The following is a 113,769-nucleotide window of genomic DNA, read 5'->3' as shown; positions in this document are numbered from 1 at the left end:
TCCTTTCCTGCCTCACACCCGCGCAATGACGCGCCCTATGCCCATGCGCCCGCATGCGCAGGTCAGAGCCGCATTTTCGCCTGTCCCGAAGGACGTATCAACCATGGCCGCCACCCCGCAGAAGCCTGCCGACGCGACTCCCCGCCGCAAGGTGAGCCGTCACCGCGGTGAGGGCCAGTGGGCCGTGGGGCACCACACCCCACTGAACGGCAACGAGCAGTTCAAGAAGGACGACGACGGTCTCAATGTGCGGACACGCATTGAGACGATCTACTCCAAGCGGGGCTTCGACTCGATCGACCCGAACGACCTGCGCGGCCGCATGCGCTGGTGGGGGCTGTACACCCAGCGCAAGCCCGGCATCGACGGTGGCAAGACGGCCGTCCTGGAGCCGGAGGAGCTGGACGACTCGTACTTCATGCTGCGCGTCCGCATCGACGGCGGGGCGCTGACCACCCGGCAGCTGCGGGTCATCGGCGAGATCTCGCAGGAGTTCGCGCGCGGCACCGCCGACATCACGGACCGGCAGAACGTCCAGTACCACTGGATCCGCATCGAGGACGTGCCCGAGATCTGGAACCGGCTGGAGGGCGTGGGGCTGTCCACGGTCACCGCCTGCGGCGACACCCCGCGTGTGATGATCGGCTCGCCGGTGGCGGGCATCGCCGAGGACGAGATCATCGACGCCACCCCGGCGCTTGAGGAGATGAAGCGCCGCGTCCTGAACAACCCGGCGTACTCGAACCTCCCGCGGAAGTTCAAGACCGCCATCTCGGGCTCGCCGCTGCTGGACGTGGTGCACGAGATCAACGACGTGGCGTTCGTCGGTGTGAAGCACCCCGAGCACGGCCCCGGCTTCGACGTATGGGTGGGCGGCGGTCTGTCCACCAACCCCAAGCTGGGCGTGCGCCTGGGCACCTGGGTGTCGATCGACGACGTGCCCGACGTCTACGAGGGCGTCATCTCGATCTTCCGCGACTACGGCTACCGCCGGCTGCGCAACCGCGCCCGCCTGAAGTTCCTCGTCGCCGACTGGGGCCCGGAGAAGTTCCGGCAGGTCCTGGAGGACGAGTACCTCAAGCGCAAGCTCACCGACGGCCCGGCCCCCGAGCAGCCGTCCAGCCAGTGGCGCGACCACATCGGTGTGCACCGGCAGAAGGACGGCCGCTTCTACGTCGGCTTCGCCCCGCGCGTCGGACGCGTCGACGGCGCGACGCTCACGAAGATCGCCGACCTCGCCGAGGCCCACGGCTCGGGCCGGGTGCGCACCACCGTCGAGCAGAAGATGATCGTCCTCGACGTGCAGGAGGACAAGGTCGACTCGCTCGTCGAGGCCCTGGAGGCGCTCGACCTGACCGCTCGCCCGTCCTCGTTCCGGCGCGGCACCATGGCCTGCACCGGCATCGAGTTCTGCAAGCTGGCCATCGTCGAGACCAAGCAGCGCGGCTCGCAGCTGATCGACGAACTGGAGCGCCGCCTGCCGGAGTTCGACGAGCCGCTCACCATCAACCTCAACGGCTGCCCGAACGCCTGCGCCCGTATCCAGGTCGCGGACATCGGTCTCAAGGGCCAGCTCATGCTGAACGACCGGGGCGAGCAGGTCGAGGGCTACCAGGTGCACCTGGGCGGCGCCCTGGGCCTGGAGGCCGGCTTCGGCCGCAAGGTGCGCGGTCTGAAGGTCACCTCCGACGAGCTGCCCGACTACATCGAGCGCGTCCTGAAGCGGTTCCAGGCCGAGCGCGAGGACGGCGAGCGGTTCGCCGCCTGGGCGGCCCGGGCCGACGAGGAGGCCCTGTCGTGAGCGAGCGGATGGCCCCGTTCCACTGCCCCTACTGCGGGGACGAGGACCTGCGCCCCAGCGAGGAGGGGCACGGCGCGTGGGAATGCGCGGCGTGCAGTCGAGCCTTTCAGCTGAAGTTCCTCGGGCTGCTGGCCCAGGGGCTGAAGCGATCCGATTCCGGAGGGGCACAGATATGACGACCGTTCAGGAAGAACGCACCACCGAGGATCTCAAGCGGCTCGCCGAGCAGGCGGGCCGCGATCTGGAGGACGCCTCCGCGCTGGAGATCCTCCAGTGGGCGGCGAAGACGTTCGGCAAGCGCTTCTGCGTGACCTCCTCGATGGAGGACGCGGTGGTCGCCCACCTCGCCGCCCGCGCCATGCCCGGCGTCGACGTGGTCTTCCTCGACACCGGCTACCACTTCGAGGAGACCATCGGCACCCGCGACGCGGTCGAGGCCGTGATGGACGTCAACCTCATCACGCTCACCCCGGTGCAGACGGTCGCCGAGCAGGACGCCCGGTACGGCCCGAAGCTGCACGACCGCGACCCGGACCTGTGCTGCAAGCTGCGCAAGGTGCAGCCGCTGGAGCAGGGCCTGAAGGACTACCAGGCCTGGGCGACCGGCCTGCGCCGCGACGAGTCCCCGACCCGGGCGAACACCCCGGTGGTCGGCTGGGACGACAAGCGGCAGAAGGTCAAGATCTCCCCGATCGCCCGCTGGACGCAGGACGACGTGGACGCGTACGTCACCGAGCACGGTGTTCTGACGAACCCGCTGCTGATGGACGGCTACGCCTCCGTCGGCTGCGCCCCCTGCACCCGCCGGGTCCTTCAGGGCGAGGACGCGCGCGCCGGCCGCTGGGCGGGCCGCAACAAGACCGAGTGCGGGCTGCACGGATGACGACGATTCAGGAGAGTGACGTGACGACCGGAGCCACCGTCTGGCTCACGGGTCTGCCGAGCGCCGGCAAGACCACGATCGCCTACGAACTGGCCGGCCGGCTCCGCGAGGAGGGCCGGCGGGTCGAGGTGCTCGACGGCGACGAGATCCGCGAGTTCATCTCGGCGGGCCTCGGCTTCAGCCGCGAGGACCGGCACACCAACGTGCAGCGCATCGGCTTCGTCGCCGAACTGCTCGCCCGCAACGGCGTGCTGGCTCTCGTCCCGGTCATCGCGCCGTACCAGGACAGCCGGGACGCGGTGCGCAAGCGGCACCAGGCGAACGGCACCGCCTATGTCGAGGTGCACGTGGCCACGCCGGTCGAGGTGTGCAGCGAGCGGGACGTGAAGGGCCTGTACGCCAAGCAGGCCGCGGGCGAGCTCACCGGGCTCACCGGGGTCGACGACCCGTACGAGGCGCCCGAGTCGCCCGACCTGCGCATCGAGTCGCAGAACCAGACCGTGCGGGAGTCCGCCGCTTCCGTGTACGCCCTGCTCAGCGAAAGGGGACTGGCATGACGACGACCGTCGCCACCGTTTCCGAGGGGACGGAAAGCCCCTACGCGCTCTCCCACCTCGACGCCCTCGAGTCCGAGGCGGTGCACATCTTCCGCGAGGTGGCGGGCGAGTTCGAGCGGCCGGTGATCCTCTTCTCCGGCGGCAAGGACTCCATCGTCATGCTGCACCTGGCGCTGAAGGCCTTCCGGCCGGCGACGGTGCCGTTCTCGCTGCTGCACGTGGACACCGGGCACAACTTCCCCGAGGTCCTCGACTACCGCGACCGCACGGTGGCGAAGCACGGGCTGCGGCTGCACGTGGCCTCCGTGCAGGACTACATCGACCGCGGCGTGCTCAAGGAACGCCCGGACGGCACCCGCAACCCGCTCCAGACGCTGCCGCTGACCGAGAAGATCCAGGCGGAGAAGTTCGACGCCGTCTTCGGCGGCGGCCGCCGCGACGAGGAGAAGGCCCGGGCCAAGGAGCGGGTGTTCTCGCTGCGCGACGAGTTCTCCCAGTGGGACCCGCGCCGCCAGCGCCCCGAGCTGTGGAACCTGTACAACGGCCGCCACGCGCCGGGCGAGCACGTCCGGGTGTTCCCGCTGTCCAACTGGACCGAGCTGGACGTGTGGCAGTACATCGCCCGGGAGGGCATCGAACTGCCGGAGATCTATTACGCGCACGAGCGCGAGGTGTTCTCCCGCAGCGGCATGTGGCTGACCGCCGGCGAGTGGGGCGGGCCGAAGGACGGCGAGAGCGTCGAGAAGCGGCTCGTGCGCTACCGGACCGTGGGTGACATGTCCTGCACCGGCGCGGTGGACTCCGACGCCGACACCATCGAGAAGGTGATCGTCGAGATCGCCGCCTCCCGGCTCACCGAGCGCGGTGCCACCCGCGCCGACGACAAGATGTCCGAGGCCGCGATGGAAGACCGCAAGCGCGAGGGGTACTTCTAGAGATGAGCACCATCACCACCGAGGAACTCGCGGAGACCACCCTCCTGCGGTTCGCCACCGCCGGTTCCGTCGACGACGGCAAGTCCACCCTCGTCGGGCGGCTGCTGCACGACTCCAAGTCGGTCCTCACCGACCAGCTGGAGGCCGTGGAGCGCGTCTCCGCCAGCCGCGGCCAGGAGGCCCCGGACCTCGCGCTGCTCACGGACGGCCTGCGGGCCGAGCGGGAGCAGGGCATCACGATCGACGTGGCGTACCGCTACTTCGCCACCCCCCGGCGGCGGTTCATCCTCGCCGACACCCCGGGCCATGTGCAGTACACACGCAACATGGTGACCGGCGCCTCCACCGCCGAGCTGACCGTGATCCTGGTCGACGCGCGCAACGGCGTCGTCGAGCAGACCCGCCGGCACGCCGCGATCGCCGCCCTGCTGCGCGTCCCGCACGTGGTCCTCGCCGTGAACAAGATGGACCTCGTCGGCTACGAGGAGAAGGTGTTCGCCGCCATCGCCGAGGAGTTCACGGCGTACGCGACCGAGCTGGGCGTCCCCGAGGTCACCGCGATCCCGATCTCGGCGCTCGTCGGCGACAACGTCGTGGACGTCTCCTCCCACATGGACTGGTACGGCGGCCCGACCGTGCTGGAGCACCTGGAGACGGTGCCGGTCAGCCACGACCTGAGCCACTGCCACGCCCGGCTGCCCGTGCAGTACGTGATCCGGCCGCAGAGCGCGGACCACCCGGACTACCGGGGCTACGCCGGCCAGATCGCCGCCGGTTCCTTCCGCGTCGGCGAGTCCGTCACGGTGCTGCCGTCGGGCCGCGCCTCGAGGATCTCCGGCATCGACCTGCTGGGCGAGCCGGTGGACGTGGCCTGGACGACGCAGTCGGTGACCCTCCTGCTGGAGGACGACATCGACATCTCCCGCGGCGACCTGATCGTGCCCAGCAAGGACGCGCCCGCGACCACCCAGGACATCGAGGCGACCGTCTGCCATGTCGCCGACGCTCCGCTGACCGTCGGGCACCGGGTGCTGCTCAAGCACGGCACCCGCACCGTCAAGGCGATCGTCAAGGACATCCCGTCCCGCCTCACGCTGGACGACCTGTCCCTGCACCCGCATCCGGGACAGCTGGTCGCCAACGACATCGGCCGGGTGAAGATCCGTACCGCCGAGCCGCTGCCGGTCGACTCCTACGCCGACTCGCGCCGGACCGGCTCGTTCATCCTGATCGACCCGAACGACGGCACCACCCTCACCGCCGGCATGGTCGGCGAGTCCTTCGCGGCGCCGGAGCCGGTCAAGGACGGGTCCGACGACGACGGGTGGGACTTCTGACATGAACTCCCCCGACTTCTACTCGATGTTCGCCAAGGAGGGCGGCCGCGTCGGCAGCGGTGCTCTCGGCAGCGGGCAGGGCGGAGTGGCGCGATGTGTGCGCTGACGTACGCGCACCGCTTGCGCGCCCTCACCCCCCACCGCCGTAGACGAAAACCTGCCGACCTCCCGGCCACGACCTGAAAGACCGTGACCGCCGGGCCTCCGAGAGGACCACCTCCCGTGCCTGCTTCATCCGCTCTTCGCCGCAGCCTCGCGGTCATCGCCACGCTTCCCCTGCTCACTCTGGCCGCCTGCGGCTACGGCTCCCAGGCCCAGGACGACGGCGCCGCCAAGGTCGCCGCCGGGGCGAAGAAGATCGACGGCCTCGACAAGGTCAAGATCGGCTACTTCGGCAACCTCACCCACGGCACCGCGCTGGTGGGCGTGCAGAAGGGCTTCTTCCAGAAGGCCCTCGGTGCCACCGAGGTCGAGCCGGCCGTCTTCAACGCGGGCCCCTCGGAGATCGAGGCGCTCAACTCCGGTTCCATCGACATCGGCTGGATCGGCCCCTCCCCCGCCATCAACGGCTACACCAAGTCCGGCGGCAAGAACCTGCGCATCATCGGCGGTTCGGCGTCCGGCGGGGTGAAGCTCGTGGTGAACCCGGACAAGATCAAGTCGCTGAAGGACATCAAGGGCAAGCGGATCGCGACCCCGCAGCTGGGCAACACGCAGGACGTGGCGTTCCTCAACTGGGCCGCGGACCAGGGCTGGAAGGTCGACCCGCAGAGCGGCAAGGGCGACGTCACGGTCGTCCGCAGCGACAACAAGGTCACCCCTGACGCCTTCAAGTCGGGTTCCATCGACGGCGCCTGGGTGCCGGAGCCGACCGCGTCGAAGCTGGTCGCCGAGGGCGGCAAGGAACTGCTCGACGAGTCGACGCTGTGGCCCGGCAAGAAGTTCGTGATCACGAACATCATCGTGCGGCAGCAGTTCCTCAAGGAGCACCCGAAGGTCGTCGAGGCCGTGCTCAAGGCCTCCGTCGAGACCAACAAGTGGATCAACGCCAACCCGGACGCGGCGAAGCAGGCGGCGAACAAGCTGCTGGAGAAGGAAACCGGCAAGGCGCTGCCCGCCGACGTGCTGGACCCGGCATGGAAGTCGATCCGGTTCACCGACGACCCGCTGGCCTCCACCCTCAACACCGAGGCGGAGCACGCGGTCAAGGCCGGGCTGCTGGAGAAGCCGGACCTGAAGGGCATCTACGACCTCGCGCCGCTGAACAAGGTCCTCAAGGCCGAGGGCGAGCCCGCGGTCGACGACGCCGGTCTCGGCGTGAAGTAAGCCCGCATCCCGTAGCCGCATGAAGAGTTCCCAGGAGGTGACGACCATGGCCACGACCCTCGCCAAGGCCGCAGACGGCACCGAGGCTGCCACGCACGCCGCCCGGATCGCACACGTGTCGAAGTCGTTCGCAGGGCCCGCCGGGCAGCAGCTCGTCCTGGACGACATCACCCTCGATGTCGCGCCCGGAGAGTTCGTCACCCTCCTGGGGGCCTCGGGCTGCGGAAAGTCCACCCTGCTCAACCTGGTGGCGGGCCTGGACCGGCCCACCGCCGGTGAGATCGCCACGGACGGCCGGCCCGCGCTGATGTTCCAGGAGCACGCGCTGTTCCCGTGGCTGACCGCCGGCAAGAACATCGAACTCGCCCTGAAACTGCGGGGCGTGCCCAAGCCCGAGCGCCGCGAGCGCGCCGAGGAACTGCTCGAACTGGTGCGGCTCAAGGGCGCCTACGGCAAGCGGGTGCACGAGTTGTCGGGCGGTATGCGCCAGCGTGTCGCGCTGGCGCGGGCCCTCGCCCAGGAGAGCAAGCTGCTGCTGATGGACGAGCCGTTCGCGGCGCTCGACGCCATCACCCGGGACGTGCTGCACGACGAGCTGACCCGGATCTGGCGCGAGACGCAGGTGTCCGTCCTGTTCGTCACGCACAACGTGCGCGAGGCGGTCCGGCTCGCGCAGCGCGTGGTGCTGCTGTCCTCCCGCCCGGGCCGCATCGCCCGCGAGTGGCGGGTGGACATCGCGCATCCGCGCCGCATCGAGGACACCGCCGTGGCGGAGCTGTCCGTCGAGATCACCGAAGAACTGCGTGGGGAGATCCGCCGTCATGGCCAGCACTGATTCGACGACCGTCGCCAAGGACGGCAGCGATCTCGCCGGTCTGGAGGCGGGGCTCGACGCGCTGGAGTCGAGGCAGACGCTCCGTACGCCGTTCCGGCAGACCCTTCTCCAGAAGGTCCTGCCGCCCGTTCTCGCCGTCGCGCTGGTGCTGGCCGTCTGGCAGGCGCTCGTGTCGTTCAAGGTCGTCGAGGACCCGACCAAGCTGCCCGCTCCGTCCGCGGTGTGGGACGTCGTCCGGACGGCGTGGCTGCGGGGCGAGCTGCTCGACTACATCTGGACCAGCGTCTCGCGCGGTCTGCTCGGCTTCTGCCTCGCCCTCCTGATCGGCACGCCGCTGGGTCTGATCGTCGCCCGGGTGAAGTTCATCCGCGCCGCGATCGGCCCGATCCTGTCCGGCCTGCAGTCCCTGCCGTCGGTCGCCTGGGTGCCCCCGGCGGTGATCTGGCTGGGCCTGAACAACTCGATGATGTACGCGGTGATCCTGCTCGGCGCGGTCCCGTCGATCGCCAACGGCCTGGTCTCCGGCGTCGACCAGGTGCCGCCGCTGTTCCTGCGGGCGGGCCGCACGCTCGGCGCCACCGGCCTGAAGGGCACCTGGCACATCGTCCTTCCGGCCGCCCTGCCCGGTTATGTGGCGGGCCTGAAGCAGGGCTGGGCCTTCTCCTGGCGCTCCCTGATGGCGGCCGAGATCATCGCGTCCTTCCCCGACCTCGGCGTCGGCCTCGGCCAGTTGCTGGAGAACGGCCGCAACGCCAGCGACATGGCCATGGTCTTCGAGGCCATCCTGCTCATCCTGATCGTCGGCATCGCCATCGACCTGCTGATCTTCAGCCCGCTGGAGCGGTGGGTGCTGCGCAGCCGCGGCCTGCTGGTGAAGAGCTGACGCCCATGAACAACAAGCCCGTCCTCCTCGTCATCGCCCACGGCAGCCGCGACCCGCGCCATGCCGCGACGGTGCACGCCCTGGTGCGCCGGGTGCGCGCGACGCGCCCCGACGTACGGGTGGAGACGGGCTTTCTGGACTTCAACGTCCCCTCGGTGCAGGGGGTCCTGGAGTCCCTCGCGGTGCAGGGCGTGCGCGATGTCGTCGCGCTGCCCCTGCTCCTCACCCGGGCGTTCCACGCGAAGGCCGACATCCCCGCGGTCCTCGCCGACGCGCCCCCGCGGCTGCGCATCCACCAGGCGGACGTCCTCGGCCCGTCCCCCCTGCTCACGGCCGCCCTGGAGCGCCGCCTGCACGAGGCGGGTCTGACCCCCGCCGACAGGTCCTCGACCGGGGTCGTCCTGGCCTCGGCGGGGTCCACCGACCCGGAGGCGATCGCAGTGATCGCAGACATCGCGCGGGAGTGGCGGCACACCGGTTGGTGCGCCGTGCGGCCTGCGTTCGCCTCCGCCGGTTCTCCCGCCGGGTTCCCCCGCACCGAGGACGCCGTACGCGAACTGCGCGCCCTGGGCTGCTCCCGCGTCGCCGTCGCCCCGTACGTCCTGGCCCCCGGCTTCCTCCCCGACCGCATCGCCCGGGGCGCGGCGGACGCGGACGTCCTGGCGGACGTGCTGGGGGCGGCGCCGGAGGTGGCGCGGGTGGTGCTGGAGCGCTACGAGGCGGCGCGGGTGCCGCTGCCGGCGGCTGTGAGCGCCTGACCGGTCACGCCGCCGTCTCCTCGTGCGGTTGCGGCTGGAGCGCGAAGGAGTACGGGGCCCACGGGCCGCTGATGTCCACGCGGAGGCCGGGGACGCCCCGGGCCGCCGCGAGAACGCCCGTGCGGAACGCCGCGACACGGTCCTTCGGGACGAGGTAGGCGGCGTTGCCGATGTTGGTGCCCGGGGCCGGACCCGCCGGGCTGCCGCGTTCGAGGGTGTGGGCGACGCGGTCGACCGCGAGGGCATTGGCCGTTTCCGTGAGGCGGGCCGCGGCCAGGGCGACGGTGCGCCAGGCCTCCTCGTTCCTGCGCTGTCTGCGGCGGCGGACGACCTGGAAGGCGCGTCCGACCCCGAGGCCCGCGAGCGGGTCCTGCGCGGGCTCCGTGCCGGCCCCGGGCGGGGTGATGTCGGCAGCGGCGTAGAGCTTGACGCCGAGTTCGACGGAGCCGGTGAGGCGGTCGAGCAGGGAGAGGAAGTAGGCGCGGCGGGTGTCCAGGGCCTGTCGGGCGGTGTCCTCGTCGCGGTAGACGGTGGCCAGGCGCAGGGGGAGCACGGCGGCGCCCGAGGCGGCCAGGGCGGCCACCACGGCGTGGTGGGAGCGGACCGTGGACTCCATCCAGTCCAGGTCGTGGAGGTGGGCCTGGAGGGGAGCGTCGGCGTAGTCGGCGGGCGGGACGCGGCCGACGGCGAAGGCGAGCCCGGGGCCGGTGATCGCCGGGTCGACCAGGTGGACCGGCTCTCCGGCCACACCGCGCAGGCGGGCGGTGGCCGCCGCGGCCTCGGGGGTGCGGCGCAGGACCGCGTAGGCGTAGACGAGGTTCGTGTCGCTCATGACTGCGGGCTCCTGTCGGTGGCCGTGCGATGCCTCTCGCGATGCTCCGTTCTCGTGCCGTCCGTCCGTAGGTACGGCAGGCACGGCACCGGTGTTCAGGTGAACGGTGAACGGGTCGGCCTCGACGCGTTGGGACCGCCTGGAGGTTTCCACGCGCCCCGCACGGGGAGCCGCGGCGTCACGTCGCCCGGACGTCGAACGGGGTCGCTTGATGGAACCAGAGCAGCCAGCGGCCCTCCGTGCGCCGCCACAGCGAACTGCGGTGGGCGCGGCTGCCGTCGTACGCCGTGTCGTAAGTGAGGTGGACCAGGTCCGGGGCGAGCTGCACGCCGCGCAGGGCGGAGACGGCGACGGGCCGGGCTCCCGGCTCGGTGGTCGCGGCCAGGGAGGCGATGATCGCGGCGCGGCTCCAGTGCCGGCCGGAGGCCCCGAACTCCTGGAAGTCGGGGTGCAGCAGCGCCCCGGCCCGCTCGGGCGAACACCGGACCTCCGGGGTGAGCAGGGCCAGTTCGCCCTCCATCGCCGCCTCGACGGCCGCGTTGTGCTCAGGCATCTGTCATCTCCACCAGTTTGACGACGGTGTTCCAGTTGCGGGTCGTGGCGATCAGGCCCTTGTTGAGGCGCGGCTTCGACAGCTGTTCGGCCAGTTTGGAGCGGCCCAGCCCCTGCGGCGCGTACAGGTACAGCGCCCGGTCGCCGAGGCGGAACTCCTCGGGGAGGTAGGCCTCCTGGTCGATCTCCGCGAAGCGGTCGGGGGTGACGGGCGCGGAGAAGTAGGTGACGTGGAGCTGCTTGGGCTCCAGGCCGGCGGCCGGGAACGGGCAGGCCTCGGCGATCGCCCGCAGATAGGCGTGGTCGCGCACGATCAGGTCGACCCCGAAGCCGAAGCGCTTCTCGACGGCCCGCGCGATCCGCGCGGCCAGCGTCTCCTCGTCCCCGTGGGCGGAGGCGAACACGGCCTGGCCGCTCTGGAGGTAGGTACGGACGTCGTCGAGACCGAGGTCCGTCAGGAGCGCGCGCAGGTCGGCCATGGGGACCTTCCTGCTGCCGCCCACGTTGATTCCGCGCAGCAGGGCCGCGTATGTCGTCGTCATCCGCTCACGATAAGGCGGCCGTCGTGCCCCGTGGGGGTGGGCACGACGGCCGCTCCGGGCGACTGCCCGGGCCCGTAAATTACTCACCGGTCGTTGTGGGGCACAACCGTCTGCTCAGGATCCACACACCCCGGGGCGGCCCGGCCCGTCCGCCGATAGGTGTAAGGGACCACCGTCCGTGCGGCTCCTCCCCAGTGGGGAGAGGGCTCGGTCCGCGGGGATGAGGTCCGGTCCCCTCACCTCACCGGGCAGCACGACGAGATGGCCTTATCCGGCCCATACCTTCGAATCGGAAGGGGGCGGCAGGGGGTCGCCACCGCATCACGAGGGGGCAGGCCCGTCATGGGGAACGGAGACATACGGGTGCGGGGTTTCGCCGCCCGGGCCGGCGGCTGGAGCGCCCGGCACCGATGGGCCGCCGTCGGCATCTGGGTGCTGTTCGTCGTCCTGGCGATGGGGCTCGGTTCGGCGGCGGGCCGGGTCGACGTCAAGGACAGCGACCAGTTGAAGGGCGAGACGCACACCGCCGCGCGGATCATCGAGGACGCCGGGATCGACGAGCCGGCCGGTGAGACCGTGCTGATCCAGGCGAAGGGCGGTGACCTGAAGGCGACGGACCGCGAGTTCCGGGACGCCGTCGACGCCGTCGTGCGGGCCGTGGAGGGGACCGGCCGGGTCGCCGAGGTGACCTCACCGTACGACACCAGGACGATCTCGAAGGACGGCCGCAGCGCGCTGGTGCAGTTCGACATGCGCGGCGAGCCGGACACCGCCGGTGAGCGGGTCGAGCCGGTGCTGAAGGCCGTCGAGAAGGTCCAGCAGGACCACACGTCGCTGCGGATCGAGGAGATCGGCGGCGCCAGCATGATGAAGACGTTCTCCGACGCGTTCGGCAACGACTTCCAGAAGGCCGAGTACTCCGCGGTGCCGGTGGCCTTCGGCATCCTGCTGATCGCGTTCGGCGCGCTGGTCGCGGCGCTGCTGCCGGTGGCGCTGGCGCTCACCGCGATCATGGCGACGATGGGCCTGATGGGCGTGGTCAGCCACATCATGCCGATGAGCGAGACCGCCAACTCCGTGATGCTGCTGGTCGGCATGGCGGTCGGCGTCGACTACTGCCTGTTCTACCTGCGCCGCGAGCGTGAGGAGCGCGAGGCCGGGCGGGACGCGCAGACGGCCCTGAGGATCGCCGCCGCGACCAGTGGCCGGGCGATCGTCGTCTCGGGTGTCACCGTGTGCGTGGCGATGGCGGGCATGCTGTTCACCGGGCTCGCCGAGTTCGAGGCGATGGGCCTGGCCTCGCTGATGGTGGTGGCCGTGGCGATGGTGGGCTCCGTGACGGTGCTGCCCGCGCTGCTGTCGCTGCTGGGCGAGCGCGTCGAGAAGGGCCGGATCCCGTTCCTGCGCCGGCGCAAGCCGGGCGGTGGCAGCCAGGACAGCCGGTTCTGGACGGCCGTGCTGCGGCGCGTCCTGGCCAAGCCGGTGATCGCCGTGGTCGTGTCGGCCGGTGCGCTGCTGGCCATCACGGCTCCCGCGCTCGGGATGAAGACGCAGCAGTTCACCCTGGACCAGGAGTTCGGGGACTCGCTGCCCATCGTGGAGACGTACAACCGGCTCAACGACGCCTTCCCGGGCGGCTCCGAGCCGGCCGAGGTGATCGTGAAGGCGCACGACATCAACGCGCCGGAGGTGAAGTCCGCACTGGCCGACTTCCGTGACCGGGCGATCAGTTCGGGTGCTTCCCGGGGCCCGGTGGAGATCAAGCTGCACGACGCGCAGAACGTGGCGTTCGTCTATGTGCCGCTGGTGGGCGGCTCCGACCTGGACAAGGCCGGGGTGAGCCTGGACACGCTGCGCGACGAGGTGCGTCCGGCCACGCTCGGCAAGGTCGACGGGGTCGAGGCGCCGATCACCGGGCAGGTGGCCGGGTCGAAGGACTTCAACGACCAACTGGCCGGTGCCGTGGTCCCGGTGTTCGCGTTCGTGGTGGTGTTCGCCTTCCTGCTGATGCTGCTGTCGTTCCGCTCGCTGACCATCGCGATCACCTCGATCGTGCTGAACCTGCTGTCGGTGGGCGCCGCGTACGGCATCCTCGTCGCCGTGTTCCAGCACGGCTGGGGCGCGTCCCTGGTGGGTGCGGAGGGTGTCGGGGCGATCATCACCTGGCTGCCGCTGTTCCTCTTCGTGATCCTGTTCGGCCTGTCGATGGACTACCACGTGTTCGTGGTCTCGCGGATCCGTGAGGCGCGGCTGCGGGGCCTGGCGACGAAGGACGCGATCCGGCACGGTGTGGTCACCACGGCCGGGGTGGTCACCAGTGCCGCGGTGATCATGGTCGCCGTGTTCGCGATCTTCGGGACGCTGTCGATGCAGTCCATGAAGCAGATGGGCGTCGGCCTCGCCGCCGCGGTGCTCATCGACGCGACGATCATCCGGGGTGTGCTGCTGCCGGCGGTGATGACGCTGCTCGGCGAGCGCAACTGGTACCTGCCGAAGTGGCTGCACCGGCTGCCGGACCTCACGCACGACGAGACGCCCCAGGCGGTCGCCGGGGCGGCGGCACGGGACGACGAGGGCGAGCCCCTCAGGGTCTGATCGCCGCGGGCGGCATGTGCGCGGCGAAGCCCAGGTAGCCGAGGGTCGCCAGGGCGTTGGCCGAGGGCCCGTTGGTTGTGCAGGCAACCAACGGGCCCTCGCGCACGCCCCGGCCGGGCCGGCCGCCGCGCCCTGGTCAGGCCGGCCGCCGACGTCCTGTCCGTCCGCCACCGCCCGCTCGCCCGTCCACCGCCGGCTCGTCAGTTCAGCCGCCGCACCTGGAGCACCCGCGCGTCGCAGCGCACGATCTCCAGCTCGCGGGCCGGGCGGGCGCCCCCGAAGGTGAGGGTGAGGTGACGGTCCGACACGAACTGCCAGCGGCCGGGCACGGCGTCCGGGGCGTCACCGCGTCCCAGGGGGTGGTCGATGACGATGCCGTCGGGGGTGAACTCCATGCCTCGGCGTCCGCGCGCCGGCGGGAAGGGGAAGTCGTCCGGCCGGTAGACCCGCACGTCCTCGTGGTCCTCCTCGTAGGAGTGGAGCCACGAGCGGAACAGGTCCGTCGGAGGCTCTCGCATACCGGCCACCTCGCTCGTTCCACGCCGTCCGCATTGCCGCTCTTATGCCAAAGTGACTAGAATTATCAGTGTATGGGTTCGGAGGGAACGGGCAACCGACCGCTCCGCCCCGGCGTCGCCCGGCCCTCGCGGCGCGTGTCAGAACGCGCATTCCGCAGCCGCGTGCGCGGCACACACCCTCGCCCTCCCGGGACACCTCATGTCCGATGCGCAGGCATTCCTTCGCGCCACCTCGCCCGACTACAGCCGCTGGTGCGGCGCCATGGAGGTACACCGCAGACTCCTCACCCTGAACCCGGAGTACGCCGAGAACCGGGCCCTGATCGAGAACACCGCGTTCGCCTACGAGTCGATGGAGCAGGTCACCGCCCGGCAGGGCCTGATCGACATCCCCGTCGTGGTGCACGTCGTGTACAGCACCCCCGAGCAGAACGTGAGCGACGCCCAGATCCACAGTCAGATCGACGTGCTCAACCGGGACTTCCGGGCGGCGAACCCGGACGTGAGCAAGGTGCCCGAGGTCTGGAAGGACCTGGTGGCCGACGCGCGTCTGCAGTTCCACCTCGCCCGGACCGACCCGCTGGGCCGGCCCACGGACGGCATCACGCGGACCAGGAGCGCGAACGCGGACTGGGACACCGACGACCTGGTCAAGTTCAGCCTGAGCGGGGGTCACGACGCCTGGCCCGCGGACATCTATCTGAACCTGTGGGTCTGCCAGTTGCGCCGCGGGCTGCTGGGTTACGCCCAGTTCCCGGGTGGCGCCGCCTCCACGGACGGCGTGGTGGTCACGCACAGCGCGTGCGGGACCACCGGAACCGCCGCGGCGCCGTTCGACGGTGGCCGCACGGCCGTGCACGAGATCGGGCACTGGCTGAACCTGCGGCACATCTGGGGCGACGACGACGAGGGGTGCAGCGGCAGCGACTTCGTGGCGGACACCCCCAACCAGGCGGGGGCGAACGCCGGTTCCCCCACCTTCCCCCATGTGACGTGCGGCAACGGGCCGGACGGCGACATGTTCATGAACTACATGGACTACACCGACGACGCCGCGATGTTCATGTTCACCAAGGGGCAGTCGGCGCGGATGGACGCCACGCTCGACAACGCCCGCCTGACCCTCACCCGTCAGGCCGTCGCGGTGTGACGACGGCCTGACGCGGCAGGGCGGCTTCAGGACCTGCGGGCGGCCAGTTCGGCTTCGACGAGGTCGGCCGCGCGAGCGGTGCCGCCCTCCTGGGCCCGTGCCTGGAGTTCCTTCAGCCGGCGGGCCACCTCGGGGTCCCCGACCAGGGCGAGGCCGGCCTCGCGCAGGCTCGTACCGGTCGCCTCCTCCATGGGCAGGTACCGGGCCACGCCGAGATCCTGGAGCACCTCGGCGTTGCTGAACTGGTCCACGGCCTGCGGCACGGCGATCATCGCAGTGGCGGTGGCCAGGCCCTCCTGACTGCCGCCGGCGCCCGCGTGGGTGACGAACAGGTCGGCTTGCCTCAGGATCGCCAACTGCGGGACCCAGGTACGCACTTCGACGTTACCCGGGACGTCCGCGAACTCGGCCGGGTCGACGTGCTTGCCGACGCAGAGCACCAGATGCCAGCCCGGCAGGTCGCCGAACGCCTCGACGCACTCGCGGTAGAAGCCCGGCTGTTTGGTGAAGGCCGACCCGAGGGAGACGAGCACGACCTTCCCGGCGTCGGCGGGCCGCTGCCAGCCGCCCTCGGCGGCGCGGTCGCCCTGGCAGGCGCCGACGAAGGAGTACACCCCCTCGTCGACACGGTCGGCGTTCGGCTGGAGCGCCTTGGGCATCAGGACGATCGAGCGGTCCGGGCGCCCCGCGAAGTCGTCGGGGTGCCGCGTGATCCCGTTCTCCTCCAGCCAGGCGTGGAAGCGGGCGTAGTAGGCGCGGCCCCGCTCGGTCTTCTTCGGCTCCTCCCACAGGGGCCGAAGGACCTCCTCCTCGTATCCCTCCCAGGCGACCATGGCCGGCGAGAGGGAGACCGCGGGGACGCCCCAGCGGTGGGCGAGGACCCGGGCCGGGTAGGAGGCGATGTCGTGCAGGACGAGGTCGGGCTCGTCGCCCGCGTACGCCTCGATCAGCTGCGGCAGGGCCTGGATCGCGTCGTCGAGGAACGGCTCCACGTTGTCCAGCAGCGTGTTTCCCCACGCCTCGGGGTCGTCGTCGGGTGAGGGCAGTGTCGTGTTCCAGGGCTTCACCTCGGCGCCGGTGCCCGCGACCTTGTCCGCGAAGACCGGCGGGATGGCGTAGGTGACCCGGTGCCCGCGCGCCACGAGCTCGCGGATCACCTCCAGACTCGGGTTCACGTGGCCGTGGGCGGCGATGGAGAACATGGCGATGTGGGCGCGACTGGTCATGCGCCGGACCCTATGCGAGACGATACGTCTCGTGCAACCTTATCGGACGGCCACGCGAAGCACTCCGGCTGGGTGAGGGCGCGGGCGCGCAGGGCACGAGCCGCGAGTCGATCTCGTCCGGTTTTCCGCTGGGTCAGCGTTGGTAGCGTGCGAGCACCAGGTTGCCGTCCTCCTCCAGCCGTTCGCGCAGTGCGCCGAGGCCGATGGCCCCGCTGTAGTACTCCTGAAGGGCGGGGGTGGCCACCTTGTCCTTCCACTCCGGGTAGCCCCGGACCGTCTGCGCCGGTGCGGGGCGCAGGTGGGCGGCGAGGGCGGTGCCGGTGGCCCAGCCGTGCCGCGGGGTGCGCAGTGCGGGGTCTTCCAGCGCCTGGCTGCCGGTGGGCAGCATCCAGTCACCGAGGGCGAGGCGGACCATGTTCCCGGGCCGCAGCAGGAAGTCGAGGAACTCGGCCGCCTCCTTCTTGTGCGGGCAGTCCTCGGCGATGGAGAGGGTCTGGGGGCTGACGCCCTGGGTGAGTCCTGCGGTGCCCGCCGGGGCGGGCAGCACCTGCCAGTCGAAGCCCTTCGGGGCCTGCTGGACGATCTGCTGCCGGTAGGAGAAGCCGAGCGGGACCATCGCGTACCGGCCGCCGAAGAAGCCGGGCAGCGTGTCGGAGCCGCCGCTGCCCAGGGTCGTGGGCGAGGCGCTGCGGTCGGTGTTCGCCTGCTCGTGGATGGTGCGCGGCACCATCTGGTCGGCCTCCTCGAACCGGATCGTCACCTTGCCGTCCGGCCCGCGGTGGAAGAGCTGTCCGCCCGCCGACAGGGAGAGGTTGAGCGTGGCGGAGACGGGTTCCTTCAGCGGCCAGGCGACGCCGTACCTCCCCCGGCCGCTGAGGCGTTCGGTGATCCGGCGGAACTCGGCCCAGCTCCAGGGCTTCTCGGGGGTCGGGATGCGCACGCCGGACTTCCGCAGCCAGGCGGTGTTGGCGATGAGCACGCGCGGTTCCTGGAGGAACGGCACGCCGTAGACGCCGTCCCCGAACGTCGTGGTCTCCCAACTGCGCCGCGGGATGTCCGACTTCAGCCTCGCCGACAGCAGGCCGGTGAGGTCGGCGAGGTAGCCGCCGTAGGCGAAGTCCGCGAGGTCGTCGGAGGCGTCGTGGATGACGTCGGGTGCCTCGCCGCCCTCGAAGGCGGTGAGGAGCTGGTCGTGGACGCTGTCCCAGGTGCCCTGCACGTACTCGACCCGGACGTCGGGGTGACGGGCGTTCCACTCGTCCACCAGCTGCTCGGTGGCCCGGACGGACTCCTCCTGCCAGGCCAGGGACTGGAAGCGCAGGGTGATACGGCCGTCGTCGCGGGTGCCGCCGGAGGAGCAGCCGGCGAGCAGCAGCAGGAGCACCAGGGCCAGCAGACGTGCGCGCATCAGCTCTTCACCGCCCCGGTGAGCATGCCGCCGGTGATCCGCCGCTGGATGAGCGCGAAGACGACCAGGGAGGGCAGGGTCGCCAGGCACGCCGCCGCCGCGAGGGGGCCGAGGTCGGCGACGCCCTCGGCGCCGATGAAGTGGGTGAGGACCACGGGAAGGGTCTGCTTCTGCGGTGTCTTGAGGAGGACGAGGGCGAAGAAGAACTCGTTCCACGCGGTGATGAACGCGAACAGGGCGGTCGCCACGATGCCCGGCGCGAGCAGCGGCGCGGTCACCGACACCAGGGTCCGCACCCGGCCCGCCCCGTCGACCGCCGCGGCCTCCTCCAGTTCGGGCGGCACGGCCCGTACGTACCCGGCGAGCATCCACAGCGCGAAGGGCAGCGCCCACACCACGTACACCAGGACCAGCCCCGGCAGGGAGTTGATCAGCCGGAGGTTCTTCAGCACCAGGAACAGCGGGATGATCAGCAGCACGAACGGGAACGCCTGGCTGACCACCACCCAGCCCGTCACCGCCTTGGCGAGCCGGGTGCGGCGCCGGGCGGTGACGTAGGCCATCGGCGTCGCGATCAGCACCGCGATGACGGCCGCCGCGAGCGCGGCGACCAGGGAGTTGAGTGCGGCGTGCAGCAGCGGCTGTTCGTCGAAGGCCTGCCGGAAGTTGGCGAGGGTGGGGTCGTCCGGGATCCAGGACGGGTGCAGGGCGCCGAGTTCGCGCGGCGGCTTGAACGCGGTGGAGAGCAGCCAGAGGAACGGGAAGGCGAGGAAGACGAGGTAGGCGAGCAGCGCGGTGTACTGGCCGATGCGCGCCGGGCGGCTGGTCCTCACGCGTCGTCACCTCCCCTGAGTCGGCCGGCGAGGAACACGGCCAGGGCGATGGAGATCCCGGCCACCATCACGCAGCCCATCGCCGCCGCGTAGCCGAACTGCCCGTAGCGGAAGGCCTCCTCGTAGGCGAACAGCATGGGCAGCCGGGTCCGGCCGCCCGGGCCGCCGTTGGTCAGGACGTAGACCAGGGCGAAGGAGTTGAAGTTCCAGATGAGGTTGAGCGCGGTGATGGCGAGGGCGACGGGTCTGAGGGCGGGCCAGGTGACCGTGCGGAAGCGGCGCCAGGCGCCCGCGCCGTCCACCGCCGCCGCCTCGTGGAGTTCACGCGGGGTGTTCTGGAGCCCGGCGAGCAGCGCGACCGTCGTCTGGGGCATGCCCGCCCAGACGCCGACGACGATCACGGCGGGCAGTGCGGTGGCCAGTCCGCTGAGCCAGTCCCGGCCGCCGCCGAGCCCGATGTCGCGCAGGGTCTCGTTGAGGATGCCCGCGTCCGGGTTGTAGACCAGCCGCCACATGATGCCGACGACGACCTCCGGCATGGCCCAGGGGATGATCGCCAGGGCGCGGGCCAGCCAGCGCAGCCGCAGGTCTTGGTCGAGCAGCAGCGCGAGGCCCAGGGCGAGCAGGAACTGCGGCACGGTCACGCCGACCGCCCACACCACCCCGATCCGGAACGACTCCCAGAACAGGGTGTCGTGCAGCAGGTCCCGGAAGTTGAGGGCGCCGATCCACCGGGTGGGCTCGGTGCGGCCCGACTGGGCGTCGGTGAAGGCCAGCAGGATGCCGTACAGCAGCGGCCCCACGCTGAGGACGAGGATCGGGACCAGGGCGGGCAGCACCAGGAACCAGGCGCCGTGGTCGACGGCCTTCCGGGGCCGGTTGCGGCCGGGTCCGCGGCCGGCCCGCCTCACCGGGGGCGAAGGAGACGACGCCTCGGTCACCGGTGTCACGGAATCAGCCCCTTCGCACCGCTCGGCCCGCCTGGTCATGCTCGTGAAGGCCGTATGCCTCGTCAAGGCACCGGCTACGCGGTCCGGCCCGCGCCGATGCGACACTGACCGGTGGATGGCCGGAACCCGACGGCCGGAGCGCGGACGACGGAGGCGGACGATGGACGAGGCACGGGCGCGGGACGTGCTGGCCGCGGCGGGGGTACTGCCCGGTGCGGCCCGGGAGGCGCGGCTGCTCGCCCTGGGCGAGAACGCGGTGTTCGCCGCCGGTGACCTGGTCGTCAAGGTCGGCCGGGACGCCGAACTGATGGACCGGGCGCGCCGGGAACTGGACATCGCCGTGTGGTTCGCCGAGGCGGGTGTGCCGGCGGTGCGGGCGGCCGAACCGAAGGCGCTGCTGGTGGGGGGACACCCGGTGACGGTGTGGCACCGGCTGCCGGATGCCGTGCGGCCGGCCGAGCCGCGGGATCTGGCCGAACTGCTGCGGGTCGTGCACGCCACGCCACCGCCTCCCTTCGAGCTGCCGGGCCGTGATCTGCTGGGCGGGGTGGAGCGCTGGCTGCGGCTCGCGGGGGACGCGATCGATCCCGCGGACGCGGCGTATCTGCGCGAGCGGCGGGACGGGTTCGCCGCGCGCGCTGCCGCGCTCACCCCGCACCTGCCGCCGGGACCGATCCACGGGGACGCGCTGCCGCGCAATGTGCACGTCGGCCCCGACGGGCCCGTGCTGGTGGACCTGGAGACGGTGTCCGCGGATCTGCGGGAGCACGATCTGGTGGTGATGGCGCTGGCCCACGACCGGTACGGCGTCCCGGACGAGGCGTACGCGTCGTTCGTGCGGGCCTACGGCTGGGACGTACGCGCGTGGGAGGGCTGCGGGGTGCTGCGCGGGGCCCGGGAGACGGCCAGTTGTGCGTGGGTCGCCCAGCACGCCCCGGGCAACCCGAAGGCGCTGGCCGAGTTCGAGCGGCGGGTGAGGTCCTTGAGGGACGGGGACGAGACGGTGCGGTGGTATCCGTTCTGACGGCCTGAGAGCTCGCTCAGACCGGCTCGTCCGCCAACTCCCGCAGCGGCCAGGCGCCGTCGACCAGGGCCGTGGTGTCGCCCTTGCCGCGCAGGAAGCTCTGGAAGTCCGCCGCCCACTGCGCGTGCCACTCGATCTGGCGATGGTGCAGGGCCGCCGGGCCGAGCATGGCGATCTTGGGGTGGCGGTCGGCTATCGCGACGGCCAGGCGGGCGGCCGCCAGGGCGTCGGCCAGGGCGTCGTGGGCGGCGTCGAGCACGACGCCGTACTCGGCGCAGACCGCTTCGAGGTTGCGTTTGCCGCGGCGGTAGCGGTCGACCCGGCGGTCGATGGTGTACGGGTCGATGACCGGGGCCGGATCCATGCCGCCCAGGCGGTCCCGCAGGGACGGCAGACCGTGGCGCCGCAACTCCGCGCTGAGCAGGGTGAGGTCGAAGGTCGCGTTGTACGCGACGACCGGTACGCCCGACTTCCAGTAGGAGGTGAGGACCTCGGCGAGGGCGTCCGCCACCTGGTCGGCGGGGCTGCCCTCGGCCGCCGCGCGTTCGCTGCTGATGCCGTGCACCGCCACCGCGTCCTCCGGGATCGGCACACCCGGGTCGGCGAGCCACTCCCGGCGCCCCATCGGCTCCCCGCCCCGTACTTCGATCACGGCGCCCGTGACGATGCGCGCCTCGCGCGGGTCCGTGCCCGTCGTCTCCAGATCGAAGCCGACCAGCAGCTCCCGGTGCCAGCCCATGGGCGGTCCCCCTTCATGTGGTGCGTTCCCCCAGTGGTCCCCACCTTCCCACGCACCACTGACAATCAGAGGATCGCGTTCCGCTCACCCGGCGGCGGGCCGCAGAACCACCCCACATCGGGACACAGGTCACGACACCGGCCGCGAATCCGCCCACATCACCTCGAACTCCTCACGGTAGGTGGGGAAGAGGCCGCTTTCGTCCGCCTCGCCCGCCTTGACCACCTTGCCGCTGTTGCGCAGCACTAACACCGGCGCTTCCATGCCCCGGGTGCGGCGCAGGTAGTTCTGCACGACGGCGATGCCGTCCGCGCCGTCGCCGTCCACCAGATAGGCCGTGAAGCGGGGCGTCTCGTCGAAGACCTGGATCTCGAAGGCGCCCGGGTCCCGCAGCCGGGCACGCACCCGGCGCATGTGCAGGATGTTCATCTCGACGGCCCGGCTGAGCTCGCCGCGCTTGATGCCGAGTTCGCGCTCGCGCCGCTTGACCGCGCTGGAGGCCGGGTTGAGGAACAGCAGTCTGACCCGGCAGCCGGACTCGGCCAGCCGCACCAGACGCCGCCCGGAGAAGTTCTGCACGAGCAGGTTCAGGCCGATGCCGATGGCGTCGAGGCGGCGGGCGCCGCCGAAGATGTCCTCGGCCGGGAACTGCCGCATCAGCCGCACCCGGTCCGGGTGGACGGCGACCACGTCGGCGTAGCGGTCGCCGACCAGGTCCTCGACGGCGTCGATCGGCAGCCGGCGCGCCGACGGCACGTCCCCGCCCGCGCCGAGCATCTCCAGCAGCCGGGCCGAGGCGCGCTCGGCCTGGCTCAGCACGGCCTCGGACAGGGCTCGGTTGCGGGAGACGACGTTGCGGGTGACCTCCAGCTCGTCCAGGGCGAGTTCGACGTCACGGCGGTCGTCGAAGTACGGCTCGAAGCAGGGCCAGTGCTGCACCATCAGCTCGCGCAGCTGCGGCAGGGTGAGGAAGGACAGCACGTTGTCGTCGGCCGGGTCGAGCAGATAGCCCTTGCGGCGGCTGACCTCGCGTACGGCCACCGCGCGCTGCACCCACTCCTGGCCGGCCGGTCCGGCGGCGGCCACCACCCAGTCCTCGCCGTGCACGGGTTCGTACACGGGCCGCAGCACGGCGGCGACCACCGCGCGCAGCCGCTGTTCCACGAGGTTCAGCCAGATGTAGGCCCGGCCGGCCCGCTGGGCGCGGGTGCGCACCTCGCGCCAGGCGTCGGCGCCCCAGTCCAGTTCCGGGCCGATCGAGCCCGTCGCGTCCATCGGCCGCGCCAGGGACACGGCACCGGTCGGGACGTCTGCGGAGTTCCCCTCGTGACCCTCGTCACCCGGGGGCAGCTCCAGCCCTCCCGTGCCCACCCGCGCACCGCCTTCCACTCCCCCGGGCACCGCCCTTGTCAACGATCAAGGAAGGGTACTCCGGGAGCGGTCGGCGGTGCAGCCGGATGGGCAGGGTGGGTCTCAACCGCGCGGCCGCCAGTGCCCGTTCTGCCAGGCGAGCTCGGCCGGAGTGAGCGGATTCATGGCGGTGACGTCACGCGGGGCGATCGAGAAGCCCTGCCAGTGGACGGGCATGGGCTGCTGGTCCTCGTCCCGGGCTATGTGGTGGAAGCCGACGTTCATCCAGACCACGGGGTGGGTCAGGGCCTGTCCGTTCACCCACTTGTCGACGGACTTCCCGGCCCCGGCCCCGCAGTTGCCGGGGTTGTGGCTGGCGAACAGTTCGCACTTGTTGTACTGCGTCACGTACAGGTCGTGCTTGGTGTAGCTGCGGCCCGGGTACTTGGTCGTGACCCCGGGGACGATCTCGTAGGAGCGCGCGTGTCCGTCCTTGTTCTTGCCGGTCGCGCTGACCATGCGCCACCAGCGGTAGGCCTTGCTGTCCCCGGCCAGTTCCTTGGTCACCTTGGTACGGGTGGTCTTGGTGGTGGGGGCGCGCTGGCCGCGGGCGGGCGCGGTGACGGTGGAGTCGTACTGCTCGACGCGGTTCTTGGTGGAGCCGTCCAGGGCGAAGTCGAGCCGCCAGAAGGCGTTGTGGCTGTGGCTGGTGGCCTTGGCCGCGCTCGCGCCCTTGCCGATGGGCCAGCCGCGGCCGTCACCGGCGTCGTAGTCGTCGAAGGACAGGCTGCCGGTGGCGCCGACGTTCATGGTGATCGTGCCGTCGTCCTGGAAGCGCCACTCGGTCATGTACTCGTACCAGCCGACCTGGTTCACCGTGTAGACGAGGAGGTCCTTGCCCTCGGCCTGGTAGACCTTGTTCGCGGTGTCGCCCTGCATGCGGTAGGCGTGGCCGCGGGAGCGGGTGGTGGTGCACAGACCCTTGACGTTCGGGTCCTCGTTCCAGGAGTCGGGGACCTTGACGGTCTTGATGGCCCCGCCGGGGCACTCGCCCGGCGCCAGGTTCATCAGGCCCTGGGCGAAGTCGAAGCCGGTGAGGTCGTCGTACTCGACCGAGCCGTCGTCGTAGGGGACGTGGATCTGGCCGAGACGGGCGCTGTTGAGGACTTTGATCGGTTTGGCCTCCCCCTTCGGCTGGTACGAGATGTTCTCCAGGACGAGGCCGGCCTTGCCGTCGTAGCGCCAGCACATCCGCCAGGTGGTGCCGGAGGAGAGCTTCTGCTCGATGCGGTAGGCGGTGCTGCACTCGGCGGCCGCTGCCGCGGCGGGGGCCGCCTTCGGGGCGGCGGTGGCCGGCCCCGCGCCGGCCGTGGCGCCGGCGGCCAGTGCGGCCACGGTCAGGCCCACGGCCGCCCGGGTGCGGGCCTTGGTGTTGCTGTTCACGCGCATGAAGAAATGACTCCCTGACGAGGAGGAGCGAGGTGGACGGGTGAGCGACAAGGGCGGGTCAGCGGCCGAGCTTGGCGACCTTGCGGGCGCTCAGGTCGATCACCAGCGCCCTGGCGTCGATCCACGGGCCGTTCTTGACCTTGGGGAACAGCCGGACGCAGCGGTGCTCTCCGCACCGGTCGAGCACGGCGGGCTGGGCGCCCGGCGTGGCCCGGTAGACGGCGCCGCTGAGCTGGAGCTGGTCCGGGGACGTGAGCGCCTTGCCCGTGGCGTCCTTGTAGTCGGCCTTCAGACCGGCGCCCAGCGGGTCGGCGATCAGGAGTGCGGCCGCCTCGGCCTTCTCGGCGCGGCTGAGCGGCGGCTGGACGCCGTGCTGGGTGTCGGTGTGCACCACCTTGCCGGTGGTGAGGTCGACGGTCCGGGTGACGAGGGTGTCGTCCCGGTAGTCGTAGAACGTGACGTCGGCGCGCCGGGGCGCGCCCGGCTTGCCGGCCTCGTCGGACTCGGGTTCGGCCAGGTCGACGCCGAGGCGCTGCGGGCCGCGGTCCCCGTCGACGCTCTCACTGCTCTGGAACAGCTGCCGGCTGAGGGCGATCTTCTCGACCCGCTTCAGCTCGTCGTCGGTCAGCGGATCACGGCCCTCGCCCCGCTGCCCCTCGGCCGGTGCCTCCTCGACGACCCCAGGCTCCACGGCCCGGCCTCCGGCCGCCCGGCCCCCGGCCGCCCGGTCGCCGTCCGCCCGGTCACCGGTGTCCTGCGAGACGGACTGCCCCGCCCGGGTCCCCGTGTCGTCCGCTCCGGCCGTGCCCGGCAGGGTGATGCCGATCATCACGGCGGTCCCCGCCACCGCGATGGCCGTACCCGCCACCACCTTGCCCAGATGGCGGTGCACTATGTTGCGCACGTCTTCCCCCTACTCCCCCAACAACCCCGGGAGTATGTGATTGCCCCAACGGTTCGGCATACCTCGTATGCACTGGTCACTCGGTAAGAGGGAGATAAGTCATAGGAGGTTCCCTCACTTTCGGGGAGACTCGGGACCAAGGCGTCCCCACCGGCGCCGCACACCTGAAAGAGTCGTATTCATGCAGGTCTGGCCTGGAGAGGCGTATCCACTCGGTGCCACGTACGACGGCGCCGGCACCAACTTCGCGGTCTTCACGGAGGCCGCGGACCGAGTAGAGCTGTGTCTGCTGCACGACGACGGCTCGGAGACGGCGATCGAGCTCCGCGAGAGCGACGCGTTCGTCCGGCACGCGTACGTACCGGGCATCATGCCGGGGCAGCGGTACGGGTTCCGGGTGCACGGACCGTACGCGCCGGAGCACGGATTGCGCTGCAACTCCGCGAAGCTGCTGCTCGACCCGTACGCGCGTGCGATCAGCGGTTCCATCCGCTGGGGTGAGGAGGTCTACGGCTACCACTTCGACGACCCCGACCGGCGCAACGACCTCGACTCGGCGCCGCACACGATGACGTCCGTCGTGGTCAACCCCTACTTCGACTGGGGCGACGACCGCCGCCCGCGCACCGAGTACCACCACACCGTGATCTACGAGGCCCATGTCAAGGGCCTCACGATGCGCCACCCCGGTCTGCCGGAAGAGCTGCGCGGCACGTACGCGGCTCTCGCCCACCCGGCGATCATCGAGCACCTCACCGAGCTCGGGGTCACGGCCCTGGAGCTGATGCCCGTGCACCAGTTCGTGAACGATCACCGCCTGGTCGACATGGGCCTGAACAACTACTGGGGCTACAACACCATCGGCTTCTTCGCCCCGCACAACGCCTACGCGTCCTGGGGCGACCGGGGCCAGCAGGTGCTGGAGTTCAAGTCGGCGGTCAAGGCCCTGCACGAGGCCGGCATCGAGGTGATCCTCGACGTGGTCTACAACCACACCGCCGAGGGCAACCACCTGGGCCCGACCCTGTCCTTCAAGGGCCTGGACAACTCGCGCTACTACCGGCTGACGGACGACCCCCGCTACTACATGGACACGACCGGCACGGGAAATTCCCTGCTGATGCGGTCCCCGCACGTGCTCCAGCTGATCATGGACTCGCTGCGGTACTGGGTGACGGAGATGCACGTCGACGGGTTCCGCTTCGACCTGGCGGCGACGCTCGCCCGGCAGTTCCACGAGGTGGACCGGCTGTCGTCGTTCTTCGACCTGGTGCAGCAGGACCCGGTGGTCTCGCAGGTGAAGCTGATCGCCGAGCCGTGGGACGTGGGCGAGGGCGGCTACCAGGTGGGCAACTTCCCGCCGCTGTGGACGGAGTGGAACGGCAAGTACCGGGACACCGTGCGGGACCTGTGGCGGGGCGAGCAGCGCACCCTCGCGGAGTTCGCCTCCCGGCTGACCGGCTCCTCGGACCTCTACCAGGACGACGGACGCCGCCCGCTGGCCTCGATCAATTTCGTGACCTGCCACGACGGCTTCCCGCTGCACGACCTGGTGGCCTACAACGACAAGCACAACGAGGCCAACGGCGAGGACAACCGGGACGGCGAGAGCCACAACCGGTCCTGGAACTGCGGGGTCGAGGGCGAGACCGACGACCCCGACGTGCTGGCGCTGCGGGCCCGGCAGATGCGGAACTTCATCGCGACGCTGATGCTGTCCCAGGGCGTGCCCATGATCAGCCACGGCGACGAGTTCGCCCGCACCCAGCACGGCAACAACAACGCCTACTGCCAGGACAACGAGCTGTCCTGGGTGGAGTGGCCCGAGGAAGGGGAGGAGGCCGAGGGCGGCCTGAGCGGGGAGATGCTGGCCTTCACCCGCGCGATGGTGTGGCTGCGCCGCAACCACCCGGTCTTCCGCCGCAGGCGCTTCTTCCACGGGCGGCCCGTGGAGGGCACCCACGACGACCTGTCCGACATCGCCTGGTTCACCCCCGACGGCCGGGAGATGACCCAGCGGGACTGGGACTCGGCGCAGGCGGGCGCGCTGACCGTGTTCCTCAACGGCAACGCGATCTCCGAGCCGGGCGCGCGCGGGGAGCGCATCACCGACGACTCGTTCCTGCTGATGTTCAACGCCTCGCCGAAGCCGCTGGAGTTCGTGGTTCCGGTCAATCACGGGCGGCAGTGGGAGGTCGTCGTGGACACCGCCCGCACGGACGGGACGCCCTCGGGCACCGGCCCGAAGGTGCAGGCCGGGGACCGGCTGACCCTGACGGACCGGAGCATGACGGTGCTCCAGCGGCCCGTCTGACCGCCCAGGCGTGCGCGTCGCCCGGAAGCCACTCGTCCGGGCGACGCGCGACACACCTGGCACGGGGGATGACACGAACGGCGGCGGGGCGGGTACGTACGTTCCATGACACCTGAGCGACCTGACCCGGTGGTGCCCACGGCCACGTACCGGCTGCAACTGCAGCCCGAGTTCCCGTTCGGAGCAGCCGCGGCCGCCGTGCCGTATCTGGCCTCGCTCGGCGTCTCGCACCTGCACCTGTCCCCCGTCCTGGAGGCGGTGCCGGGCTCGACGCACGGCTACGACGTCGTCGACCACGCGCGGGTGCGCGAGGAGCTGGGCGGCGAGGAGGGGCTGCGGGCGCTGGCGCGCACCGCCCGGGACCACGGTCTCGGCCTGGTGGTGGACATCGTCCCCAACCACATGGCCATGTCCCCGCGCCACAACCGCGCTCTGTGGGAGGTGCTGCGCGAGGGCCCGAAATCGCCGTACGCGCGCTGGTTCGACATCGACTGGGAGGCGCAGGACGGCCAGGTGCTCCTGCCGGTCCTCGGCGGGCCGCTGGGCGAGGTGCTCGACGAGCTGCGCGTCGACGGCGACGTGCTGCGCTACTACGACCACGTCCTCCCGCTGCGCGAGGGCACCGAGGACCTGCCGCTGCCGCATCTGCTGGACGCGCAGTGGTACCGCCCGGTGTGGTGGCGGCTGGCCCGGACCGAGCTCAACTACCGGCGGTTCTTCAGCATCTCGGAGCTCATCGGGGTGCGGGTGGAGGACCCGGAGGTGTTCGAGGCCACCCACGACAAGATCCTCGGGCTGCTGCACGAGGGCGTGATCGACGGGCTGCGCATCGACCACCCCGACGGGCTGGCCGACCCCGACGGCTACCTCCGGCGGCTGCACGAGGCGACCGGGGGCCGCTGGACGGTCGTGGAGAAGATCCTGGCCGACGGCGAGCACCTGCCGGCGTCCTGGCCCGTCGCCGGGACCACCGGTTACGACGCCCTGCGGCACGTGGACGGGGTCTTCACGGACCCGGCCGGTTTCGGCGACCTGCTGGGCCGGTACCGGCGCTTCGCCGCCCCGCAGACGGACCGGGGCGGGCAGTGGGAGGCGACGGTGCGCCGGGCGGCGTACAAGGTCCTCACGCACGAGCTGGCCACCGAGACCGACCGGCTGACCCGGGTGCTGACGCGGCTCTGCGCGACCTCGCCGGAACCGGCCCTGCGCGACCGCGCGCCCTGGGCGCTGCGCACGGCCCTCCAGGAGCTCCTGGTACGGATGGAGGTCTACCGGCCCTACGAGTCGGTCGACGCGGCGTCCGTGGTCACCGAGGAGGCGGCGGCCGGGGCCCGGCAGGCCTTCGCGGTGCCCGAGGAGGCCGGGGCGGTGGACGTCGTACGGGACCTGGTGCTGGGGCGCTACGGCGACGGGCCCGCTCAGGTGGAGTTCCGGACACGGTTCGCGCAGACCTCGTCGGCGCTGCGGGCCAAGTCGGTGGAGGACACGGCCTTCTACCGGTACGTGCCGCTGCTGTCGGCGACCGAGGTGGGCGGGAACCCGGGCGCCCCGGCGCTGTCGCCGGAGGAGTTCCACGCGTACTGCGCGCGGATGCAGCGCGACTGGCCGGCGTCCGGCACAGTCGTCTCGACGCATGACACCAAGCGCAGTGCCGACGTCCGGGCGGCGCTGCACGTGCTCACCGAGTGCCCGGACCGCTGGGCGGACGTGCTGGCGGAGGTGACCCGCTCCGGGGAGGGTGTGCCGGACGCGCAACTGGCGTGGGCGGCGTGGCAGACGGTGTTCGGGCTGGGCCCGGAGGCCGGGGCGCCCGAGCGGGTGCGGGGGGCGCTGCTGAAGCATGTGCGCGAGGCGGGCCTGTACACGAGCTGGACCGAGCAGGAGCCGTCCTACGAGGAGGCCGTGGAGCGGTTCGTGGCGGCCGGGCCGTGCGGGGCGCCGGGCGAGCGGGTCGCCGCGTTCCGCCAGTCGCTGGCGCCGCACATCCGGGCCAACGTGCTGGGCACGGCCCTGGTGCAGCTGACGATGCCGGGCGTCCCGGACGTCTACCAGGGCACGGAGGCCGAGTACCGGGCGCTGGTCGACCCGGACAACCGGCGGGCGGTGGGCTTCCCGCCGGAGGAGTCCGGCGGCACGTCCGCGCGGAAGGCGGCGGTGACACGGGCGGCGCTGGCGCTGCGGGCCCGGCGGCCCGGCGCGTTCGGCGACACGGCCACCTACACGGCGCTGCCGGCCGAGGGGCCGGCGGCCGGGCACTGTCTGGCGTTCGCCCGGTCCGGCGAGGTGGTGACCGCCGTGACCCGCCTGTCGCTGCGGCTCGCCGACGCGGGCGGCTGGCGCGACACCGTACTGCCGCTGCCGCCGGGCCGCTGGGCGGACGTGCTGGAGCCCGGACGGGAATTCACCGGGCACGCGCGCGTGGCGGAGCTGTTCGAGGGACAGCCGGTCGCGCTGCTGGAGAAGGCGGACGACTAGCTCGGGGCGACGGTGGGGGCGTGGTCGATTGCGCGTGCCTGGGCGACTGAACTCAGGGCGACGCGGGGCGCGGTCGCCTGCGGTAGCAGGGGCGACCGCGCTGAGGGCGACCGCCCGAACCCGGCGACCACGCTCAGCCTACGGATGCGGGCGACGACACTCAGGCAATCGCCCGGACCTCGGCGACAGCGTCCAGGCGACCGCCCGCACGGGAGACGGCGCTGGGACAACCACCCCGCCCAACCGCCCCAGCCCGGCTGACGGCGTTGAGGCAACCGCGCGAACCCTGGCGACCACGCTCAGCCATCCGCCGGAGCCCGGGCGGCGGCACCCAGGCGATCGCCCCGCCCTCACGCCGATCGCACGCAGTCAACCGCCCCTCCCCGGGGACCGCACTCAGGCCACCGCGGTGTCGTCCTCGGGGCAGTTCTCGTAGGGCGGGTTCCGCAGGACGCGTGGGTGCGGCCAGGTGGTGTGCAGCAGTTCGACGAAGGCCGCCGCGGCGCCGGTCGGCGCCACGCGCGAGTAGACCGTCAGGGTGCGCTTCCAGGGCGGGTCGGGCGACAGGACGACACAGCCCTCGCCGACCGCGTCCCGGACGATGTGGGCGGGCGCGGCACACACGCCGACGCCCGCCGCGGCCATCCGTACCGCCGTCGAGGTGTGCTCGGTGAACGCGGCGGTGCGCGGCGTGAAGCCGGCGCGGCCGCACGCCCAGTCGAGGAAGCGTTCGCCGTGGACGACCGGTTCCATGGCGCAGCGCACCCACGGGCGGTCGGCCAGCTCCGGCAGCGCCACCGTGGCGCGGCCGGCGAAACGGTCGTCGAAGGGGACCACGAGGACGATCTCCTCCTCGCCGACCGGCACCACCGTCCCCGGCCAGTCGACGGGCACCGGGCCGACGGCGAGGTCGGCGGTGCCGCGCTCGACCTGCTCCTGCAGGGCCTGCGAGGTGGCGTACTCGTGGAGGTGCAGCAGCACGCGCGGATGGGCCGCGCGCCAGCGGGCGAAGACATCGGGCAGGGCGCCGACCGCTATGGAGTGGAGCGCGGCGACGTGGAGTTCGCCGCCCTGCGCACCGGCGGCTGCCCGGGCCGCGCGACGGGCCTGGGCGGCGCTGCGCACGGCGAGCTCGGCGTGCGGCCGGAAGGCACGCCCCATCGGCGTCAGGCGCACACCGCGCGGCATGCGCTCCAGCAGGGCGCCGCCCACCGACCGTTCCAGCGCCTTGATCTGGTGGGAGAGCGCCGGCTGCGAGACGTGCAGGAGCTCGGCCGCGCGGGTGAAGGAGGCCTCCTCCACGACCGTCAGGAAGTACTCCATCTGCCGCAGACTCATGACCCTCCCCCATAAACACCGTGCATCGATGCCACAAGAACATTGCCTTGGACTCATGGCAAGGGCCGGGCGGAGGCTGATGGCATGGACACAGCGGACGTCATCGTCATCGGCGGCGGCACGGGCGGTTACAGCACCGCCCTGCGCGCCGCGGCCCTCGGTCTCCAGGTCGTGCTCGTGGAGCGGGACAAGGTCGGGGGGACCTGTCTGCACCGCGGCTGCATCCCGAGCAAGGCCATGCTGCACGCGGCCGAACTCGTCGACGGCATCGCCGAGGCCCGCGACCGCTGGGGGGTGAAGGCGACGGTGGACGCGGTCGACTGGTCCGCCCTGGTGGCCACGCGCGACGACATCGTGGCGCGCAACCACCGGGGGGTGGGGGCGCACCTCACGCGGGCGGGGGTGCGGGTGATCGAGGGGAGCGCCCGCCTCACAGGGCCGCGCTCGGTACGGGTGGAGGGCGTGCACGGCGAGCCCGGCGTGCGTGACCTCTGCGCGCGCCGTGGGCTGGTCCTGGCCACCGGCTCACGGCCGCGCACGCTCCCGGGGCTCGAGCCGGACGGGCGGCGCGTGGTGACCAGCGACGACGCCCTCTTCGCCCCCGGCCTCCCGGCGTCGGTGCTGGTGCTGGGCGGCGGCGCGATCGGTGTGGAGTACGCCTCGTTCCACCGCTCCCTGGGCGCCGAGGTCACGCTGGTGGAGGCCGCCGACCGGATCGTGCCGCTGGAGGACGCGGAGGTGAGCCGCCATCTGGCCCGGGGCCTGAAGAAGCGCGGCATCGACGTCCGGGCCGGCGCCCGCCTGCTGGACGCCGAGGTCCTGGGCGACGGGGTGCGGGCCCGCGTGCGTACGGCCCGGGGCGAGACGCTCACCGTGGAGGCCGAGCGGCTGCTCGTCGCGGTGGGGCGGGTGCCGGTCACCGACGGCCTTGACGTGGCCGCCGCGGGGCTCGTCACGGACGCGCGGGGGTTCGTCGAGCCGGCCCGCTGGGACCGGCTGGAGACGGCTGTGCCCGGGGTGCACGTGGTGGGCGACCTGCTGCCGCCGCCGTCGCTCGGACTGGCCCACGCGTCGTTCGCGGAGGGGCTGCTGGTGGCCGAGACGCTGGCGGGCGTGGCGTCCGCGCCGGTGGACTACACGGCCGTGCCCCGCGTGACGTACTCGTCGCCGCAGACGGCCGCGGTGGGGCTGAGCGAGGCCGAGGCACGCGCCCGGGGCCACGAGGTGGAGACCGGCACCATGCCGCTGACCGCCGTCGCGAAGGGGATGGTGCACGGGCAGGGCGGGATGGTGAAGGTCGTCACCGAGACCGGCGGGCGGGTGCTCGGCGTGCATCTGGTGGGTCCGCACGTGTCGGAGATGATCGCCGGGAGCCAGCTGATCGTCGGCTGGGACGCCGAGCCGTCCGACGTGGCCCGGCACGTCCACCCGCACCCCACGCTCTCCGAGGCGATCGGCGAGGTGTTCCTGACCCTGGCGGGGCGGGGGTTGCACCAGCAGTGACCGGCGGCCCGTGCTTCCGGGCGCCCCCTGGAGCCTCCCCGGTGGCGCCCTTGACACCGCACCATGGCCGTGGGGTACTGCGATGGCGAACTCGGGCGGATGTGACGGGGGTGAGTGTCCTGCCGGAGCTGCGCTACCCGACGGTGAACGAACAGCTTTCTGCTGCCCGGGCGTTGACCGCTCAGCGCCCCGGTGTGTGCACCCTGCGGCAGGTGGGTGCCTCCCGCGCGGGCAGACCCCTGCACCTGCTCTCCGTGGGCCGGGCCGCCCGCGCCGTACTGGTGGTGGCCGGCGCCCACGCCAACGAGCCGACCGGCTCCTGCACCCTGCTCGCGCTCGCCCGGCGGGTCCTGGAGCAGCGGGAGTTGCGGGACGGCATCTCCTGGCACTTCCTGCTGTGCGCGGATCCCGACGGGGCGAGCCTGCACGTGACGCCGGCGCCGCGCAGCCTCTTCGACTACCACCTCGGCTTCTTCCGGCCGGCGGGCCCCGAGCAGCCCGAGTGGGCGCCGTCGGTGCTGCCGCCGGACCGGCTGCCTCCGGAGACCCTGGCCCTGACGGGTGTCATCGACGAGCTGCGCCCCTACCTCCAGGTCACCCTGCACGGCACGGACCTGGGCGGCAGCTGGGTGCAGCTGACGAAGGACGTGCCGGGGCTCGCGGAGCCGTTCGCGAAGTCCGCGGCGGAGCTGCACATCCCGGTGGAGACCGGCGCGTCGGACGCCGCGGGCTGGCCCGCGTCCGGGCCGGGCGTGCACGTCATGCCCGCGCCGGACATCGGGCCGGCGTACCCGAGCCTGCCGGACGACGCGCGGCACAGCACCTGGTACCACGCGCACCGCTACGGCGGGCTGACCGCGGTGGTCGAGGTGCCGATGTGGGCGAGCGACCTGGTGGACGACCCGGCTCCGCATCCGGCTCCGGCGGCGGCCATCGGGCGGCTGGCGCGCCGGCTCCAGCGCGACGCGCTGGAGGTGACTCGGGTCCTCGACGGTGCGCTGCCCCGGCTGGCGGACCTGGACGGGCCGTTGCTGCGGGCCGCCCGGTGGGGGCTGGAGCTGGTGCCGGGGCTGGCGTCCGACCTGATCCACACCCCGCCCGCCGACCTCACCCGGGCGTACGTCGGCAGCGTGGACGCGTTCGCGCGCCGGGTGCCGCTGCGGGCGGCGGCCATGCTGCTGCGGGTGCTGCGCGGGACGGACGACGGAGCGGCGAAACAGCTCGAGGAGCTCGTCTCGACGTGGAGCGACGCCTTCGCGGAACGTTTCCGCGCCCGCTGGGTGCCGCTGGAGCACCAGGTGGAGCACCAGTCCCGCACGGTGGTGGCAGCGGCGCTGCACGCGCGCGAGGCGGCGCCGTAGGGCCGTCGCGGCAGGGGCCGTGCCGGGACACGGCCCAGGGGTGACCGGGCGGCTGTCCGTCCCGGTCGCGCTCTCAGTCCCGCCGCACCGGTACCGGCTCGCCCGCTCCCGGGCTCACGGGCGCCTGCCGTCCCGCCAGTTCGAACGCGGCGAGCACCACGCGGGCCTGGTACTCGGCCTGGCGGGCCACCGGGATCCAGCGCGCCCGGCAGCCGTCACGGTAGTCGGCGCACCACGCGTCGATCAGCCGGTCCAGCTCCGGCAGTACCCCCGCCGGGTCCCGGCCCGCGGCCCTGACCAGCTGGTGCAGCAGCCCCGCCGTGCGCAGCGCCAGCCGCCGCCCGGAGATGCTCAGGGCGACCAGGTGGGCGGTGCTCAGCGGCGGCAGGGGGTGGGCCGGGCTGTCGCCGGTGTCGGGGTCCCAGGCGTCGGCGAGGCCGGGGCAGACCAGGAGGTAGTCGTCGACCGGGGCGAGCAGACGGGCCGCGTCCGGCACGGTGGCCAGGTGCGGCCGGATCCGGGCCAGCAGGTGCCGCAGGAGGCCCGTGTCGTGGCGCAGGGTGCGGCTGATGGCCCGCAGCACGGCGTCCCGGTGCGCCGGTGGGGAGCCGTCCGCCACGGCCGTCACGCCCCACATGGGCGCCTCGACGACCGCGGTGACGGTGCCGTGCCGGTAGGGGTGGAACCACGTGGACTCGACGGCCGCCTCCGTGATGGCCGCTGCCAGACCGGCCCGGCGCGGTGGCGGGATCCGGTAGACGGCGGGCCCGAGCCCGGGCCAGTACAGGGCGTCGTACGCGCCGAGTTCGCGCGGGATGCCGAGCCGGGCGGCGATGTGCGCCAGGCGCCGGTCGAAGCCCGGCAGGTCGTGGGTGAGCTCGACGAAGCCGCCGCCGATGTCCACGCCGTGCAGGGAGCACTGGAGGAACGGGCGCAGTTCGTCCTGGACACCGAGCAGGGCCCGGGTCTCCGGCAGGGCGGCGCCGGCCGCGCCGTCGGGCAGCCACTCGGGCTGTTCCAGGAAGCCGGGTCTGAAGAAGTTCCGGACGTACCGGCCGAGCGTGTAGGGGCCGGTCAGCCAGCCCTCGTTGCGGCGCGAGCCGTCCGGATCGAGGCACAGCAGCAGGTTCCAGGTGGCGTCGGCGCCCTCGGTGAGCCGCGGGTCGGCCAGGGTCCGCTCGGCCAGGCGCAGCACGGTGGCGCCGCCCACCGGTTCGTTGGCGTGGGGGCCGGCGACGACCAGGGCCTGGCGGCTGCCGTGGCCGACGGAGAGCAGCCACAGGGGGGTGCCGGCGCGGGACGTGCCGACCCGGCGCAGGCGGGCGTCACGGGGGTGGCGGGCGACGAGGGCGGTGGCCCGGGCGCCCAGTTCGTCGACGGTCGGGTAGCGCGGGAGGGGCGGCAGGGCACACCTCCCCATGCGGTGCCGTCGGTTCACCAGGTGTAGATGGCGTACGCACAGTGAGTCACGACTTCAGGGGTACGTCAACACCGTGGATGGCAAAGGCATTTCAGCCACGCTTGTGGGACCGGCACACGGCAATCCCCAGGCCAGGGCGAAGCCGAGGCTCCGTTTCCGGTCAGCCGGCCGACAGCCGGTACATGACCCGGCCGAACCCCACCTGGTCCCCTTCGCGGACGACGGCCGCGCCGACGACACGCCGGCCGTTGACCGTCGTGCCGTTGGTGGAGCCGAGGTCGCGCAGGACCCACAGGCCGCCCTGGTGCCGGAGTTCGGCGTGCACGCGGGAGACCGTCTCGTGGTTGAGGCGCAGTCCGCTGGCGGGGTCACGGCCTATGCGCAGCGGATGGCCGTGCGCCGGGTGGGGCAGCAGCAGTTTGGGCAGCCGCTCGGCCTGCCAGGCCCGGCGCATGCGGACGGTGAACCCCGAGACCGCCTCGACGGTGCCGAAGACCACGCGCGCGACCCGGCTCTCGGTGCGCAGGTCGGCGGTGAGCACGGCGAGTTCGTCCGGGCGGCGGGCGGCGAGCGCCAGCTCCATGCGGCGCACGAACGTGTCATGGGACAGCCGGCCCATGGCGACGCCGTCACGGAGGACCTTCAGCGCCCGGTCGCGCTCCGCGTCGGAGAGCCGCGCGGGGAACGTGTTGAACTCGAAGGACGACGTCACGCTCGTGATTGTCGGGCAGCGCGGCCGGGCTGTCCAGAAAACGGGAAATCGGCCACCACCGCGCGCGTACCCGGTGAGACCCGCCGCAAATGGGTGGATGCGCCAGCGGATTGATCTTTTTTGACGCACCATGGACGGGCTACATCACGGTGAGCAGACGAAGGGGAACCGTCCGTGCAGTTCGAGGTGTGGGCACCACAGGCCGGCCGTGTGACGCTGCGGTGCGACGACGTCACACGCGCGATGGAGCGCGATCCGGAACGGGCGGGCTGGTGGCGGGGCGAGGCCGAGGCGCGCGAGGGATCCCGGTACGGCTTCGCGCTGGACGACGGGCCCGTGCTGCCCGATCCGCGCTCGCGGAGGCAGCCGGACGGCCCGGACGGGCTGAGCGCGGTCGTCGATCACGACCGGTTCGCGTGGCGCGCGGGATGGCAGGGGCGGCCGCTGCCGGGCGCGGTGCTGTACGAGCTGCACGTGGGGACGTACACGCCGGAGGGCACCCTGGACGCGGCCGCCGAGCGGCTTCGCCACCTCGCCGAACTGGGCGTCACGCACGTGGAGCTGATGCCGCTCACCCCCTTCCCGGGCACGCACGGCTGGGGCTACGAGGGCGTCTCGCTGTGGGCGGTGCACGAGCCGTACGGCGGGCCCGAGGCGCTGAAACGCTTCGTCGACCGGGCGCACGCGCTGGGGCTGGGCGTGGTGCTCGACGTGGTGCACAACCACTTCGGGCCGTCCGGCAACTACCTGCCCGTCTTCGGCCCGTACCTCACCGACACCCACCACACCCCCTGGGGCGCCGCGGTCAACCTGGACGCGCCCGGCTCGGACGAGGTGCGCGCGTTCCTGATCGGCAGCGCTCTGGCGTGGCTGCGCGACTACCGGCTCGACGGGCTGCGCCTGGACGCGGTGCACGCGCTGGTGGACACGCGGGCCCGGCACTTCCTCGAGGAGCTGTCGGAGGCCGTGGACGCGCTGGCCGCCGAGACGGGGCGGCCGTTGTTCCTGGTCGCCGAGTCGGACCTGAACGACCCCCGGCTCATCACCTCCCGCGCGGAGGGCGGTCTGGGGCTGCACGCGCAGTGGAACGACGACTTCCACCACGCCCTGCACACCACGCTCACGGGTGAGGCGCAGGGGTACTACGCCGACTTCGCGCGTGCCCCGCTGGCCGGGCTCGCCAAGACCCTCACCGGCGGCTACTTCCACGACGGGTCGTACTCCAGCTTCCGCGAGCGGCACCACGGGCGCCCGCTGGACCGCTCGCGGGTGGCCGGGCACCGGCTGCTCGGCTACAGCCAGACCCACGACCAGGTCGGCAACCGGGCGCAGGGGGACCGGCTTTCCGCCCTCCTGTCCCCCGGGCTGCTCGCGTGCGCGGCCACGCTGGTGCTGACGGCGCCGTTCACGCCGATGCTCTTCATGGGCGAGGAATGGGCCGCAGGCACGCCTTGGCAGTTCTTCACCGACCACACCGATCCGGAGCTGGCGGACGCCGTACGGCGGGGCAGGCGGCGGGAGTTCGCCGCGCACGGCTGGAAGGAGGAGGACGTTCCCGACCCGCAGGACCCGGCGACCCGGGACCGCTCCTGCCTCGACTGGTCGGAACCGGAACGCGAGCCCCACGCGCGCGTGCTGGACTGGTACCGGCGGCTCCTCGCCCTGCGCCACGAGCAGCCCGACCTGACCGACCCGGACCTCGCCGACACGAAGGTGGCCTACGACGAGGAGCGCCGCTGGCTCGCCTTCCGGCGCGGGGACGTCCTGGTGGCGGTGAACCTGGCCCCCGAGCCGGCCGAGCTGCCGCTCGGCGTGCCCCACGCACGGGTCCTGGCCGCGTGGGAGCCGGTGGAGGCGCCCGGGGCGGACGGGGTGGTGCGGCTGCCCGGGGAGTCCGGCGTGGTGCTGTTGCAGGAGTGAGTGCCCGGGGGTCAGGGGAGCTTCGCGTCCTGCGCCTCGACGACGGGCGCGAGGAGTCCCGGCCGCGCGATGCCGGCACCACCCACCGCGGTGCAGACGGTGATGGCGTCGCCGTGCCGCACGACGGCGGTGCGGATCGGCCGTGTCGCTCCGCCCCGCGGCGTGACGGCGCCGCGGTAGGCGAGTGCCTCGTCTCCGACGTCGGGGCTGTCCTCGGGCTCGAAGGGGTAGTACAGCTCGATGGTGCCGTGGGCCCGGGCGGTGAAGCCGAGGGAGCAGCCCTGCACGGCGTCGGCGAGGAGGGTGTCCATCGCCGTCACCGCCGTGCCCGGGGCGTAGGTGGCGACCGTGACGTAGATCCGCGTGCCGGGGGCCTCGTCGGTCGTGACGAGGCGGCTGAGAACGCCCTGCGGCCTGCCGAGGGGCAGTTGATGCGTCATGGCCGCAAGCGGGGTGCAGGCGTCGCCGGTGATCTCCTGCGCGGACCGGGCGAAGACGGACTTCCCCGCGGCCGGGTCGAAGGGCCGCACGGAGTAGCCCTCACCGAGGTCGGCCGCCGTGACCATGAGCGTGCCGAGCCGCTCCGCCGGGGTGCGCTGGTGCGCCGGGGACGCCGTGGCGCCGGGGCTGGTGGCCCCGGAGGTGCCTGAGCAGCCGGCCAGGCACAGCAGGACGGCGGCCGGGACCGACCAGGCCGCGACGGTGCGCTTCATGGGCGGAGGATAGCCGTACGGGGTGCGGGCGCCCGGCCCGCTACGGGGCGTCGTCCGCGTCCCCGAGGTCCGTCACCCGTTCCAGCAGGATCGGCTCCCAGGCGCGCCACAGCCGGGTCCGCGGCTGGGCGGTGTCCTTGCCGCCGAGCGCCTCGGCGAGGTGGACGAGGGCGTCGCAGCGGGCGAGCCACAGACCGCGCAGGCAGGGGCGGGCGCCGTAGCCGGCGAGGGTGGCGGCGCGTACGGCGGCGGGTGAGCCGACGGCGAGCGCCAGACCGGCGATGTCCTCGGCCGGGTCGCCGACGACCGCGCCGCCCCAGCCGAGCACTCCGCGCACCCGGCCGTCGGCGCTGACCACGAGATGGCCGCCGGTCAGGGAGTGGTGGGTGAGGACCGCCGAGCCGGGCTGGGCGGCGAGCTGGGACGCGGCGGGCGCGGTGAGCTGGTTGAGGCGTGCGGTGTCGAACTCGTCGGCGGCGGCGAGGCGTTCGGCGGCGCGTACGGCGGCCCGGCGCAGTGCTTCCAGGGAACGCGGCGCGGCCCGCGGCACGCCGAGCGTCTCGGCCTGCCGCACCGGCACCTCGCGCAGGCCCGTGAGGAGCCCGGCGAGGTCGGCCTCGCCGACGGCGGACACGTCGTGCTCCTCCCCCGAGCCACCGGGCACCTTGGTGTCCAGCGTGTAGCCCAGCCCGGGTGCCCACTCGCCGTGCGCGACGCTGGCCGGCACCGCCGTCGGGACGTGCGGGCGGACGAGGTCGCGCAGACGCAGCTCGCGGCGCTGGCGCACGGTGGCCTCGCGGTCCGGTGCGAGGCGCAGCACGTGCCGGGTGCCGACCCACCAGGTGACGGGTCCGGAGCCCGGGGTGGCGGGCCGGACGTCGGGGCCGGGGCCGCTCTGACGGGGGTCCTTGCCGCCCCGGCCGTCCGGGGCGGCCTTGGTGCCCTTGCCGTCTTCGAGGAGGGACAGGACGAGTCTGCGGACGGTGTCCGCGCTGGGTGTGGGTGCCTGGGTCATGGTCGCGCCGTTGCCGTTCGGGAGGCGGGCTGGGGACATCGGGGCCTCACTCCACTATGACCAGCTCGCGCGGGGTGGTGTTCAGGCGCCGGCCGCCGTCCTCGGTGACGGTCACGATGTCCTCGATGCGGACCCCGAACCGGCCGGGCAGGTAGACGCCGGGTTCCACGGAGAAGCACATGCCGGGTACGAGGGGCCCTTCCTCGCCCTCGATCATGTAGGGCGGCTCGTGGGTGGTGACACCGATGCCGTGTCCGGTGCGGTGGATGAAGTGTTCGCCGTACCCGGCGTCGGCGATGACCTTGCGTGCGGCCCGGTCCACGTCCTGGCAGGCGGCCCCGGGCCGCACGGCGCGGAAGCCGGCCTCCTGGGCCGCGCGCACGAGGTCGTGCACGCGGCGTTCCTCGTCGGTGGGTTCGCCGACGTGGACCGTGCGGGAGGTGTCGGAGCCGTAGCCGTCCTTCAGGCCGCCGAAGTCCAGGACGACCATGTCGCCGCGCTCGATGACGCGGTCACCGGCCTCGTGGTGCGGGTTAGCGCCGTTCGGGCCGGAGGCGACGATGGTGAAGTCGACCTGCTCGTGGCCGTGCCGGCGCAGCAGCCGGTCGAGGTCCGCGGCCACCTCGGACTCCCGGCGGCCGGCGAAGGAGACGCCCCGGATCTCCTCGAACGTCGCGTCGGCGGCGGCTCCGGCGGCCGTCATGAGGTCCAGCTCGGCCGCGTCCTTGACGGCGCGCAGCATCGGCAGGGCCTCGGTGAGCGAGGCGTAGGAGCTGCCGGGCAGCGCCTGCTGGAGGGCCAGCAGGTGCAGGGCCCAGGCGTTGTCGCTGATGCCGAAGCGGCCGGTGGGGTCGAGGAGGGCGGCGGTGGCGGCGTAGGGGTCCTTGCCGTCGGTCCAGTCGCGCAGGGTCAGGGCGGGCGCGCCGGACGCCCGCCCGGCGTCCGGCGCCTCCAGGGCGGGGACGACCAGGACGGGGTCCTGCCCGGCGGCGAGGACCAGCAGGGTGAGCCGTTCGGTGACCGCCGGGGGCGTGTAGCCGGTGAGCCACACCAGGTCCGGGCCGGGGGCCACCAGCAGGCCCGCGAGACCGGCGTCGGCGGCGGTGCGCGCGGCGCGCTCCATGCGGGCCCGGTAGTCGTCGGCGGTGAAGGGCGCGGCGGTGCTGCCGGTCATCCGGGCCTCCCAGGACGGACGAAGGTGCTACGGGCAGCATCCTGCCCGGCCGGAGGGGGCTGCGCGAGCCGTCTGCGGGCATTCACCCAGGCGACCGCCCTGACGGCGGCGCACCGCCCTCCCCACGGCACCGGGCGTGGGGGCCCTGGCCCGACGCCTGCCGGTGACCCCGGGAGGGCGAGCCGATCACCGGGCGGGGCGCCCCGCCCGGCCCGGCGCGCCCCGCCCTGGACGATCGGGGCGGCTCACGGGGCGCTTGCAGGACGGACGGGAGGGCGCTTCACGCCGCCACGGCCGGTACGAGGGTCAGCTGCTCGTAACCTCCGCCGCGGTGGCGGACCGTCAGCCTGACCTTCGCGCCCGGCCGGGCGCGGGCCACGGCCCGGACCAGATCGGCGGCCGTGTCGATCCGGGTCGTGCCGAAGGCGAGGAGGACGTCACCGCGCACCAGGCCGGCCGCCTGGGCCGGCCCGGGCACGTGCAGCCCCACCACCACGGCCCCCGGCTTGCGGGCGTCCATGACCTGCACGCCGAGGGTCGTGGCGACGGGAGCGGCCGGAGCGGCGGCGGGTGAGGCGCCGGGGGACGACGGCGTGTGCCACGCCCGCGGGCCGAAGCGCCCGCCCTTGCCGGCCAGGGAGACGCCCATCGCCCCGAGGCCGATCCCGGACAGCACCAGAACCGCGCCGACGAACCCGGCGAGCAGGACGTTGAGGAGCCGCCGCCCCCGGCGCCGGGCGGCGTGCGGGCGGGGTCTCGACGGACCGGAGCCGGCCCCGGGCGTGGCCCGCGGCCCGGGCTCCTGGCCCGGCATCGGCTTGGGTCGCAGCGCGGTCTGTTCCATGGCTCGCCTCCGGGTGGTGCCGATCGCCTCCGGCGGATCCCGGAACGATCACGGCAGGTGCTCTACCCGGCACATCGGCGGCCGACGAGCCACGAACGAGTGAGACTGACCGGGGCCCGGCGCGGACAGGGATCGGCTCAGCGGAGCGCGGGCACGGGCACGGCCGGCGGGCGGCCCGGGAGGAAGCCGTGGGCGCGCCGGGACAGCCACTCGTCCTTGTAACGGTCCACCGCGCGGTGCCAGTTGAGGATGCCGGACATCCAGTTCCGCAGGTCCGCCACGTACGTCGCCATCGCCGCGCGCGCCTCCCGCGAGAGCCGGAAGTCGTCGTACAGGACGGGCAGTTCGTGCTCGACGACGTGCTCGAACTGGCGCATGCGCTGGTTCAGCAGATCGTGCACGATGCCCAGCCCGGTCGGGTAGTCGCAGCCGAAGAAGGTCTGCACGACGAGGATCGCGTTGTGCATCTCGCCTTCGAACTCGATCTCCTTCTGGTAGGAGAAGACGTCGTTGACCAGGCACGCGAAATCCATCGCGGCGTTCTCCAGGGAGCGGACCGGGCCGCTGCGGTAGACCTCGGGCGGGACGGACGGGCCGTGTCCCATCCGGCACAGGCTCAGCGTGAGGTCGGATCCGAAGGTCGCGCGGCGCATCTCCAGGTAGTCCACCGGGTCGGGCACCCGGTTGTGGAGCTGGTTGAGCAGCTCCCACACCCAGCTCTCGGTCATGACGTCGATCGCGTTCTTGAGCGTGCGCCGCGCCTCGGGCGCCATCTGGGCGGTGGTGCGCGCCCACAGGTCGGCCAGGCCCCGCTCCATGGCGTTGGCCGGGGGCGGCGGCGTCTCACCGGCGAGCGGCATGCAGTCGGACAGGCGGGCGGTGGTGAGCCGGGCCGCGGCGAGGTCGCGGCGGTGTCCGTAGACCAGCGGGTAGTAGTCGTCGCCGTAGGTGCCCCAGGCGAGCCACTGCGCGCTGAGGTCGAGTGCCTCGGGTGTGGCGTCCGGATCCAGGCCCGCCGAGCAGAGCGGGAGGTCGTAGGCCCGGAGCTTGTCCTCGTCCCAGACGCCTTCGGTGAGGATGCCCATCCGGCCCACCCAGTCGCGCAGGCTGCGGCGGGCGTGGTCCACGTGCGGGCTGAGGTGCAGCGGGAACGGCATGCGGATGTCGGGGATCCGTGACGGCCCGACCTTCTGGTACGGCACATGCGTGAAGGAACGCAGCCTCCCCGACTGCCCGGACCGCGTGGGCGACGCACCCACGGCTTTGGCCGTCGCGAGCAGGGCGCGGACGTCGGCGGCCGAGGTGCCGATGCCGGAGCACCCCGGCCACGGGCTGTCGCCGCGCGCCGCGTTCTCGTTCATGTAGCGGCTGGAGCGCAGATGCCATTCGTGGCCGCCGGACTGCCAGTCCTGGAGCCCCTTGGTGTACGCCGCCACGGCCGCGACCTCGTCCGGCGTGAGCCCCTTCTCCAGGGCCACGGCGGGCACTTCGGTGAACGCGGTGTGCTCGAACTGGTGCAGCCGGGAGGTGAGGACGTCGTTGACGATGTCGGCGGCCTCCTGCGTGGTGCAGCCGAAGAAGGTCTCCAGGACGAGCACGCCGTTGCTGTTCTCGCCCTCGTCCTCCACCTCGCGCTGGTAGGAGAACAGGTCGTTGCGCAGGTGCACGGCGTCGGAGAACGTCTCCATCAGCACCCTGAGCGGCCTGGTGCCGGCGACGGCGGCGGGAACCTCGGCGGTCGCGTACTCCACGAGCCCGGCCGACCAGGGGGCTCCGCCGACCTTGCGGCGCATCTCGATGTACTCGACGGGGTTGGCGATCCGCCCCTCGTTGATGTTGGACAGCTCCCACATCGACTCGTTGAGCAGATGCTCGGTGGCCACGGCGAAGCGGCGGCGCCAGTCCTCGGACATCTTCGGCACCGTGCGCGCCCACAGGTCGGCCAGGCCCGCCTCGACCGGGTTGCGCGGCTTGGGGACGGGAGCCGACAGGTCCAGCGGCATGAACAGCGGCAGCCGGTCCAGGTGGGCTTTGCCGGCGGCGCGGTCCGGGCTGCGCTTGTACATCTCCAGGAAGTGGTCGTCGAAGAAGAAGACCCACACGTACCAGTCGGTGATCAGGGACAGGGCGTCGGCGTCGCAGTCGGGGTGGGTGTAGGCGCAGAGCAGGCCGTAGTCGTGCGCGTCGAGGTCGGCCTGCTCCCAGACGCCGGACCCCTCCAGCATGCCCATCTCGCGCGCCCACCGCGTGGAGTGGGCCCGGGCCTCGTCGAGATGCGGGTTCAGCCGCGCGGGGTGCGGCATGTAGAAGGGAGGGAGTTCGAACGGCTGCGTCATGGCCGGGCCCTACCCGGCGCCCCGCGGCGGCATCCGCCGGGCCGGACATGATCACACCATCGCGTGAATCGGGCGTGAACGCGGGCGAGGGGGAGGTGATGTGGCTTAGCCGGGGACCTTCACCTGGATCAGCGCGTGCGTGCCGCTGGTGCGCCAGCGCTGTTCCTCCTTCGCGACCAGGGCGGCCTCGGTGTCCGCGTCGAGGCCGGTGATCACGTCGGACTTCAGGGTGCGCAGGGCGGCGACCGCTCCGGGGAAGGAGGCGGTGACGTCGGCGAACGGCGTGGTCGGGTCCCAGAGCCGGTCGCCCACCAGGCGGCGGTAGTTGAGGTCGCCCTTGACGATGGTCAGCGTGGCCGCCTCGAACTCGGCGCGCAGGTCGCCGGGCATCTCCCCGTACGGCAGCGGGGCGCTGGAGAAGGGGTGGGCGCGCAGGGTGAGACGGCCGTCGGCCAGGGCGGACCACAGCCGCCGCCCGTACGCGGCGGCCGCTCCCCCGGCTCCGGTCAGCCGGCGCACGGCGTCGACGACGTCGGCGGTGGTGGCGTCGGAGACGTAGTAGGGGTACGGCTTGACGTGCAGCACCGCCCGGCCGACGCGCCCGCTCTCCAGGAGGTGCGCGATGAGGAGGAGATCGGGGACGAGTTCACGGCCCGCGTTGTCGGCGACCAGGCACAGGGTGCCGCTGTCGGGGCCGGTGGTGTCGAGCAGTGACCAGAGCCGGTCGCTGTCATCGGTGACCAGGCCGGGGGCGGCGTCCGGCTGTCGCGCCCCTTCGTCGGAGAGGCGGAAACCGAGGTCGGCGCGGTTGCCCCAGAGGGAGCCGTGCAGCAGGGCCTGTGCCTGTTCGGTGGCGGGGAGGCCGGAGAGGTCGTCGAGGGCGGCGAGTTCCTCGTCCGTCTCGGCGGAGTCGAGCTCGGCGAGCTTGGAGGGGCGGAAGGGGTCGATGCCCTGCCAGGGGCCCGGGCCGAAGTAGCCGACGGCTTGGAGCAGTCGGCGGTAGAACCAGCTCTCGGACCACAGCCACGGCACGTCGAACCAGGACCGGCCGGTGTACGCGCGCAGTCCCCAGGCGTCCCAGAGGGCGCGGTCGTGCGCGTCGGCGGGGAGGGGTTCGATCTCGCCCTCGGTGCAGTTGACGAGCAGTTCGTCGAGGGCGCGGTGCTGCGCGGGTTCGTACGGGAAGGCCTCGCGGACCTGCTGGATGACGGCGGGGTGCCGCTCGGCGAGCACACGGTGGGGGAAGGAGCCCGGCTGGTTGCCGAGGAGCACGGGCGCGGAGGGGGTGTCGGGCATGGGCCTCACCGTAACGCGCGGGTGCGGCGCACGGGACGGCTCGCCCGGCGCCCCGGTCAGACGGGGGCGATCTCCCGCTCCAGGCGTGCCGCCAGGCTGAGATAGCGGGCGCGGCGGGTCACCGGGACCAGACCGCGGATGAGTATGTTCCACATTTCCGCGGTCCGGCGGGGCTGGCGCGCGACCGGCTCCCGCGAGCGGCCCACGACACGGGTGCCGACGAAGAAGCAGACCAACGAGTGGGCGACGACGTCGATGTCGATGTCCGGGTGGAGGTCGGATTCCTTCACCGCGCCGACGAGCCGGGACGTGACGATGTCCAGCCATTCGGTGAAGGGGTGGCTCAGGGGCGGGCGGGGCCGGATCCCGCCTGTGGCGAGCCGCAGGCCGGCCCGCAGCACCGGGTCCTCGACGGACATGCGGGTGATGCCGAAGGTGAGGCGCATCAGCGCCTCCAGGGAGGTGTGGCCGCGGTTGTCGGTCTCGGTCGCCATCCGGCGGGCGGTGTGCGACTGGAGTTCGAGGATCGCGTGGGCGAGATCCTCCTTCGCCGCGAAGTGGAAGTACAGGGCGCCCTTGGTGACGTGGGCGTGCTCCACGATGTCGCTGAGACTGGTCGATTCGTAGCCGCGACGGTCGAACAGGTCAGCGGCGGCCGTGATGATCGTCGAGCGGGTCTGCTCGGCTCGCAACTGCCTCGCCATCGGCTGAACTCTCCCGGGACGGAAATGAACGGGTCATGCCGTTTGTTTTTACCCCCCGTACACGATAACTCACCCTCAGACGGTGTTCACCACACCAGTGTGCCGGAGTGCGGGTGCACATCCGGCAAAACAAGCGCAACTGGTGAAAGGAAACAGCGCGTTCGGTATCTAAATGTGGGGCTTGCGGGACCAACGTAAAGGCGGGCCGGCCGGTGCCCCATCCGCACCGGCCGGCCCGCCCGCTGGGTGGCCTGCCTCGTTCAGCGATCCCGAAGGAGGATCAGAAGGTCAGCTTCCAGCCGTTGAGGGTGCCCGTGTCCTGCGCCGCGGTGTCCTGGACACGCAGCTTCCAGGTGCCGTTGGCCACCTCCGAGGAGGCGTTCACCGTGTAGGTGGTGTTCACGTTGTCGGCCGAGTCCGAGGCGGCGGACTTCAGGCGGTACGCCGAACCGTCCGGCGCGACCAGGTCGATGACGAGGTCACCACGGTAGGTGTGGGTGATGTCCACGCCGACCTGGAGGGCCGAGGGGGCGTTGCCGCTGCGGCCGGTGACGCTGATCGGCGACTCGATCGCAGCGCCGTTGTCCGGGATGGCGACGGCGGTGGTGCTGGAGAACGTCGTGCCGGTGGACGTACCGCCCTTGACGGCCTGGACCGTCTTCGCGGCGTCCGCGAGGCCCGCGCCACAGCCGCCGGAGCAGGCGCCGGGCAGCGGACGGGCGTTGGCCTTGATGGCCGACTCGATCTGCGCCGGGGTGAGGGCGGAGTTGGCCGACTTCATCAGGGCGGCGAGGCCCGCGACGTGCGGGGTGGCCATGCTGGTGCCCTGGTAGTAGTCGTAGTTCTCGCTCGACGGCGTCTTCGTGCCGGAGTTCAGCGTGGAGAGGATGCCGTTGGCGGTACCGGTGCTGGTCTGGCCGCCGGGAGCCGAGATGTCGACGAGGGTCCCGTAGTTCGAGTAGGACGCCCTGGCGCCGGAGCGGTTGGTGGCGGCGACCGCGATGACGTTGTTGCAGTTCGCCGGGGAGGCGTTGGAGACGTTCTGGTTCTCGTTGCCGGCCGCGACGACGACGGTGGTGCCGCGGTTCACCGCGCCGGTGATGGCGCTCTGGGTGGCGCTGGAGCAGGCGCCGCCCCCGCCGAGGCTCATGTTGATGACCTTGGCGACGTTGGTGTTGGCGGGCACGCCGGCCACGGTGCCGCCGGACGCCCAGGTGATGGCGTCGATGATGTCGGAGTCGTAGCCGCCGCACTTGCCGAGGACACGGAGCGGGGAGATCTTCGCGCCGTAGGCGATGCCGGCGACGCCCTTGCCGTTGTTGGTGGCGGCGGCGATGGTGCCGGCGACGTGGGTGCCGTGCCAGGAGGAGGTGGACGCGGCGATGCCCTGGCCGCACTCGTTGGCGTTGTACCAGTCGCCCGGGTCGGCCGGGTTGCTGTCACGGCCGTTGCCGTCGACGGAGACGGCGGTGTCCGAGATGAAGTCGTAGCCGGCCACGATGTTCGCGGCCAGGTCCGAGTGGGCCACGTAGCCGGTGTCGATGACGGCGACGGTGACGCCGGTGCCGGTGGTGGTGTCCCAGGCGCCGGGGACGTTCATGCCCGCGGTGGCCTCGAAGAGGTCCCACTGCTTGCTGTACTCGGTGTCGTTCGGAGTGACGGCCGTCGGCTTGTTCAGACGGTCCGGGACGACGTAGGCGACCTGCGGGTCGGCCCGGTACTGGGCGACGACGTCGGCGACGGACGCCTTGGAGGGGTCGGTGCCCAGCTCGACGAGGGCGGCACCGGTGCCGAGGCGGCGCTGGAAGTCGATGTCCTCGCCGGTCTTCTCGGCCTTGGTCGCGGCGTCGGCGGCGGCGGCCTTGTCCGACTTGGCCTCGCTGGCGCCGGACTTGTAGCCGACGATGAGGCGCTCGGCCGGGGTGCCGGGGGCGGCCTCGGTCTGAGCGGCCGGGACGGCGGCCGGGGCGGAGGCGGACTCCTGGGCGACGGCGACCGAGGCGGGGGCTGCGGTCAGCAGGGCGGCGGAGACGGCGGCGACGGATATCAGCTTCCGTCTGAGCTCTGGGGAGATACGCACGATCGTTGCCTTTCGTGGCCGGACTCCGGGCTGGGCGGAGCGGCGGTGGGGTCGCTTCGTCCTCGAAGCGGAGGGGGGTCGTTCGAAAAGCGAAGAGCGACGCGATGGCCGGCCAGGCGTGAGGCGGGGAGCGGACCCGTTCGGGGTTACCTGTGGGTCAGCGGTGCTCGAACGATAGGCAAAGAGAAGGTCAGCGGGATACGGGGGAAACCCTCGGTTCGACGGCGACCCCACCCTCTATGGCGTGCGGTCGAGCGCCCAATGGCCCCTTTTCACGCGGGTCGTGGCGTGATGAACGCACCGGGCCGATTTCCCGTACTGCACACCGAACGTCGCCCCACCCAGGCCGAGGAGACGCAGACGGATGTCTCGTACCACCGCACACCGCACCGCACTCGCGGCCGCCCTCGTCACCCCGCTGCTGCTCCCGCTGTGGGCGGCGGGTCCGGCCCGGGCGCACGGTGCGCCGACGGACCCGGTGAGCCGGGCGGTGGCCTGCTCCCCGGAAGGGGGTGAGCGCGCGGGCACGGCGGCCTGCCGTGCGGCCGTCGCCGCGAACGGCGGGCCCTTCACGGCGTGGGACAACCTGCGGGTGGCGAACGTCGGCGGCCGGGACCGGCAGGTCGTCCCGGACGGGAAGCTGTGCAGTGGGGGGCTGCCCGCCTACCGGGGCCTCGATCTCGCGCGCTCCGACTGGCCGTCGACCCGGGTGACACCCGGCGCCACGCTGACCATGCGGTACGTCTCGACGATCCCGCACACCGGCACGTTCCGGATGTATCTGACCAAGCCCGGCTACGACCCGGACGGGCCGCTGTCCTGGTCCGACCTGCCCGCCAAGCCCTTCGCGGAGGTGACGGACCCGCCCCTGAGGAACGGCGCCTACCGCTTCGGGGCGGCCCTGCCGTCCGACCGGGCCGGGCGGCACGTGCTGTATACGGTCTGGCAGAACAGCAGTACGCCGGACACCTATTACTCGTGCTCGGACGTGGTGTTCCCGCAGGCGGGGAAGCGGCAGCCGCAGGAGACCGGGCCCGCGCGGAAGCCGGAGCGGGAGACGGAGCAGCAGAAGGCGCGGCACAAGGCGCCGTCGGAGGAGTCGCCGAAGGAGTCGCCGAAGGAGGAGGCGCCGTCGGCGAGCACGGCCGTGCGGAGTCCCGGTCCGCAGTCGCGACCGCGAGGCGACGAGACGCCCCTGGCCGTTACCGCCGGCCCGGCCTCCGGCCCGTCGGCGCCCATACTGGCGGGCGGCGCCGCGGCGGTGCTGTTGCTCACCGGCGGCGCCGCCCTGGCCGTACGACTACGGCGACGCTGAACTACTCCTGTTCAGCTGTTAGTTGACGTTGACGGCGACGCCGCCCTTGGTCACCGGGGCGTACTTGGCGGTGAAGAAGGCGTTGGCGAAGCACAGCGACGAGCCGGACACCTTGGTGAACTGCTGGTTGGTGAAGGAGATGCTGTTGTCGGCGTTGCTCGCCGTGCCGGTCAGGCCGGGGGCCTGGTAGACGCAGGTGATGGTGCCGAGCAGGGTGCGCAGCTTGACGGTGGACTGGACGGTGGAACCCGCGGCCGGGGCCACGGAGACGGTGCCGTCGGAGGACACGCTGGTGGTGTAGGGCAGGTTGTCGACGGTGATGCCGCTGACGCCGAGCACCCCGACGACGTTGGCGGTACAGCCGCTGGTGTCGAAGCTGTGCTTGGTCAGGGACTCGGTGGCGGTGCCCGGGGCGGCCGGGTTGTCCGTGACGGTGGCGGAGAACGCCGACTTGGTGCAGGAGATGCCGTTGGTGCCGGTCGCGCTGGAGTGGAAGGTGGCGGCGGTGCCGCTCGCCAGGGACGCGTCGAGGACGTCGCCGACCGCGACGGATCCGCCGTCGGCGGTGGTCAGGACGGGGGTGTCGGCCGCGGAGGCGGGGGCCGCGAGGCCCAGGGCGGCGGCGGCTGCGGTGAGGGCGATGAGGGTGCGCGTACGCATGCGGGTGTACCTCTTTCGATAGCGGGGGGTGTGGGGTGGGGGGTGCGCCGGGCCTCCGCCGTTGCCGGCTCGTCACGCCTTCTCCGTACGTGACGGGCCGGCAACGGCAGGCCGGGTACCGGCCGGAGACTCACACGGGAAGGGGCCTCCGGCCGGGCCGGGCGGGGGGTGGCTGGTGGCACGGCTCGAGGAAGGGCGGCCATGCCGGGGTGGGGGACTCGGGCGACGGAAAGCCCGTACGGACGTGCCGGGCGGTGTGATGCCCGTACGGGGACGAGCGGGTCCGGGACACGCGGAAGTGCCGCGCGGCGGATCCGGCGCCACGGATCCGGTGGGACGAGGAGAGTTGTAGACCTGCGTCTCCCGCAACGTCAAGGCTCCGTAAGGGAGTTGTGCCCAGGTTGAGCCTTTCGCAAGAGCGGCGACTCACCTGCGGCGCACAACCGACACTCTTTGTCCACACTTCCCTTGACCCTTAATGTAACCGCCGGTAACTTCCTGGATGGCTACTGCGGCGTAACGAGAAAGCCCTTGCACCCGCCGGGAGTTGCGAGGAGACGTGCGTCCGCGGTCGATGTCCGCGCCAGGGCAACGTGCCACCGAAGTCCGATCCGCACCCACACGCACCTGGAGCAGCCATGACCTCCTCCGCCGAGCACACCCCCGAAAGACCGGACGGCGCCGCCGCCCCGGACGCCAGTGACGCTCCCGCGCGACGCGGACGGGTACGGGCACGCCGGGCCGCGGTGATGGCGGTGCCGGCCACTCTGGTCGCCGCAGGCCTCGCGGTCCTCACCGCCGAGGGAGCGCTGGGCGTGCAGTTCGCCATCTCCGGCATGCCGTTCACGGTCACCGCGACCGAGCTGAACGGCACCGGCTTCGCGCAGTTCGGCGGCCTGGACGAGATGGCCGAGGGCAGCCCCAACGCGGGTGACACCGGCGGTCAGGTGCTGGTCGTCACGTCCGTGATCAAGAACGCGACCCTCTCCAAGCTGTGCCAGAGCGTGGACCTGGGCGGCACGAACCTGGTCATCCGGGCGGGCGAGGGGTCGCAGAAGGTCAGCGCCAGCGATCTGACCACCGACTCGACCGAGCTGACCGGCGACGCCGCGTTCAACAACATCGAGATCGGCAACGACGCCAGCACGCTCGACAAGGCAGGCCCCAAGGGCCGGGGACCCAAGGGCGTGTTCAGCCAGCAGTCCGACACGGTGCACATCGCCAACCTGCGGCAGACCAACTACGCCACGACCGCCGGTGTGTTCAAGCTGCCCGGTCTGAAGCTGGGCTTCAGCGGGTCGGGTTGCTGATGCCGCGCGGTCCGCGCGAGGGAGTCCGGCCCGCCTTCAGGCAGTGGCGGGCCGGCCGCCCGTTCTGGGGCGGGCTGCTGCTCACCCTGGGCGGGGCGGAGGTCCTGCTCACCCTGAAGGCGTCGCTGGACGTCATCCTGCACGTCGGCATGCAGGGCCTGGCCGGGTACCTGCTCCCGGCCGTGATGCTGCTGTGCGGCGTGCTGATCCTCTTCAACCCCGCACAGCGCCTGTTCTACTCGGTGATCGGCGTGCTGGTCTCCCTGGGCACCTGGCTGACCTCCAACCTGGGCGGCTTCTTCGTCGGCCTGCTCCTGGGCGTGATCGGCAGCTGCCTCGCCTTCGGCTGGCTCCCGGACCAGGAGCCCCGCGTCAGCCGCAGGAAGCGCCGCAAGGAGGCCCGGGCGGCGAAGACGGTGCCGTCGGCGCCGCTGGGACAGTCCTGAGGTCCGTCGTACGGAGTCACCGGTGCGCCGGCGTGAAGAGTCACCCGGTGCGCCGGGTCCGCTTCACGGCCGGGCCTGATCGGCGTCCACGGGCGTGGCGGGCCGGGTCTGCGCGGCGGGTGCCGCGTCCGAAGTCCCGTCCTCCTTCAGGGCCTTGGCCTCACTTTTGAGGATCCGCATCGAGCGGCCCAGCGAGCGTGCCGTGTCCGGCAGCCTCTTCGAACCGAACAGGACGATCACGACGATCGCCACGATCAGCAGGTGCCAGGGCTCCAGTCCGTTGCGCAGCACGTCATGCCCTCCCTCTCGTCGACAGTTGCTACATTGCGCAACTGTACAACCCCCGCGCGAGAGGCAAGCAGACGCCGATGACGGTCACCAGCAATCGGAGGACGGACCCGCCGCGGCACCGGAGCGGGGGCGCCACCCACGGCAGCCGGGGCGCGCCCCGGGACGGCAGGCGCCGGCGCGGCCGCCGACGCGGCCGGGGCATACGCACCGCCCTCCTGGTCGGGCTCGCGCTGCTCGTGCTCGTCGCCGGCGGCGCCGGATGGCTGTATCTCAAGCTGGACGGCGACATCAGCACGTTCGACTCCGGCGGCCTCTCCGACAACCGCCCCGACGCCGCCTCGTCGAAGGGCGAGAACGTCCTGGTCATCGGCTCCGACACCCGCACCGGCGGCAACAACGCGCTGGGCGGCGGCGAGAAGGACGACGTGGGCCGCTCCGACACCGCCTTCCTGCTGCACGTCTACGCCGACCACCGGCACGCCGTCGCCGTCTCCATCCCGCGCGACACCCTGGTGACCATCCCGCCCTGCAAGCTGCCCGACGGCACCTGGACCAAGGCGCGGCCGGACACGATGTTCAACGCGGCGTACTCGGTCGGCCAGACCGCCGAGGGCAACCCGGCGTGCACCCAGAACACGGTCGAGCAGCTCACCGGGCTGCGCGTCGACCACACCGTCGTCGTCGACTTCAAGGGCTTCGCGGAGCTGACGGACGTGGTGGGCGGGGTGCGGGTGTGCCTGCCGAAGGACGTCCACGAGAACGATCTCGACCCGCATCTCACGGCCCCCGGCAAGCTGCTCTTCCACAAGGGCGAGCAGACCGTGTCGGGGCAGAAGGCCCTGGACTACGTCCGGCTCCGGCACGGCATCGGCGACGGCTCCGACATCGGCCGGATCAAGCGCCAGCAGGCGTTCGTGGCGAGCCTGCTGAAGGAGGTCAAGGGCAAGGGCCTCACCCCCACACGGCTGTTGCCGCTGGCCGAGGCCGCCACGAAGTCGCTGACCGTCGACCCGGGCCTCGGCTCCGCCGACAAGCTGATCTCCTTCGCGATGGGCCTGAAGGACATCGACCTGCACAACACCAAGTTCGTCACCCTGCCCTGGCGCTACTCCGGGTCCCGGGTGGCGGTCGTCCAGCCGGACGCGGACGCCCTGTGGGCAGCGCTGCGGGCCGACCGCACGATCGACGGGCACGACGCCGGCGGGAAGAAGACCGGAACAGCTCGTTCCAAGGCCTCCCCCTCCCCCGCGCCGGTCTCCGGTGAGGGCATCGACGTCACCGTCTACAACGGCACGGCCGTCCCCGGCCTGGCCGCCCGTGCCGCCGCCGCCCTCACCGGGGACGGCTTCACCGTCACGGGCACGGCGACGGCCGCCGACCAGCACCGCGCGAGCACGCTGGTCGAGTACGGACCGGGCCAGGAGGACCGGGCCAGGACCGTGGCGCGGGCCTTGCCCGGGGCCGAGTTGCGGTCCACGGCCGGCGACGGGATCAGTGTCGTCCTGGGGCAGTCGTACGCGGACGCCCCGGCGGCGGACCCGTCCGCCTCCCCGGCGCCGGCCGCCGTGCCGTCCGAGGTCGCCGACGGGGCCCGGTCCGCGGACGACAACCCCTGCTCGAACCTCACCTACGGCTGACGCCGCCGGTGCCGGGTCCGGGCCGCCGCCAGGGCCAGGGCGTACAGGCCGAGGACGACGGCCGGCAGCAGGTAGTAGGCGGCCGGCAGGGCCGTCATGCCGAGGGCCGCCCCGAGGGGGCTCGGCGGGAGCAGCAGGCCCACGACGGCGAGACCGCCCGCCGCCAGGCCGACCGGACCCGGCGCGCTGCCCGCCGCGTCGCGCCGGCCGGTGCGCAGCAACAGCATCACGGCGGCCTGGGTGAGCAGGTTCTCGGTGAACCAGGCGGAGTGGAAGACGGCCTCGTCGTCCATGGCGTCGGGCCCGTTCAGCACCAGGGCGAGGACGGCGAAGGTGGCGAGGTCGGCGAGGGCGTTGAGCATCCCGAAACCGACGGCGAACCGCAGGAAGGAGCGCGGCCTGAGCACGGCCGGGCCGCGCAGGGCCGCCGCGCCGGGACGGTCGTGGGCGAAGGCGAGCTGCGCCGCGTCGAAGCACAGGTTCTGCGCGAGCACCTGGGCCGGGAGCATCGGCAGGAAGGGCAGGAGCAGACCAGCGGCGAGCATGGCGACGACGTTGCCGAGGTTCGAGGAGAGCGTGACACGCAGGTACGAGGCGATGTTGCCGCTCGCGTGCCGGCCGGCCGTGATCGCGTGGCCGATCGCCGTGAGGTCCTTCTCGCCCAGCACGACGTCGGCGCTCTCCCGCGCCACGCCGACGGCGGAGCGGGGCGCGATGCCCACGTCGGCGGCGCGCAGGGCGGCCACGTCGTTCACGCCGTCGCCGAGGAAGCCGACGGTGTGTCCGGCGGCGCGCAGGGCGGCCACGACCCGGGCCTTGTCCTCGGGGGCGCAGCGGGCGACGACCGTCGCCTCCGCCGGGTCGTCGCCGAGCCGGTCGGCGGTGCGCACCTCACCCGGGTCCAGGCCCAGGTCCCGGCAGGCCCGGGCCGCCGTGGCGGGGTGGTCGCCGGTGAGGACCTTCACCGTGACACCGCGGGCGGCCAGTTCGCGCAGAGCCTCGGCGGCGGTGGGCGCGAGGGCGTCCCGGAAGGTCACCAGGCCCCGGAAGACCAGGCCCCGGGCATCGGACGTGCGGGCGCCCGCCGGGCGGTCGGCCGTGGCGACGGCCAGGACCCGCAGGCCGGCGTCCGCCTCCCGGGCGGCGAGGGCGAGCAGCCGGCCGTGCTCGCCGGGCGGCGTCGCGCAGCGCTCCAGGACGGCTTCCGCTGCGCCCGTGACGACGACGGTGTGCCGCCCGAGCTCACCGCGGACCACCGCGGTCGCCATCCGCCGCACGGGGTCGAACGGCACGGCGTCCACCCCGTCGTACTCCTCGCCCACCGGCCCGGCCGCCTCCAGCAGGGCCTCGTCGAGGGCGTCGGGGGCGGGCAGTTCGGCGAGCTGGAGGGTCCACCAGGCGCCGACGGCGGCCCAGCGCAGCACCTCCGGGTCTTCCCGGCCGGCCGGGTCGAGGGCCCTCTCGACGACCGGACGGTCCTGGGTGAGGGTGCCGGTCTTGTCGACGCACAGCACGTCGACCGCGCCCAAATCGTGCAGTGCCGGAAGCCGTTTGACGATCACGCCGTGCGCGCGGGCGAGGAGGGCGGCGCCGCGGGCCAGGCAGGTCGTGACGATCACCGGCAGCATCTCGGGCGTCAGCCCGACGGCGACCGCGACGGCGAAGGGAAGTGTCTCCAGGCCGCGGTCGCGCAGGGTCGCGTTCGCCATCAGCACCAGCGGCGGTGTCAGCAGCATGAACCGGATCAGCACCCAGGAGATCCCCTGCACCGACCGGTCGAAGGCCCCGCCCTCGCGGGGCGCCTCGGGGGCCCGGTGGGCGGCCGCGAACCGCGTGCCGGACCCGGTCGCCAGCACGACGGCGGTGGCGCCGCCCGAGGCGACCGTGCTGCCCTGGAAGCACAGGTGGGACTCGTCGGGGGCGTCCGCGTCGACCGCCCGCTTGGTCACCGGCGCCGACTCCCCGGTCAGCGCGCCCTGGTGCACGGTGAGTCCCCGGGCCCGCAGCAGCCGCAGGTCCGCCGGGACCAGATCACCGGGGCCGAGCCGGAGCACGTCGCCGGGGACCAGTTCGGCGACCGGCACCTCCCGGGGCTCCGGCGGCTCGGCGGGGCCGGGGCGGCGCAGCACCGTGGCGGTGCCGGCGACCAGTTCGCGCAGGGCGTCCAGGGACCGGTCGGCCCGGTGCTCCCCGCTCGCCCGCAGCACACAACTGACCGCGACCAGGGCGAGGATCACCACGGCGGTGCCCCAGGAGGCGACGGCGGCGGACACCAGGCCGAGGCAGAGCAGTACGGCGGTGAAGGGGTCGCGCAGGGCGCGTACGCACCGGCGGGGCCAGGAGGGGGTACGGCGGTCCGGCAGGGTGTTCTCGCCCACGGCGGCCAGCCGGGACGCGGCCTCGGTCTCGGTCAGCCCCCGGGGCCCCGACTCGAGCCGGCGCAGCACCTGATGGGTGGTGCCCTCGGCCGTCTCAGAGGCCATGGAGGTGGCGGCGCGCCGGTGCGGCGCGGCCGGTGAGCCGGTCCACCAGGAGCCGCACGACCTCGACGATGTCGGGATCGTCGACGTAGTACACCTGCCGACGGCCCTCGCGGCGGGAGCGGACCAGTCCGGCCAGCTTCAGCTTGGTGAGGTGCTGGCTGACCGCGGGCAGCGCCCCGCCGACCCGTTCGGCCAGCCCGGTCACGTCGCTCTCGCCCTGCGCCAGCGCCCAGACGATGTGCAGCCGGGCGGGCGAGGCCAGCAGACCGAAGGCCTCGGCCGCACGGGCGAGCACGTCCGCGGACGGGTCCTCGAAGCCATCGCCGGCTGCCGCCACCGTCACCGCCCCTTCCGTCGTCCCGCGAGGCCGTCCACCGTCCCGCGCGCGCACCAGTGTAGGCAGGCGTCCCGGGGCGGAACGGGTCGCACCGGGGCCGATCGCCCGGGGCGGGTGCGACGGCGGCACGGATCCGCACGCGGCGTCCGAACCGCATGGACGGTACGGAAAGCCGAGGTGAGAGGCTTCTCGACCCGTTCGTTCGACGGGTCGGACAGATCATCACGATGCGGCAGCGGCACCTCACGGCACGTGGCTGCTCACTTGACGACCGGTGGTCACACACGGTTGGCTCCGGGCCAGCGAGAGTCATCCGGTCGGTGCACACCCTGCGGTCCGCCCGCACTCTCACCCTGCTCTTGCTCGGCCGCACAGCGAGGTCCGCTCCTCATGAACACTCCTCCCCCACCGCCCACTTCCGCCGGACGCGTCCGCCTCGCGGCCGTGGCGTCCGCCCTGTGCCTGCTCGTCTCCGGCTGCTCGGCCTTCGGCGCGGCCGACGGCACCGCGGACGCGGCGAACGGGCCGGGCGGGATGAAGGTCACCCTGGTGACACACGGGGGCAAGGGCGACGCCTTCTGGGACTTGGTGCGCAAGGGCGCCGAGACGGCGGCCGCCAAGGACGGCGTCGACCTGACGTACGTCAGCGACGCGGATCCGGCCGCGCAGGCCGATCTGGTGCGGGACGCGGTCCGTGACAAGGCCGACGGCATCGCGGTGACCCTGGCCAAGCCGGCGGCGATGCGCGGCCCGGTCGCCCAGGCCAAGGCGGCCGGCATTCCCGTCGTGGGCCTCAACTCCGGCATCGACGCCTGGCGTCCGACGGGACTCCTGGAGTACTTCGGCCAGGACGAGTCCGTCGCCGGCCGGGCCGTCGGCGACAAGCTGGACGACCTCGGCGCCGAGCACGCCCTGTGCGTGGTGCACGAGCGGGGCAACGTGGCGCTGGAGGCCCGCTGTGCCGGCATCCGGAAGACGTTCCGCGGCACCACCGACAACCTGTACGTGGACGGCAGCGACATGAACGCGGTGACCGCCGCGATCGCCTCCCGGCTGCGGCAGGACTCCAGCATCGACGAAGTCGTCACGCTGGGCGCCCAGTACGGGCTCAGTGCCGTCAAGGCCGTGGAGCAGGCCGGCAGCAAGGCCCAGGTGGCCACCTTCGACCTCGACAAGGACCTGGTCAAGGCGGTCCAGAGGGGCAAGGTGCAGTTCGCCGTGGACCAGCAGCCGTATCTGCAGGGCTATCTCGCGGTGGACGCCCTGTGGCTGTACCGGACCAACGGCAACGTCAGCGGCGGCGGGACGGCGCCGGTGCTCACCGGTCCCGCCTTCGTGACCAGGTCCAACGTGTCCTCCGTGGCGCGCTTCGCGGCGGCCGGGACCCGGTGACCGGGCCCTTCCCGTGAGGGTGTCGCCAAAGTTTCGGTCAGGCCCGGCCCGTACGTCCACTTGTACGGATAACATCCTGCGCATCCCATGTGCCGTACCAGGGAAGGCACCACCCCCGCGCCCGTCCCCCACACACCCCCCCCGACCGCTCCGCCTTCCCCTTCCTCGCTCCCCGCTGAACGCCCTAGGACGACGATGTCTCGACGGACAGGTGCCCGGCGCCGTCTCGGTTCCATACGCCTCTCCCTGGTGCTCCTGGCCCTCGTGCCGGGCGTCACCCTCGCCGGCATGTGGGGCGTGACGACGATCCAGATGTTCTCGGAGGGCCTCAGGCTTCGCGACCAGACGGAACTGAGCCGGTCGACCGGTGCCATGGGCACCGACGCGACGCTCGCGCTCCAGCGGGAGCGCAGCCTGTCGGCCGCCTGGCTGGCCTCGTCGAAGGGCTCCCGGGCCGCCCTCGACGCTCAGCGCGCGCAGACCGACAAGGCCGTGGCCAAGCTGGTCGGGCAGGCCGACGCGATCGAGAGGGCGCCCTCGCGCATATCCGACCGCCTGTACTCGGTGCTCGGGTCGGTGGGCAGCCTGGAGTACTACCGGGACCAGGTGGACGACCCGACCGACATCACCGCGCAGCAGGCGCTGGACCAGTACTCCTCGATCATCGACGACCAGATCCACGCCTTCCAGGAGCTGTCCCAGGTCGACGACGGCGACCTCACATCGCAGGCGGGCCCGCTGGTCGGTCTGGAGCACGCCGCGGAACTGGTCTCCCAGGAGGACGCGCAGCTCACCCTGGCGTGGCCGTCCGGGTATCTGGACGACAAGACGTGGACGCAGTTCACGGAGCTGGTGAACACGCGGCGCTGGCTGGTCCAGGACCAGGTCGTGCCGCAGCTGACGGGCGAGGCGAAGGCGCAGACCGAGCGGATCCTGGCCGGCCGCGACTGGCAGACGCTTCAGTCCGTCGAGGACCAGGTGCTGGCCGCGCGCAACTCCGGGGCCGACGCCGACCGGATCGCCCTGCCGGACGCGCACAAGCGGTGGTCGGCCGCCATGGACAAGCTGTCCGAGCAGTACGCGGGCCTCATCCAGCAGCAGACGACGGGGCTGCTGGAGCGCAGCGCCGACAAGGCGGACGCCCTGCTGCTCAAGGCCGCGCTGCTCAGTGCGGGCGGACTGCTCGCGCTGCTGGTGTGCGTCGTCATGTCCTGGCGGATCACCCGCTCGCTGTCCCGGCGGCTGCGCGGCCTGCGCCGGGCCGCCGTCAGCCTCGCGCAGGAGCGGCTGCCCGACGTGGTGGCGCGGCTGGAGCGGGGCGAGACGGTCGACCCGGAGTCGGCGACGACCGAGCTGGACTACGGTCACGACGAACTCGGCCAGGTGGCCCGGGCGTTCAACACCGCCCAGCGCACGGCCGTGCACACCGCCGTCGAACTCGCCGACACCCGGCGCGGCTTCCAGAAGATCATCCTGGGCATCGCGCGGCAGAGCCAGAACCTGGTCAACCTCCAGCTGAGCAAACTCGACACGCTGGAGCGCGAGCACACCGACCCCGACATCCTCAAGGGCCTGTACGAACTGGACTCCACGGCGAGCCAGTTGCGCCGCTACGAGGAGAACCTCGTCATCATCAGCGGTGAACGGCCCGGCCGCAGCTGGAGCGAGCCGGTCGCGCTGATGGACATCCTGCGCAGCGCGGTCGGGGAGGTCGCCGAGTACCAGCGGGTGGACGTGCACACCGAGGAGGAGGTGTGCGTCGCGCCGCCCGCGGTGGCGGACGTCATCCATCTGCTGGCCGAGCTCATCGACAACGCGACCGCGTACTCACCCGCCCCGAGCCCCGTGACGGTGCGGGCCGGGATGGTGGCCAAGGGCCTGGCCGTCGAGGTGGAGGACCGCGGCCTCGGCATGTCGGAGGAGGACTACACGTCCTTCAACGAACAGCTGGCCGTGCCCCCACAGTTCGACGTGGTGGCGCTCGCCGACGACCTGCGCCTCGGCATGTTCGTGATCGCCCGGCTGGCCCACCGGCACGGCATCGCCGTCACCCTGCGCTCGTCGCCGTACGGCGGGACCACGGCCATCGTGCTGCTCCCGCACGAGATCGTGGTGCGGGAGACTCCCGGCAACGGCAACGGCAACGGCAACGGCCACGGCGGCGGCGCGAAGGACGCCGGCGCCCCCCAGGAGGAGCTGGTCGCGGTGGACGGACGGGGTGCGGGCGACGCCGGGCGGAGCGAGGCACCCGGGGGCGCCGGGGCATCGGCGGGAGCCGACCGCGCCGCCGTGTCCGCCCGTGAGCCGCGGCCCCTCCTCACGGCCCGCACCGCCTCCGCCGCCCCGTCCGCCGCCCCGTCCGCCGCCCGCGAGGTCGTCCCCCGCCGGGACGGACTGACCCCGCTGCCCCGCCGGGTGCCGCAGACCAGCCTGGTGGAGGAGCTGCGCGAGGAGCCCGCGCCCGCCGCCGACCACGGCGCCTACGACGACTTCACCGCGGAGGCCGCCGCGTCCTCCCTGGCCGGCTTCCAGCGCGGCACGCTCCGGGCCCGTGACGACGACGCCGAGCCGCCCCACGACGCGCAGGCGGCCGCGGTACCCCGGCAGGCCGCCGCCGATCCCGTCCCCTCGACTCCGCCCGCCGACCGCTGACGAAGGACACCGCAATGACACGCCCCATCCCCGCCACGCACACCCAGCTCGACCAGCTGCTGACCGGACTCGTGGAGCGGGTCGCCGACGTGAACCAGGCCGTGGTGCTCTCCGAGGACGGCCTGGTGGTCAGCAAGTCCACCGGCTTCCTGCGCGACGACGCCGAGCGGCTCGCGGCGACCGCGTCCGGTCTGATGAGCCTCAGCAAGGGCGTCAGCATGGACTTCCGGGGCGGTCCGGTGCGCCAGGCGCTCATCGAGATGGCCAACAGCTATCTGATCCTGACCTCCGCCGGGCCCGGCGCGCACCTGGTCGTGCTGACCGGGCCGGACGCGGACGTCGGGGTGGTGGCGTACCAGATGAACATGCTGGTGAAGAAGATCGGCGAGCACCTGAGCGCGGCACCGCGGGGCGTGGCCGGGCTTGTCGTCGACCCAGGCGTGTGAGGTGAGCGGGGGTGATGCGGCGGGCCGGCTGGTCAGACCGTTCGCGCTGACCGGTGGCAGGACCCGGCCCAGCCGCGCCGACTTCACGCTCATCTCGACGGTCACGGCGGTCGATCCGCCGCCCGCCGCGGCGGCCCGGTGCCAGCCCGAGCACACCCGGATCCTCCGGCTGTGCGCCGAGCCGCTCGCCGTGGCGGAGCTGGCCGCACGGCTCGACCTGCCGGTGAGCGTGGTCGTCATCCTGCTCTGCGACCTGCTGGAGGCGGGCCGGATCACCGTCCGCCCGCCCCGCCTCGTGACCCGCACCACCCCCGACCTGGACCTGCTGCAGAAAGTGAGGGACGGCCTTGGCCGGCTCTGACCTTGCCACTGACGCGTCTTCGGCACCCGACACGGTCAAGATCCTCATCGCCGGGGGTTTCGGCGTGGGCAAGACCACCCTGGTCGGGTCGGTCAGCGAGATCGTCCCGCTGCGCACCGAGGAACCCCTGACCATGGCCGGTCTGGGCGTCGACGACCTCGACGGCATCGAGGAGAAGCGGGCCACCACCGTGGCCCTGGACTTCGGCCGGATCACCATCAGCCGGGAGCTGGTGCTGTACCTGTTCGGCACGCCCGGACAGCAGCGGTTCTGGTTCATGTGGAACGACCTGGCGCTCGGCGCGCTGGGGGCGGTGGTCCTGGTCGACGTCCGCAGACCCGACTCCAGTTTCGCCGCGATCGACTTCTTCGAGCGCCGGGGCATTCCGTTCGTCGTCGGGGTCAACGGCTTCCACGGCGAGCACCCGTACCCGCCCGAGGACATCCGGGAGGCGCTCGCGCTGCCGGAGCACGTGCGGGTGCTGCTGTGCGACGCCCGGGACCGGGAGTCGTGCCGTGACGTGCTGATCGCCCTGATCGACCAGTTGATCGCGTCGGCGGCGCAGACCTGAGGCGGAACGGTTCAGCTGCGGCCTGGAGCGGCGCCGGGCGACTCGGTGTACGGCACCGGCCGGCCCGTGAACGCGTCCAGCAGGACGCGGTCGCCGATGGGCCGCTCCAGTTTCACCGTGACCTTCTCGAGGCGCAGTTCGCCGGTGCAGGGACCGTCGTCGGCACCGGTCACGGCGGCGGAGAGCACCACGCTGCCGTTCGTCTCCAGAGCCGCCACGACGGGGCCGTCGTCGCAGGAGCCGTGGTGCGCCACCACGGTGACGGACCGGCCGTCCGGTGCCGTCTTCAGCAGGCCGCCGAGCGGGGCCAGCACGTCCGTGGGCACGTCCGCCCCGAGCGGCCCGATGGGCGGCTCGGGCTGTCCGGAGGGGCTCACCGCGGCCCGCCTCAGCGGGCCGGAGTAGCCCTCCAGCGTGAACAGCCAGGCCGGGACGGTCGCCGGTCCGCGGGCGGTGAGCACGGTCATGTCGCCCAACTCGGCCTTGGTGACGGTCAGTCGGGGGCCCGGGCCGCTGTCGCGGTCCAGTGCCCGGTAGGCCTCGTCGGCCGTCATGAGGGGCCTGGTGAGCGACTGCCCGTCCCGCCACGTCACCCGCCCGCTGTCGTCCCGGGCGGAGGGAAGGGGCGCCCGCAGGTCGAAGGTGCCGGTCGCGTAGGCGCGCCGGTCGTCGCCGCGCAGGCCCTCGGCGGGCGGTTGGACGAGCGGGGCCACCGGATGGAAGCCCCGGTGCCACCGCGCGGCCGCCCGGGAGCCGTCCCAGGCAGCGGCGACCTCGTGGGCGCGATCGTCGTCCCGCGCCGGCGGGGCCGGCCGGCCGCCGCCGTCCTCCGCGCGGCCGCAGCCCGCGACGGCGCCGGCCGCGGTGGCGGACAGGGCCAGGACGAGCAGCAGACGGGCGGTTCGGGTCCTGTCGGTACGCATGGCTCTCCCAGGGGAACGCGGGGCCGGGACGGGGTTCCGTCCTGTGACGCCCCACCACCGGCCCGCGTTCGGTCCCCCGCGGATCCGCCCGTGCCCGTTACCGCATCGTGACGGGCGGCCGGCTCAGGCCAGGCCCGCCGACTTCAGCCACGCCGTCGCCACGTCCAGCGGGTCCTTCTTCTCCAGCTGCACCTGCGCGTCCAGCTCCAGCAGCGTCTTCGTGTCCAGCTTCGCGGAGACCGCGTCGAGGGCGTCGACGCCCTTCCGCGGAAGGCCGCTCTTGTTGACCAGCGGGGTCACGTTGGCGAACCCGAAGAGGTTCTCCGGGTCCTTCAGGACGACGAACTTCTCCTTCACGATGGTCGGGTCGGTGGTGAAGATGTCCGCGGCCTGGACGGTGTTGCGGGTCAGTGCCGCCTGGGTCAGCGGGCCGCCCGCGTCGAGCGCCTTGAAGGACTTGAACTCAAGGCCGTAGACCGACTTCAGGCCCTTCAGGCCCTGCTGCCGGGTCTGGAACTCGGGCGAACCGCCGATCACCAGGTCCGGGGCGGCCTCCTTGAGGTCCGCGAGCGTGGACGAGGAGGTGAGCTTGTACTTCTTCGCCGTCTGGGCGTTGACGCTGACCGAGTCCTTGTCCTCGGCCGGCGACGACCGGAGCAGCGTCAGCTTCTTGTCCAGCTTGGCCTTGACGGCCGCGTTGACCGCCTCGGCTGACTTCTGCCCGGCCTTGGGGTCCAGGTAGGCCAGCAACGAGCCGTTGTACTCCGGCAGCACGGTGACGGAGCCGTTCTTCATCAGGCCGTACGTCGTCTCACGGCTGCCGATGTTGTGCTTGTAGGTGACCTCGATGCCCTTGGCCTTGAGTGCCTCGCCGTAGATGTCGGCGAGCAGGGTGCTCTCTGCGAAGTTGTTGGAACCGACGACGACGGTGCCGGCCTTCGCCTTCTCGCCTTCCAGGGGGTTGTCGCCGGAGTCGCCGGACGAACAGCCCGCGAGCAGCGCCGCGGTGGCGGCGAGCGCGACGGCCGCCGCGCCGGTGTGCCTCGTCCTGGACCTGCTGCTCTTCGCGGTAGAAGTCATTCGACGATCCAATCCAGCCGCTTTGTGATCAGTCAAGGGCGTCCTGGTCACGGTTTGTCCATCGCCCGTCGGGGCTCAGCGTCGGCGGACCCCGGGCGACACGGCCACCCGGCCCGCGACCCAGAACAGCGCCAGGGTGATGAGCGCCAGGACGGCGACCAGGGTGGCGCCGCCGACGACCTTCTCGTAGTCGCGCTGGTAGAGCCCGTCGACGATGTACCGGCCCAGGCCCCCGAGGCTGACGTAGGCGGCGATGGTGGCCGTCGACACGATCTGGATGGCCGCCGAGCGCAGACCGCTGAGGATCAGCGGCAGCGCGACCGGCAGTTCGACCTGGAAGAGGATCCTCGACTCGTGCATGCCCATGCCGCGCGCGGCGTCCACCGGAGCGGGGTCGACGGTGCGGACGGCCTCGTAGGTGGTCACCAGGATCGGCGGCACCGCGAGGACGACGAGGGGGATCATCACCGGCAGCAGGCCGAAGCCCATGACGATGACGATCAGCACCAGCAGCCCGAAACTGGGCAGCGCCCGGGCCGCGGTGGCGATGAAGGCGAGGGCGTTGCCGCCGCGCCCGGTGTGCCCGGTCAGCAGGCCGACGGGCAGGCCGATGGCGGCGGCGAGGGCCAGGGCCAGAAGCGAGTACTGGACGTGTTCGAGCAGCCGTTGGGGGATGCCGTCGTAGCCGTGCCAGTGGGCGCCGTCGCTGAAGAAGGCGTTGACGAAGTTCAGTACGTTCACCGGGTCACCACGTCCTGGGAGGCGGCGGGCGGTTTCCGCCATGTGTGCGGCTTCGGGCGCCCGCGGGTGCCACTGGGCATCCAGGGGGTCAGCGCGACACGCAGCAGCACCAGCAGGGCGTCGCAGGCGATGGCCAGGACGGCCGTGGTGATCACGGAGTTCACGGCGAGTTCGGGCCGGTCGTACTTCTGCGCGTCGGCGAGCAGGTTGCCGAGGGCGCCCTGGTTGCCGATGAGCGTGCCGACGCTGACCAGGGAGATGCTGGAGACGGTGGCGACCCGCAGGCCGGCGATGATGGCGGGCACCGCGATGGGCAACTGCACCTGGACGTAACGGCGTACGGGTCCAAAGCCCATGGCGGTGGCGGCGGCCAGGGTCTCCTGGGGCACGGACCGCACCCCGTCGACGATGGCCGGGACGAGCACCACGAGGCTGTACACGGCCAGCGGGATCATCACGGTCAGCTCGGTCTGGCCGGTGTAGTCGATGAGGACCACGAAGAAGGCCAGCGACGGGACGGCGTAGAGGACGGTGGTGGCGCCGAGCACGGGCGGGTACAGCCAGCGGAACCGGACACACAGCTGGGCGAGCGGCAGGGCCAGCAGCAGGCCGGCCAGCACGGGCAGCAGGGCCTCGCGCAGGTGGAGTCCGATCAGGCCGGCGTAGCTGTGCTGGAGGTCGCTCGGGATGTCGAAGAAGCCGTTCACGAGGCGACCTCGGCCTGTTCGGCGTGGCCGGCCGCGTGGGCACCGCGGATCGCCTCGCCGATGGTCGCCTGCGAGACCACGCCGGTGACCCGCCCGGTGTCGTCGACGGCGACGGCCCAGCCGGCCGGGGAGAGCACCGCGCAGTCGAGGGCGGCCCGCAGGGAATCGGTGCCGGGCACGAAGGGCCGTCCGTGCGGCAGGAGCCGGCCGGGGTCGATGTCACCGGCCGTCAGGTCGCGCGCCTCGGCCCACCCCAGGGGCCTGCCCTCGGCGCCGGTGACCAGCAGCCAGGGGGCGCCGGAGGCGGCGATCTGCTCGGCGCCGGCGTCCACCGGGATCACCGGGGCGCTGGTCAGGGGGAGTTCGGCGCAGGGGAAGAACGACAGCCGCCGGATGCCGCGGTCGGCTCCGAGGAAGTCCTCGACGAAGGCGTCGGCGGGGTGGGACAGCAGCTCGGCCGGGGGCGCGTACTGGGCGAGGTGACCGCCCTCGCGCAGCACGGCGACCATCGTGCCGAGTTTGATCGCCTCGTCGATGTCATGGGTGACGAAGACGATGGTCTTGCCCAACTCGTCCTGGATGCGCAGAAGTTCGTCCTGGAGCCCCTTGCGCACGACCGGGTCGACCGCGGAGAACGGCTCGTCCATGAGCAGCACGGGCGGGTCGGCGGCGAGCGCCCGGGCCACGCCGACACGCTGCTGCTGGCCGCCGGACAGCTGGTAGGGGTACCGCTTGGCGAGGGCGGTGTCGAGGCCCACACGCTCCATCAGTTCGGCCGCCCGTGCCCGGGACTTCTGCTTGCCCCAGCCGAGCACGCGGGGCACGGTGGCGATGTTGTCGAGGATCGTGCGGTGCTGGAAGAGGCCGGCGTTCTGGATGACGTAACCCATGGACCGGCGCAGGGTGGTGACGGGCCGGCGCTGGATGTCCTCGCCGTCGAGGAGGATCCTTCCCTCACTCGGTTCGACCATCCTGTTGATCATCCGCAGGGTGGTCGTCTTGCCGCAGCCCGAGGGGCCGACGAGGACGGTGATCGAGCGGTCGGGTATCTCCAGGGAGAGCCGGTCGACAGCCACCGTGCCGTCCGGATAGCGCTTGGTGACTGATTCGATCCGTATCAAGGCGCCGGAGCCCTTCGGGTTGGCGGAAGCGTTGGCCATGGTCGTACGGGCTGTTTCCGGACGAGTCTAGAGGGCGCCTCTCACCGGTCCGCGGGGCGTACGCCCCCCATCGGCAGGCGCACGGTGAACACCGTCGCTCCGGGCGCGCTGTCCAGCTCGATGCGGCCGCCGTGGGCCCGGACCAGCGACCGGGCGACCGCCAGGCCGAGTCCGCTGCCGCCGCGGTCGCGGCTGCGGGCCTTGTCGACGCGGTAGAAGCGGTCGAAGACCCGGGCCCGGTCGTCGGGCGGGATGCCCGGCCCGGTGTCGGTGACCCGCACCTCGGCCACGCCCGGCGCCACGGCCACCTCCACCGACACCTCCGTGCCGGCCGGGGTGTGCACGGCGGCGTTGGTGAGCAGGTTGTCGAGGACCTGCCGGATGCGCAGCGGGTCCATCTGCAGCCGCACCGGGCCGGGCCCCGCGAGGACCGTCAGCGGGTGGCCGGGGCGGCCCGCGCGAAAGGCGTCCGCGGCCTGGCCGACCAGCTCCACCAGATCGGCGTCCCGCAGCCGCAGCGGCGCCTCCACCTCCGCCGCGTCCAGTCGCGCGAGCAGCAGCAGGTCGTCCAGGAGGACGCCCATGCGGGCGGCCTCGGCGCGCAGCCGGGCCAGGTGCCGGTCGCGTTCCTCGGGTGCGTTGGCGGCGGCGTACTGGAAGAGGTCGGCGTAACCGCGCACCGACATCAGCGGGGTGCGCAGCTCGTGCGAGGCGTCCGCGACGAAGCGGCGCAGCCGCTGCTCGGCCTCGGCGCGCACGGCGAGGGAGTCGTCGATGTGCTCCAGCATCGTGTTGAAGGCGGTGCGCAGTTCGTCCACCTCGGGCCCGCCGTCCCGGCCGTCGGCCCGCAGCGGCAGCCGGGCCGCCGACTCGGTCAGGTCGTGCGAGGCGATGCCCTGCGCGGTGGACGCCATGTCGCTGAGCGGTTTCAGGCCCCGGCGCAGCATCCGGCGGCCGAAGACGACCAGCGCCAGCAGCGCGAGCCCGAAGGCGACGACCTGGATGGCGATGAGCCGCCCGACCGTGTCCTCGATGTCGTCCATGGGCGCGGCGCTGACCAGGACCACCCCGCGCTCCACCTGGCAGGCACGCAGCCGGTAGGTGCCCGCGCCCCTGAGGTGCTCGGTGCGCAGCAGCTCGGTGTGCGCGGCGGTCTGCGCCCGGGCCAGGGAGGTGAAGTCGTCCACGTCCTTCGGCAGGTCGGCCGGGTCCTCGGGCGTGCGCAGCTCCGGTCTGCCGTTCGGCACGTCGTACACCGCGTAGAACCAGCTGTAGTACTTCTTGCCGGACAGCGTGCCGTAGTCCGCGATGGACTTGGACTGCGCGATCTGGGCCTGCGCCAGCTGGGTGTCGAGCTGGGCGCGGAGATAGTCCCGCATGTACGTGGTCAGGGCCGTGCCGACGACGGCGAACACCACCAGGGACAGGGCGCCGAGGCCGAGGGCCAGCCGGGTGCCGAGCCGCATCCCCCGGTAGGCCCGTCGCAGGCGGGCGATCACTCGGCGGCCTGCCGCAGCACGTACCCGAAACCGCGCACGGTGTGGATGAGCGGCGTGCCGCCGTCGTCGGTCTCGTCGAGCTTGCGGCGCAGCCGGCTGACGACCAGCTCGACCACGTTGGAGCGGCCGCCGAAGCCGTACTCCCACACGTGGTCGAGGATCTGCGCCTTGGTGAGCACGGTGGGCGACTTGCGCAGCAGGTAGCGCAGCACCTCGTACTCGGTCGGGGTCAGCGACAGCAGCCGCTCGCCGCGCCGCACCTCACGGGTGTCCTCGTCCATCGTCAGGTCGCCGACCCGGAGCACGGACCGCTGGGAGGCGGGTCCGGCGCTGCGCCGCAGCACGGTCCGCAGCCGGGCCATCAGCTCCTCCACGGCGAACGGCTTGACCAGGTAGTCGTCCCCGCCGCGGGTGAGCCCGGCGACCCGGTCGGCGACGCCGTCGCGCGCGGTCAGGAACACCACCGGCACCATCGTGCCGGAGGCGCGCAGCCGGTCCAGGACGCCGAAGCCGTCCACGCCGGGCAGCATCAGGTCGAGCACCACGATGTCCGGGTGGAACTCGGCGGCCCGCGCCAGCGCGTCCTCGCCGGTGTACGCCGTGACCGCCTCCCAGCCCTCGTAGCGGGCGACGGTCGCGACGAGGTCGGCGATGGGCGGGTCGTCGTCGACGACGAGAAGTCGTACTTTCTCCACGCGCTCATAGTGCTGCACACCTCCCGCGCCGCCATAGCCGCACGTCCTCTCGCCGCCGGATCGATAAACACTTGAAAGTTGAGCGACAGCTTTCCGACAGCTCCCGCGCGCCAAGCTCGAAGCCCCCGGATCCGATCCAGGAGCTGCCGATCGTGACGACTCTCCATCCCCCTCCCGCGGCGACCCGCCCGCGCCTACGGCCGACAGTGGTGGGCCGCACCGGCCTGTACGCGGTGCTGCTGGCCAACGCGGTCGTGGTGGCCGTGTTCTTCGCGCGGGCCGGTTTCGCCTCGAACGCGCTGATCCTGCTGGGCCGGCTGACCGGGCTGTACGCGGCGCTGCTCATCGCGTTCCAGCTGCTGCTGGTGGCACGGCTGCCGTGGTTCGACCGGCGGATCGGCATGGACCGGCTGACGTCCTGGCACCGCTGGACGGGCTTCTCGGTGCTGTGGCTGCTGCTGTCGCACGCGGTGTTCATCGTGTGCGGCTACGCCCGGGCCTCGTCGCTGGACCCGGTGGACCAGCTGGTGGACCTCGCCGAGACCGTCGAGGGCGTGCTGCGGGCGATCGCCGCCCTGGCGGTCATCGTCGTGGTCGGCGCGGTGTCGGCACGGTACGCCCGGCGCCGGCTGGCCTACGAGACATGGCACTTCATCCACCTGTACACCTACGTGGCGGTGGTCCTGGCGTTCACCCACCAGGTCGCGGCGGGGACGACCTTCGCCTCGTCGCCCGCGGCGACGGCGTACTGGTACGGCGTGTGGGGTCTGGCCCTGGCCTCGGTGTTCGCCGGCCGTCTGGTGCTGCCGCTGCGGCGCAACCTCCGCCACCGGCTGCGGGTGACGGCGGTCGTCCCGGAGAACGACGAGGTGGTGTCGGTCCACGTCACCGGCCGCGATCTGGACCGGCTGCCCGCCCGGGCCGGGCAGTTCTTCCTGTGGCGGTTCCTGACGAAGGACCGCTGGTGGCAGGCGAACCCGTTCTCCCTGTCCGCCGCCCCCGACGGCCGTACGCTCCGCCTGACCGTCAAGCGGGCCGGTGACGGCAGCGCGGCCCTGCGGCACCTGAAGGTCGGCACGCGCGTGTTCGCCGAGGGCCCCTACGGCGCCTTCACCGCCCTGCACCGCACCCGCCCGGACGCCGTCCTCATCGCCGGAGGCGTCGGTGTCACACCGATCCGGGCGTTGCTGGAGGAACTGCGCGGACACGCCGTGGTGATTCACCGGGTGGCGACGGAGCGCGACGCCGTCCTCCACGACGAGCTGCGCGACCTCGCCTCGGCCAAGGGCGCCGAGCTGCACCTGGTGACCGGGCCGCCCGTGCCCGACCGGCTGGCGCCGCGGGAGCTGGCCCGGCTGGTGCCGGACATCGCCGAGCGGGACGTCTACCTGTGCGGTCCGCCGCCGATGATGAAGGCGGTGCTCGGCAGCCTGCGCGCGCTGGGTGTGCCGGCCTCGCAGACCCACTTCGAACGCTTCAGCCTGGCCGGATGACGAGGAGCAAGCCGTGAAACGAGCCCTGCCCGTCCTCGTCCTGAGCGTCGCGGGTCTGATCCCGCTCTGGCGCTACGCCCCGTCGCAGGAGACCGGGTCGCCGGCTGCCGCCGCGCCCGCGCCGGTCCCCTCGGTGTCGTCGCCGGACGGAACCACCTCCACGGTGGTGCCGGGGCCCACCGTCGACACCGAGAAGGGTCCGGTCCAGGTCGAGGTCACCTTCCAGGGCGAGAGGATCGCCTCGGTGCGGATGCTGCGGCAGCCCGGCCATCCGCAGACCACCGCGGCCGTGCCGAAGCTCATCGAGGAGACCCTCCAGGCGCAGAGCGCCGACATCGACACCGTCTCCGGCGCCACGATCACCAGCGACGGCTACAAGGAGTCGCTCCAGGCCGCCATCGACGCGAGGGGCTGAGCGGATGCGGCGCGTCGAGCACGTCATGGGGTTCCCGGTGTCGGTGCGGATCGACGACGAGGACTTCCCCGGGGCACCCGTGGACGGCCTGTTCGCCTGGCTGCGCGAGGCCGACGCGCGGTTCAGCCCGTTCCGCCCCGACAGCGAGGTGTCACGGCTGGACCGGGGCGAGCTGCGCGAGCCGAGCCGGGAGCTCCGCGAGGTGCTGGACCTGTGCGAGGAGTACCGGATCGCGACCGGGGGCGCCTTCGACGCGCGGCTGCCCGGCCGCGGTCTCGACCCCTGCGCCGTGGTGAAGGGCTGGTCGGTGCAGAAGGGGGCGGAGCTGCTGGCGGCGGCCGGGGCGAGGCGGTTCTGCCTCAACGCGGGTGGTGACGTGATCGCCTCCGGCGGTCCCTGGCGCGTCGGCGTGCGCCACCCCGAACACGCCGGCCGGCTGTGCGCCGTGCTGGACGTCACGGACCGGGCCGTGGCGACCTCCGCCCGGTACGAGCGCGGCGACCACATCCTCGACGGCCGCACCGGCCGCCCGGCGACCGGACTCCTCAGCCTGACCGTGCTCGCCCCCACCCTGACGGAGGCGGACACGGTCGCGACGGCGGCGTTCGCGCTCGGCGCGGAGGGCGTCGCGTGGGCCGCCGCCCGCAAGGACTGCGAGGTGTTCGCGGTCGACGCCCGGCGACGGGTGCTGCGCAGCGCGGGGTTCCCGGCCACGCGATGATGTGACCTTCGTCGACCGCGAGATGACAAGGCACGACCCGGCGCTGTCTCGGCATGGGCCGGAGCGGTGTGCGGGGGGTTGCACGTGCCGTAGCGGCATGTGGTCCGGTGGACTTACGTCCCGATGCCTTGAGGAAGGGTCCCCGCTCATGCACGCGTCTTTCACGCCACCCCGCCAGGTGAAGATCGGTGACGCGGCGGCCTTCACCGGCATCACGCCGCGGGCGATTCGCCATTACCACGAGATCGGGCTGCTCCCCGAGGTCGAGCGGGGCGGCGACGGCCGCCGCCGCTACGGGTACGAGGACATGATCCGCCTGCTGTGGATTCGCAAGACGGCCGATGCCGGGATCGCCCTGAACGACATCCGTGACGCCTTCACCACCGGCGGGGCTCCCGCCGGTGCGGCCGGCGGAGAAGGTGTCGCGGGCATCCTGGAACGCTTGGAGCAAAGCCTCGCCGAGCAGGAGGCGGAGTTGCGACGGCAACGGACCGCCGTGCAGCGGATGCGCACCGAGGGCAGCCGGACGGGCCTGCTCTCCGACGTCGTCACCGAACGCCTCAAGAGCCTGCCCGGGGGCTCCCTGCGCCAGGCGGACCTGGACAGTCTGCTGGTCACCGAGCGGATCTTCGGCCCGCTCGGCGCGGCCGTCCAGGCCACCCGCTTCGTCGTCCTGGCCACGCATCCCACTCTGCGGGAGGATTCCGACCGCATCGACGACGCCGAGGAGGCACTCGACGACAGTGTCGCCGTCGATGATCCACGAGTGGCTCACGTGGCCGCCGAGCGGCACGCCTTCGAAAGCGCCCTGCGGGCCGCCATCGAGGAGTCGGGCCTGGGCAAGGACGACGATGCCCTCTTCGACGCCTGGGACACGGTGCGCCCCGCCGCCGCCGATGACGGCGAGGGCGAGGCCGGCCTCGGCTCCGGCGGGCGGGAGGCCGACTCCATGAGCGTGTTCGAAGCCACCGGCAAGATGCCTTACGACTTCTCCCCAGCCCGCCTGCGCTGCGTGCGACTGGCCGAAGAGCTCTCCGCCCAGGACCCACCCGCCGCCCCGAACACGGCTTAAGCCTCCCGCAGCACCTTCACGTCCCACGCTCCGAGCGGCACCGCGTCGGCGTACCGGGCGTCCGACAGCACGTCCCGCACGGGCGCGGGCACCGGCACGGACACCTCGTCCCAGGACCAGTTGTGCAGGAAGCGCACCCGGCGGCCGTCCCGGGCGGTCGCGGAGGTCGCCGTGACGCTCGGGTGGGCCGGGCGCCAGGCGCCGTCAGGGGCCCACCGGCCGAACAGGGCACGGGCGAAGTCCGGGTCGGGCACGGTGCCGACGTAGGTGACGCGTCCGGCGCCGTGGCGGTGCGTGGTCGCGGCGGGCCAGCGGCCGAAGTGCGGGTGCTCGTAGGTGGCCAGGGTCTCGGCGCCCCGCGGCGTCAGCCCGTCCGCCCAGTGCAGGGCGTGCGCGCCGGGCGGGAGGGGCAGGGAGTGCGAGCCGTGGACGGGCAACGGCTCGCGCAGGTTGCTGAACTCGTCGTACGTCACCCCCGCGGCCTCGGCCAGCCGGCCCGGCTGGAGATCGGTGCGGGCCCGGGCCTCGGTGTCGCCGTAGCCGGTGCGTGGGCCGAGGACCAGATGCCCACCGGTCTCGGCGTAGGCCCGGAGCCGGTCCAGGACCACGTCGTCGGCGGCGTAGTAGGCAGGCACGACCAGCACCGGGGGCAGCTGGGCGTCCGGGAGTTGCCCGGGGTGCAGGACGCGCGCCTGGAGCCCCGCGTCGAAGGCGCCCCGGTAGAACGCGTCGAAGATCCTCTCGTACGACCGGCCGTCCGGGCCTCCGTCGGCACCGGCCAGCGGCGGCTGGCCCTGGAGCGCCCACTTGCTGGGGCCGTCGTAGAGGAAGGCCACGTCGGCGTCCGGGGTGAGGGCCGACACCAGATCACCGGCCCGCTCCAGCTCCGCTCCCAGCCGGGCCAGTTCACGGTAGACGCGGCCGGGGCGGCCGTTGTGCGGCAGGATGCCGCCCCAGTAGGTCTCGGCGCCGAAGTGCAGGGTGTGCCAGTGCCAGTACTCGATCATCGAGGCGCCGCGGGAAATCAGCGCCCAGGCCGCCTGGCGCCACTGACCGTCGTAGGCGGGGCGGTTGTCCCACGGTCCGCCGATGGCCTGCGCGTCGGTCTCGGTGACCAGGAAGGGCTCCTGGCGGGAGGAGTACATGCGGTCGGCGCTGCGGTACAGCGCCCAGGTGCCGTTGGTCGTCCAGCCCTGGTCCCCGGCGCCCGTGTCCGGCAGGGCGAGGGCGTCCTGCATCGTGTAGTACGGGTTGCCCGCGGTGACGTCGAGGCGCTCGGTGAGCTTGTCGTCCTCGACGCCCTGGCGGTCGTAGGAGATGCACGTCGTGACGAACTGGCCGGGCGCGGCGTACTCGCGCACGATGTCCGCCTGCCGGCCTATGAACTCGGTGACGAGCCGCGCCTGGAAGCGCCGCCAGGCCAGGTCGTACTGCGGCTGCGCGTTGCCGTCCGGCGTCCACAGGTCGGCCCAGGTGGACAGCCGGTGCGACCAGTAGACCAGGCCCCAGGCGCGGTTGAGGCTCTCCACGTCGCCGTAGCGCTCGCGCAGTTCGTCGGTGAACCGCTGGAAGACGCCGTGGTTGTGCAGCAGGTGCGGACCGGGTTCGTTGTCGACCTGCCAGCCGATGACGGCCGGATGGCTCGCGTAGCGTTCGGCGATCTTGCGGGTGATCCGCTCGGCGTGGAAGCAAAACGCCGGGTGCGTGAAGTCGACCTCCTGCCGGGCGCCCCAGCCGATGCGCTCGCCCGTGCGGGACTCCCCCGCGATCTCCGGGTACTGCCGGGCCAGCCAGGGCGGCACCGCGTACGTCGGCGTCCCGAGGATCACGTTGATGTCCCGCCGGTGGGCGCCGTCCAGGACCGGCTGGAGCCAGTCGAGGTCGAAACGCCCGTTGTCGGGCTCCCAGGTGGACCAGACGGACTCCCCGACCCGGATGACCGTGAAGCGGGCCTCGGCCATCAGGTCGAGGTCGTCCTCGAGACGGTCGCAGGGCTGGTACTCGTGGTAGTAGGCGGCGCCGAACAGCACGCGCCGGGGCAGCTCGAACATGGCTCTCCTGTATGGCGGTTGATGGAAACTCAGCCCTTGACCGCGCCGGTGGAGAGCCCTTCGAGGAGCTGCTTGCGCAGCAGGACGAAGAGGGCCACGGCGGGCAGGACGGCGAGGACGGCTCCGGCGAGCACGAGGTCGTACTGCCGCTGCTCGGAGACGAACAGGGTCTGCAGGCCCAGGGGCAGGGTGTACTGCGAGCTGTCGGAGACCAGCACCAGCGGCCACAGGAAGCTGTTGTAGCTCTGGAGGAACTGCCAGACTCCGAGCGCGCCCAGCGCGGGCCGCAGCAGCGGCAGCACGATGGTCCGGAAGATCCCGAACTCGCTCGCCCCGTCGATCCGGGCGGCCTCCAGCACCGAGTCCGGAACGGACTGCACGATGTACTGCTGCATCATGAAGATCCCGAACGCGGGCGCCGCCCAGGGCACGATCAGCGCGAACCAGGGGCTGCCGAGTCCGGTCTTCACCAGGATCACGAACAGCGGCACGAGGATCACCGCGAACGGTATCGACAGCGAGCCGAACATGACGCCGAACAGCAGCCGCCGGCCGGTGAAGCGGAACTTGGCGAAGGCGTACCCGGCGAGGGCGCACACGAAGACGGACACGCCCGTGGCGACGACGGCGACGACCGTGCTCATCAGGAACCAGCGGGCGAAGGGCTGCGCGGTGAGCAGGGCGCGGTAGTTGTCCAGTGTGAAGGGGTCCGGGAGCAGCTTCGGCGGGTGGCCGAAGATGTCGCCGCGCGGTTTGAGCGAGCCGCTCAGCGCCCACACCAGCGGGGCGAGGAAGCCCGCGAACAGGGTGACCAGGAAGGCGTACAGGGGCAGGCGGGCGCGTGTCATGGGGTGGCCCTCCCGATGCCGAGGAGACGGTTGAAGAGCCGGCTGAGGCCGAAGACGAGGACGAACAGCACGACCGCCGCGGCCGCGGCGTAGCCGAACTGCTGGCGCTGGAAGGCGGCCCGGTAGATGAACATGGTCACCGACAGGGTGGACTCGGCCGGCCCGCCGCCGGTCAGCAGATACGGCTCCTCGAAGATCTGGGCCGCGCCGATGAAGGACGTGACGACGACGAACGCCGTCACCGGCTTCAGCGCCGGCAGGGTGACGGTGGTGAAGGTGCGCAGCCGTCCCGCCCCGTCGAGTGCGGCGGCCTCGTACAGCTCCCTGGGCACGTTCTGGAGCCCGGCGAGGAAGAAGACGGTGAGGTAGCCGGTCCAGCGCCACAGCATCACCAGCGCGATGCTCACCCTGGCCAGGTCCGGATCACCGAGCCAGTCGACACCGCCGGTGCCCAGCAGCGCGCGCAGCAGGGCGTTCGCGAGCCCGGACTGCCGGTCGAAGATCAGCCCGAAGACGAGCGCGACGAGGATCGGCGACACCACGATCGGCACGAAGTAGGCGGTGCGCCACAGGTCCCGCAGGCGCAGCCCCCGGGTGTTGAGCGCCTGGGCGATCAGCAGGGCGAGCGGGACGACCAGACAGAGGGCGACCAGCACGAACACGGCGGTGTTGCCCAGGGCCCGGTGGAAGCTGATGTCGGTGGCGAGCAGCCGGTAGTTGCGCAGTCCCACCCAGTGCGCAGGCCCGAGTCCGACCCACTCGGTCAGGCTCAGCCACAGCGAGACACCGACGGGGACCAGCATGAACAGGACGTAGAGGATGTAGAAGGGCGAGACGAAGAGGTAGGGCGCCCAGGTCCGACGGGGGCGCCGCTTCTCCCCCGTGGCGGTGCTGCGCGCGCGGGCGGCGCCGGGCGGGCCGGTCAGGGTGGTGGTCATGGTGGTCCTCCGAACGCGGGGGGTGCAGCGCCTTCCAGGGGCGCGGGGCTGAATCGACATGCGGCTCCGCCGCGGGGCGCGGCGCACCACGACGGCGCCGCGCCCGCGCTACCGCCCGGCCTGGTCACGGAAATCCGCCGCCGTCCGCTTCAGTGCCTGCCGCGGCGACAGGTCCCCGTGGTACGCCCGCAGCAGGTTCCCCCCGAGCACGTCGTAGAGGATCGACTGGTCGGGGCTCTGATGGAACGGCGGTACGTCCGGCAGCAGCGACCGGTACAGCGCGAACAGCCGCTGCCCCGCGCAGAACTCGTCCTCGTAGGCGCCCAGCCGTGGATCCTCGTAGACCGACCGCCGCGTGGGCAGATAGCTGGTCTCGGTGAACCGGCGGACCTGCCCCTCGTGCGTGAGCCACGTCCTGAAGAGGAACTCCGTCGCCGCCCGGGTGTTGGCCTTGTCCTCGATGACACCGAACCCGGTGCCTCCCAGCGCGGCGGTCACTCCGCCTCCGGAGGCGAACCGCGGCAGTGCCCGCACCCGCCATCTGCCCTTCTGCTCGGGCACGTTGGTCACCAGACCGTAGTTCTTGTACCAGATGGCCATGGGCAGTCCGATGACCCGGCCGCTCTTCAGCGCGGTCTGCATGCCCGCCCCGTAGTAATCGGAGACCTCCACGACGAACCCGCTGCGCAGCCCGTCGCACAGGAACCGCAGCACCTCCTCGGCCTCCGGTGAGTCCAGGACCAGCCGGCCGTCGGCGTCGAAGAAGGCGCCGCCGCGCTGGTAGAGCAGCATCTGGAAGGACTGCACGACCTGGCCCGGGTCGCTGCCCACCGTGGGGACGACGCACAGCGAGGCCCCGTGGTCGCGGTGCACCCGCGCACCGGCCTCGGCGAACTCCTCCCAGGTCGCAAGGTCTTCGGGCAGGCCGTACTTCTCGAACAGGTCCCGGCGGTGGAAGTAGACGACCATCGGGGTGTCGGAGTCGAAGGCGTAGACCCGGCCGTCCCTGCTGAAGGGCGCGGTGCGGGCGGGCAGCAGGTCGTCCTTCAGCCCGGGGACGGCCTCGATGTCGGGGGTGAAGTCGTGCAGCAGCCGCTCGGCGATGTCGCCGCGCAGCATGCGCGGGAAGCTGCCGATCTCGAACCCGACGAGGTCGGGGGTGCCGCGTCCGGCGACGGCCTGGGCGAGCAGTTTGGTGACGATGTCCGGGGCGCCGGCCCGGGTGACCCTCAGGTGGTAGCGGAAGTCGCCCGCGCGGTCGGCCCCGGGGATGCCCTTCTCGAAGAAGGCCTCGTAGCCCGGGTCGTGGGTCCACAGGCCGAGGGTGACGTCGCCCGAGGTGCGGAGCGTGGGGCGGCCGCCGCCGCAGGCGGACAGCGCGATGGCCGCGCCGACGCCGAGGGCCCCGCGCAGCAGGGCGCGGCGGGTCGCGGGGGCGGATGCTGCCAGGGGATACGACACGTGACTCCTCACGTGGGACGGCTACGGGCGGGAGCGGGCGGAACCCGGTCCGGCGACCGGCCCGGTCGAGCCCCGCACGGTCAGCTCGACCGCCCGCTCGGCCATCCCGGCCGGTGCGGGACGGCCCTCGATCAGACCGACCAGCACCTCCACGGCACGCTCGGCGACGGCGGCGAAGTTCTGCCGGACGGTGGTCAGCGGCGGGAAGAGGTAGGCGGCGGCGGGGATGTCGTCGTAGCCGACGACGCTCACCTCGCCGGGGACGGCGCGGCCCGCGTCGGCGAACGCGCGCAGGGCGCCGATGGCCATGTCGTCGTTGGCGGCGAACACGGCCGTGACGTCCCGGAGCCGGGCGAGCTGCCGTCCGGCGGCGTACCCGGAGGCCGGGCTCCAGTCGCCCGGTGAGGGCAGCGGCGGCTCGGGCGTCCCGGCGGCGGCGAGGGCCTCGCGCCAGCCGCGCAGCCGGTCCCGGGCGGCCCACCAGTCCTGCGGGCCGGGTATGTGCCAGACGGTGTGATGGCCGAGGGACAGCAGGTGTTCGGTGGCGAGCCGGGCCGCCGCGACCCCGTCGGCGCCGACCACGGCCCCGGCGGCCCCGGGCGGGAGTTCGACACCCTCCCCGAGGCTGATCACGGGCACCTCCGCGGTCAGCCGCAGCGGAGTGCCGTCGTCGACCGGCTCGGACAGCACGATCCCGTCCACGCCCTGGTCCAGCAGCGCCTCCACGGCGGCCGAGACGCTGTGCCCCTCCAGGGTGCCGGCCAGGGCCACGGAGTAACCGGCCCTGCTGATCGCCCGTTCCAGCGCGATGAGCAGGGTGGCGGGGCCGTAGAGCGCACTGCCCAGCGAGACCACACCGATGCGCCGGTAGCGGCCCAGGAGCAGGGCCCGCGCCGCGGTGTTGGGGCGGTAGTCCAGGTCCCGGACGGCCCTCAGCACCCGGTCGCGCACCTCGGGGCTGACGTGCGGTTCACCGTTGACGACCCGGGACACGGTCTTCTGCGACACCCCGGCGGCCCGGGCGACCTCGGTCATGCCGGGCCCACGGCGGCGTCGCCCACCGGCGGTTCCGCTCGTCGGCATGGGGACTCCCGGGATCGGGTGAGGTCGACTGGGGCAGGGTCGACTACGTAGTCATGGGACCCACTGAGCGCGACAGGCGCCCTCTGACTACGTAGTCAGGCCAGTGTGGGGACCCGGACGGCCCGCGTCAACGATGTGGACGAAACAGGAGTTCGTGCGTCACCCACTCCCACCCCACCCGCACGGGTTAGCCTCGTAGGTCACCGAAGGTGAACGGGGGTTGCCCATGGTGAACGCCGATCGCACGCCGCCGGAGTGCCCCGGCGGGCATGACGGCATGCCGGAGAGCGACGCGGGGCGCCTCCTGCACAACCAGCTCGAGATCCTCATCCAGGACTTCCGCAGGAGCGCGGAACCGCCGATGCCGGTGTTCGTCGTGCACGGACAGGAGAGCCGGGACGACGAGGCGGTGGCCGGGCTGGTCCGGCAGTTGTACGTGGGCCAGGAGGCGCACGGCACGCGGTGCGCGGTGGCCCAGGAGGCCTATGAGGGCGCCACGGAGGTGCGCCGGGCCGCGGCCCTGGTCCGGGCGCTGAGCGACCCGCGCAAATGGGGCGGGCCGAAGGCGGTCTACCGGCGCTACGCGTTCCCGCGGCTGCGGCTGGTGCACGCCATCGACGACGCGGTCGCCGCCCTCGGCGACACCTGGCCGGTGCCCGCCCCGGGCAGTCCCGAGGCCGGGCAGGACCCTCGGCAGCGGCTCCTGAACGAGCTGGCGCAGCAGCGCTGGCGGCCGAAGAACACCGCCCGCTGGCGCTCGGGCCTGCCGCTGTTCGACATGGCGCACATCCTCCCGGCGAGCCTGGTGACCGTGCTCGCCGCGCTGCTGGCCCGCAGCGAGTGGTACGTGGCGGTCGGCGCCGGGCTCGTCTTCCTGCTGCTGCTGACCGTCCTGAACTACGTCCTGCCGGGGCGGGCGCCGATCTTCCTCTGGCTGCGCCGCGAGAGCCGCTGGTTCATGACGACGACCTTCCTGAGGGCGGCCGACCAGGAGGAGCCCACCGAGGTCTCGCTGCTGCGGCCGGTGCGCTCCTGGAAGGCGATCGCGGCCCGGGCCCAGGACGTGGCCGAAGCGCTCACGACGGGCGGTGACTTCCACCTCCAGCTGTGCGTGCTGGCGCTGCGCGAGGACCTGCGGGACAACCACCGCCGCTGGAGCTGGGACCTGCGCGGCTTCAAACGGCCGCGACCGCCGATGCTGTTCCTGCCGCACGCCGACGACCGCAACGGCGGCATCGAGCTGATCCGGGCCATCAGCGACGTCCGCAGCCGGCGCAGCGAGCTCGACCCGCTGCTCGTGGTGGCCGCGGTACGCGCCCACGACGTGCCGCGCATGGAGCGCAGCGTCGTCCCGGCGCAACCGGTCCCGGAGCCGGCGCCGCCCACGTTCGGCGTCCGGCTGCGCACCTGGTACCGGGAGTGGGGCCGCAACCTGCGCGCCGAGCAGTCGCCCAGCCGGGAACGCTCCGTCCTGCCGTGGGTGCTGAAGGTCCCGCTGCCGCACGACCAGTTGGGCCCCGTCGAGGAGGTCCGCCCTCATCTGCGGGCCTCCGCCCGGCCCACGCCCGCCCGGCTGGTGTGGGCCCTGCACACCCTGGTCCTGGTGACCGCCCTGCTGGCCGCGGGCACCGTCATGCGGGCCGACGCCCTGCACGACCGCTACTGTTCGGCGTCCGTGCTGACCGCCAACCGCGACACCCGCCGCGAGCAGACACCCGACGGCCGCCCGGAGTGCATCGGCATAGCGACGGGCGGCGTCCGTTTCGCCGACTGGCTGCCGGCGCCCGAGCCCGGCGACGACCTCAAGGCGCTCGCGGCGGACGAGGGCACGCCCTGGACGGTGGCCGACCTGGAGGACCGCATCGCCCGGCAGAACGAGAAGGTCCTCGCCGCCGGCACGTACGTCACCGTCGTCTACGCGGGGCCGCTCAGCGCCGCCACCGACTCCGGGTCCTCCCTGGTGAAGGGCGCCGAGGAACTGGCGGGCGTGTACCTGGCGCAGGCCGTCGTCAACGAGAACTCCAGTGTGAAGCTGCGCGTCCTGATCGCCAACGGCGGCGTGGACCTGGGCCACCAGGTCGGGATGGCCGAGGCGATCGCCGCGTACGCCGCCCATGACCCGACCGTGGTGGGGGTCGTCGGGGCGGGCCGGGACCTGAAGTCGAGCCGGGCGACGATCCGCACCCTGATGGAGGCCGGCCTGCCGGTCGTCTCCGGCACCAACTCCGCGACGTATCTGCCCCGCGAGTTCGCCAACTGGTTCGGCCTGGCCGCCACGGACGACTGGCAGATCCGTCAACTGGGTCTGATCGCCGCCCAGTTGCGCACACCGCACCGGCGCCAGTACTCCCTCGTCCTGGCCCGCGACACGGCGCGGACCGACGACCTCTACACCGACGAGCAGGCCCGCTACGGCCAGCGGATGCTGCGCCGGCAGGGCTTCACCCCGCTCGAACAGCGGCGCTACACCCTGAGCGGCGGCAAGCCGGAACTGCGCTCGCACGCCCAGGAGATCTGCCGCGGCGGCAGGGTCCCCTCCGTGATCTACTTCGCCGGCCGGGTGGAGGACATCGACCCGCTGATGACCCAGCTGGGCACCGAGCCGGGCTGCGCCGGCAAGCCCCTGGCCATCCTCACCGGCGACGACCTGTCCAAGGCCGACTTCGACGGCGGCGGGCAGTCCGTCGCGCCGAAGGTCACGCTGTACCACGCTGCCCTCGCGGAGCTGGGGACGGCCGCCGACGAGACGGGCTTCTACCTGGACGCCGCCACGTACCTGCCGGGGATGCGGGACCGCCGTCTGCGCTACGACAGCCCCGCCCTGGCCAGCGGCCAGACCGCCCTCGCCCATGACGCGACCCGCGCGCTGTTCTGGGCGGCCACCCGCGGGGACCGGCCGCAGAGCCGCGCCTCGACCTGGGTGAACCTGCGCAGCGTCAAGATCGAGGGCATGGCCACCGGCACGATCGACTTCACGGGCGCCCCGCTGTACGGCGACCGCACGGGGCACAGCATCGTCCTCAAGGAGGTCCGCCGCACCAGGGACGGCACCGCCCGCCCTCGCGTGGTGTGCAGGCGCAAGGCGGGGGACACGGCACCCCTCACACAGAAGGAGTGCCGGATCCGCTGAGCGTCGTCTCAGTCCTGCGCGGGAGCCAGTCGCAGCGCGATCGAGTTGATGCAGTACCGCTGGTCCGTGGGCGTGGGGTATCCCTCGCCCGCGAACACGTGCCCGAGGTGCGAGCCACACCGGGCGCAGCGCACCTCGGTCCGCACCATGCCGTGCGACCGGTCCTCGATCAGCTCCACCGCGTCGGTGTCCTTGGGGTCGAAGAACGACGGCCAGCCGCAGTGCGACTCGAACTTCGTGTCCGAGGTGAACAGCTCCGCGCCGCAGGCGCGGCAGGAGTAGACGCCCCGGGTCTTGGTGTCGGTGTACTCACCGGTGAAGGCGGGCTCGGTGGCCGCCTGCCGCAGGACCGCGTACTCCCCCGGGGAGAGCTCCGCGCGCCACTGCTCGTCCGGCTTCTCCACGTCGTACGGCATGAGCCTCCAGCCCCTCAGTTCGACAGACGGTCCAGGATCAGCGGGCCGAGGTCGGTGACGTCGCCCGCTCCCATGGTGAGAACGAGATCACCGGGCTTGGCCATTCCCGCGACGGCCGACGGGACGTCCGCCTTGTCGCCCACCGGCGTCACGTCCGCGCCCGCGGCCCGGGCCGCCTCGATGATCAGCTCGCTCGTCACGCCCGGGATCGGGTCCTCGCGGGCCGGGTAGATGTCCAGCACGATCGAGGCGTCCGCGAGGGCGAGGGACCGGCCCATCTCCTTGCCGAGCTCCTGCGTCCGCGAGAAGAGGTGCGGCTGGAAGACCACCAGGATGCGGGAATCGCCCGCCGCCGCCCGCATGGCCTCCAGGTCGGCGGTCATCTCGGTGGGGTGGTGCGCGTAGGAGTCGATGACCTGCACGCCCGCGGCCTCGCCCTTCAGCTGGAGGCGCCGCTTCACGCCCGTGTAGGCGGCGATCGCCGGGGCCAGCTCGGCCGCCGGGACCCCGAGGGCCACGCCCGCGGCCAGCGCGGCGACCGCGTTGTGCGCGTAGTGCCGGCCGGGCACGGAGACCGCGAAGGTCAGCTCCTCGCCCTCCAGCACCACCGTGACCTCGCTCTTCAGCCCCTGCGGCACGACGGACAGGATGCGCACGTCGGCGTCCTCGGACTCGCCGTAGGTCACGACGGTCACGTCGCACGCCCGGACGCGGCGCGTCAGTTCCCGGGCGCCGTCGTGGTCGGCGGCGATCACCAGCGTGCCGCCCTCGGTGATCCGGTCGACGAACGTCTCGAACGACTCGTAGATCTCGTCCATCGAGGCGTAGTTGGCGTGGTGGTCCAGCTCGACGTTGAGGACGATCGCGACCTCGGGCGCGTACTTGTGGAAGCTGCGGTCCGATTCGTCCGCCTCGGCGACGAAGATCTCGCCCTCGCCGTGCAGCGCGTTGGAGCCGGGGGCGTCCAGGTCCCCGCCGATCGCGTAGGAGGGCTTCAGGCCCAGTTCGCTCAGCGACACGGCCAGCATCGAGGTGGTGGTCGTCTTGCCGTGCGTGCCGGCGACGGCGATCGGCCGCAGCCCGTCCATCAGCGCGGCGAGCGCGTCCGAGCGGTGCACGACGGGGATGCCGAGCTCGGCCGCGCGGGCCAGCTCGGGGTTGTCCTGGCGGATCGCCGAGGAGACGACCACACAGCTGGCGTCGTCGGCGAGGTGCCCGGCGGCATGCCCGATGTGCACGGTCGCGCCCAGCGCGCGCAGCGCCTCGGCCGTGGCCGACTCCTTGGCGTCGCTGCCCGCCACCACGGCCCCGCGCTGGGCGAGGATCTTCGCGATACCCGACATTCCGGCCCCACCGATCCCGATGAAGTGCGGTCGGTCCATGGCGGGAGGAAGGCCGGCTGCCATGCGTGTCTCCAAGTTCGGGTGACGAGAGTGAGCGGGCCAAGCCTATTGCGTGCGCGGGGCCGGACCTCCCATCAGGGGCCCTACGCCTTGCTGTGCGAGAACAGCTTCAGCACCGGCACCCCGACCTTGTGCCGGGCCCGGGAGGCCCAGTCCCGGTGGAAGAACTCCTCCACGTAGTGGGGGTCGGTCAGCACGATGACCTCGTCCGCCCCGACCTCTTCGACCAGGGACTTCAGCGCGTCCAGCGGGTGATCCTCGATCAGCCGTCCCTCCGCCGCGCTGCCCGAGGCCCGCAGCGCGGCCAGGGAGACCTCCAGCGCCCGCTGCCCGACGCTCAGGGCCTCTTCGCCCTCCGGGGTCTCCCCCTCACGGACGGCCTCGTCGAGCTCGCCGAGCGCCACGTCGTCGATGGCCCGCAGCAGGCGGTCCGCCTGCTCGCCGCGCGGCTGGAGCAGCACCTGGAAGGAGACCTGCTCCTCGCCGTGCAAGGTGGTGACGAACTCCACGTCGGCCGACGTCAGCGCCTTCTCGATCATCAATACGCTGGTGAACACCAGGCGCCCCTTCCGCTCCGGGGGCCCGTGGCCCCACTCCTCCGCGGGCCGCGCCGGGCCCTGCGGAAACCATCCTGCCCCGTGTTCGCACGGGTACTGCCTGATCCAGTGTGCCCTCCAGAAACCGAACGGAGTGGCATATTCCACCGACGAACGGGCGGACCGCGATCTTCCGCGATCTTCCCCGCCTTTCCCGGGCGAACCGGCAGGCCGGCCCACCCGGCCGCCGACACCTTGTACCCCGCGACCGGCGGTTCAGCGCGTCAGGCACGCCCGTAGCGCGTGAAGAGGAAGCCGTCCTCCTCCAGCATCGACACCAGCGAGAAGCGGTGCGGGACCGTGACCGCGGGCCCTCCCGCGATGCGCTGGGCGTCGCCCGCCGTGAGCATCGGGGAGACGGTCAGGCACAGCTCGTCGAGCACACCGGCCGCGACCAGCTGGCCCAGCAGCCGCGGGCCGCCCTCGGTCAGCAACCGGGTGTGGCCGAGGCCGGCGAGTTCCCGGACGGCCCGGGCGGGATCGATGCCGATGCCGTCCCCGGCGGTCACCACCAGTGCGCCCGCCTTCTCGGCGGCCGCGACGCGGTCGGGGGCGGCCGCGGCGCCGGTGAGGATCAGGGTGGGCACCAGGGGCGAGGTGAACAGCGGGAGCGAGAAGTCCAGGTCGAGGCCGGCGCTCACCACCGCGATCGCGGGTGCGGGCCGCTGCCCGGCCGCCTCCCGCATCGCGGCGAAGTCCTCCCGCGCCCGGGCCGGCCGGTACCCCTCCTTGCGCACCGTCTCCGCTCCGACCACCACGACGTCCGCCAGCGCCCGCAGGGTGCCGAAGATCCGCATGTCGGTGGCGCTGGAGATGGGCTGCGAACGGCCGTCGTGCTGGGCGGCCCCGTCCAGCGTGGACACCATGTTGGCGCGCAGCCACGGCACCGGCCCCCCGGGCCCCGGCTCGGGGTAGGCGTAGGCGGCGGCCAGCTCGTCCAGGCTCCACTCCCGTCCGGCGTCCCCGCCTGGGGCGCCACCCGGGGCCGGAGCTGCTGTTTCATCGGTCACAGGGAACAGACGTCGCATGCCGTGCAGTGTTCCACGCCCCGTAGCATGGTGAACCGTGTCCTCTTCCCCCGTCCCCTCCGGAACCGGCCCTGTGACCGACCCGGCCCCGCTGTCCCTGTGCGCCCGTGAGCCGCGCGTTCCCGCGGACCGGCTGGTCGCCGAGATGGTGCCGCCGCCGCGGTTCGACTCCGTCCGCTTCAGCACGTACCTCCCCGACCCGAACCAGCCCAGCCAGACGGAGGCCGTCCGGGTCCTGGAGGATTTCGCGGCGGGCCTCGGCCCGGGGGCGTCGGCCGGCTCCGGCAAGCGGCGGCTGTTCGGCTTCGGCAAGGCGGCGAAGAAGGCTCCCGCCGGACCGCGCGGTGTCTACCTGGACGGCGGTTACGGCGTCGGCAAGACCCACCTGCTGGCGTCCCTGTGGCACGCCACCCCGGCCGAGCCCTCGCTCAAGGCCTTCGGCACCTTCGTGGAGCTGACGAACCTGGTCGGCGCCCTCGGGTTCCAGCAGACCGTGCAGACCCTGTCCGGCCACCGCCTGCTGTGCATCGACGAGTTCGAGCTCGACGACCCGGGCGACACCGTCCTGGTGTCGACGCTGCTCGGCAAGCTCGTCGACGCGGGCGTCGCGCTCGCCGCCACCTCCAACACGCTGCCGGGCAAGCTCGGCGAGGGCCGGTTCGCCGCGGCCGACTTCCTGCGCGAGATCCAGGGCCTGTCGGCCCACTTCCGCGCCCTGCGCATCGACGGTGAGGACTACCGCCACCGCGGCCTGCCCGAGGCACCCCCGCCGTACTCCGACGAACAGGTGACGAAGGCGGCGCACGCCACCGAGGGCGCCTCCCTCGACGCGTTCTCGCCCCTCCTGGAGCACCTGGCCCGGGTCCACCCCAGCCGGTACGGCGCTCTGACCGACGGCGTCAAGGCCGTGTGCCTCACCGGGGTGCGGCCGGTTCCCGACCAGTCGACGGCTCTCAGGCTCGTCGTCCTCGCGGACCGGCTCTACGACCGCGAGGTGCCCGTGCTGGCCTCGGGCCTGCCCTTCGACCGGCTCTTCAGCGACGAGATGCTCAACGGCGGCTACCGCAAGAAGTACTTCAGGGCCATATCCCGGCTCACCGCCCTCGCCCGCGACGCGGGCAAACTGGCGGACCTCGGGTAACCACAGCCCCAACCGCCCGGCGGAAAGGGCTTGTTCAAGCCAGCCCACCTGCGGTTTTCAGGCTCTCTTCAGCTTGAAACGTTAAGTTAACCCTGCAAACGACTTTGCAGGGTTAACGTGTTTCTTGACCAGTCGTTGACCAACTGTTGGTCAGCGCTAGACGTGTCAATCACCTGAAGGGGGGCGCATGTTGCGAGGTACGACGGCACGAACCGTGGTTTCGATCCTCGCCGCCGCCCTGCTCGCCCTCCAGTTCTTCGCACCGACGGCGTCCTTCGCATCCGCGCACACGCACGGTCAAGTCGAGGCCAAGGCTCAGCCCGGCCCACAGCCCTCCGGAAAGTCCTCGCGCCCCGGCCACAAGCCGCCCGGGAAGGCTCTGCGCGACGAGACGGCGACCTGCCGCGCCGGACACCACGGGGACCCGACCGGTCCCCTGCGCACCCGCGACCGGTCCCACGCCGCCGACTCGGCGCCCACGGCGCCCGAACGGCCGCTGCACAGGCACATCAGGCCGGCGGCACCACCGGCGGCCGGACCCGGCGCCGCGCACCACCGCACATCGAGATCCTCGACGTCGCACACCCCGGCAGCGCTTCAGGTCTTCCGCTGCTGAGGCAGCCGAGCCGTTTCCCCCCACCCCTGTCATGCCCGTCCGACGCGCCCCCACTGCGCGCCAGGAGGAGTCACCACACCATGCAGCCCCTCATCGACAACGCCCGCAAGTTCGGACAGCGCCCTGAGGAGTTCGCCCGCCTCGCCGAGGGCCAGTCCCCCGACGTCCTGTTCATCACCTGCTCCGACTCCAGGGTCGTACCGGCCCTGATCACCGGCGCCCGCCCGGGCGAGCTCTTCGAGCTGCGCACCGCGGGCAACGTCGTCCCCCCGCACTCCTTCGAGCACCCCACCTCGGAGGCGGCCACGATCGAGTACGCCGTGGAGGTCCTCGGCGTCAAGGACATCGTGGTCTGCGGCCACTCGCACTGCGGCGCCGTGGGCGCGGTGGTGCGGGGCGACGACCTCGCCGCCGTACCGGCGGTGCGCGACTGGCTGGCACGCGCCGCCGACGAGCCGGATTGCTCCGACCCGGCCGACCCGACGGTCGCCGAGGCCGTGCAGAACCACGCGCTCACACAGCTGCTGCGGCTGCGTTCCTACCCGTGCGTCGAAAAGCGCCTCGACACGGGTGAACTCCGGTTGCACGGCTGGTACTACGAGGTCCACACCGGCATCGTGCGGGAACACCGCGCGGAGTCCGACACGTTCGAGACGCTCTGAGGGGGCCGGTGACCATGCTGTCGAAGTTCCCTTACCTGAGGCAGGACTTCCTCGCCTCCATCGTCGTCTTCCTGGTCGCCGTGCCGCTGTGCGTCGGCGTCGCCGTCGCATCCGGCGTTCCCGCCGAGCTGGGCCTGATCACCGGCATCGTGGGCGGCATCGTCACCGGGCTCATGCGCGGCAGCAGCCTCCAGGTCTCCGGGCCCGCCGCCGGCCTGACCGTGCTGGTCTTCGAGGCCGTCAGCGAGTTCGGGGTGGCCACGCTCGGCGTGATCGTGCTGTTCGCCGGGCTGCTCCAGCTCGCCATGGGCTTCTTCGGGATAGGCCGCTGGTTCAGGGCGATATCCGTCTCCGTCGTCGAGGGCATGCTCTGCGGTATCGGTCTGGTGATCATCGCCGGGCAGATATACGCGGCAGCGGGCCTGAAGGCCCCGGAGACCGGCCTGGGCAAGATCGCGGGCCTGCCCGGGGCGTTCGCCGACGCGCTCGGCAGCACCGAGGCCCTGGCCTCCCTCGCGATCGGCGCGGGCACCGTCGCCGTCATCGTGCTGTGGAAGAAGCTGCCGAAGGCGGTGCAGACCGTGCCCGGCGCCCTCGCGGCGGTCGTCCTGGCCACGGTCGCCGCGCTCGCCTTCGGCCTGCCGGTCGCCACCGTCCAGGTGGAGGGTCTGCTCGGCGTCATCCAGCCGCCCGGGGCCGAGGCCTTCGGCGAGCTGGCCACCCCGGCCATCTGGGGCACCATCATCGCCTTCGCGCTGATCGCCTCCGCGGAGAGCCTGTTCAGCGCGGCGGCCGTGGACCGGCTGCACGACGGTCCGCGCACCGAGTACAACAAGGAGATGATCGCCCAGGGCGCCGGCAACACGCTGTGCGGTCTGCTCGGCGCGCTGCCGATGACCGCGGTGATCGTGCGCAGCTCCGCCAACGTCTACGCGGGTGCGAAGACCAAGGCGTCGCGTGTGCTGCACGGCGTGTGGCTGCTGCTGTTCGCCGCCGCGATGCCGTGGGCCCTGGCGCTGATACCGATCCCCGCCCTGGCCGGCATCCTCGTGCACGCCGGCTGGAAGCTGATCCCGTTCAGCCAGATCACGGCGCTGTGGCGGGAGCACAAGGGCGAGGCGCTCATCCTCATCGTGACCGCCGTGTCGATCGTCGCGGTGAACATGTTCGAGGGCGTGCTCATCGGTCTGGCCCTGTCGGTCGTCAAGACGGCCTGGGAGGCGTCGCACATCAAGCTCGAGATCATCGACAAGGGCGCCGGCCCGATCCAGGCGTACCTGTCCGGCAACGCGACCTTCCTGCGGCTGCCGAAGATCCTCGACAGCCTGGAGGGCCTGCCGCAGGACCGCCCCGTCGAGCTGGACCTGTCGGGCCTGCACCACCTCGACCACGCCTGCCGCACGGCGCTGGAGAACTGGGCCGCACGGCACAGCGCGACGGGCACCGAGCCGGTGAAGGTCACGGAACCCGCCGCGGAACCGGCGCGAGTCCCGGCGGAGAAGGTCACAGCCGCCTAGACAGGCCCTGGCGGAACGGCCGACCACCCGATCCCCGGTCCGGGGCGCGCAGCCGGCGCGCCCCGGACCTTTCGCGTGCCCTCCGTCCCACCCGGTCCTCCGGGGCATGGCCTCGCGCCGCGCTCCGGGCATATCGTTACAGAAGCAGAAGAATTCGGACCTCTGAGCGGGGAGGTCGGCATGGTCGAAGAGCTGGTCGGCGTGGTGGCCGCGGTCGGGGCCGGGGCGCTGGTCTACGTGGCTTCCGCCGCACGGGTCGTCAAGCAGTACGAGCGGGGAGTCGTCTTCCGGCTCGGACGTCTGCACGGTGACGTGCGGCGGCCCGGGTTCACCCTCGTGGTGCCCGCGGTGGACCGGTTGCGCAAGGTCAACCTGCAGATCGTCACCATGCCGGTCCCCGCGCAGGAGGGCATCACCCGCGACAACGTGACCGTGCGGGTCGACGCGGTGGTGTACTTCAAGGTCGTCGACCCGGCGGCGGCGATCGTCAACGTCGAGGACTACCGCTTCGCCGTCTCGCAGATGGCGCAGACCTCGCTGCGTTCGATCATCGGCAAGAGCGAGCTGGACGATCTGCTGTCCAACCGGGAGAAGCTCAACCAGGGCCTGGAGCTGATGATCGACAGCCCGGCCGTGGAGTGGGGCGTGACCATCGACCGTGTGGAGATCAAGGACGTCTCCCTGCCGGACACCATGAAGCGCTCCATGGCCCGCCAGGCGGAGGCCGACCGGGAGCGGCGGGCCCGGCTGATCAACGCCGACGCCGAGTACCAGGCCTCCAAGAAGCTGTCCCAGGCCGCCCAGCAGATGGCCGACACGCCCTCGGCGCTCCAGCTCCGGCTGCTGCAGACCGTCATGGCGGTGGCGGCGGAGAAGAACTCCACGCTGGTCCTGCCCATTCCGGTGGAGCTGCTGCGGTTCCTGGAGCGGGGCCAGCAGCCCCCGGCCCAGGACGCGGGACACGCCGGGGCGGCGGACGAGGCGGAGCGGGCGGAGAGCGCCGTCGACCGCACCGAACAGGCCGAAGAGGCCATGGAGCGGCTGCGGCGCGCGGTCGAGCAGTGACCCGCGCTACGCGCGTGGTTCCCGCCGCCCGCACCAGGTGATAGACACAGCGGGATCACAGTTCCTGTCCGCCAGCAGGAAGGTTTCCCCATGACCACGTCCGGTCGCTCCGCCTCACGACGCCAGCTGCTCGCCGGAACGGGTGCCCTGGGCATCGGGATCGCGTTCTCCGGCGCCCTGTCCGAACTCTTCGCCGGCACCGCCGCCGCACAGGGCCTGGGCCGCACCGGCTACGGCCCGCTCGTCCCCGATCCGGAGGGCGTCCTCGACCTGCCGGAGGGGTTCCGGTACCGGATCCTGTCCCGCGAGGGAGACGAACTGCGCTCCGGCGAGGGCCTCGTGCCCTCCAACCACGACGGCATGTCGGCCTTCGGCGCCAGAGGCGGCGGTGTCCACCTGGTCCGCAACCACGAGAACCGCGCCACGGGCAGGATCCCGGTCCCGGCCGTCGAGGGACTGACCTACGACCCGGCCGGCAAGGGCGGCTGCACGGCGCTGACACTGGACTCGCGCAACCGGGTCCGCTCCGAACGCGTCGCGATCGCCGGTACGGCCGTGAACTGCGCGGGCGGGCCCACCCCTTGGAACACCTGGCTGACCTGCGAGGAGACCGAGGACAAGGCCGGCACCAACGGCTACACCAAGGACCACGGCTTCATCTTCGAGGTCGACCCGGCCGATCCGCACCGCACGGGAGCCGTGCCGCTGACCGCGATGGGCCGCTTCGCGCACGAGGCGATCGCGGTCGACCCCCGGCGGGGCGTGGTGTACGAGACCGAGGACGCCTTCGAGAAGCCCTTCGGCCTGTTCTACCGCTTCCTGCCGGACCGGCCGCTGGGCGGACGGGGTTCGCTGCGCGCGGGCGGCCGGCTCCAGGCCATGCGGGTGCCCGGGGTGCCGGACCTGTCCTCCATCCAGGACGTGGGCGCCGCGTTCGACCGCATCGAGTGGGTGGACGTCCCGGACCCGCGGGCCGCGGGGACGCCGATCCGGTTCCAGGACTTCGGCAGCGGGGGCATCACGCACGCGCAGAAGCTGGAAGGCTGCTACTGGGGCGGACGTTCGGTGTACTTCGTGTCGTCGTTCGCCCGCCGCTCGGACGGTTCGGCCGCCGACCACTTCGGACAGGTCTGGCGCTACGACCCGGAGCACCGCAGGCTCACCCTGGTGATCGTGTTCGGCCCGGACACCGATGTGCGGCTGCCGGGAGAGTCGCCCGACAACATCTGCCTGGCGCCCAGCGGCGGCCTGATGGTGTGCGAGGACGGCAACGGCGCCCAGCACGTCTTCGGTGTCACCCGGCGCGGCGAGGTCTACGCGATGGCCCGCAACCGGCAGAACATCGGCACACCCGAGGAGCCGGAGTGGGGTGAGTTCGCGGGAGTGACCTTCTCCCCGGACGGGGACACGATGTACGTCAACTGCTACACGCCCGGCACCACCTTCGCGGTGACGGGCCCCTGGCGCCGCTAGCCGGCGCCCACCTTCCGGACGGGGCGCCGGCGCGGCCCGGCGCCCCATCGGACCATCGAGGCACAGGACCGCAAGGGGGCCCGGTGAGACACAAGCACGACACCTCGCTGCGGGAGCGGCTGCGCCTGCCCGCCGGTGAACCGGTCGACCTGACCCGGTTCGACGCCGCCGCCACCTCCGCCGGCCCGGACGGCAAGGAGGCCGGCAAGGCCGCCACGGCCCGGATCGGCGAGCGCCTCGCCGCCCTCCAGGAACGGCTGTGGGCGGCCGGCACCGCGGGCGACCGGCGCCGCGTCCTGCTGGTGCTCCAGGGCATGGACACCAGCGGCAAGGGCGGCACGGTCAAGCACGTCATCGGCCTGCTCAACCCCTCCGGCTGCCGGATCACCGCGTTCAAGGCCCCCACCGCCGAGGAGCGCGCGCCCCCCTTCCTGTGGCGGGTGGAGCAGGCGCTGCCCGTCCGCGGCGAACTGGGCATCTTCGACCGCTCCCACTACGAGGACGTGCTGATCGCCCGGGTCCGCGGGCTCGCACCGGCCACCGAGATCGCGCGGCGCTACGAGCAGATCAACCGCTTCGAGCGGTCCCTCGCCGACGACGGCGTGACCCTGGTCAAGTGCTTCCTGCACCTGTCCTACGACGAGCAGCGCCGCCGGCTGCTCAAGCGCCTCGACAAGCCGGACAAGCGCTGGAAGTTCGCCGCGTCCGACATCGACGACCGCGCGCTGTGGCCGGCGTTCCAGGAGGCCTACGAGATCGCCCTGGAGCGCTGCGGCACCTCGTACGCGCCCTGGTACCTGGTCCCGGCCGACCACAAGTGGTACCGCAACTGGGCGGTCAGCACCCTGCTCCTGGAGCACTTCCGGGAGCTCGATCCGCGGTTCCCGGAAGCGGACTTCGACGTGGACGAGTGCCGCAAGCGGCTGCTCGAGCAGCCCTGATCCGCAGGCGGGAGCCGCCCTCTCCGGCTGCCGGGGCCCTTCGCGCTGCCCGGCAACCGGACCCGCCCGCCCCGGTGATGAAGGACTCGCCCGACACTGAACCGGACGGTCGGGGGTACTCGCTGGTCCATGGGCGAAGAACAGCAGGTCAGCAGCTCGTACTGGCTCGACACCGCACCGGACGGCCGTCATCCGGCGCTGGCGGAGGACCTGGACGTCGACGTGGCGGTGATCGGGGCCGGGATCGCCGGGCTGTCCACGGCGTGGGAGCTGACCCGGGCCGGGCGGAGCGTGGCCGTGCTGGAGGCCGGCCGGGTCGCCGCCGGCGTCACCGGGCACACCACCGCCAAGGTCACCGCCCTGCACACACTCGTCTACGACAAGCTGCGGCGCACCCGCGGGCCGGAGGGCGCCCGGCTGTACGCACGGTCGCAGTCCGAGGCGATCGAGCACGCGGCCCGGATCGCCCGGGACCTGGGCGTCGACTGCGAGTGGGAGACGAGGAGCGCCTACACCTACGCGCGTGACGCGAGCCGCGTGGAGCAACTGCGCGCGGAGGCCCGGGCCGCGGCCGAGGCCGGGCTGCCCGCCTCCTTCGTCATGGAGACCGGGCTGCCCTTCCCGGTGGCGGGCGCGGTCGAGGTCACCGGGCAGGCGCAGTTCCACCCGCGCAAGTACCTGCTGGCCCTCGCCGCCGACCTGGTCGAACACGGCGGGCGGATCTACGAGGACACCACCGTGCTCGGCCTGGACGAGGGCGAACCGTGCCGGGTCTCGACGGCGGACGGGGCGACCGTCCGCGCCCGGGACGTCGTGGTCGCCACGCACTACCCGATCTTCGACCGGGCCCTGCTCTTCGCCCGCCTGTCCACGCGCCGCGAACTGGTCGTCGCCGGGACGATCCCCGCGCACCAGGACCCGGACGGCATGTTCATCACGCCCGACGAGGACACCCGCTCGGTGCGCACCGCGCCCTACGACGGCGACCGGCGGCTGCTGATCGTCACCGGCGAGCACTTCACGCCCGGCACGAGTGATCCGCGGGCCCGTCTCGAACGCCTCACCGCCTGGGCCACCGGCCACTTCCCCGACCTGGAGGTCACTCACCGCTGGGCCACGCAGGACACCGAGCCCACGGACACCGTGCCGATGGTCGGCCCACTGCACCAGGGCGCCCGGCACGCCTATGTCGCCACCGGCTTCGGCGGCTGGGGCATGACCGGTGGCATCATGGCGGGCCGGCTGCTGACCGCGCAGATCACCGGTGAGGAGTGCGAGTGGAGCGGGCTGTACGACCCGCGCCGGGTCAGGCCCGCGCTGCGTGAGGCGCCGACGTTCCTCAAGACCCAGGCCAAGGTCGCCGGGCACTTCGTGGGCGACCGGCTGCGGCCCTCACCGCCGGTGGAGTCGCTGCCGCCCGGCGAGGGCGCCGTGGTCCGCGCCGACGGCCACCGTGTCGCGGTGTACCGGGACGAGGAGGGCGGTCTGCACGCCGTCTCCGCCCGCTGCACCCACCTGGGCTGCCTGGTCGACTTCAACGCCGCCGAACGCGCCTGGGAGTGCCCCTGCCACGGCTCCCGCTTCGACACGGACGGCAAGGTCATCCAGGGACCTGCCACCAAGCCCCTGGAACAGCGCGACCTCTGAGCGCCCGGCCCGGGCCTACGCTGGACATATGAGCGAAGACGACTACTGCCTGATCGACGCGACCAGGCCGCCCCGGGCGGACGGCCCGCCGTACGCGGAGTGCGTACTGTGCCGGGAGCCGACGGAGTACCCCGAGTCGTACAAGGGCATCACGCTCTGTCCCGCCTGCGAGTGGCAGGAGGCGCAGCGCACCGCCTGTTCAGGGTGACCTGCGGGCGGCCAGCGCACCGGCCAGGGCCAGTGCCGCGGCCGTCACCAGGGCCGCGGCGCCCAGGGGCAGCAGCGGCAGCGGTACGGTGCCCTGCCGCGAGCCGGTCACGAGTCCTTGCACGGCCGCCTGGGCCGGCGAGCCGGTGGCGACCAGGGACAGCAGCGCCGCGAGCAACAGGGCGAGGACGGCCCGGCCCGGCGACCGCAGCAGGGGCCGGCTGGTGAGCGCGCCGACGGCCGTGCCGAGCAGGGCGCAGGCCAGGGCGGCGAGCAGCCCGGCCCCGCAGGCGGCGGCGAGCGGAACCCGGGTGCGGTGGTCGGAGGCGACCGGGTCACTGAGCAGCGTCACGGCGAGGGTCGCGAGTGTGCCGAGCGCCGACGCCCCGGCCAGGGCCACCAGCAGACATGCCACATGAGCCCGCGCGGGTCCCGCGGCCGCGGCCACACAGCCGCGCGCGGCGTCGGGTTCGCCCGTGACGCAGATCCGCGCCAGCCACGCGGCGACCGGCAGCAGGACGGCGGCGGTGTACCCGAGCGAGTCGAGCACCGGCTGCCCGGCCTGGATGCTGACCGCGAGGAAGGCCGCGTACAGCAGGAACGGCGGCAGCCAGCGCTGCGACCTCAGCAGCAGGGCGGCGTGGTAGCGCATCAGGGCGGTCATGGCTGCCTCTTGGGGGCCGTCGCCCGCGGTGTCACGCTCACCACGTGCCAGGGCGGACGGGCCGTCAGCAGGGTGCGGAGCAGGACGTCGGATCGCGGGGCGGGGACGGAGAGGAGGTAGCGGCCCGGTCCGGTCTCCTCCACCGAGGTCGCCGCCCGGCGCACGTCCTCGGGCAGCCGTCCGTCCGGTGGGCCCTGGGCCTCGACGACGACGTGCGGGCCGGAGACTGCCGGGAGCGGCGCCGGCTCCTGCCGGACGAGCCTCCCGCCGGACACGGCGTATGTCGCGTCGGACAGGCCCGCCAGGCGGCGCGGGTCGTGGTCGACGAAGACCACGGAGCCTCCGGCCGCCGTGCGTTCGGCGACCGCGCGCTCCAGCTCGGCGCGGGCCACGGTGTCCAGACCGGTCCACGCCTCGTCGAGCACCAGCAGCTCCGGCTCCGCCAGCAGGGCTTGGGCGACCGCGACCTTCTGGCTGCCGCCCTTCGACAGCCGGGCCATCGGCGTGTGCGCGTAGGCGGCGGCGCCGAGGCGCTCCAGCCACTGGCCGGCGGCCCGGGCGGCCGCCGCCCGGGCCAGGCCGTGCACGGTGCCGAGGTGGGTGAGGTAGCCGACGGCGGTGAAGGGCGGGGCCGGCGGGAACCGCTCGGGGACGTATGCCGTGCGCGGCCGGCCGGTGACGCGGCCCTCGCTGGGGGCGTCGATGCCGGCCAGCAGCCGCAGCAGCGTGGACTTGCCGCTGCCGTTGGCGCCCTCGACGCGGACGAGCCGGCCCGGAGCCACCGCCAGGTCGACACCGCGCAGCACCCAGGGTCCCCGCAGCCCGTAGCGGCGGCCCGCGTCGCGCAGGCACAGGTCGGGTCGCATGCGGCCATCCTGCACGATCTTCCGACTGGCACACTGGGTTTCGTGAGCGAAGACCCGACGCCCGTGAGCGACAGTCCCTTCCGGTCCGAGCCCTCGGCGCGTGACGAGGCGCCGCAGTTCGTGCTGCCGCTCGTCGTGCGGATCGAGCGGGCGGAGCCCCCGGCGCGTACGGACGCGCTGGAGACGGCCGCGCGGGCCGTGCTGACGATCCTGGCCGACGAGCGGTCGGCCGGGCAGGGCGAGTGGGCCGGTGCGATGCGGGACTGGCAGGACGCCCGGATCCGCAAGGTGGTGCGGCGGGCGCGCGGCGCCGAGTGGCGGCGGGCCGAGGCGCTGGACGGCATCACGGTCACCGGCAAGTCGGCCGAGGTGCGGGTGTTCCCGCCCGTGCCGCTGGACGGCTGGCCCAAGGACCTGGCCAGGCTCCAGGTCTCCGGCACCGACCTGGACGACCCGGAGCCGCCGGTGGAGGCGGACCCGGCCGCTCCCGTGCTGTGGATGAACCCGGACCTCGGCATGTCGGCCGGCAAGGCGATGGCGCAGGCGGGCCACGCCGCCCAACTGGCCTGGTGGGAGCTGTCCGGCGAGGAGCGGACCGCCTGGCGGGACGCGGGCTTCCCGCTCGCCGTCCGTACGGCCGCCGCGGCCCACTGGCCCGGACTGGTCGGCAGCGGACTGCCGTTGGTCCGCGACGCGGGGTTCACGGAGATCGCGCCCGGCTCGTGCACGGTGGTCGCGGACCACCCGGCGCTGCGCCGGGAGCCGCACGGGAGCGGCGGCCCGGCCGCCACCCGTTCGGCGTAGCCGCGGGCGCGGCGGTCCCTGACGGGTGCTCCAGTGGGGTTACCAGTCGACCCGCCTCAGGAGGCAGCCATGTCCAGCGCCGCGCCCCCTCCCCCCGCCCCGCCCGCCTCCGACGACCGGACACCCGGCGGCCCCGGCCCGGGCGGCTCCGGTGACCCGTGGGCGTCCGGGGGTCTCGTCCTCGGCGGCATCCTGATGGTCGTCTACGGCCTGTTCGCGGTGCTCCAGGGCATCGCGGCGATCGCCGGGGACGAGGTGTACACGAGCTTCGGCCAGTACTCCTTCGAGTTCGACCTGACCGCGTGGGGCTGGATCCACCTGATCGTCGGCGTCCTCGTGGTGGCCGCCGGACTCGGCCTGTTCGCGGGAGCCGCCTGGGCGCGGGTCGTGAGCGCGGTCGTCGTCGGCCTGGCCCTGATCGCGAACTTCCTCTGGCTGCCGTACCAGCCGTTCTGGTCGATCATCATGATCGTGACCGGCCTGTTCGTCCTCTGGTCGGTGTTCAACTACCGCTCCTCGCGCCCGCTGTAGGGGCGCGGCGGCCCCGGCCCGGATGGGCCGGGCGCCGGCCGGCCCCGGCCCGCCGAACCTCAAATGTTGCTCTGAAGGCGGGCGGACGCGGTTCGGCGTCCGGCGGCGGGGCCATACCTCCCTCACGTTCGAGGAACGGTCCGGGGTGGAGGAGGGGACGATGGAGCGACTGGGGACGGGCATCGGATGGCGGCCGGAGATCGCGGACGCCGTGGAGCGGATGCCGGGGATCGACTGGGTCGAGGCCGTGGCCGAGAACCTCTGCCCCGGGCACCTGCCCGACTCGCTGCGGCGGCTGCGCGAGCGGGGCGTGACCGTGGTCCCGCACGGCGTCTCGCTCGGCCTCGGCGGCGCGGACCGGCCCGACGCGGACCGGCTGAGCGCACTGGCCGAGCGTGCCGAGGCGCTGGGCTCGCCGCTGGTCACCGAGCACATCGCGTTCGTCCGGGCGGGCGGGCCGCTGACGGCGTCCCCGCACCTGGAGGCGGGCCATCTGCTGCCCGTCCCGCGGACCCGGGACGCCCTGGACGTCCTGTGCGAGAACGTGCGCATCGCGCAGGACTCGCTTCCGGTGCCGCTGGCCGTCGAGAACATCGCCGCGCTGATCTGCTGGCCGGGCGAGGAGATGACCGAGGGCCAGTTCCTCTACGACCTCGCCGACCGCACAGGCGTCCGCCTCCTGATCGACGTGGCCAACCTGCACACCAACCACGTCAACCGCGGTGAGGACCCGGCCAAGGCCCTGGCGGAGCTGCCCCTGGAGGCGATCGCGTACGTCCATGTCGCCGGCGGGTTCGAACGCGACGGCGTCTGGCACGACAGTCACGCCCACCCGGTGCCGCGGCCGGTCCTGGACATCCTCACGGACCTCGCCTCGCGCGTCTGCCCTCCGGGTGTCCTGCTGGAGCGCGACGAGAACTTCCCGCAACCGGCGGAACTGACCGGCGAACTGACCTCGATCCGGCGGGCGTTGGAAGCGGGGGCCGTGGAGCGGGTGAAGACGCAGTTCCGCTCGACGGTCCTCGCGGCCGCGCGCCGAGCCGTTCCCGGGCGGGAGGACGAGGCCGGGTGCGTCGGCGGTGTTCCCGCGGGCGGCGGCGCCGGGCGGCGGGACGAGGCCCGGGACGGCGCGGGGCCGGCGGGCCATGAGACCGGGGCGGCCGAGGCGACACGGGGCGCCTTCGGCCCGCCCCACCCACGGGAGGCCGGTGCCGCCCGGCAGCGGCTCGGGCTGGCGCAGGCGGCACTGCTGTCGGCGCTGGTCGCGGGGACGCCCGTGCCCGAGGGGTTCGACCGTGTGCGGGTGGGCGTCCAGGCGCGGGCGCTCGCGGCGAAGCGGGCGGACGTCGTGGCGAAGGTAGCCCCCGAGCTGCCGGTGATCCTCGGGGACGGGTACCGCACGGCGTTCCTGTGCTACGCCCAGACCCAGCCGATGACCGCCGGGTACCGGCGTGACGCCCTCACCTTCGCCGAGCACCTGCTGTCCACCGGGCGCCCCGGGGACGCCCGGGCGCGGCGGGAACTGCGGGAGTGGTGGCTGGAGCGGTCGGGCCCGAAGCCGCGCTCGCGGCGGCCCGCCCACCGGCTGGCCCGCGCCACGCGCAGGGTGCTGGCGCGGCGTTGACGGGTGAGGGGCCCGGCCCCTCACGCGTCACTCCGGCCTGGGAGGGGCCCACCGGACAGCGGACCGGTGGGCGGGCGGCGGCCACGGGCACACCGCCGCGGCGGCGTCCGCGCGGTCCAAAGGACCGGGTGGGCCGGCAGGGCCTGTCCTGGAGGCCACGGGGTACGTCGACCACGACGCCGTGGCCCGGGACATGGCGGTCGGGAGCGGCACGAGTGCCCCGGCCTCGCCCGTGCCCCCGCCGCCGAGCCACCCGCTTCCGCCGCCCGCCTACAGTCCGCCACCGGACAGAAGCGGAACGTCACATACCGGCAACACTCCGTCCGGATCGTGAACGGGGCATGGTGTTCTCGCGACCGTGTCACATACAAACAACATATGCTCTGGGTTCTTTTCCTGCTGGCGGCCTGGGCCGTGGCCGGCACGGCGTGCACCCGCCTGTGCCTGGCCGCCGTGCGCGCCGCGGCCGTCGAGGCGGACACCGGCCGGGGTCGTGAACTCACGCTGTACGAGGCCGCGTTCCTTTCCGGCGGCCCCCGGCGGGTCGCCGACGTGACTCTGGTCGCCATGGCCCGCCAGCGCCGTCTGCTGCTGGCCCACACCGGCTGGGCGACGGTCGTCGACCCGCGCGGGCGGGACGAGATGGAGCGGTCGGTGATAGGCGCCATAGGCCCGCAGGGACAGTCCCGGATCGCGCCGGTGCGGGCCACGGCCGCGACGGCGGAGGCGGTGCGCGGGATCGCCGACGGGCTGGTGCGCGCGGGGCTCGCGGTGCCGGACAGCGCCCGTACGACCGTGGCCACGGCCGTCCGGCAGGTGCGCGGCGCGGCCCTCGTCGTCCTCGGGCTCGGCGTGGCCGCACTGCTGGCGCCCGCCCCGCCCGACATGCCCCGGCACCTGGTCGCCCTGTGGTTCGCGCTGCCGCTCGCCCTGACCCTGAGCTGCCTGGCCGTCGCACGGGTCGAGATCCACCCGTACTCGCGCTGGGCCTCCCCGGCCGGCCGGCGGCTGCTCGGCGCGCTGACCCGCACCGCGGACAGCGCCGCCGACGACCGCACGTATCTGACCTCGGTGGCCGTGCGCGGTGTCCGCGCGATCGGCGAACCGGATCTGCGCGCCGCGTTCGGCCACCGCGAGGCGCACGACTGACCGGCCGGGGGCGCACGGGGGCATCGGCCCCGACACCGGCGGACGGTGCTTGCCTTCCCCCCACGCCGCACGAAACATCCCCTTCGTCGCCACCGCGCACCGAAGGGACACACGATGAGAGCCGCCCTGCTCTGCTCGGCCGCCGGGTCCTTGCTGCTGAGCACCCTCACCGCGGCACCGGCCGCCGAGGACCCGACGGGGGCGGCCGAGCGGCGCGGCACCGCCGTGGCCGCCGCCCGCGCGAAGGCGGCCGGTGTCGAGTTCGGCCCGTGCCCCGACGCTCGGGACCTGCCCGGCGGCATGCGGTGCGGCACGGTGAGCGTCCCGCTGGACTACGCCCACCCCGACGGCCGGCACATCGAACTCGCCGTCAGCCGGGCCCGGGCCACGGGAAAGGACCCGGACGACAGCGGGCACCGCGTCCTGCGGCAAGGTGCCCTCGTGTACAACCCGGGCGGACCGGGCGCCACGGGGCTGTACTTCCCGCTCATCGGCCTGCTCCCCGAGTGGAAGAGGATCGCGGCCGCCTACGACCTCGTCGGCTACGCCCCGCGCGGCGTCGGCCGTTCGGCCCCGCTGTCGTGCAAGGACCCCGAGCAGTTCCTCACCGGGCCCTCGCAGGCGCCGACGCACCCTTCGGAGTCGTACAAGCGGGAACGCGTCGCCAGGGCGAAGGCGTACGCGCGCGGCTGCGCCGAGCGCAACGGCGACGCGCTGCGGCACTACCACTCGCTGAACAACGCCCGCGACCTCGACGTGCTGCGCGCCGCCCTCGGCGAGGAACGGCTGACCTTCATGGGCTCCTCGTACGGCACCTACTTCGGTGCCCTGTACGCGACGCTGTTCCCGTCGCACGTGCGGCGGATGGTGTTCGACTCCGTGGTCCACCCCGCCCCCGAGCGGATCTGGTACCGCAACAACCTCGCCCAGTCGGCGGCGTTCGAGCGCCGCTGGGCGGACTTCCGGGCCTGGATCGCCCGGCACGACGACGTGTACGGGCTGGGCCGGACCGCGCGGGACGTGCTGCGCAGCTACGAGCGGGTGAGCGCGAGGCTGGCCGCCGAACCGGCGGGCGGAAAGGTGGGACCGGGGCAGCTGCGAGGGGCGTTGCTCCAGGCCGGGTACTACGACGACCTGTGGCCGCACCGCGCGCACGCGCTGTCGGCGTACCTCCGGGGCGACGAGGGGCCGCTGGTCGAGCAGGCGGAGCAGCACCCCGAGGCGGCGGCCGAGGCGGAGAACTCCCGCGCGGTCTACGTGGCCGTCGAGTGCAACGACGCCCCCTGGCCGACGGACTTCGCGGTGTGGGACCGGGACAACACCCGGCTGGCGCGGGTGGCGCCCTTCGAGACCTGGCACAACGTGTGGGCGAACCTGCCGTGCGCCTTCTGGCCTGCGCCGCGTCAGCGGCCGCCGGAGGTGGGCGCCGGGCCGGGCGAGCTGCCGCCGACGCTGATCCTGGCCGCCGAGCGCGACGCGGCCACGCCCTACGACGGTGCCCTCGAACTCCACGACCGCCTCACGGGTTCGGTCCTGGTGACGGAGCGGGACGCCGGCGCCCACGGTCTGGCCGGCGGGCCGAACGCCTGCGTCAACGGGCACATGGAGGCGTATCTGCTGCACGGCCGGCTGCCGGGGCGGCACGCCGAGTGCGCCCCGCACGCCGAACCGAAGCCGACGGCCCCGGACCGGGCCGGGGCCGTACGGCGGCCGGGCTGATCAGGCCAGAGAGGCGACCAGCTCGGTGATGTCCTTGCGGCGGCCGGTGAAGAACGGCACCTCCTCGCGCACGTGCCGACGCGCCTCCGAGGCGCGCAGGTGACGCATGAGGTCGACGATGCGGTACAGCTCGTCGGCCTCGAAGGCGAGGATCCACTCGTAGTCGCCGAGGGAGAACGAGGCGACGGTGTTGGCGCGCACGTCCGGGTAACCGCGGGCCATCTTGCCGTGGTCGGCGAGCATGCGGCGGCGGTCCTCGTCGGGCAGCAGGTACCAGTCGTAGGAGCGCACGAAGGGGTAGACGCTCACGTAGTCGCGGGGCGTCTCGTCGGCGAGGAACGCCGGGATGTGCGCGCGGTTGAACTCGGCGGGACGGTGCAGCGCCATGTTCGACCAGACGGGCTCCAGGGCGCGGCCCAGCCTGGTGCGACGGAAGAGGTTGTACGCCTCCTGGAGCGCGTCGCTGGTCTCCGCGTGCCACCAGATCATGAGGTCGGCGTCGGCGCGCAGGCCCGAGACGTCGTAGGTGCCGCGGATCGTCACGTCCTTGGCGGCGAGCTGGTCGAACAGCTCCCGGACCTCGTCGGCGTACCCGGAGCGGTCCTCGGGGAGGACGTCCTTCAGCTTGAAGACGGACCAGAGCGTGTAGCGGATGACCTCGTTGAGGTCCTTGGCCAGCTTGCCCTTGTTCGGGATGCGGTCGGGCGCGGTGCCGGAGGGGGTGGTGGAGGCGTCGTCACTCATGCTCCTCATTCTCCCGCTCCCCCGTGCAGGCTCTGCACCGGGTGGGCGGTGAGCTCCTGCACACCGCCGAGGTCACCGTGGATCTGGTCGACGGCGGCGTAGGCGCTCGCGATGCAGGCCGGGATGCCCACCCCGTCGTAGGGGGCTCCGCAGACGGCGAGGCCGGGGAGCCGGGCGACGTGCTCGCGGATGCGGGCCACGCGCGCGTGGTGGCCGACGGGGTACTGCGGCAGGCCGTCGTCCCAGCGGGTGACGCGGGTGGCGACGGGCGTGGCGTCCAGGCCGGTGGCCGCCTTCAGGTCGTCGCGGGAGACCTCGACCAGCTCGCTGTCGTCGCGCCGGAGGATCTCCGTCTCGCCGTACCGCCCGACGGAGGTGCGCAGCACGACCAGGTCCGGGTTCTCCTCGGCGATCCAGCCCCATTTGCGCGAGGCGAAGGTGGACGCCTTGATGGTGCGCCCGTCGACCGGCGGCACGAGGAAGCCGCTGCCGTCGGGCAGGGCCGTCTCGCTGCGGCGGTAGGCGAGGGTGACCAGGGCCATGGAGGCGTACTCGACGGCGTCGAGCTCGGCGGCGGCGCCGGGCGTCTTGGCGCGCAGCAGCCGGGCGGCGACGGGGGCGGGCGCGGCGACGACCACCGCGTCCGCACGCCACGCGCGCTCGCCGGAGGCGACCTGCCAGCCGCCCTCGGGGGTGCGGCGCAGCTCCGTCACCGGCGTCCGCGTGAGGATCTCACCCCCGCGCGCACGGACCGAGTCGGCCACCGCGAGGGGCAGGGTGCCGATGCCGCCCTGGATGCCCATGAAGACCGGGCCGGTCTGCCCGGCGGCGGCCGCCTTGGCCTGGAGCTCCCGGACGCCTGCCGTCAGGGAGGTGTGGGTGCGGGCCACCTGGAAGAGCTGCGGGACGGCCGAGCGCATGGAGATGCGGTAGGCGTCGCCCGCGTACACCCCGCCCAGCATGGGTTCCAGCAGACGGTCGACGACCTCGCGGCCGAGGCGCCGCGCCACGTACTCCCCGACCGCCACGTCGTCGCCGACCTCGGTGCGGGGCAGTTCGGCGTCCCGCTCGATCCGGGCGAGACCCTCCTCGGACACCACACCGGCCAGGGCGGACGCGGTGCCGGGCACGCCCATCACATGCCCCTTGGGGAAGGGACGCAGGGCGCCGCGGGTCCACAGCGAGGCCGTCGCGGTGGCCGGGGGCTGGAGACGGCCGGCGAGGCCCACCTCGCGCGCGAGTGCCACCGCCTCGGGGCGGCGGGCCAGCATCGACTCGGCGCCGAGGTCCACGCGCGCACCCGCGATCTCCCCGGGCAGCAGCTTGCCGCCGACCCGGCCGGAGGCCTCCAGCACGGTCACCCGCGCCCCGCGCTCCAGCAGCCGGTGCGCGGCGGCCAGCCCCGCGATGCCGGCCCCGATGACGACGACCTGCCTGTGAACTTCGCGCATGCCCCCAGCCTCTCAGACCCCGCCGGCGGTGCCGTCGCGCCCCGGTGTCCGTCGCGAGTCCCGACCGTGACCGCATCGGAACCGGTCCGGGCCAAACGACGGGGCCGGTCCGTGCGTCGAAGAAGCGTCAGCACAATCGACCCCCGGGGGATGCCCGCATGCGCACACGACGATCCGTACGACACCCCGCCTCGGCCCTGACCGCGCTGCTGCTGGCGGCCGCCCTCGCTCTCACGGGGTGCAGCGCCGGGGACGACTCGGCGGGCGGCAGCAGCGCCGCCGACCGCGGGGCCGAGGGCAAGGCCGCATCGGGCGAGGCCGCCCCCGGCGGCACCGCGAGCGGCGCCGGGGCCACGGCGCCGCCCAAGCTCGCCGCGAGCCACATCATCCGCACGGCGTCCCTGACCGTGCAGGTCAAGGATGTCCCGAGGGCCCTGGACCAGGCCCGCACCGGCACCGAGAACGCGGGCGGCTACGTCGGCGACGAGACCACCACCCGGGACGCCGAGGGCCACGAGCGCACCCGGATCGTGCTGCGGGTGCCCGTCGACAAGTACGACGAGGTCCTCTCCGGGCTGGAGGGCACCGGCAAGCTCATCGACCGCAGCGCCAAGGCCGAGGACGTCACCGACCAGGTCGTGGACGTGGAGAGCCGGATCAGGACGCAGCGCGCCAGCGTGGCCCGGATCCGCGAGCTGATGGACCAGGCCACGAAGCTCGGCGACGTGGTGACCCTGGAGGGCGAGCTGAGCACCCGCCAGGCCGACCTGGAGTCGCTGCTCGCCCGGCAGAAGTCCCTGAAGGACCGCACCAGCCTGGCCACCATCACCCTGTCGCTGTCCGAGACCCCGGTGAAGAAGACCAGGACCGAGGACGACGACCCGGGATTCGTGGACGCGCTCGCGGGCGGCTGGAGCGCGTTCGTGACGATGCTGCGCTGGCTCGCCGTCGCCTTCGGCGCGGTGCTGCCGTTCGCGGCGGTGGCCGCCCTGATCGTGCTGCTGTGGCTGCGCGTCGTACGCCCCCGGCTGCCGCGCCGTCCCGCGCCCGCACCCACGGCGACCGCGCCGGGCCCGCTGCCGACGGCCCGCCCGGCACCGGAGCCGACGCGGCCGCGGGCGCCGGGCGAGCAGGACTGAAATGCCGTGCTCCCGTAGCGTGTTCGCATGAACATGAGCCGTACACGGGAGCGACTGGTCGTCATCGGCGGCGACGCCGCGGGCATGTCCGCGGCGTCGCAGGCACGCCGTCTGAAGGGCCCCGGCGAGCTGGAGATCGTGGCGTTCGAACGGGGGCACTTCACGTCGTACTCCGCGTGCGGCATCCCCTACTGGGTCGGCGGTGACGTCACCGGCCCGGACCGGCTCATCGCCCGCACCCCCGAGGAGCACCTGCCCGGGACATCGACCTGCGGCTGCGCACCGAGGTCACGGAACTCGACCTCGACGGACGGCGGGTACGCGCGCGTGACCTCGACTCCGGCGAGGAGTCCTGGACGTCGTACGACAAGCTCGTGATCGCCACCGGTGCCCGGCCGGTCCGGCCCGACATGCCGGGGGCCGACGCCCCGGGGGTGCACGGTGTGCAGACCCTGGACGACGGCCAGGCGCTCCTCGACACGCTGGAGGGCACGAAAGGGCGCCGCGCGGTGGTCGTCGGGGCCGGCTACATCGGCGTGGAGATGGCCGAGGCGCTCATCAAGCGCGGCTACGAGGTGACGGTCGTCAACCGCGGCAGCGAGCCCATGTCGACCCTCGACCCCGACATGGGCCGCCTGGTGCACGAGGCCATGGAGGGCCTGGGCATCACGATGGTGAACGACGCCGACGTCACGAAGATCCTCACCGGCGACGGGCGGGTGCGGGCGGTGGTCACGCAGGACCGCGAGTTCCCCGCCGACGTGGTCGTGCTCGGCATCGGCGTCAGCCCCGAGACCACCCTCGCGCGAGCCGCCGGCCTCCCCCTCGGCCCGCACGGCGGCCTCCTCACCGACCGCTCGATGCGGGTGCGCGGCCACGAGGACATCTGGGCCGGCGGCGACTGCGTCGAGGTCCTCGACCTCGTCTCCGGCCAGGACCGGCACATCCCGCTGGGCACCCACGCCAACAAGCACGGCCAGGTCATCGGCACCAACGTCGGCGGCGGCTACGCGACCTTCCCGGGTGTCGTGGGCACGGCGGTCAGCAAGGTATGCGACCTGGAGATCGCCCGCACGGGCCTGCGCGAGAAGGACGCCCACCGGGTGGGGCTGCGCTTCGAGTCGGTCACCGTGGAGTCGACCAGCCGCGCGGGCTACTACCCGAACGCCTCCCCCATGACGGTCAAGATGCTCGCCGAGCACCGCACGGGCCGCCTCCTCGGCGTCCAGATCGTCGGCCGGGAGGGCGCGGGCAAGCGCGTCGACATCGCCGCGGTCGCCCTCACGGCGGGCATGACGGTGGAACAGATGACCGGCCTGGACCTCGGCTACGCCCCACCGTTCTCCCCGGTCTGGGACCCGGTCCTGGTGGCGGCCCGCAAGGCGGCGGCGAAGGTGCGCGGTTCCATGTGACAGGCGGCGGGTCCCTACCCCCAGGGGCGCGGGGCTGTGTCGATGTGCGGGGTCCGCCGCGTGGGCGCGACCGGCCGCGACGGGCCCTCGCCCGGTGACGCCCCGCACCCCCGCGGCGATCCCTTACGCCGTCCCCGCCGTGCCGTTGATCCGGTCGATCGCCTGCCGGGCCTGCTCCGCGGGCGGCCGCGACGGCAGGGAGGACACCGACGCGGAGGCGGTCACCGCGGGCGGCTGCTCCCCGGCGGGTTTCGCGTGGGCGGCCACCCGGGTCGAGCGCAATCGGTGGCTCACCGCCTCCTCCAGCGTCACGGGCCGCCGCAGCTGGGTGGCCAGCCGTCCCGCGTCCTGGCCGAGGCGGGCCACGTCCTCCCAGGGCAGCCGCACCACCAGCGTCAGCTCCGCCTCGCCGTCGGGCAGCGCGTGCATCGCGGGGGTAACTCGGTCGTTCATCGCCTGTTTCCTCACGTCGGCCCCGCGACCCGCCTTCCCCGCGCCGCGGGCGGTTGCCGACTCATACGCACGCCCTGGCACCCGCGTTCACGACGAGCGAGGTAGATTCGGCAGACTGCCATGCACTCAGGGGGACTTGTGGATACCGAATCGACCGTGGGCGAGCGGATCGTGCTGCTCGCCCTGGACGAGGAGAGCGGCGTGCTCCGGGAGCCGCCGCTGCGCGTGGGGCTGGCGGTCGCCGCGGCACGGCTCGTCGAACTGGCCCGTTCCGGGCATCTCACGGTGGCCGGCGGACGGCTCGTTGCGGCTGCGCGCCCCCCGGCCGAGCAGCCCGGGGATCCGGTGGCCGCCGCCCTGGCCGGGCAGGTGCGCACCCACCCCGACGGGCCGGTGCACGGCTGGCTGCTCGCCGTGCGGGAGCAGGCTCTTTCGGCGGCGTACGAGGGACTGCTGACGAAGGGCCTGGTACGCCGGGAGGACCGGCGGGTGCTGAAGGCGTTCGGGACCGTCCGGTACCCGGTGACCGACCCGGCGGTGCCCGCGGCGCTGCGGGCCGAGCTGGCGGAAGTGGTGCGCGGGGACCGGGAGCCCGGGGAAGGGACGGCCACACTGATCGCCGTCATGTATCACGCGCGTCTGCACACCGTGGCGTTCTCCGGCGCCGAGGCCGGCGAGCTGGAGGCCCGCGTCCCCGCGCTCACGAGGGAGTCGGAGCCGGCCACGGCGCTGGGGGAGGCCGTGCGGCAGGCGTTCGCGGCGGCCGCCGTGGTCGCGGCCACGGCCGGTGGGTGACGGCCCGTCCGCGAGGACAGGCCGCCGGTCGTGACGGGGCACCGGAACACGGCGGCGTCCGGTGTCCGGGCCGGGCACTCGGGACCGGAAGGCGCGTCTCGGTCCCTGCGACGACCGCGTCGAACCCGGCCCTCGGTTGCCGGTGCGCACAGGAGCAGCCGGATCGCCGACAGTGCCCGGGCCGTGCGGCGAAGTCCGCCGGCAGCACCCCGGGGCTCGTGGCCGAGGCGGCGCACCGCGCCTGCCCCGGGCGGGCCCCCGATCCAGGCCGTCGCCGCCCGGGTCACTCAACGCGAGGTTGCGGGCATGATCCGGCGGGCCGGGGCTCCGCGCCCGGTCAGCGCGCCGTCTGGGTGTGCACGTGGTCCACGAGCCGGGTCAGCGCGTCCGGGTCCGTGGACGGCATGACGCCGTGGCCGAGGTTGAAGATGTGGCCCTCCAGGTCCTTCGCCGCGTCCAGGACCTCGCGGGTCTTGGCCTCGACGGCCTGGGTGGGGGCGAACAGCACGGTCGGGTCGAGGTTGCCCTGGAGCGCCTTGCCGGGGCCGACGCGGCGGGCGGCCTCGTCCATCGGGACGCGCCAGTCGACGCCGACGACGTCCGCGCCGGCCTCGCCCATCAGGCCCAGCAGCTCGCCGGTGCCGACACCGAAGTGGATGCGCGGGACGCCGTAACCGGCCACGGCCTCGAAGACCTTGGCGGACGCGGGCAGCACCGATCGGCGGTAGTCGACGGGGGCCACCGCACCGGCCCAGGAGTCGAACAGCTGGACCGCCGAGGCGCCCGCCTCGATCTGCACCTTCAGGAAGGCGGCCGTGATGTCCGCGAGGCGGTCGAGCAGGTCGGCCCACAGCTCGGGGTCGCCGTACATCATCGCCTTGGCGTTCTCGTACGTGCGCGACGGGCCGCCCTCGACGAGGTAGCTGGCGAGGGTGAAGGGGGCTCCGGCGAAGCCGATGAGGGGCGTGGCACCGAGCTCACGGGTGAGCAGGCCGATGGCCTCGGTGACGTAGGAGACGTCCTCGGGGGTGAGGTCGCGCAGCTGGGCGAGGTCCTCGCGGGTGCGGATCGGGCGCTCGACGACCGGGCCGACGCCGGGCTTGATGTCGAGGTCGATGCCGATGGCCTTGAGCGGGACGACGATGTCGCTGAAGTAGATCGCCGCGTCCACGCCGTGCCGGCGCACCGGCTGGAGGGTGATCTCGGTGACCAGCTCGGGGCGCATGCAGGACTCGAGCATCGGAATACCCTCGCGCACCTTGCGGTACTCCGGCAGTGAGCGCCCCGCCTGCCGCATGAACCACACCGGCGTGTGCGGCACGGGCTCGCGCCGGCAGGCCTTGAGGAAGGCGGATTCGTACGGGGCGGACGGCTGCTGGGCCCGAGGGGCGTCGTTGGCACTCACGGGGCCAAGTTTCGCACGCTGCCGGACGGCGCGATTCAGCCCCTGGGCAGGCGCGGGGTGTCTAGCCCGGCACCCGGGCCCCGGTCCCCGTAATCTTCCCGCATGGCTGCGGCTCAGGGACGACTGTCGGACGGCGCTGGCGGAATGGACGAAGCGAAGGACACCGGGAACGACCGGCGGGAGGCGGAGTCCGCCCCGCTGCCCTTCCGGGCCGCCGTCGACGCGCTGAGGGCGGCGCGGCTGCGGCCCCAGATCGAGGTCGAGCCGACGCCCCCGCCGAAGCGGCTCGCCCCCCACGCCTACGCGCTGGAGGCCGCGGTCGTCGACGGCGACCAGGACCTGGCCGACGGGCGTCTGGTGCTGCTGCACGACCCGGCCGGGCACGACGCCTGGCGGGGCACGTTCCGGCTCGTGACGCTGGTGCGCGCGGAGCTGGAGCCGGAGATGGCGGCCGACCCTCTGCTGCCTGAGGTGTGCTGGTCCTGGCTGACCGGCGCGCTCCAGAGCCGGGGGCTGACGTACGGGGAGCCGAGCGGTACCGTCACGCGGGCGAGCTCCCACTACTTCGGCGGGCTGTCCGCGCGGCCGGCCGCCTCGCAGATCGAGATCCGTGCGTCGTGGACGCCGCGCGAGGGCCTGGGCGGTGTGCCGGACACGGCCGCGCACCTCGCGTCCTGGTGCGATCTGCTCGCCCAGATCGCCGGGCTGCCCCCGGCCGGGCCCGGGGACGCGTCGGTCGTCACGCTGCCCCAGCGGCGAGGGCCGCAGTCCCGCTGAACCGACCCTGACCGACCCCTGATCCACCTCTGATCGACCCCCCGACCGCCCCGCACTGATCGACCTTGTGCGGGGCGGTCAACCATGTCCGGTCGACGATCACACCTGAGTACCCCTCTTGGCCGAATCACTTTGTCGATACGGCCACTTTCGACCGCGTACCGACGCAGACCGAAACCGTTCGACCTTCGAATGATCGACCGCGTGTCCGAATTGCACGGATTGTTATCACCGAATCGTGATCATTCTCTAAAGGCGGACGGGTTCGGTGCCGAAGACGACTGTGACCTTGAAAGCACGGTTCGTCCCGGCTTCACCCCCACGAGCCGGCCCCGTCCCGCACCCCAGGAGGCCTGGTGTCCGTTCTCCTCGAGCAGCCCGCAAGCCTGGTCGCCTACCGCCCGAACAAGCCGACCGCCATGGTGGTCGTGGCCGACCCGCGCGTCCGCTCCACCGTCACCCGCCATCTGTGGGCGCTCGGTGTGCGCGATGTCATCGAGGCCTCGTCCATCGCGGAGGCTCGTCCCCGCATCGGCAACCCCCGCGACATCTGTGTCGCCGACGTCCACCTGCCGGATGGCTCCGGCCTCACCCTGCTGTCGGAGACCCGCGCCGCGGGCTGGCCCAACGGGCTCGCCCTCTCCGCCGCCGACGACATCGGCGCCGTGCGCAACGCACTCGCCGGCGGGGTGAAGGGGTACGTCGTCACCGGCACCCGTACCAACGTCGGTCTCCCCACCCGCCCGGGCGCCGCCCCCATCGGCGCCGCCGCCGCCCGTCTGCACCGCCGCCCCCCGGGTGCCCCGAGCCACCCGGGCGGCTACCGCGAACTGTCCGGCCGGGAAGTCGAGGTGCTGCGGCTGGTCGCGGAAGGCCAGTCGAACAAGGCGATCGGCGTCTCGATGGGACTGTCCGCCCTGACCGTCAAGAGCCACCTCGCCCGTATCGCCCGCAAGCTCGGCACGGGCGACCGCGCCGGCATGGTCGCGGTGGCGCTGCGGACCGGGATCATCCACTGACCCGCTCCCCCGTGACCCCCCGTGATCATTCATTCACGTGAACGGAACCGGGCCCCGGTCCCGCTCATGTCACTCCCGGTTCGCGAGCCCGCCTCTTCCCCGACATGACTGGTTTGCGACCCTGGGCCGCCCGTCGACGGAACGTTCCGTCGGCGGGCGCTGTCCATACATGGATACCCTTGACAGGTGACCGACGCCCACGACACCGCAGCAGACAGCCCACTGCGAACCACCGGAGGCGCCCCTCCGGACGACGGCGGATCTTCTGCTACGGAGGCGCCGATCCCTCTGCTGGAGCCGCGTGAGGGCATTCCGCCCGTCATCGCGGACGAGACCGCCCTCGCCCGGGTGGTCGCCGCCTTCGAGGCGGGGACCGGGCCCGTCGCCGTCGACGCCGAGCGCGCGTCCGGCTACCGCTACGGGCAGCGCGCCTACCTCGTGCAGCTGCGCCGTCAGGGCGCCGGTACGGCCCTGATCGACCCCGTGGCCTGCCCCGACCTGTCCGCCCTCGGCGACGCGCTGTCCGGCGTCGAGTGGGTGCTGCACGCCGCCACCCAGGACCTGCCCTGCCTGCGCGAGATAGGCATGGTGCCGACGCGGCTGTTCGACACGGAGCTGGCAGGGCGGCTCGCCGGCTTCCCCCGGGTCGGTCTCGGCGCGATGGTCGAGAGCGTGCTGGGCTTCGTCCTGGAGAAGGGCCACTCCGCCGTCGACTGGTCGACCCGGCCCCTGCCCGAGCCCTGGCTGCGCTACGCGGCGCTGGACGTCGAGCTGCTCGTCGACCTGCGCGACGCGCTGGAGAAGGAGCTGGACCGGCAGGGCAAGCTGGACTGGGCCCGCCAGGAGTTCGACGCGATCGCCTCGGCTCCGCCGCCCGAGCCCCGCAAGGACCCCTGGCGGCGTACGTCCGGCATGCACAAGGTGCGCCGGCGCCGGCAGCTGGCCGTCGTGCGGGAGCTGTGGCAGACCCGGGACCGGATCGCGCAGCGGCGGGACGTGTCGCCGGGCAAGGTGCTCGGGGACGCGGCCATCGTGGAGGCGGCGCTGGCGCTTCCGGCCAATGTGCACGCACTGGCCGCGCTGAACGGTTTCGGCCACCGCGTGGGCAAGCGGCAGCTGGAGCAGTGGCAGGCGGCGGTCGACCGGGCGAAGGCGCTGAGCGAGGCGCAGCTGCCGCAGCCCGGGCAGGCGGTGACCGGGCCCCCGCCGCCGCGGGCCTGGGCCGACAAGGACCCGGCGGCCGCGGCGCGGTTGGCCGCGGCCCGGGCCGGGGTGTCGGCGCTGGCCGAGCAGCTGAACATGCCGCAGGAGAACCTGATCACCCCGGACACGGTGCGGCGGGTGTGCTGGGAGCCGCCGGCGGTGGTGGACGCCGAGACGGTGGCAGCCGCCCTGGCCGGACACGGCGCGCGGCCCTGGCAGGTGGAGCAGGTGACGCCCGTGCTGGTGGAGGCGCTGTCGCCGAAGGAGGCCTGAGCGAGGCCGGCTACTTCGTGGCCCCCCGGGTGAACCCGTTGTAGATGAACCGCTGGAGGAACAGGAAGACGACCAGGGTGGGGACGATCACCAGGATCGCTCCCGCCGAGATCGTCTCCCAGTGGGCGCCGAACGGGCCCTTGAAGCGGAACAGCGACGTCGAGATCACGCCAAGATCTTCGGAGGGCATGTAGAGGAAGGGGATGTAGAAGTCGTTGTAGACGTTGATCCCCTTCACGATCACGACCGTCGCGATCGCCGGTTTCAGGAGCGGAAGGATGATCTTCCGGTAGACGGTGAAGGCGTTGGCGCCGTCGATGCGGGCCGACTCGTCCAGGGAGACCGGGATGGACCGGATGAACTGAAGGAAGATGTAGATCGAGACGATGTCGGTGCCCATGTAGAGGGCGATCGGCGCCCACAGGCTGTCGAACATGCCGAAGCTGTTGACGATCTGGAAGGTGGCCACCTGGGTGGTCACGCCGGGGACCAGCGCGGCGACCAGGAACAGCGCCAGCA

The 113,769-nt window shown here is 72.8% G+C and carries 100 protein-coding genes and 2 pseudogenes (1 of these 102 cut by a window edge); 52 read left to right on the top strand and 50 right to left on the bottom strand.

The window, feature by feature from the left end; genetic code table 11:
* Window positions 1-103 precede the first annotated feature (103 nt).
* The 10 genes from AB0I06_RS14285 to AB0I06_RS14240 all read left to right on the top strand — a co-directional run bounded on the left by AB0I06_RS14285 (window position 104) and on the right by AB0I06_RS14240 (window position 9,315).
* A complete protein-coding gene (locus AB0I06_RS14285) occupies window positions 104-1,801 on the top strand; it encodes a nitrite/sulfite reductase (RefSeq protein ID WP_363119060.1) in 1,698 nt (565 codons plus the stop codon).
* Window positions 1,798-1,977 (top strand): hypothetical protein, encoded by a 180-nt coding sequence (locus AB0I06_RS14280; RefSeq protein WP_363119059.1) that lies wholly within the window; start codon window positions 1,798-1,800, stop codon window positions 1,975-1,977. The genes AB0I06_RS14285 and AB0I06_RS14280 overlap by 4 nt, the downstream gene beginning before the upstream one ends.
* Entirely contained in the window at window positions 1,974-2,684 is a 711-nt protein-coding gene (locus AB0I06_RS14275) for a phosphoadenylyl-sulfate reductase (RefSeq protein ID WP_363119058.1), read from the top strand. Before AB0I06_RS14280 ends, AB0I06_RS14275 begins: the two co-directional genes overlap by 4 nt.
* Window positions 2,685-2,704: 20 nt before the next feature.
* Window positions 2,705-3,241: an adenylyl-sulfate kinase gene (cysC, locus tag AB0I06_RS14270; protein ID WP_363119057.1), complete on the top strand. Its 537-nt coding sequence runs from the start codon at window positions 2,705-2,707 to the stop codon at window positions 3,239-3,241.
* Window positions 3,238-4,176, top strand: coding sequence for a sulfate adenylyltransferase subunit CysD (gene cysD / locus AB0I06_RS14265; protein WP_363119056.1), 939 nt, complete (start codon window positions 3,238-3,240; stop codon window positions 4,174-4,176). Before cysC ends, cysD begins: the two co-directional genes overlap by 4 nt.
* A 2-nt stretch (window positions 4,177-4,178) precedes the next feature.
* Window positions 4,179-5,513: a GTP-binding protein gene (locus AB0I06_RS14260; protein ID WP_363119055.1), complete on the top strand. Its 1,335-nt coding sequence runs from the start codon at window positions 4,179-4,181 to the stop codon at window positions 5,511-5,513.
* A gap of 222 nt (window positions 5,514-5,735) precedes the next feature.
* Window positions 5,736-6,839: an aliphatic sulfonate ABC transporter substrate-binding protein gene (locus AB0I06_RS14255; protein ID WP_363119054.1), complete on the top strand. Its 1,104-nt coding sequence runs from the start codon at window positions 5,736-5,738 to the stop codon at window positions 6,837-6,839.
* A gap of 46 nt (window positions 6,840-6,885) precedes the next feature.
* The gene (locus tag AB0I06_RS14250) at window positions 6,886-7,674 is read left to right on the top strand and encodes an ABC transporter ATP-binding protein (protein ID WP_363119208.1); all 789 of its coding nucleotides are present in this window, start codon (window positions 6,886-6,888) and stop codon (window positions 7,672-7,674) included.
* Window positions 7,661-8,557, top strand: a complete 897-nt coding sequence (locus AB0I06_RS14245) for an ABC transporter permease (RefSeq protein ID WP_363119053.1) — start codon at window positions 7,661-7,663, stop codon at window positions 8,555-8,557. The genes AB0I06_RS14250 and AB0I06_RS14245 overlap by 14 nt, the downstream gene beginning before the upstream one ends.
* Before the next feature lie 5 nt (window positions 8,558-8,562).
* On the top strand, window positions 8,563-9,315 hold the full coding sequence (locus AB0I06_RS14240) for a sirohydrochlorin chelatase (protein WP_363119052.1): 753 nt from the start codon (window positions 8,563-8,565) through the stop codon (window positions 9,313-9,315).
* Between the two features lie 4 nt (window positions 9,316-9,319).
* Here the strand turns inward: AB0I06_RS14240 and AB0I06_RS14235 are convergent, their stop codons facing one another.
* The 3 genes from AB0I06_RS14235 to AB0I06_RS14225 form a co-directional block, all read right to left on the bottom strand.
* Window positions 9,320-10,147 (bottom strand): GvpL/GvpF family gas vesicle protein, encoded by an 828-nt coding sequence (locus AB0I06_RS14235; protein WP_363119051.1) that lies wholly within the window; start codon window positions 10,145-10,147, stop codon window positions 9,320-9,322.
* A 178-nt stretch (window positions 10,148-10,325) separates the two neighbouring features.
* Window positions 10,326-10,700, bottom strand: a complete 375-nt coding sequence (locus AB0I06_RS14230) for a DUF4440 domain-containing protein (protein ID WP_363119050.1) — start codon at window positions 10,698-10,700, stop codon at window positions 10,326-10,328.
* On the bottom strand, window positions 10,693-11,241 hold the full coding sequence (locus AB0I06_RS14225) for a DUF1697 domain-containing protein (RefSeq protein WP_363119049.1): 549 nt from the start codon (window positions 11,239-11,241) through the stop codon (window positions 10,693-10,695). The genes AB0I06_RS14230 and AB0I06_RS14225 overlap by 8 nt, the downstream gene beginning before the upstream one ends.
* 342 nt (window positions 11,242-11,583) lie before the next feature.
* Here AB0I06_RS14225 and AB0I06_RS14220 point away from each other — a divergent pair, with 342 nt between their 5' ends.
* Window positions 11,584-13,836: an MMPL family transporter gene (locus AB0I06_RS14220; protein WP_363119048.1), complete on the top strand. Its 2,253-nt coding sequence runs from the start codon at window positions 11,584-11,586 to the stop codon at window positions 13,834-13,836.
* Between the two features lie 200 nt (window positions 13,837-14,036).
* Here AB0I06_RS14220 and AB0I06_RS14215 read toward each other — a convergent pair whose 3' ends face one another.
* Entirely contained in the window at window positions 14,037-14,354 is a 318-nt protein-coding gene (locus AB0I06_RS14215) for a hypothetical protein (RefSeq protein ID WP_363119047.1), read from the bottom strand.
* Between the two features lie 199 nt (window positions 14,355-14,553).
* Between AB0I06_RS14215 and AB0I06_RS14210 the strand changes: the two genes are divergently transcribed.
* Entirely contained in the window at window positions 14,554-15,504 is a 951-nt protein-coding gene (locus tag AB0I06_RS14210) for a zinc metalloprotease (RefSeq protein WP_363119046.1), read from the top strand.
* Window positions 15,505-15,530: 26 nt separating this feature from the next.
* Here AB0I06_RS14210 and mgt read toward each other — a convergent pair.
* The 4 genes and pseudogenes from mgt to AB0I06_RS14190 form a co-directional block, all read right to left on the bottom strand.
* Window positions 15,531-16,773 (bottom strand): annotated as a pseudogene (mgt, locus tag AB0I06_RS14205) (macrolide-inactivating glycosyltransferase).
* A 90-nt stretch (window positions 16,774-16,863) separates the two neighbouring features.
* A complete protein-coding gene (locus tag AB0I06_RS14200) occupies window positions 16,864-18,138 on the bottom strand; it encodes a sugar ABC transporter substrate-binding protein (protein ID WP_363119045.1) in 1,275 nt (424 codons plus the stop codon).
* Window positions 18,138-18,971 carry a carbohydrate ABC transporter permease gene (locus AB0I06_RS14195; RefSeq protein ID WP_363119044.1) on the bottom strand — a complete coding sequence of 278 codons (834 nt, stop codon included), beginning with the start codon at window positions 18,969-18,971 and terminating at the stop codon, window positions 18,138-18,140. The genes AB0I06_RS14200 and AB0I06_RS14195 overlap by 1 nt, the downstream gene beginning before the upstream one ends.
* The gene (locus AB0I06_RS14190; protein WP_363119043.1) at window positions 18,968-19,921 is read right to left on the bottom strand and encodes a sugar ABC transporter permease; all 954 of its coding nucleotides are present in this window, start codon (window positions 19,919-19,921) and stop codon (window positions 18,968-18,970) included. Before AB0I06_RS14190 ends, AB0I06_RS14195 begins: the two co-directional genes overlap by 4 nt.
* Window positions 19,922-20,081: 160 nt before the next feature.
* Between AB0I06_RS14190 and AB0I06_RS14185 the strand changes: the two genes are divergently transcribed.
* Window positions 20,082-20,945, top strand: coding sequence for an aminoglycoside phosphotransferase family protein (locus tag AB0I06_RS14185; RefSeq protein WP_363119042.1), 864 nt, complete (start codon window positions 20,082-20,084; stop codon window positions 20,943-20,945).
* Window positions 20,946-20,961: 16 nt separating this feature from the next.
* On the opposite strand, the gene AB0I06_RS14180 is transcribed toward AB0I06_RS14185, so the two are convergent.
* From AB0I06_RS14180 to AB0I06_RS14165, 4 genes are all read right to left on the bottom strand, one after another.
* Window positions 20,962-21,684: a 3'-5' exonuclease gene (locus AB0I06_RS14180; protein ID WP_363119041.1), complete on the bottom strand. Its 723-nt coding sequence runs from the start codon at window positions 21,682-21,684 to the stop codon at window positions 20,962-20,964.
* A 129-nt stretch (window positions 21,685-21,813) separates the two neighbouring features.
* Window positions 21,814-23,055, bottom strand: coding sequence for an SAV2148 family HEPN domain-containing protein (locus AB0I06_RS14175; protein WP_363119040.1), 1,242 nt, complete (start codon window positions 23,053-23,055; stop codon window positions 21,814-21,816).
* Between the two features lie 102 nt (window positions 23,056-23,157).
* The gene (locus AB0I06_RS14170; protein ID WP_363119039.1) at window positions 23,158-24,483 is read right to left on the bottom strand and encodes a copper amine oxidase; all 1,326 of its coding nucleotides are present in this window, start codon (window positions 24,481-24,483) and stop codon (window positions 23,158-23,160) included.
* A 58-nt stretch (window positions 24,484-24,541) separates the two neighbouring features.
* Complete coding sequence (locus AB0I06_RS14165; RefSeq protein ID WP_363119038.1) at window positions 24,542-25,387, bottom strand: Tat pathway signal sequence domain protein; 846 nt, start codon at window positions 25,385-25,387, stop codon at window positions 24,542-24,544.
* 181 nt (window positions 25,388-25,568) lie between these two features.
* Here AB0I06_RS14165 and glgX point away from each other — a divergent pair, with 181 nt between their 5' ends.
* Together glgX and treY are read left to right on the top strand one after the other, a co-directional pair.
* The gene (gene glgX, locus AB0I06_RS14160; protein WP_363119037.1) at window positions 25,569-27,701 is read left to right on the top strand and encodes a glycogen debranching protein GlgX; all 2,133 of its coding nucleotides are present in this window, start codon (window positions 25,569-25,571) and stop codon (window positions 27,699-27,701) included.
* Window positions 27,702-27,806: 105 nt separating this feature from the next.
* On the top strand, window positions 27,807-30,176 hold the full coding sequence (treY, locus tag AB0I06_RS14155; protein WP_363119036.1) for a malto-oligosyltrehalose synthase: 2,370 nt from the start codon (window positions 27,807-27,809) through the stop codon (window positions 30,174-30,176).
* 396 nt (window positions 30,177-30,572) lie between these two features.
* On the opposite strand, the gene AB0I06_RS14150 is transcribed toward treY, so the two are convergent.
* On the bottom strand, window positions 30,573-31,514 hold the full coding sequence (locus tag AB0I06_RS14150) for a LysR family transcriptional regulator (protein ID WP_363119035.1): 942 nt from the start codon (window positions 31,512-31,514) through the stop codon (window positions 30,573-30,575).
* A gap of 84 nt (window positions 31,515-31,598) precedes the next feature.
* Here AB0I06_RS14150 and lpdA point away from each other — a divergent pair, with 84 nt between their 5' ends.
* Window positions 31,599-33,017 carry a dihydrolipoyl dehydrogenase gene (gene lpdA / locus AB0I06_RS14145; RefSeq protein WP_363119034.1) on the top strand — a complete coding sequence of 473 codons (1,419 nt, stop codon included), beginning with the start codon at window positions 31,599-31,601 and terminating at the stop codon, window positions 33,015-33,017.
* Window positions 33,018-33,127: 110 nt separating this feature from the next.
* Window positions 33,128-34,378, top strand: coding sequence for a M14 family zinc carboxypeptidase (locus AB0I06_RS14140; RefSeq protein ID WP_363119033.1), 1,251 nt, complete (start codon window positions 33,128-33,130; stop codon window positions 34,376-34,378).
* A 73-nt stretch (window positions 34,379-34,451) separates the two neighbouring features.
* Here AB0I06_RS14140 and AB0I06_RS14135 read toward each other — a convergent pair whose 3' ends face one another.
* Together AB0I06_RS14135 and AB0I06_RS14130 are read right to left on the bottom strand one after the other, a co-directional pair.
* On the bottom strand, window positions 34,452-35,798 hold the full coding sequence (locus AB0I06_RS14135) for a M14 family zinc carboxypeptidase (RefSeq protein WP_363119207.1): 1,347 nt from the start codon (window positions 35,796-35,798) through the stop codon (window positions 34,452-34,454).
* A 160-nt stretch (window positions 35,799-35,958) separates the two neighbouring features.
* Window positions 35,959-36,510 carry a DUF1707 and FHA domain-containing protein gene (locus AB0I06_RS14130; protein ID WP_363119032.1) on the bottom strand — a complete coding sequence of 184 codons (552 nt, stop codon included), beginning with the start codon at window positions 36,508-36,510 and terminating at the stop codon, window positions 35,959-35,961.
* 174 nt (window positions 36,511-36,684) lie between these two features.
* Between AB0I06_RS14130 and treZ the strand changes: the two genes are divergently transcribed.
* Entirely contained in the window at window positions 36,685-38,430 is a 1,746-nt protein-coding gene (treZ, locus tag AB0I06_RS14125) for a malto-oligosyltrehalose trehalohydrolase (RefSeq protein ID WP_363119031.1), read from the top strand.
* 11 nt (window positions 38,431-38,441) lie between these two features.
* Here the strand turns inward: treZ and AB0I06_RS14120 are convergent, their stop codons facing one another.
* From AB0I06_RS14120 to AB0I06_RS14085, 8 genes are all read right to left on the bottom strand, one after another.
* A complete protein-coding gene (locus AB0I06_RS14120) occupies window positions 38,442-39,143 on the bottom strand; it encodes a hypothetical protein (protein ID WP_363119030.1) in 702 nt (233 codons plus the stop codon).
* A gap of 40 nt (window positions 39,144-39,183) precedes the next feature.
* Window positions 39,184-40,158: an aminoglycoside phosphotransferase family protein gene (locus AB0I06_RS14115; protein WP_363119206.1), complete on the bottom strand. Its 975-nt coding sequence runs from the start codon at window positions 40,156-40,158 to the stop codon at window positions 39,184-39,186.
* A gap of 46 nt (window positions 40,159-40,204) precedes the next feature.
* A complete protein-coding gene (locus AB0I06_RS14110) occupies window positions 40,205-41,332 on the bottom strand; it encodes an aminopeptidase P family protein (RefSeq protein ID WP_363119029.1) in 1,128 nt (375 codons plus the stop codon).
* A gap of 280 nt (window positions 41,333-41,612) precedes the next feature.
* The gene (locus AB0I06_RS14105; protein ID WP_363119028.1) at window positions 41,613-42,176 is read right to left on the bottom strand and encodes a PDZ domain-containing protein; all 564 of its coding nucleotides are present in this window, start codon (window positions 42,174-42,176) and stop codon (window positions 41,613-41,615) included.
* A gap of 137 nt (window positions 42,177-42,313) precedes the next feature.
* Window positions 42,314-44,512, bottom strand: a complete 2,199-nt coding sequence (gene cyc2, locus AB0I06_RS14100) for a germacradienol/geosmin synthase Cyc2 (protein WP_363119027.1) — start codon at window positions 44,510-44,512, stop codon at window positions 42,314-42,316.
* Window positions 44,513-44,617: 105 nt separating this feature from the next.
* Window positions 44,618-45,808, bottom strand: coding sequence for a damage-control phosphatase ARMT1 family protein (locus tag AB0I06_RS14095; protein WP_363119026.1), 1,191 nt, complete (start codon window positions 45,806-45,808; stop codon window positions 44,618-44,620).
* A 56-nt stretch (window positions 45,809-45,864) separates the two neighbouring features.
* Window positions 45,865-46,512 (bottom strand): ScbR family autoregulator-binding transcription factor, encoded by a 648-nt coding sequence (locus tag AB0I06_RS14090; protein ID WP_363119025.1) that lies wholly within the window; start codon window positions 46,510-46,512, stop codon window positions 45,865-45,867.
* A 280-nt stretch (window positions 46,513-46,792) separates the two neighbouring features.
* Window positions 46,793-48,592, bottom strand: a complete 1,800-nt coding sequence (locus AB0I06_RS14085; protein WP_363119024.1) for a S8 family serine peptidase — start codon at window positions 48,590-48,592, stop codon at window positions 46,793-46,795.
* A gap of 364 nt (window positions 48,593-48,956) precedes the next feature.
* On the opposite strand from AB0I06_RS14085, the gene AB0I06_RS14080 reads away from it, so the two are divergent.
* Window positions 48,957-49,907 (top strand): lytic polysaccharide monooxygenase, encoded by a 951-nt coding sequence (locus tag AB0I06_RS14080; RefSeq protein WP_363119023.1) that lies wholly within the window; start codon window positions 48,957-48,959, stop codon window positions 49,905-49,907.
* An 18-nt stretch (window positions 49,908-49,925) separates the two neighbouring features.
* Here the strand turns inward: AB0I06_RS14080 and AB0I06_RS14075 are convergent, their stop codons facing one another.
* A complete protein-coding gene (locus tag AB0I06_RS14075) occupies window positions 49,926-50,567 on the bottom strand; it encodes a Tat pathway signal sequence domain protein (RefSeq protein WP_363119022.1) in 642 nt (213 codons plus the stop codon).
* A gap of 638 nt (window positions 50,568-51,205) precedes the next feature.
* Here AB0I06_RS14075 and AB0I06_RS14070 point away from each other — a divergent pair.
* Entirely contained in the window at window positions 51,206-51,877 is a 672-nt protein-coding gene (locus AB0I06_RS14070; protein WP_363119021.1) for a DUF6230 family protein, read from the top strand.
* The gene (locus AB0I06_RS14065) at window positions 51,877-52,323 is read left to right on the top strand and encodes a DUF6114 domain-containing protein (RefSeq protein WP_363119020.1); all 447 of its coding nucleotides are present in this window, start codon (window positions 51,877-51,879) and stop codon (window positions 52,321-52,323) included. Before AB0I06_RS14070 ends, AB0I06_RS14065 begins: the two co-directional genes overlap by 1 nt.
* Window positions 52,324-52,386: 63 nt before the next feature.
* Here the strand turns inward: AB0I06_RS14065 and tatA are convergent, their stop codons facing one another.
* A complete protein-coding gene (gene tatA / locus AB0I06_RS14060) occupies window positions 52,387-52,614 on the bottom strand; it encodes a Sec-independent protein translocase subunit TatA (protein WP_363119019.1) in 228 nt (75 codons plus the stop codon).
* 77 nt (window positions 52,615-52,691) lie between these two features.
* Between tatA and AB0I06_RS14055 the strand changes: the two genes are divergently transcribed.
* Complete coding sequence (locus tag AB0I06_RS14055; RefSeq protein WP_363119018.1) at window positions 52,692-54,251, top strand: LCP family protein; 1,560 nt, start codon at window positions 52,692-52,694, stop codon at window positions 54,249-54,251.
* On the opposite strand, the gene mgtA is transcribed toward AB0I06_RS14055, so the two are convergent.
* Together mgtA and AB0I06_RS14045 are read right to left on the bottom strand one after the other, a co-directional pair.
* Complete coding sequence (gene mgtA, locus AB0I06_RS14050) at window positions 54,242-56,734, bottom strand: magnesium-translocating P-type ATPase (protein ID WP_363119017.1); 2,493 nt, start codon at window positions 56,732-56,734, stop codon at window positions 54,242-54,244. The two genes, AB0I06_RS14055 and mgtA, sit on opposite strands and share 10 nt — an antisense overlap.
* Window positions 56,724-57,071: a metalloregulator ArsR/SmtB family transcription factor gene (locus AB0I06_RS14045; protein WP_363119205.1), complete on the bottom strand. Its 348-nt coding sequence runs from the start codon at window positions 57,069-57,071 to the stop codon at window positions 56,724-56,726. The genes mgtA and AB0I06_RS14045 overlap by 11 nt, the downstream gene beginning before the upstream one ends.
* Window positions 57,072-57,461: 390 nt before the next feature.
* On the opposite strand from AB0I06_RS14045, the gene AB0I06_RS14040 reads away from it, so the two are divergent.
* The 5 genes from AB0I06_RS14040 to AB0I06_RS14020 all read left to right on the top strand — a co-directional run bounded on the left by AB0I06_RS14040 (window position 57,462) and on the right by AB0I06_RS14020 (window position 62,493).
* Entirely contained in the window at window positions 57,462-58,463 is a 1,002-nt protein-coding gene (locus tag AB0I06_RS14040) for a substrate-binding domain-containing protein (RefSeq protein WP_363119016.1), read from the top strand.
* Window positions 58,464-58,658: 195 nt separating this feature from the next.
* Entirely contained in the window at window positions 58,659-61,115 is a 2,457-nt protein-coding gene (locus tag AB0I06_RS14035) for a nitrate- and nitrite sensing domain-containing protein (protein ID WP_363119015.1), read from the top strand.
* Window positions 61,116-61,129: 14 nt separating this feature from the next.
* Complete coding sequence (locus AB0I06_RS14030; RefSeq protein WP_363119014.1) at window positions 61,130-61,561, top strand: roadblock/LC7 domain-containing protein; 432 nt, start codon at window positions 61,130-61,132, stop codon at window positions 61,559-61,561.
* Window position 61,562: 1 nt separating this feature from the next.
* Window positions 61,563-61,922, top strand: coding sequence for a DUF742 domain-containing protein (locus AB0I06_RS14025; protein WP_363119013.1), 360 nt, complete (start codon window positions 61,563-61,565; stop codon window positions 61,920-61,922).
* Window positions 61,909-62,493, top strand: coding sequence for an ATP/GTP-binding protein (locus AB0I06_RS14020; RefSeq protein WP_363119012.1), 585 nt, complete (start codon window positions 61,909-61,911; stop codon window positions 62,491-62,493). Before AB0I06_RS14025 ends, AB0I06_RS14020 begins: the two co-directional genes overlap by 14 nt.
* A gap of 11 nt (window positions 62,494-62,504) precedes the next feature.
* On the opposite strand, the gene AB0I06_RS14015 is transcribed toward AB0I06_RS14020, so the two are convergent.
* The 7 genes from AB0I06_RS14015 to AB0I06_RS13985 all read right to left on the bottom strand — a co-directional run bounded on the left by AB0I06_RS14015 (window position 62,505) and on the right by AB0I06_RS13985 (window position 69,298).
* Window positions 62,505-63,416, bottom strand: coding sequence for a hypothetical protein (locus AB0I06_RS14015; protein WP_363119011.1), 912 nt, complete (start codon window positions 63,414-63,416; stop codon window positions 62,505-62,507).
* Between the two features lie 123 nt (window positions 63,417-63,539).
* Entirely contained in the window at window positions 63,540-64,496 is a 957-nt protein-coding gene (locus AB0I06_RS14010; protein WP_363119010.1) for an ABC transporter substrate-binding protein, read from the bottom strand.
* 75 nt (window positions 64,497-64,571) lie between these two features.
* Entirely contained in the window at window positions 64,572-65,237 is a 666-nt protein-coding gene (locus tag AB0I06_RS14005) for an ABC transporter permease (RefSeq protein ID WP_363119009.1), read from the bottom strand.
* On the bottom strand, window positions 65,234-65,944 hold the full coding sequence (locus AB0I06_RS14000; protein WP_363119008.1) for an ABC transporter permease subunit: 711 nt from the start codon (window positions 65,942-65,944) through the stop codon (window positions 65,234-65,236). Before AB0I06_RS14000 ends, AB0I06_RS14005 begins: the two co-directional genes overlap by 4 nt.
* Entirely contained in the window at window positions 65,941-67,065 is a 1,125-nt protein-coding gene (locus AB0I06_RS13995) for an ABC transporter ATP-binding protein (RefSeq protein WP_363119204.1), read from the bottom strand. Before AB0I06_RS13995 ends, AB0I06_RS14000 begins: the two co-directional genes overlap by 4 nt.
* A gap of 80 nt (window positions 67,066-67,145) precedes the next feature.
* Window positions 67,146-68,603, bottom strand: coding sequence for a HAMP domain-containing sensor histidine kinase (locus AB0I06_RS13990; protein WP_363119007.1), 1,458 nt, complete (start codon window positions 68,601-68,603; stop codon window positions 67,146-67,148).
* The gene (locus AB0I06_RS13985; protein WP_363119006.1) at window positions 68,600-69,298 is read right to left on the bottom strand and encodes a response regulator transcription factor; all 699 of its coding nucleotides are present in this window, start codon (window positions 69,296-69,298) and stop codon (window positions 68,600-68,602) included. Before AB0I06_RS13985 ends, AB0I06_RS13990 begins: the two co-directional genes overlap by 4 nt.
* A 152-nt stretch (window positions 69,299-69,450) precedes the next feature.
* Between AB0I06_RS13985 and AB0I06_RS13980 the strand changes: the two genes are divergently transcribed.
* The 4 genes from AB0I06_RS13980 to AB0I06_RS13965 all read left to right on the top strand — a co-directional run bounded on the left by AB0I06_RS13980 (window position 69,451) and on the right by AB0I06_RS13965 (window position 72,999).
* Window positions 69,451-70,791, top strand: coding sequence for a ferredoxin reductase family protein (locus tag AB0I06_RS13980; RefSeq protein ID WP_363119005.1), 1,341 nt, complete (start codon window positions 69,451-69,453; stop codon window positions 70,789-70,791).
* A gap of 13 nt (window positions 70,792-70,804) precedes the next feature.
* Window positions 70,805-71,206, top strand: coding sequence for an FMN-binding protein (locus AB0I06_RS13975; protein WP_363119004.1), 402 nt, complete (start codon window positions 70,805-70,807; stop codon window positions 71,204-71,206).
* A gap of 4 nt (window positions 71,207-71,210) precedes the next feature.
* A complete protein-coding gene (locus AB0I06_RS13970) occupies window positions 71,211-71,927 on the top strand; it encodes an FAD:protein FMN transferase (protein ID WP_363119003.1) in 717 nt (238 codons plus the stop codon).
* Between the two features lie 148 nt (window positions 71,928-72,075).
* Window positions 72,076-72,999, top strand: a complete 924-nt coding sequence (locus tag AB0I06_RS13965) for a MerR family transcriptional regulator (RefSeq protein WP_363119002.1) — start codon at window positions 72,076-72,078, stop codon at window positions 72,997-72,999.
* Here the strand turns inward: AB0I06_RS13965 and AB0I06_RS13960 are convergent.
* The 5 genes from AB0I06_RS13960 to AB0I06_RS13940 form a co-directional block, all read right to left on the bottom strand.
* Window positions 72,996-75,050, bottom strand: coding sequence for a beta-galactosidase (locus AB0I06_RS13960; RefSeq protein WP_363119001.1), 2,055 nt, complete (start codon window positions 75,048-75,050; stop codon window positions 72,996-72,998). The genes AB0I06_RS13965 and AB0I06_RS13960 overlap by 4 nt on opposite strands.
* 29 nt (window positions 75,051-75,079) lie before the next feature.
* On the bottom strand, window positions 75,080-75,898 hold the full coding sequence (locus AB0I06_RS13955) for a carbohydrate ABC transporter permease (RefSeq protein WP_363119000.1): 819 nt from the start codon (window positions 75,896-75,898) through the stop codon (window positions 75,080-75,082).
* Entirely contained in the window at window positions 75,895-76,836 is a 942-nt protein-coding gene (locus AB0I06_RS13950; RefSeq protein ID WP_363118999.1) for a sugar ABC transporter permease, read from the bottom strand. Before AB0I06_RS13950 ends, AB0I06_RS13955 begins: the two co-directional genes overlap by 4 nt.
* Before the next feature lie 108 nt (window positions 76,837-76,944).
* Window positions 76,945-78,297, bottom strand: coding sequence for an extracellular solute-binding protein (locus AB0I06_RS13945; RefSeq protein ID WP_363118998.1), 1,353 nt, complete (start codon window positions 78,295-78,297; stop codon window positions 76,945-76,947).
* 21 nt (window positions 78,298-78,318) lie between these two features.
* Window positions 78,319-79,380 (bottom strand): LacI family DNA-binding transcriptional regulator, encoded by a 1,062-nt coding sequence (locus AB0I06_RS13940; RefSeq protein ID WP_363118997.1) that lies wholly within the window; start codon window positions 79,378-79,380, stop codon window positions 78,319-78,321.
* A gap of 226 nt (window positions 79,381-79,606) precedes the next feature.
* Between AB0I06_RS13940 and AB0I06_RS13935 the strand changes: the two genes are divergently transcribed.
* Window positions 79,607-82,510, top strand: a complete 2,904-nt coding sequence (locus AB0I06_RS13935) for an ABC transporter substrate-binding protein (protein WP_363118996.1) — start codon at window positions 79,607-79,609, stop codon at window positions 82,508-82,510.
* Window positions 82,511-82,518: 8 nt separating this feature from the next.
* On the opposite strand, the gene msrB is transcribed toward AB0I06_RS13935, so the two are convergent.
* The 4 genes from msrB to AB0I06_RS13915 form a co-directional block, all read right to left on the bottom strand.
* On the bottom strand, window positions 82,519-82,926 hold the full coding sequence (gene msrB, locus AB0I06_RS13930; RefSeq protein WP_363118995.1) for a peptide-methionine (R)-S-oxide reductase MsrB: 408 nt from the start codon (window positions 82,924-82,926) through the stop codon (window positions 82,519-82,521).
* A gap of 14 nt (window positions 82,927-82,940) precedes the next feature.
* Complete coding sequence (murC, locus tag AB0I06_RS13925; RefSeq protein WP_363118994.1) at window positions 82,941-84,332, bottom strand: UDP-N-acetylmuramate--L-alanine ligase; 1,392 nt, start codon at window positions 84,330-84,332, stop codon at window positions 82,941-82,943.
* 80 nt (window positions 84,333-84,412) lie between these two features.
* Window positions 84,413-84,886 (bottom strand): indole-3-glycerol phosphate synthase, encoded by a 474-nt coding sequence (locus AB0I06_RS13920; RefSeq protein ID WP_363118993.1) that lies wholly within the window; start codon window positions 84,884-84,886, stop codon window positions 84,413-84,415.
* Between the two features lie 263 nt (window positions 84,887-85,149).
* Window positions 85,150-85,953, bottom strand: a complete 804-nt coding sequence (locus AB0I06_RS13915) for a pyrimidine reductase family protein (protein ID WP_363118992.1) — start codon at window positions 85,951-85,953, stop codon at window positions 85,150-85,152.
* Between the two features lie 37 nt (window positions 85,954-85,990).
* On the opposite strand from AB0I06_RS13915, the gene zapE reads away from it, so the two are divergent.
* The 9 genes from zapE (at window position 85,991) to AB0I06_RS13870 (ending at window position 95,223) form a co-directional block, all read left to right on the top strand.
* Window positions 85,991-87,094, top strand: a complete 1,104-nt coding sequence (gene zapE / locus AB0I06_RS13910; protein WP_363118991.1) for a cell division protein ZapE — start codon at window positions 85,991-85,993, stop codon at window positions 87,092-87,094.
* Window positions 87,095-87,281: 187 nt separating this feature from the next.
* On the top strand, window positions 87,282-87,710 hold the full coding sequence (locus tag AB0I06_RS13905; RefSeq protein WP_363118990.1) for a hypothetical protein: 429 nt from the start codon (window positions 87,282-87,284) through the stop codon (window positions 87,708-87,710).
* Window positions 87,711-87,790: 80 nt separating this feature from the next.
* The gene (locus tag AB0I06_RS13900; protein WP_363118989.1) at window positions 87,791-88,372 is read left to right on the top strand and encodes a carbonic anhydrase; all 582 of its coding nucleotides are present in this window, start codon (window positions 87,791-87,793) and stop codon (window positions 88,370-88,372) included.
* Between the two features lie 14 nt (window positions 88,373-88,386).
* On the top strand, window positions 88,387-89,889 hold the full coding sequence (locus tag AB0I06_RS13895; protein WP_363118988.1) for a SulP family inorganic anion transporter: 1,503 nt from the start codon (window positions 88,387-88,389) through the stop codon (window positions 89,887-89,889).
* 180 nt (window positions 89,890-90,069) lie between these two features.
* Window positions 90,070-90,954: a slipin family protein gene (locus AB0I06_RS13890; RefSeq protein ID WP_363118987.1), complete on the top strand. Its 885-nt coding sequence runs from the start codon at window positions 90,070-90,072 to the stop codon at window positions 90,952-90,954.
* 90 nt (window positions 90,955-91,044) lie between these two features.
* Window positions 91,045-92,427 (top strand): alkaline phosphatase PhoX, encoded by a 1,383-nt coding sequence (locus AB0I06_RS13885; RefSeq protein ID WP_363118986.1) that lies wholly within the window; start codon window positions 91,045-91,047, stop codon window positions 92,425-92,427.
* 83 nt (window positions 92,428-92,510) lie between these two features.
* Complete coding sequence (locus tag AB0I06_RS13880) at window positions 92,511-93,368, top strand: PPK2 family polyphosphate kinase (protein WP_363118985.1); 858 nt, start codon at window positions 92,511-92,513, stop codon at window positions 93,366-93,368.
* A gap of 129 nt (window positions 93,369-93,497) precedes the next feature.
* Complete coding sequence (locus AB0I06_RS13875) at window positions 93,498-95,015, top strand: FAD-dependent oxidoreductase (protein WP_363118984.1); 1,518 nt, start codon at window positions 93,498-93,500, stop codon at window positions 95,013-95,015.
* 28 nt (window positions 95,016-95,043) lie between these two features.
* Window positions 95,044-95,223: a hypothetical protein gene (locus AB0I06_RS13870; RefSeq protein WP_062929707.1), complete on the top strand. Its 180-nt coding sequence runs from the start codon at window positions 95,044-95,046 to the stop codon at window positions 95,221-95,223.
* Here the strand turns inward: AB0I06_RS13870 and AB0I06_RS13865 are convergent.
* Window positions 95,215-95,886 carry an ABC transporter gene (locus tag AB0I06_RS13865; protein ID WP_363118983.1) on the bottom strand — a complete coding sequence of 224 codons (672 nt, stop codon included), beginning with the start codon at window positions 95,884-95,886 and terminating at the stop codon, window positions 95,215-95,217. The two genes, AB0I06_RS13870 and AB0I06_RS13865, sit on opposite strands and share 9 nt — an antisense overlap.
* Window positions 95,883-96,752, bottom strand: coding sequence for an ATP-binding cassette domain-containing protein (locus AB0I06_RS13860; protein WP_363118982.1), 870 nt, complete (start codon window positions 96,750-96,752; stop codon window positions 95,883-95,885). The genes AB0I06_RS13865 and AB0I06_RS13860 overlap by 4 nt, the downstream gene beginning before the upstream one ends.
* Before the next feature lie 42 nt (window positions 96,753-96,794).
* Here AB0I06_RS13860 and AB0I06_RS13855 point away from each other — a divergent pair, with 42 nt between their 5' ends.
* From AB0I06_RS13855 to AB0I06_RS13835, 5 genes are all read left to right on the top strand, one after another.
* The gene (locus tag AB0I06_RS13855; protein ID WP_363118981.1) at window positions 96,795-97,556 is read left to right on the top strand and encodes an aminoacyl-tRNA hydrolase; all 762 of its coding nucleotides are present in this window, start codon (window positions 96,795-96,797) and stop codon (window positions 97,554-97,556) included.
* Window positions 97,557-97,625: 69 nt separating this feature from the next.
* The gene (locus tag AB0I06_RS13850) at window positions 97,626-98,087 is read left to right on the top strand and encodes a hypothetical protein (protein WP_363118980.1); all 462 of its coding nucleotides are present in this window, start codon (window positions 97,626-97,628) and stop codon (window positions 98,085-98,087) included.
* A 160-nt stretch (window positions 98,088-98,247) separates the two neighbouring features.
* Entirely contained in the window at window positions 98,248-99,711 is a 1,464-nt protein-coding gene (locus AB0I06_RS13845; RefSeq protein ID WP_363118979.1) for a DUF692 domain-containing protein, read from the top strand.
* A 378-nt stretch (window positions 99,712-100,089) separates the two neighbouring features.
* A complete protein-coding gene (locus AB0I06_RS13840) occupies window positions 100,090-100,860 on the top strand; it encodes a TIGR04222 domain-containing membrane protein (protein ID WP_363118978.1) in 771 nt (256 codons plus the stop codon).
* Between the two features lie 114 nt (window positions 100,861-100,974).
* Window positions 100,975-102,579: an alpha/beta hydrolase gene (locus AB0I06_RS13835; RefSeq protein ID WP_363118977.1), complete on the top strand. Its 1,605-nt coding sequence runs from the start codon at window positions 100,975-100,977 to the stop codon at window positions 102,577-102,579.
* On the opposite strand, the gene hemQ is transcribed toward AB0I06_RS13835, so the two are convergent.
* Together hemQ and hemG are read right to left on the bottom strand one after the other, a co-directional pair.
* Entirely contained in the window at window positions 102,580-103,323 is a 744-nt protein-coding gene (hemQ, locus tag AB0I06_RS13830; RefSeq protein WP_363118976.1) for a hydrogen peroxide-dependent heme synthase, read from the bottom strand.
* A 5-nt stretch (window positions 103,324-103,328) separates the two neighbouring features.
* Window positions 103,329-104,774 (bottom strand): protoporphyrinogen oxidase, encoded by a 1,446-nt coding sequence (gene hemG, locus AB0I06_RS13825; protein ID WP_363118975.1) that lies wholly within the window; start codon window positions 104,772-104,774, stop codon window positions 103,329-103,331.
* 158 nt (window positions 104,775-104,932) lie between these two features.
* On the opposite strand from hemG, the gene AB0I06_RS13820 reads away from it, so the two are divergent.
* Window positions 104,933-105,913, top strand: a complete 981-nt coding sequence (locus AB0I06_RS13820; RefSeq protein WP_363118974.1) for a DUF4349 domain-containing protein — start codon at window positions 104,933-104,935, stop codon at window positions 105,911-105,913.
* A 27-nt stretch (window positions 105,914-105,940) separates the two neighbouring features.
* Window positions 105,941-107,325: pseudogene (locus AB0I06_RS13815) on the top strand (FAD-dependent oxidoreductase).
* 123 nt (window positions 107,326-107,448) lie between these two features.
* Here AB0I06_RS13815 and AB0I06_RS13810 read toward each other — a convergent pair.
* Window positions 107,449-107,778, bottom strand: coding sequence for a hypothetical protein (locus AB0I06_RS13810; RefSeq protein ID WP_363118973.1), 330 nt, complete (start codon window positions 107,776-107,778; stop codon window positions 107,449-107,451).
* A 138-nt stretch (window positions 107,779-107,916) separates the two neighbouring features.
* Between AB0I06_RS13810 and AB0I06_RS13805 the strand changes: the two genes are divergently transcribed.
* Window positions 107,917-108,573 carry a GPP34 family phosphoprotein gene (locus tag AB0I06_RS13805; RefSeq protein WP_363118972.1) on the top strand — a complete coding sequence of 219 codons (657 nt, stop codon included), beginning with the start codon at window positions 107,917-107,919 and terminating at the stop codon, window positions 108,571-108,573.
* Between the two features lie 337 nt (window positions 108,574-108,910).
* On the opposite strand, the gene hemE is transcribed toward AB0I06_RS13805, so the two are convergent.
* Window positions 108,911-109,978 (bottom strand): uroporphyrinogen decarboxylase, encoded by a 1,068-nt coding sequence (hemE, locus tag AB0I06_RS13800; protein WP_363118971.1) that lies wholly within the window; start codon window positions 109,976-109,978, stop codon window positions 108,911-108,913.
* A gap of 102 nt (window positions 109,979-110,080) precedes the next feature.
* Here hemE and AB0I06_RS13795 point away from each other — a divergent pair, with 102 nt between their 5' ends.
* The 3 genes from AB0I06_RS13795 (at window position 110,081) to AB0I06_RS13785 (ending at window position 113,250) form a co-directional block, all read left to right on the top strand.
* Complete coding sequence (locus AB0I06_RS13795; protein WP_363118970.1) at window positions 110,081-110,755, top strand: DUF3000 domain-containing protein; 675 nt, start codon at window positions 110,081-110,083, stop codon at window positions 110,753-110,755.
* A 356-nt stretch (window positions 110,756-111,111) separates the two neighbouring features.
* A complete protein-coding gene (locus AB0I06_RS13790; RefSeq protein ID WP_003993737.1) occupies window positions 111,112-111,774 on the top strand; it encodes a response regulator transcription factor in 663 nt (220 codons plus the stop codon).
* Window positions 111,775-111,960: 186 nt separating this feature from the next.
* Window positions 111,961-113,250, top strand: coding sequence for a ribonuclease D (locus AB0I06_RS13785; protein ID WP_363118969.1), 1,290 nt, complete (start codon window positions 111,961-111,963; stop codon window positions 113,248-113,250).
* A 10-nt stretch (window positions 113,251-113,260) separates the two neighbouring features.
* Here the strand turns inward: AB0I06_RS13785 and AB0I06_RS13780 are convergent, their stop codons facing one another.
* Window positions 113,261-113,769, bottom strand: the 3' portion of a protein-coding gene (locus AB0I06_RS13780; RefSeq protein ID WP_363118967.1) for a carbohydrate ABC transporter permease. Its footprint extends 322 nt past the window's final position; the window shows 509 of its 831 coding nt (coding positions 323-831); its start codon lies beyond the right edge, outside the window — the gene reads right to left on this strand; its stop codon occupies window positions 113,261-113,263.

The organism is Streptomyces sp. NPDC050674, assembly GCF_040654575.1.
Lineage (GTDB): Bacteria > Actinomycetota > Actinomycetes > Streptomycetales > Streptomycetaceae > Streptomyces.
Note: the sequence above shows the minus strand (reverse complement) of the source record. Positions and strands in the feature narration are given on the sequence as shown.

Bases quoted from the DNA above. Each gene is read 5' to 3' on its own strand.
- AB0I06_RS14285 (WP_363119060.1), top strand. From the start codon at position 104: ATGGCCGCCACCCCGCAGAAGCCTGCCGACGCGACTCCCCGCCGCAAG.
- AB0I06_RS14275 (WP_363119058.1), top strand. From the start codon at position 1,974: ATGACGACCGTTCAGGAAGAACGCACCACCGAGGATCTCAAGCGGCTC.
- cysD (WP_363119056.1), top strand. From the start codon at position 3,238: ATGACGACGACCGTCGCCACCGTTTCCGAGGGGACGGAAAGCCCCTAC.
- AB0I06_RS14260 (WP_363119055.1), top strand. From the start codon at position 4,179: ATGAGCACCATCACCACCGAGGAACTCGCGGAGACCACCCTCCTGCGG.
- AB0I06_RS14250 (WP_363119208.1), top strand. From the start codon at position 6,886: ATGGCCACGACCCTCGCCAAGGCCGCAGACGGCACCGAGGCTGCCACG.
- AB0I06_RS14245 (WP_363119053.1), top strand. From the start codon at position 7,661: ATGGCCAGCACTGATTCGACGACCGTCGCCAAGGACGGCAGCGATCTC.
- AB0I06_RS14240 (WP_363119052.1), top strand. From the start codon at position 8,563: ATGAACAACAAGCCCGTCCTCCTCGTCATCGCCCACGGCAGCCGCGAC.
- AB0I06_RS14235 (WP_363119051.1), bottom strand. From the start codon at position 10,147: ATGAGCGACACGAACCTCGTCTACGCCTACGCGGTCCTGCGCCGCACC.
- AB0I06_RS14230 (WP_363119050.1), bottom strand. From the start codon at position 10,700: ATGCCTGAGCACAACGCGGCCGTCGAGGCGGCGATGGAGGGCGAACTG.
- AB0I06_RS14225 (WP_363119049.1), bottom strand. From the start codon at position 11,241: ATGACGACGACATACGCGGCCCTGCTGCGCGGAATCAACGTGGGCGGC.
- AB0I06_RS14220 (WP_363119048.1), top strand. From the start codon at position 11,584: ATGGGGAACGGAGACATACGGGTGCGGGGTTTCGCCGCCCGGGCCGGC.
- AB0I06_RS14215 (WP_363119047.1), bottom strand. From the start codon at position 14,354: ATGCGAGAGCCTCCGACGGACCTGTTCCGCTCGTGGCTCCACTCCTAC.
- AB0I06_RS14210 (WP_363119046.1), top strand. From the start codon at position 14,554: ATGTCCGATGCGCAGGCATTCCTTCGCGCCACCTCGCCCGACTACAGC.
- AB0I06_RS14200 (WP_363119045.1), bottom strand. From the start codon at position 18,138: ATGCGCGCACGTCTGCTGGCCCTGGTGCTCCTGCTGCTGCTCGCCGGC.
- AB0I06_RS14185 (WP_363119042.1), top strand. From the start codon at position 20,082: ATGGACGAGGCACGGGCGCGGGACGTGCTGGCCGCGGCGGGGGTACTG.
- AB0I06_RS14180 (WP_363119041.1), bottom strand. From the start codon at position 21,684: ATGGGCTGGCACCGGGAGCTGCTGGTCGGCTTCGATCTGGAGACGACG.
- AB0I06_RS14170 (WP_363119039.1), bottom strand. From the start codon at position 24,483: ATGCGCGTGAACAGCAACACCAAGGCCCGCACCCGGGCGGCCGTGGGC.
- glgX (WP_363119037.1), top strand. From the start codon at position 25,569: ATGCAGGTCTGGCCTGGAGAGGCGTATCCACTCGGTGCCACGTACGAC.
- treY (WP_363119036.1), top strand. From the start codon at position 27,807: ATGACACCTGAGCGACCTGACCCGGTGGTGCCCACGGCCACGTACCGG.
- AB0I06_RS14150 (WP_363119035.1), bottom strand. From the start codon at position 31,514: ATGAGTCTGCGGCAGATGGAGTACTTCCTGACGGTCGTGGAGGAGGCC.
- lpdA (WP_363119034.1), top strand. From the start codon at position 31,599: ATGGACACAGCGGACGTCATCGTCATCGGCGGCGGCACGGGCGGTTAC.
- AB0I06_RS14135 (WP_363119207.1), bottom strand. From the start codon at position 35,798: ATGGGGAGGTGTGCCCTGCCGCCCCTCCCGCGCTACCCGACCGTCGAC.
- AB0I06_RS14120 (WP_363119030.1), bottom strand. From the start codon at position 39,143: ATGAAGCGCACCGTCGCGGCCTGGTCGGTCCCGGCCGCCGTCCTGCTG.
- AB0I06_RS14115 (WP_363119206.1), bottom strand. From the start codon at position 40,158: ATGACCCAGGCACCCACACCCAGCGCGGACACCGTCCGCAGACTCGTC.
- AB0I06_RS14110 (WP_363119029.1), bottom strand. From the start codon at position 41,332: ATGACCGGCAGCACCGCCGCGCCCTTCACCGCCGACGACTACCGGGCC.
- AB0I06_RS14105 (WP_363119028.1), bottom strand. From the start codon at position 42,176: ATGGAACAGACCGCGCTGCGACCCAAGCCGATGCCGGGCCAGGAGCCC.
- cyc2 (WP_363119027.1), bottom strand. From the start codon at position 44,512: ATGACGCAGCCGTTCGAACTCCCTCCCTTCTACATGCCGCACCCCGCG.
- AB0I06_RS14095 (WP_363119026.1), bottom strand. From the start codon at position 45,808: ATGCCCGACACCCCCTCCGCGCCCGTGCTCCTCGGCAACCAGCCGGGC.
- AB0I06_RS14090 (WP_363119025.1), bottom strand. From the start codon at position 46,512: ATGGCGAGGCAGTTGCGAGCCGAGCAGACCCGCTCGACGATCATCACG.
- AB0I06_RS14080 (WP_363119023.1), top strand. From the start codon at position 48,957: ATGTCTCGTACCACCGCACACCGCACCGCACTCGCGGCCGCCCTCGTC.
- AB0I06_RS14075 (WP_363119022.1), bottom strand. From the start codon at position 50,567: ATGCGTACGCGCACCCTCATCGCCCTCACCGCAGCCGCCGCCGCCCTG.
- AB0I06_RS14070 (WP_363119021.1), top strand. From the start codon at position 51,206: ATGACCTCCTCCGCCGAGCACACCCCCGAAAGACCGGACGGCGCCGCC.
- AB0I06_RS14065 (WP_363119020.1), top strand. From the start codon at position 51,877: ATGCCGCGCGGTCCGCGCGAGGGAGTCCGGCCCGCCTTCAGGCAGTGG.
- AB0I06_RS14055 (WP_363119018.1), top strand. From the start codon at position 52,692: ATGACGGTCACCAGCAATCGGAGGACGGACCCGCCGCGGCACCGGAGC.
- mgtA (WP_363119017.1), bottom strand. From the start codon at position 56,734: ATGGCCTCTGAGACGGCCGAGGGCACCACCCATCAGGTGCTGCGCCGG.
- AB0I06_RS14040 (WP_363119016.1), top strand. From the start codon at position 57,462: ATGAACACTCCTCCCCCACCGCCCACTTCCGCCGGACGCGTCCGCCTC.
- AB0I06_RS14035 (WP_363119015.1), top strand. From the start codon at position 58,659: ATGTCTCGACGGACAGGTGCCCGGCGCCGTCTCGGTTCCATACGCCTC.
- AB0I06_RS14030 (WP_363119014.1), top strand. From the start codon at position 61,130: ATGACACGCCCCATCCCCGCCACGCACACCCAGCTCGACCAGCTGCTG.
- AB0I06_RS14015 (WP_363119011.1), bottom strand. From the start codon at position 63,416: ATGCGTACCGACAGGACCCGAACCGCCCGTCTGCTGCTCGTCCTGGCC.
- AB0I06_RS14010 (WP_363119010.1), bottom strand. From the start codon at position 64,496: ATGACTTCTACCGCGAAGAGCAGCAGGTCCAGGACGAGGCACACCGGC.
- AB0I06_RS13970 (WP_363119003.1), top strand. From the start codon at position 71,211: ATGCGGCGCGTCGAGCACGTCATGGGGTTCCCGGTGTCGGTGCGGATC.
- AB0I06_RS13965 (WP_363119002.1), top strand. From the start codon at position 72,076: ATGCACGCGTCTTTCACGCCACCCCGCCAGGTGAAGATCGGTGACGCG.
- AB0I06_RS13960 (WP_363119001.1), bottom strand. From the start codon at position 75,050: ATGTTCGAGCTGCCCCGGCGCGTGCTGTTCGGCGCCGCCTACTACCAC.
- AB0I06_RS13955 (WP_363119000.1), bottom strand. From the start codon at position 75,898: ATGACACGCGCCCGCCTGCCCCTGTACGCCTTCCTGGTCACCCTGTTC.
- AB0I06_RS13950 (WP_363118999.1), bottom strand. From the start codon at position 76,836: ATGACCACCACCCTGACCGGCCCGCCCGGCGCCGCCCGCGCGCGCAGC.
- AB0I06_RS13940 (WP_363118997.1), bottom strand. From the start codon at position 79,380: ATGCCGACGAGCGGAACCGCCGGTGGGCGACGCCGCCGTGGGCCCGGC.
- AB0I06_RS13935 (WP_363118996.1), top strand. From the start codon at position 79,607: ATGGTGAACGCCGATCGCACGCCGCCGGAGTGCCCCGGCGGGCATGAC.
- msrB (WP_363118995.1), bottom strand. From the start codon at position 82,926: ATGCCGTACGACGTGGAGAAGCCGGACGAGCAGTGGCGCGCGGAGCTC.
- murC (WP_363118994.1), bottom strand. From the start codon at position 84,332: ATGGCAGCCGGCCTTCCTCCCGCCATGGACCGACCGCACTTCATCGGG.
- AB0I06_RS13915 (WP_363118992.1), bottom strand. From the start codon at position 85,953: ATGCGACGTCTGTTCCCTGTGACCGATGAAACAGCAGCTCCGGCCCCG.
- AB0I06_RS13905 (WP_363118990.1), top strand. From the start codon at position 87,282: ATGTTGCGAGGTACGACGGCACGAACCGTGGTTTCGATCCTCGCCGCC.
- AB0I06_RS13900 (WP_363118989.1), top strand. From the start codon at position 87,791: ATGCAGCCCCTCATCGACAACGCCCGCAAGTTCGGACAGCGCCCTGAG.
- AB0I06_RS13895 (WP_363118988.1), top strand. From the start codon at position 88,387: ATGCTGTCGAAGTTCCCTTACCTGAGGCAGGACTTCCTCGCCTCCATC.
- AB0I06_RS13890 (WP_363118987.1), top strand. From the start codon at position 90,070: ATGGTCGAAGAGCTGGTCGGCGTGGTGGCCGCGGTCGGGGCCGGGGCG.
- AB0I06_RS13885 (WP_363118986.1), top strand. From the start codon at position 91,045: ATGACCACGTCCGGTCGCTCCGCCTCACGACGCCAGCTGCTCGCCGGA.
- AB0I06_RS13875 (WP_363118984.1), top strand. From the start codon at position 93,498: ATGGGCGAAGAACAGCAGGTCAGCAGCTCGTACTGGCTCGACACCGCA.
- AB0I06_RS13870 (WP_062929707.1), top strand. From the start codon at position 95,044: ATGAGCGAAGACGACTACTGCCTGATCGACGCGACCAGGCCGCCCCGG.
- AB0I06_RS13865 (WP_363118983.1), bottom strand. From the start codon at position 95,886: ATGACCGCCCTGATGCGCTACCACGCCGCCCTGCTGCTGAGGTCGCAG.
- AB0I06_RS13860 (WP_363118982.1), bottom strand. From the start codon at position 96,752: ATGCGACCCGACCTGTGCCTGCGCGACGCGGGCCGCCGCTACGGGCTG.
- AB0I06_RS13850 (WP_363118980.1), top strand. From the start codon at position 97,626: ATGTCCAGCGCCGCGCCCCCTCCCCCCGCCCCGCCCGCCTCCGACGAC.
- AB0I06_RS13845 (WP_363118979.1), top strand. From the start codon at position 98,248: ATGGAGCGACTGGGGACGGGCATCGGATGGCGGCCGGAGATCGCGGAC.
- AB0I06_RS13840 (WP_363118978.1), top strand. From the start codon at position 100,090: ATGCTCTGGGTTCTTTTCCTGCTGGCGGCCTGGGCCGTGGCCGGCACG.
- AB0I06_RS13835 (WP_363118977.1), top strand. From the start codon at position 100,975: ATGAGAGCCGCCCTGCTCTGCTCGGCCGCCGGGTCCTTGCTGCTGAGC.
- hemQ (WP_363118976.1), bottom strand. From the start codon at position 103,323: ATGAGTGACGACGCCTCCACCACCCCCTCCGGCACCGCGCCCGACCGC.
- hemG (WP_363118975.1), bottom strand. From the start codon at position 104,774: ATGCGCGAAGTTCACAGGCAGGTCGTCGTCATCGGGGCCGGCATCGCG.
- AB0I06_RS13820 (WP_363118974.1), top strand. From the start codon at position 104,933: ATGCGCACACGACGATCCGTACGACACCCCGCCTCGGCCCTGACCGCG.
- AB0I06_RS13810 (WP_363118973.1), bottom strand. From the start codon at position 107,778: ATGAACGACCGAGTTACCCCCGCGATGCACGCGCTGCCCGACGGCGAG.
- AB0I06_RS13795 (WP_363118970.1), top strand. From the start codon at position 110,081: ATGGCTGCGGCTCAGGGACGACTGTCGGACGGCGCTGGCGGAATGGAC.